This window comes from Kitasatospora sp. NPDC028055, assembly GCF_040637885.1.
GTDB lineage: Bacteria > Actinomycetota > Actinomycetes > Streptomycetales > Streptomycetaceae > Kitasatospora.
Map to the genome: position 1 here is coordinate 1 of NZ_JBEZXE010000010.1, position 115343 is coordinate 115343.

The window sequence follows — 115343 nt, forward strand, 5'->3', positions numbered from 1 at the left end:
CACCTCCACCCCTCCGTCCTCGACCTCGCCTACCGCACCGCCGGCCCCAGCCGGGTCGCCCTGATCACCGACGCCATGGGCGCCGCCGGCATGGGAGACGGCCTCTACCCCCTCGGCCCCCTCCAGGTCCGCGTCGAGAACGGCGTCGCGATGCTCCCCGACGGCAGCTCCATCGCCGGGTCGACGCTCACCCTCGACCGGGTGCTCCGCCGGGCGCTGCTGGTGCACGGGTTGACCCTGCCGCAGGCGGTCGAGTCGCTCAGCGCCACCCCGGCCCGCCTGCTCGGCCTCGCCGACTCGGTCGGCTCGCTGGAGACCGGCAAGCTCGCCGACCTGGTCGTGCTCGACTCCGACACGTACGACCTGGTCGCCGTGATGCGCCGCGGCCGCTGGGCCGTCGGCGGCGACCGCTTCCCCACCGTCAGGTCGGCCTGAGCCGAGGGGCCCGGGCCGGACGCGGGGCTACCGCCAGTCGAGGAGCAGCCAGCCTCGGTGCGGCAGGGGCTCGGCGACCTCGACGGTGCCGGCGGTCGCGGTGGTCCCGACGGCCGCGGTCGTCGCGACGGTCGTGGTCGTCACGGTCGTCGCGACCTGCTCGGGCTCGGCCAGCGGCCGGAGCAGGGCGCCCTCGGCGTGGACCGCCCCGCCGGGCAGGTGCACCCGGGGGTGGGCCGGGTCGGCGCTGCCGTTGGCGACGGCGAGCCGCCAGCCGTGCTCGGTGCGGGTCAGCTGCGGGATCAGGTGGGGCCCGCCGGTGACCAGCGGCAGGGTCGGGGCGTCGCCCTCCAGGTAGCGGACGGCAGCGTGCAGCAGGCGCTGCCCGTCGTCGTCGTGGGGCAGCAGCTCGACGGCGGTGGCGGCCGTCACCGCGACCCGGCCGCCGAGCTCGTTGGTGTAGACGCACCGGCCGGCGCCCCAGAACCGGTGGTCGGGGGTGAGGATCTCGGTCCAGGTCTCGGCCCCCGCCGCCGGCCGGAGCCGGGCCAGGGCGGGCTGGACGTTGACGCTCAGGTAGGCACCCGCGCCCTCCCCGGTCAGCACCCGTTCCAGCGCGTACGGGCCGGGGCCGCCCGTGGCTCCGCGCTCGACCACCTCCTCGACGGTCACCCCGAGCAGCTCGCCGAATCCGCGCGCCCGCAGGATGTGGGCGGCGGTGCCGTCGAGCAGCAGGCCGTCGGCGAGCATCCGCCGGAGCTCGGCGTCCCCGTAGGCCCAGGCGAGCTGCCCGAACAGCACCCGGACCGGGCCGTCCTCGGCGGTGACCGGGACGCCGTAGCGGAGCAGGTGGTCCGCGGCCGGGCCGGGGTCGACCGCCAGTTCGGCGAGGTCGCCGCCCCGGCGGGTGCGGACGTGCGCTGCGGCGTCCTGGCGGACCGGCAGCGTCACGCCGTGGGTGTGCGCCACCGGCCCGGCGAGCAGGTCCAGCGCGGGCCGGGACCGGCGCAGCAGCTCGGCGACCTGGGGGAAGCGCCTGGCCGCGCCGGACTGCATCGGGTGGAGGTTGAGGAACAGCGCGTCGGAGCCCGCGAGTTGGGCGGCCACCAGCTCCGACCAGGTCTGGGTGTCGGACTTGGACCACGCGGTGTGCGGCCAGTTCTCGACCTCCGGCGCGCTGCGCACGTAGCGCGGCCGCAGGGCCCGCTGGACCTCCAGCATCCAGACCGAGAAGCTGAGTTCGCGGCCCGGCGCGTCCGAGTAGCGGGCGAAGTGCGGCCGGTGCCAGGCCTGCCCGTCGATGGCGAGCGCGTCGAACAGGGCCGGCCAGTCGCGGCCCTCGACCGAGTGGACGCCGGGCTCGGAGCTCATCAGGCCGAGCCGCGAGCGCCCGTCGGAGGCCTTGGCGACCGCCGCCGCCACCTCGGTGGCGACCTCCAACTGGACGGTGCGCCAGACCTGTTGGAGCAGGGCGCGCCACGGGTGCGGCGGGCCGGGGGCGGTCACGGCGGTGACCACCCGCTCCCGGTCGACCGGCTCCCCCACCAGCTCGGCGAGGCGCTCCAGCATCAGCGGTTCGAAGCCGCCGCCCCAGGGCAGCGGAGCGTGGTTGTGGTAGCGGAAGTCGTCCTCCAACCACAGGACGCGGAAGTCGAGTTCGGCGAAGCGGGCGTAGTGGGCGGTGATCCAGGCGCGGAACCTCGGGCAGGCCGGGGAGGCCTGGGCGGTGGCCACGGTGCCGTCCGGGCCGACCATCGGGGCGAAGCCGAGCCGGTCGGCCCGGCCGCGGTCGGCGTGGCCGACGGTGACCCAGGGGTTGAGGCTGACGTCGAGCCCGGCTGCGCGCAGGACCGCCGCGGCCGTCGCGGCGGTGTCGTACAGCCGGTCCTCGACCGCGCCCGCCGGGTGGCCGGGGTACAGCTCCTCGGCCGCGAGCAGCAGGACGACCTCCTCGACACCCGACTCCCGGCAGAAGGAGACGAGTTCGGCGGCGCGCTCGGCGGCGTCCGGGGTGGGGTGGAGCTGGAACCGCAGCTGGTACCGGGCGGGCACGCCGGGCCTCCTCATTTGACGCTCCCGGCGGTGAGGCCGGCGCGCCAGAAGCGTTGCAGGGACAGGAACAGGACGACCAGCGGGATCGCGGAGACCATGGCGGCGGTGACCACGATGTTGAGCGGCGGCGCGCCGGGGCCGAGCGCCCGCTGGGCCTGCCAGCCGACCACGCCGACGGTGACCGGCTGGAGGTGGTCGTCGGCCAGCATCAGCACGGGCAGCAGGTAGTTGGTCCAGATGGCGACGAACTGGAACAGGAAGACCGTGACCAGCGCCGGGGACATCACCCGCAGCCCGATGGTGGCGAAGATCCTGAACTCGCCCGCGCCGTCGATCCGTCCGGCCTCGATCAGCTCGTCCGGTACGGAGGCGGCGGCGTAGATCCTGGCCAGGTAGACGCCGAACGGGCTGACCGTGCTGGGCAGCAGCACCGCCCAGTAGGAGTTGACCAGGTGCAGCTCGGAGAACATCAGGTAGAGCGGCACGGCCAGCAGCGGCTGCGGCACCAGCACCGCCGCGAGCACCCCGTTGAAGGTCAACTCCCGGCCCCGGAAGCGGTACTTGGCCAGTGCGTAGCCGGCCATCGCGGAGATCAGGGTGGAGCCGGCCGCGCCGCCCACGGCGTAGACGGCGCTGTTGCCGAGCCACTGCCAGTAGATCCCGCCCTGGCGGGTGAACACGTCCCGCAGGTTGTCGGCGAGGGCGAAGTCGCCGAACCAGAAGCCGTTTCCGGCGAACAGTCCGCTGCTGGTCTTGGTCGAGGCGACCAGCAGCCACCAGACCGGGGCGAGGAAGTAGACCGAGGCGATCAGCAGCACCCCGAGGGTGAGCCAGCGGGAGGCCTGGTACCGGGCCGTACGGGCGGTGTTGGTGTGGGTGCGGGTGTGGGTGCGGGTGTGGGTGGTGGTGCTCACAGGGCCTCCCCGCGGCGCTGGACGAGCTTGAGGAAGCCGAAGGACAGCGCGAACGCCAGTACCGCGAGCACCACGGACTCGGTGGCGGCGAGGTTGAAGTCGTTGGCGTCCACGGCGTTGTAGGCGGCGTAGATGGGGGTGTAGCTGCTGCTCAGGTTGGGGGCGACGTTGTGCAGGATCGCGGGCTCGTTGTAGAGCTGGGCGGTGCCGATGATGGAGAACACCGTGGTCAGCACCAGGGCCGGGCGGATCATCGGGACCTTGATCCGCCAGGCGATGCCGAAGGCCGAGCAGCCGTCCATCCGGGCCGCCTCGCCCAGCTCGGCCGGGATGGCCTGGAGGGCGGAGTGGATGATCAGCATGTTGTAGCCGGTCCAGCCCCAGGTCAGCATGTTGCCGATGGTCGCGCCGAGCATGCCGTCCGAGGTCAGGCTCAGGTCCAGGCCCAGGTGGTGGGCGGCGGCGGTGATCGGGCTCAGGCCCGGCGCGACCAGGTAGGACCACATGATCGCGCCGACCACCCCGGGCAGGGCGTACGGCAGGAAGAAGGCCAGCCGGAAGAACCGCTTGAACATCGTCGACCCGGCGTCCAGCAGCAGGGCCAGCACCAGGGCCAGCAGCAGCATCACGGGCACCTGGACCACGCCGATCAGCAGCACCCGCAGCAGCGAGCCGCGGAAGGCCGGATCACCCAGCGCCGTCGCGTAGTTGCCGAGGCCGGCGAAGGCCTGGGTGGGGGCGGAGAGGCCGAGGCCGGAGCGGTGCATCCGGAACAGGCTCTGGTAGAGGGTGTAGCCGATCGGCGCCAGGTACAGCGCCGTGAACAGCAGCAGGAACGGGCCGAGGAACAGCGCGACGGTCCGGGCCCGGTGGCGGGCGGGGCGGGCCGGGCGGGCGGCGCGGTCCTGCGGTGCTGTCCGCCCGGCGAGGGCGGTGGTCATGGGGGGTCGTCCCTCCTTGGTCGGGCCGGGTGCCTGGTCAGCCGGCGACGGCGAGGCCCTGCTGCTTGAGGCCCGCCACCGTCCTGCTCTGCGCGTCGGCGAGCACGTTCGGCAGGGTGGTGCCGCCGGTGCCCGCCTTGCCGAGCCCGTCGCCGAGGTCGGTGGAGGTCTGGGTCATGGTCGGGCCCCACTGCCAGTCGGTGGTGATGTGGGCGGTCTCGGCCTTGAAGACGTCGTAGATGACCTGCCCGCCGTAGAAGGGGTCGGGCTGGGAGAGCGCGGGGTGGGCGAGTGCCGAGGTCGCGGCCGGGTAGATGCCGGTGACCTTGATCAGGTTGCCGACGCTGTCGGTGTCGGTGCTCATCCAGGTGGCGAACTCGGCGGCCTCCTTGGCGTGGGCGCAGCCCTTGAGGACGGCGGTGGCCGAGCCGCCGTCGTTGCCGTAGGCCGGGTTGGCGGCGTCCCACACCGGCATCGGGGCGACGGCCCACTGTCCGGCGCCGTCCTTGACGCTGCCGGCGATGATGGGGGCGTCCCAGACCGCGTTGACGTCGGAGAGGATCTTGCCGTTGGCCATGTCGCTGAACTGTGAGGCGTCGTTGCTGGGGTCGGTCTTGAGGAGTTTCCTGTCGAGCAGGTCCTGCCAGTAGGAGGCGACCTTGCGGTTGGCGTCGCTGTTCAGGCTGACCTGCCACTGGTCGTTGCCGGTGCCGAACCACTTGGCGCCGGCCTGCCAGGCGAGGCCGGCGTAGGTGTAGGGGTCGTTGCCGAAGTTGCCGAGGTAGACGGTGGGGTCGGCGGCGTGGACCTTGGCGGCGTCGGCCGCGTACTCCTCCCAGGTGGCCGGGGGCTTGTCGATGCCGTACTTGGCGAACTGGTCCTTGCGGTACATCAGGGCCATCGGTGCGGTGTCGACCGGGATGCCGTAGGTGTGGCCGTCGACGGTGACCTGCTTCCAGGTCCAGTCGGCGAACTTGCCCTTGGCGTCGGCGGTGTACTTGCCGACGTCGGTGAGGGCGCCGGCCGCGGCGAAGCTGGGCAGGGTCTCGTAGCCGACCTGGGCCAGGCAGGGGGCGTTGCCGGCCTTGGCGGCGGTGAGCATCTTGGTGTAGCCGCCCTTGGCGCCGGAGGCGGTCTTGCCGAAGCTGACCTGGATGTCCGGGTGGGTCTTGTTGAACTGGGCCACCGACTCCTCGTAACCCGGGGCCCAGCCCCAGAAGTCGAGCTTGACCGGGCCCGAGGCGGCGTCCGAACCGCCGCTGCCGCTGCCGCCGGAGGAACAGCCGGCCACGAGGACCGCGGCCGTCATGAGCGCGAGCGCGGAGGCGGTCGAAACGGGTCTTGTCTTCACGTGTGTCTCCTCGAACCGGGAGGGCGGGGCCCGAACCCTGGGGGCGAAACGGGAACCGGCCAATTCGTTCGGTTATTGTTTGAACCAACCCTGATAAAGTCAAGAGCTGCGTCGGCGCCCGCGTCGGCCGTGACGGTGGCAGCGGAGGAGGAGCGGTTCGTGAAGGCAGCACTTCAAGGCTCGGGCGTACGGAGTCTGGCGATGGCCGGGCCGGCCGTCGCCCGCGACCGCTCGTCGTCCCGCCGGGCCAACCTCGGCATGGTGCTGCGGCTGCTGCGCGACGAGGGCCCCCGCTCGCGCGCCCGCATCTCCGAGGACACCGGCCTGCCCAAGGCCACCGTCTCCAACCTCACCGCGGAACTGCTGGAGGGCCGGCTGATCCGCGAGGGCGAGGCCGAGCGGGACCGGGGCACCGTCGGCCGGCCCGGCCAGGCCGTGGAGATCGACGGCAGCGACGTGCACGGCATCGGCGCCGAGATCAACGTCGACTACGTCAGCCTGCTCGCCCTCAACCTCAAGGGCGAGGTCACCGCCGAGCAGCGGATCCCCTTCGACGTCCGGGCCGCCGGGCCCGACGCCACCCTGGACACCACCGCCCAGCTGGTCGCCCGGGGCATCGAGGCGCTGCACCGCGACGGCGGCCGGGTCGCCGGGGTCACCCTGGCCACGCCCGGCGCCACCGACATGGCCACCGGCACCGTCGGCTTCGCCTCCAACATCGGCTGGCGGGACGTGCCCGCCATCGCCGGCCTGCGCGAGCGGCTGGGCCCCGGCGCCCCCGAGATGCACCTGGAGAACGACGCGAAGCTCGGTGCGCTGGCCGAGTACGTGACCGCCTCCGCCGACAACGTCCGCGACCTGGTCTACGTCACCGGCCAGACCGGCGTCGGGGTGGGCATCATCGCCGGCGGGCAGCTGGTGCGCGGCGCGGGCGGGTACGCGGGCGAGGTCGGCCACCTCCAGCTGGTGCCCTCCGAGCAGCTGTGCGCCTGCGGCAGACGCGGCTGCTGGGAGACCACCGTCGGCCGCGGCGCCCTGCTGCGCTACGCCGCCGACCCCGGTGACCTGGTCTGGGACCCGATGGTGGACCTGGAGCGCCGGCTGGCCGAACTGCGCGACCGGGCGGGCGCCGGGGACCCCCGCACCCTGGCCGCGGTGCAGCGGATCGGCGACAACCTCGCCCCCGGCCTGGCGCTGCTCGCCGACGTCCTCAACCCCCGGCTGATCGTCCTCGGCGGGCACTTCGCCTTCCTCGGCGAGTACCTGCTGGACAGCGTGACCGCCCAGGTGCGCGAGCGGGTGATGGCCCCGGACGCCGGGGGCTGCAAGATCGTGCTGTCCACCACCGGGCTGACCGGGACCGCCCGGGGCGGGGCGCTGCTCGCCCTGGACGCCGTCTACCAGGACCCGACCAGCGCCATGACGCCCGCGCGGCGCTGACCGTACACGCCGATCTGCTGCACGGGGGTTGACATGACCCACAATAAGTTCGGATTCTGGCGGAACTAATCGCCAGTCGTGCCGCCTCCCCCACTTCGCGGGCGGCACGCCTCCGGAAGGATCCCCCGATGAGACGGACGACGTCCCGGCCGGCCCGGGCCTCGCTCGTGCCGGTCCTGGCCCTGGCGGCGGCAACCTGCCTCCCGCTCGCCGCCGCACCCCCCGCCTCCGCCGCTCCGCCCGCTGCCGCCACTGCCACCACCGGCACGGTCACCATCGGCGGTAAGTGCCTGGACGACGCCGGCGGCGGCACCGCCGACGGCAACCCCGTCCAGCTGCTCGGCTGCGACGGCTCGGCCCGCCAGCAGTGGACCCGCAACCCCGACGGCAGCGTCACCGCCTTCGGCAAGTGCCTGGACGTCACTGACGCCTCCAACGCCACCGGCGCACTGCTCCAGCTCTACAGCTGCACCTCCGGCCCCAACCAGCGGTTCGGCTGGCTCCCGGACGGCACCGTCTACTCCGCCAAGTCGGCCAAGTGCCTTGCCGTCCAGAGCAGTTCGGCCACGGACGGGGCCCGCGTCGGCCTCGCCCCGTGCGCGCCGTCCGCCACCGAGGTCTGGGGCGGCAGCGCGGCACCGCCCGCCTCGTACACCCTCTCGGCCGGGAAGCCCGTCCCCTTCGGCAACGCCGACGACACCCCCGCCTTCGGCTACACCGACACCGACGGGCAGTTCTACTACCAGTCCGCCCACTCGCTGTACGGCGCCAAGGACGGCCGCAGCTGGCAGTTCTACAGCGGCTCGAACTTCGACACCGCCACCCTCGCCCCGATCAGCACGGCGGTGAACCCCGCCGACCCCCGGGACAGCAACGGCGACACCACCTGGCGCTGCAACAACAGCCCGACCGGCCGCGGCGCCACCGCCGCCCCCGCCGGCTCCGGCTACGCCCAGCCCAACTACTGCGACCTGACCGGGGTCTGGGTCGACCCCGACACCGGCTGGTGGTACGGCCTGGTCCACAACGAGTTCACCCCGCAGCCGTTCGGCGACGGCCTGCACTACGACGCCATCGACGCCACCGTCTCCAAGGACCGGGGCCACACCTGGTCCATCACCGACCACGCGATCACCACCCCGTACAGCACCGTCCGCGGCGACACCACGACCTTCCCCAACTCCACCTACTCCTACGGCGACGGCGATCCGCGCCTGTTCACCGACTACCGCTCCGGCTACTTCTACGTGTTCTACATGTCCCGGGCCGTCGACAAGACCGGCGGCTGGGGCGGCTTCGAGGAGCACGTCGCCCGCGCGCCGATCTCCGGGAAGATGGCCGCCTCCTCCTGGACCAAGTGGCACGACGGCTCCTGGTCCACCCCGGGCGTCGGCGGCGCCGAGAGCGACCTCGTCCCCGCTCAGGGGGTCGGCACCGGCTACCTCGCCCCCGGCGACAGCTACTCCCCCGGCCGGACCGGCAGCATCCGCACCCAGATCGCCGCCGGCACCATGCCGGCCCCCTCGCAGCTCTCGGTGCTGAACATCGCCTGGAGCGCCTACCTGGGCAAGTACGTCGGCACCCCCGAGAACGAGGCCGGCTCCGACCAGCCCCAGCACTACTACGTCACCGACGACCTGGCCACCCAGCAGTGGACCGACATCGGCTCGGTCGGCGGGCCGCAGAGCTCCTGGTACCGCTGGCTGGTGGACTCCGGCAGCCGGACCGGCACCACCGTGCTCGGCAAGTCCTTCCGCTCCTACTGCTGGTACAGCTGCTCCACCGGTAGCGGCGAGTACGCCGAGGTCACCATCGCCCCGACCGCCGCCGGCGCCCCGCCGGCCGCGCCCGTCACCACCGGGGTGCCGTACCGGCTCGCCGCGGGCAACGGCCGCTCGCTGGCCCAGAACGGGAGCGCCCTCACCACCTCGGCCACCGCCGACACCGCCGCCCAGCAGTGGACCTTCACCCCCACCGGCGACGGCTTCTACACCATCGCCAACGCCGGCTCCGGCAAGCTGCTCGGCGTCGACTCCGGCGGCAACGCCGGGCGCGCCTGGGGCGCCGCCCCCACGCTCTCGGCCCGCGGCGGCAACCCGACCGTCGGTCAGCAGTGGTCCGTCCAGACCGTGGTGACCAGCCCGACGGGCAGCGGCCCGTCCACACCCACCGGCGGCTACCGGCTGGTCAACCGCTACAGCGACCTCGCGCTCAGCCTCACCACCGGGGCCCAGGCCGTCACCACCTCCCCCCAGCGCACCTGGGACAACCCCGGCAGCACCGCCGACACCCGCCCGGTCGCCGCCCAGACCCTCACCCTGACCCCGGCCACCGCCGCCCCGGTGCTCGACGGCACCCATGTGCTGTCCACCGCCGGCAAGGCGCTGGACGTCCCCGACTGGTCCACCACCCCGGGCACCCAGCTCGACACCTGGACCACCAACGGGGGCCTGAACCAGAGCTGGAGCTTCGCCCGGCAGGCCGACGGTTCCTACACCGTCACCAACGTCCACTCCCGGCTGTGCGCGGACGACCGGGGCGGCGCCACCGCCCCCGGCACCCCGGTGATCCAGTGGACCTGCACCGGCGGCGACAACCAGCGCTGGACGGCCACCCGGCTCCCCTCCGGCGCCTACACCCTGACCAACCGCCGCAGCGGACTCCTGCTGACCACCGCCGGGCCCGCCGACGGCGACCTGCTGACCCAACAGCCGGACAACGGCACGCCGTCGCAGCGGTGGACGCTGAACTGACCCACCGGCACACGGCCGCCCCCGGCGCTGACCAGCGCCGGGGGCGGTTGCGGCCGGACGTCACGATCCCATCAACATCCCGGGCGCTCACCGGACTTTTGCCGGTGTTCGTCCGCTTTCGCGACCGCCGCCGGGCCGCCGACCGGGGCGCCGACCTGGGCGCCGTCCTCCCCCGGCGCGACGCTCCCCCCGATCGTGCCGTGAGGCCCGGGCCGCGCGGCCCACGCGCGCGACCCGGCCGACGAACGGGCGGAGCGCCCAACGGGCACCGCTGCCGGGCCGCACCGCCGTTACCGGAACCTGACGCGACCGATGGACGAGTGAGACGCGGTCCAGACCTGGACCTGACGTTCCGTTCGTACAGTGCCGACATCCCCGGTGGACCGGGGCGGACCGCGGCCGCCCCTGCCCACCGACGAACCCGACCGAGATGGGCGACAATGTCAACCACACGAGCACTCCCCCGCCGACTCCCCTCCGCAGCGGCCCTCCTGCTGAGCGCGGCCACCGCGGCGGCGGCCCTGCTGCCCACCGCCGCCCTCGCCGCCGAGCCGGACTCCGTCACCACGCACGCCGGCGCCACCACCCCGCAGGAGCGCGACCGGATCGACGCCTACTGGACCGCCGCCCGGATGAAGCTGGCAGGCGCCATGGTCCCCGAGAACACCCCCGTGCCCGCCGACGACAACACGCCCGACGACCCGCGCCCACTGGCCCCGAACACCCCGGACCCCGGGGCCGTCTGGACCCACGGCGGCGCGGTGGACAGGAGTGTCGGCCGGCTCTTCTTCACCTTCTCCGACGGCTACGACGGCAGCTGCACCGCGACCGTCGTCACCAGCGCGAACCGCAGCACCCTCGTCACCGCGGCGCACTGCCTGCGGGGCGTCGGGGCGCCCACGGCCGAGGGCACCTGGACGCACAACACCTACTTCGTGCCCGGCTACCGGAACGGGACCAAGCCGCTCGGCGGATTCAGTATCAAGTCCATGGCCACGTCCTCCCGTTGGGACGCCGACCGGAACGGAACCGGCTCGTCGGACGTCGCCGCGGCCGGTTTCGACACGGGGATCCTGGTGGCGAACCCGTCCGCCGACGGGCGGCGGCTCGCGGACGTCACGGGGAACCAGCGGATCGCGTTCTCCGATCCCGTCGCGGGGGAGTTCGTCCACGCCTTCGGCTACCCGAAGGACCGGCTCAACGACCCCGGCGCCGCGTACGCCGGTTCGCGCATGATCCACTGCGCCGGCCCGAACCGGCAGAGCCCCAAGGCGCCCCTCCTGTGGGGCGAGTCCTGCAACATGGGCCACGGGGCGAGCGGCGGCCCGCACCTCGCCCGGTTCGACACCCGGACCGGCTCCGGAACCGTCGTCGGCATCACCACCACCACGGACGAACTCGTGGGCGGGCGGCCGGGCACGCTCTACGCCACCCGGTTCGGCGACAGCGCCCACCGCCTCTACGAGTGGGCCCAGTCGCGCTGACCGCTCCGGAAACGGCGGTACCGGGGGCACGCGCCGCGCCCTCGGTACCGGCGTCCGGCACCGCACCCGGCCCGGGTACAGGCTGGGCATCACCACCAGGGCGGCGCTGCGCGACGCCCTCACCGGACTGGACGAGGCGTCCGCCGCGTCGAACCCGGGAACGCCGGAGCGCCGTTGACTGAACGCCGCCGGGGGCGGGTAGGGCTCGGGGGTCCACCAGGGAGGGAGCCCGGATGTCACTGCCGCTGACCGGTACCACGGTGATCGCGCTGGAGCAGGCGGTGGCCGCGCCCTTGGCTACCAGGCACCTGTGCGACCTGGGCGCCCGGGTGGTGAAGATCGAGCGCCCCGACGGCGGCGACTTCGCGCGCGGGTACGACCGCAGCGTCAACGGCCTGGCCAGCCACTTCGTCTGGCTGAACCGCGGCAAGGAGTCGGTGGTCCTCGACCTCAAGGCACCCGAGGGCCGTGCCGTGCTGGCCGACCTGGTGGCCGGCGCCGACGTCTTCCTGCAGAACCTGGCCCCCGGGGCGGCCGCCCGGCTCGGCTTCGGCTCCGCCGAGCTGCGGGCCCGGCACCCCCGGTTGGTCACCGTCGACCTGTCCGGCTACGGCACCGGCGGCCCGTACCGGGACAAGCGCGCCTACGACATGCTGATCCAGTGCGAGTCCGGGCTCGCCTCGGTGACCGGCCCGCCGGACCGGCCCGCCAAGACCGGCGTGCCCACCTCGGACATCGCCGCCGGGATGTACGCCCTGACGGCGACGCTCGCCGCCCTGCTCGGCCGGGCCGGCAGCGGACGCGGCACCGCGGTCGAGGTGTCGATGTTCGAGGCGACCGCCGAGTGGCTGGGCCACCAGCTCCACCACACCCAGGGCACCGGGCGGGCACCGGGCCGCGCCGGACTCTCCCACCCTGCCATCGCCCCCTACGACGCCTACCCGACGGCCGACGGCCGCGAGGTCATGATCGGCATCCAGAACGACCGCGATTGGGCCCGGCTCGCCACCGGCTTCCTGGACCGCCCCGACCTCGCCGACCACCCCGACTGGGCCACCAACGTCGCCCGGGTGCGCCGCCGCCGGCTGGTCGACGCCCTGGTGGGCGGCCGGACGGCGACCATGACGGCCGAGGAGGCGGTCAAGCGCCTGGACGCCCTCGCGATCGCCTCGGCCCGGCTGAACGAGGTCGGCGACCTGCTGCACCACCCCCAGCTCGCCGCCCGCGACCGCTGGCGCCCGGTCGCCACCCCGGCGGGTGAGGTCCGCTCCCTGCTGCCCCCGTTCGACCTCGCGGAGGTCGAACTCCCGATGGGGCCCGTCCCCGCCCTGGGCGCCCACACCGACTCCGCCCTGCGCGCCCTCGGCTACCCCGCCGACCGGATCGCCGCCCTGCGCGCCGCCGGGGTACTGGGGCGGTAGGGCCCGAGCGCTCCACGGGTTTCGCGATCTCCGGCCCGGCGGCCGCCGGGCGCCCGTATCGTGGATCCGACTTCGGGGGCACGGTGCACGGCACTTGACGATCCGTCAGCCACTCGGCACAGGGCGGACGTCCGGACTCGACGGGGGCGCGCGTGGGATCGGCCGGCCACAGCGGAGCGGGGAGCAGGGCGGGCGCGACCCGGGAGCGTGCGCACCGGGGACGCCCCCTCGGCCCGGCCGGGCGCGCGGAGCCCGCGCTGGTGGTGCTGCGCGGGTGGCTCGGATGGCTCTCCGGGCTCGCGGCGCTGGTGGTGCTGGTGCTCGGGATCCGGTTCGCCGGGGAGGGGCAGCCCGGCCGGGTGGACGGGCGGATCCAGGACGCGGTGTACGGGGTGGAGCCGCCGTGGCGGTACGCGGCCCGGGGCCTGGACTCCCTGGGGGAACCGCTGGGGGCCGTACTGCTGGTCGGGGCCGTGGTCGCGGGCTGCCTGCTGCTCCGGCGGCCGCGCGCGGCGGTGTTCGCCGTCCTCGGCGTCGGCCTGCCGGTGGCGGCGGCGACCCTGCTCAAGCACCTGGTGGGGCGCACCATCCACGGCGACAACCCGTCCTACCCGAGCGGGCACACCGCCTTCCTCACGGCGCTCGCCCTCGTCCTGGCCCTGACGGCGGCCGGTGGCCGGGCTCGCCCGCTGCCGGTGCTGGCCGCGGTGGCGGCGGCCGGGGCGGCCATGGCCTGGGCGCAGGTCGCCCTCGGCGCGCACTACGCGACCGACACCCTGGCCGGCGGGTGCACCGCCCTGGCGCTGGTGCCGGCCACCGGATGGCTGGTGGACCGAGCGGCCGACCGGCTCGCGGGCCGGCCGGCGCCCGGTGGGGTGACGTAGCCTCAGACCCAGCGCCGGAACACCGGCTTCACCGGCCGTCCGCCCAGCCAGTGGGTGGGGTCCCCGGCGTCCAGGGCCTTGCGGTAGACCGCGCAGGCCGCAGCAACGGCCTCGACGGTGTGGGCGATGTCGGCGTCGTCGAGCGCGCTGCTCACCACGAAGGACGGGGCCAGCACGCCGCCCGCGAGGAGTTGGCGCAGGAAGAGGGTGCGGTACTCCTGGGAGGGCTGGCCGCGCTCGTCGAGCGTGGCGTAGACCAGGTTGCTGGCCCGGCCCCGGACCACCACGTGGTCGGCGACGCCCATGCCGGCGGCGGCCTCCCGGACCCCGGCGGCCAGTTGCTCGCCGAGGGCGTGCAGCCGGGCGGTGACGCCCTCCTCGACGTAGGTGGTCTGCACGGCCATCGCCGCGGCCAGTGCGTGGGTCTCCGCACCGTGCGTGGTGGAGAGCAGGAACACCCGGTCGCCGTCGTGGCGCAGCCCGCCGTGCTCCATCAGGTCACGGCGCCCGGCGAGGGCGGAGACCGCGAAACCGTTGCCGAGCGCCTTGCCGAAGGTGGAGAGGTCGGGGGCGACGCCGTACAGGCCCTGGGCGCCCGCCGGGGACCAGCGCAGGCCGGTGATCATCTCGTCGAAGACCAGCAGGCAGCCGTGCCGGTCGGCCAGTTCGCGCAGGCCGGCCAGGTAGCCGGGCGGCGGCTCGGTGTGGCCGGCCGGTTCGAGGATCAGGCAGGCGATCTCGTTCCGGTACCGGGTGAGCAGTTCCTCGGTGGCGGAGAGGTCGCCGTACGGGAAGGCCACGGTGAGCTCGGTGATCGCGTCCGGGATACCGGCGCTCATCGGGGTGGTGCCGATGAACCAGTCGTCGACGGAGAAGAACGGGTGGTCCCCGCAGACGGCCACCAGGGTGCGCCCGGTGGCGGCGCGGGCGAGGCGCACGGCGGCGGTGGTGACGTCGGAGCCGTTCTTGGCGAACTTCACCATCTCGGCGGTGGGCACGGTGTCCAGGAAGCGCTCCGCGGCCTCGAGTTCGAGGATGGACGGCCGGGCGAAGTTACTGCCCCGGTCGAGCTCCCGCCGGGCGGCCTCGGTCACCCGCGGGTGGGCGTGGCCGAGGCTGACGGCGCGCAGGCCGGAGCCGTACTCGACGTAGCGGTTGCCGTCGACGTCCCAGACGTGGGCGCCACGGCCGTGGCTGATCACTGGGGCGAGGTTCTCGGGGTACTGGTCGTCGCCCTTGGCGTAGGTGTGGGCGCCGCCGGGGATCAGGGCGTGCAGCCGCTCGTTCGCCGCCCGGGACTTGGGCAGCTGGAAGTCGTCGACGGCCATGGCGCTCACTTCTCCCCGGGTCGCAGGGCCTCGGCGAGGCTCGGCGCCTTCCGGTCCCGCTCGGACACCGACGTGGCGGGCAGCGGCCAGGGGATGGCCAGCTCCGGGTCGTCGAAGGCGATGGTGACGTCCTCGGCCGGGTCGTGCGGGCGGTCGATCCGGTAGGAGACGTCGGCGTCGGTCAGCGCCTGGAAGCCGTGGGCGCAGCCCGCCGGGACGTACACGCTGACCTGGGTCTCGCCGGACAGCTGGAAGAAGGCCGTGTTGCGGTAGGTCGGCGAGTCGGGCCGCAGGTCCACGACGACGTCGAAGACCTCGCCGGAGGAGCAGCGCACGATCTTGGCCTCGCCGGCGCCGGAGCGCAGGTGCAGGCCGCGCAGCACGCCCCGTACCGAGCGGGACAGGCTGTGCTGGACGAAGGCGTCGGGGTCGATGCCCACGGAGCGGAGCACCTCGGCGTCGAAGGTGCGGCAGAAGAAGCCGCGTTCGTCGGCGTACGGGGTCGGTTCGAACAGGTAGGCGCCGGCGATCGCCGGGACTTCGGTCGCCTTCATGAGGTCTCCGTCAGGTGGTCGGCGGTGGCGTGGTCGGCGGTGGCGTGGTCGGCGGTCGGGAAGACGGCCTCGGTCAGGGCGGTGAACTGGTGGTCGAGCCGGCGGGTGGCCGTCAGGTTCCGCTCGGCGAGGGTCTGCCGCAGCTCCGTCGCGTGCTTCTCCAGCTCCCGGAACTGCTCGAGCAGCCGGTCGGCGTCGAGCTCGCGGGCCGGGTGGCAGTAGGCGCCCAGCCCCATCCGGGCCATCAGCGCGTCGCTCTTGGCCGCGTAGCTGAGGGCGAGCGTCGGGGTGCCGGTCCGCAGCGCGCAGACCAGGTTGTGGTACCTGGTGGCCACCACGGCGTCGGCGGCGGCCGTCTCCGCCATCAGCTCGGCCAGCGAGGCGGCCGGGGAGGCGGTGACCAGCGGGGAGTCGACGGCCTCGACGATCGCGGCGACCACCCGGGCGTCGACCGCGTCGCCGGTGAGCAGCCGGACCGGCCGGCCGTCCTCGACCAGCGCGCGGACGAAGCGGGTGGTGCCGTCGAGGTAGCGCCGGTGGATCCGCTCGGCCCGGGCGCGGTCGTCGTCGCCGCCGTGGAAGTCCATCACGCCGACGCAGACCCGCCCGTCCCGGGCTCCGGGGGCGGGCGGCGCCGGGAGGGCGAAGGCGATGTCCGGGTGGACCTCGTCCCGCGCGGTGTCCACGCCCATCGCCCGCATGGCGTCGCGGGACAGCTCGTCCCGGTACGAGCGGTGGGCGGCCAGCCGGGCGGACCAGCGCACCAGCGCCCGGGTGGCCGGGTTGCCGATCGGGGCGGCGCCGACGCCGACCAGCGCCACCGGGGTGCGCAGCAGCCGGCCGGAGGCGCAGAGCAGGAACAGCGCGTACGGGAAGCCCCAGGGCCGCAGCGGCAGGGTGGCCTCCAGGACGCCCATGCCCGGGACGATCACCACGTCGTGCCGGCGCACCCAGGCGGCGGTGCGGGCGGCGTCGACGAGCTTGCCCAGGCCCTTGCCGAGGACGGCGCCGGCCCGGGCGGCGGTGCGGTACTCGCCGCGGTACCAGTGCAGCCGGGTGGCGGGGATGCGGTAGCGGGCGGTGACCGCCTCCGGTCCGCCGCAGAGCGCGTCCACCGCGGCGTCCGGGTGCTCGGCGCGGAGGTAGCCGAGCACGGCCTCCAGCGAGCCGTCGTTGCCGAGGTTGCCGGAGCCGAGCAGCCCGAACACCCCGACGCGCACCGGGGTTCGGGGCGTCATGCCCGCCTCCCCCCGCGCCCGGCCACCAGGTCGTCGACGGAGACGGCGGGCTCGGCCGACGGCACGGGGGGGCGGTCCTCGACCCGCTCGCCGGCGCCCGGCCGCAGCCGGCTGGTCATCCAGGCGGCCAGGTGGCCGTAGCAGGCCCGCCGGTCGGCGGTGGACAGCGGCGCCCGGCGGACGGCCGCGGCGAAGCCCCAGACGTACTCGGCGAGCAGCCGGGGCGTGGGGTGCAGCGGCCCGGCCCGGCGCGGGTCCAGGTTGACGCAGCGGGAGCGCTTGGAGGGGTTGGCCCGCTCGGCCCGGGTGGGGTGGTCGCGGCGGAAGTAGAGCAGCTCCGGCACCTGGTGGAAGGGGCCGTGCAGGGTGAGCTCGGCGACGAAGGTGCGGTCCGCGTGGTGGTAGCTGTCGTGCGGCTTGACCCGGCGCAGCACGTCGGCCCGGATCACCCCGTAGAAGTCGTCGCCGCCGGGCTCGAACAGCAGGCTGCGGAAGCGCTCCGGGGCGCGCGGCGAGTCGGTGGCGAGGCCGTACTCGTAGGGGACCTTCACCCGGCCGTGCTCGTCGATGACCGCCTGGCCGGAGTGGGCGAGGACGATCTCGGGCCGTTCGTCCAGCGCCTGGACACAGCGCTGCAGGAGGTCCCGGGCGTACAGGTCGTCGTGCGAGGCCCACTTGAAGAGTTCGCCGCGGCACTGGGTGAACACGTGGTTGTGGTTGGGCGCGGCGCCGATGTTCCGGGGCAGCCGGAGGTAGCGGATCCGCCGGTCCCGCGCGGCGTACTCGCGGCAGAGGGACTCGGTGGCGTCGGTCGAGGCGTTGTCGGAGATGACCAGTTCGAAGTCCTGGTAGGTCTGGCCGAGCAGGGCGTCGAGCGATTCGGCGAGGTACTCCTGGCCGTTGTGGACGGGCAGGCCGATGCTCAGTCGGGGAACGGCGGTCACGGCGTCCTCACTTCGGGGGTGGCGCTCAGGTCGGGGGTGGCGCTCGGGTCGGGAACGGGTGTGCGGTGGTGCTCGCGCAGGGCGGCGCGCAGCTGGAGCCACCAGACGGCGGCGCCGCAGGCGGTGGCGGTGGCGACGCCCCAGGCGGAGCCGACGGTGCCGGCCGCGGCGGCGCCGCCGAGCCCGCCGCCCAGGTAGCAGGCGGAGGCGAAGAGTTGGCAGCGCAGGCTGCGCCGGGCGGCGGCGAGGGCGCGCAGCCCGGCGGCCGCGCCGCTGCCGAGGCCGGCGCCCGCGACGCCGAGGGTGGCCGGCAGGATGAGCTGGGAGGCGGAGTGCCAGACGTCGCCGAGGACGAACTGCCCGGCCCGGTCGGGCATCAGCAGCAGGGCCGAGCCCCAGAGCAGGGCGGCCCCGGCCTGTCCGCCGCCGAGCAGCAGGCAGAACCGGCCGAGCCGCTGCGGTGTCTGCCGCAGGACCCGGGCCGCCTCCGCCACGGTGACCAGGGAGAGCCCCATCAGCAGGGCGAGGAAGGGGCCCTGGAGGAGTTCGGCGCCCCGGACGGCGCCGACCGCGCCGACCCCGACGATCGCGCCGAGCCCGTACGCGCGCAGTTGGCCGGCGCCGCTGAGGCTGACGTTCTCGACCAGGTAGCGGCTGCCGAGGTCGCGCTGCTCGCGCAGCCAGCCGCGGGCCTGGGTGACCCGGGGGCGGACGCCGGACTGGAGGAAGCCGTACCCGGCGGCCGCCGCCGCCGCGGCGCCCCAGGCGAGCAGGAAGGCGGCCACGGTGCCCACCCGGGCCGCCACCACCATGGCCGGGATCAGCGCGAGGCCCTGCACCAGGTCGTTGGCGAAGGCCTTCCGCCCGGTGCCGGCGGCGAAGAAGGCGAACCGCCGGGAGTCCTGGAGCAGCAGCGCGGGCAGGGCGACGCCGAGGCTCGCGAACGCGGGCCCCACGTCGCCGCCGAGGCCGAGCCCGACCAGCAGGCAGACGGCGCCGAGGGTGGCGCCGACGGCGAGCGCGGTGCCGGAGGACCGGGCCGCCGCGGCGCGCCAGGCCGCCTCCGGCACGCCGCTGAACCGCACCATCAGCGGGTCGGTGGCCAGCCCCCGGGAGACGTTGAGCACCACGCCGTAGGTCAGCCAGGCCAGGCTGAACACGCCGAACGCGTGCACCCCCAGCTCCCGGGCGACGTAAATGCCCACCGCGAAGTTGATCATGCTGGTGACCGCCTGGTCGGCCAGCCCCCAGGACACCCGGCCGAGCACGCCCCGCCCGGCGGGCCGGGCCTGCGCCCGCTCCCCGGCCGGGCCTGCCGGGGCCGCGGCCTTCACCCCTTCGGTGGCCATCGGCGTCACGCCTTGATCAGCCCGGCGCCCCGCAGGGCGTCGGCCGCGACGGCGACGGTGTCGAACGGCAGCCCGGAGCGCTCGGCCACGTCCAGCAGGCTCTGCTCGCCGTCGGAGAGGCTGAGCACCCACAGCATGGCCAGCTGGGCCTGCTTGGCGTCGCTGCGCCCGCCGAGCGAGTCGTACAGCCCGCGCCGGCCCAACTGCGGTTCGCCGTACGGGCTGAGGTTGAGGTAGCGCCGGTTGCGGTCGAGCACGGCGAAGGCCTCGCGGCAGACCGCGAGGGTGTCCGCTATCGCCTCCGGTTTCACGAAGTCCAGGTCGTCCGCCGAGGTGTGGTACTCGGGGTACCCGGCGTACGGGGTCCGGCTGAGCGAGCCCACGCCGAGGTCGAACCCGGGCGAGCAGTACTGCCGCTCGTCGTAGCCGTACGGGGTGAACTCGGTGACCCGGTGCGGGCGTTCGGAGGCGCGCAGGACGTGCCGCAGCACCCGGTCGATCTCCGCGTCGCCGCGCCGGCTCTGCTTGTACGTCAGTTGCCCCGGGTCCCCGGCGCAGGCCAGCACCAGGCCGTGCTTGACCCGGTCCACCCGCTCCGCGTTGCGGGCCAGCCAGGTGATCGCCCCGATGGTGCCGGGGGCGAAGACGAACCGGTAGGTGTAGTACGGGGAGCGCTCGGCCAGTTCGCGGGCCAGGAAGGTCGCCACCGCGATGCCGGCCAGGTTGTCGTTGGCCAGCGACGGGTGGCAGACGTGGCAGGAGACGAGCACCTCGTCGGCGACCTGCCCGGGGACGACGTGCTCGGCGTAGGTGAGGTGGCCGTCCGCGAGGGTGGAGTCGATCCGCACCTCGTAGTCGCCCTCGGGCAGCGCGTCCAGGGTCTGCTGGGCCAGGCAGAACCCCCAGTCCGGGGTGTAGTAGCTGGTCCGGTACGGCACCCAGGTGGGGTGCTCCGGCAGGGTGTGCAGGTGCGGGCGCAGCTCGCTCAGCGGCATGGTGGCCGCCACCGGCACGCTGTAGCCGAGCACGTGCAGGCTGGACGCGGCGAGGTCGACGACCCGGTGGCCCGCGGCGTCGGCGACGTAGGCGTCCCGGATGTTCCACTCCTGGGGCACCGTCCAGTCGAGTACCCGCGTCCCGGTCGGCACCTCGTGCACCGTCAGCGGGAGGTACTCGCCGACGACGGCCAGGGTGGCGCGCACCCCGTCGCCGGTGATGCTCCGGCAGAGCGGGTACAGCCGCTCCACCAGGGCGTGCATCTGCTCGCCGACCCCGGTCACCGGCGCCACCGCAGGGTGTCGTCGACGGCGCCCGCGCCGGAGGCCTCGCGGAGCACCGCCAGCCGGGTGAAGCGCCGCTCGAAGTCCTCCCTGGTCAGCCCGAACTTCCGGTAGGCCTCGGCGAGTTCGACGGCGCCCTGCTTGACCGTCCAGTCGCAGTCGAAGCCGGGCAGCGCGGCCCGGAACCGGGAGAAGTCCACCCGGTAGGAGCGCGGGTCGGCGCCGTGCTCCCCGGTGATCACCACCTGGGCGCCGGCCACCGCCTCGGCGACCTGCTCGGCGATCTCGGCGACGGTGACGTTGTTGGCCTCGCTGCCGATGTTGAAGGCCCGGTCGTGCACCGCCTCGCGCGGCGCCTCCAGCGCGGCCGCGAAGGCCCGGGCGATGTCGGCGGCGTGCACCAGCGGGCGCCAGGGGGTGCCGTCGGAGAGCACCAGCACCTCGCCGGAGAGCAGCGCGTGGCCGACCAGGTTGTTCAGCACGATGTCGGCGCGCAGCCGGGGCGAGTAGCCGAAGGCGGTGGCGTTGCGCAGGTACACCGGGCTGAAGTCGCCGTCGGCCAGGGCGTGCAGGTCGTCCTCCACCCGCACCTTGGACTCCGCGTACGGGGTCACCGGGCGCAGCGGGGCGTCCTCGGTCACCAGCTCGTCGCCGCCGGCGGCGCCGTAGACGGAACAGGTGGAGGCGTACAGGAAGCGCCGCACCCCGGCCTCGCGGGCCAGCCGCGCCAGCCGTACGGAGGCGTGGTGGTTGATGTCGTAGGTGAGGTCCGGGGCGAGCGAGCCGAGCGGGTCGTTGGAGAGCGCGGCCAGGTGGATCACGGCGTCCACCCCGGCCACGTGCTCGGCGGTCACGTCGCGCAGGTCCACCCGCCGCCCCGGCGGGTCCGCGGGCTTCGGGCCGAGGACGCACTCCGCGAACAGGCCGGCGTCCAGGCCGACGACGTCGTGTCCGGCGGCGGCGAGGACGGGGGCCATCACGGTGCCCAGGTAGCCCTGGTGTCCGGTCAGCAGTACGCGCAAGGTTCATCCCTCCGGGTCGAGCGTGCCGAGGTGGGGCGCGCCGAAATCGAGCGTGGCTTTGGTGACGTCGAAGGCCTCGGCGTAGCGGGCATGGCATTCGATGCCGCGGATCCGGGCGAGCCCGAGGAAGGCCTCCCGGTCGTACCAGGGGCGGTGCCGCTGCGAGGGGTAGTGCTCCTGCAGCAGCCGTACCTTCTCCTCCGCGGTCTCCGGGCTCAGCGGCTGGTAGGCCGTCGGGCGGCCGAGGTCGGCGTCCCACTTGACGATCTCGTAGCCGAGCACCAGGTGGTCGCGGAACGCGGTGGGGACCAGCCGGGCCAGGCCGCGGTGGTCCTGGTGGGCGTCCGCGGTGCGCGGGGCGAGGACCAGCTGCGGGTCGGTGCGCCCGCGCAGCTCCTCGACGGCGGCCTTGGCCTCCTCCCAGTGCGCGGGCAGCCGGCCGTCCGGCAGCTTGAGCACCGTCAGCCGCAGGTCGGCGCCGGGGCAGAAGGCGGCCAGCGCGGCCTGCTCCTCCTGCTCCCGTGCGCTGCCGCCGCCGGAGAGCACCAGCGCGTCCACCCGCAGCCCGGGACGCGCCCGGCACAGCGTCAGCAGCGTGCCGCCGGCGCCGATGGCGATGTCGTCACAGTGCGCGCCGACCGCGGCGATCCGCTCCAGCGGCCCGGGGCCGAGCCGGATCACGAGGTCCTCACCGCGGCCCCGTCCCGCTCCCAGACCGCCCAGGGGCGGTCGCCGTGGGCGTAGGCGGCGTCCAGCGCGGCCCGCTCCTTCACGGTGTCGGTGGGCTTCCAGAAGCCGCGGTGCCGGTGGGCCACCAGGCGGCCGCGCTTGGCGAGTTCGGTGCAGCCGTCGGCGACCAGGTCGCCGTTCTCCGGGATGTGGTCGAAGATCTCCTGGCGGAGCACGAAGTACCCGCCGTTCTCCCACAGCGGCATGTCGCTGACCGCGGTGATCCCCCCGACCAGGCCGTCCGCGCCCAGGTCCACGCAGTGGAAGGAGGACTGCGGCGGCACCACCATCATCGACGCGCCGGCGTCCCGCTCGGCGAAGCGGTCGATCATCTCCGGCAGCGGCGCGTCGGTGAGCACGTCGGCGTAGTTGGCGAGGAACATCTCGTCGCCGTCCAGGTGGTGGCGCACCCGGCGCAGCCGCTCACCGATCGGCGACTCGATGCCGGTCTGCGCGAAGGTGATCGTCCAGGAGGCGATGTCGGTCGACAGCAGCTCCGTCCGCCCGCCCCGCAGCACGAAGTCGTTGGAGGTCGTCTCCTGGTAGTTGAGGAAGAACTCCTTGATGTGGTGGGCTCCGTAGCCGAGGCAGAGGATGAACTCGGTGTGCCCGTAGTAGGCGTAGTAGCGCATCACGTGCCAGATCAGCGGCCGGGGGCCGACCATCGCCATCGGCTTGGGCACGTCGTCGGAGGCTCCGCTGCGCATCCGCAGCCCGTAACCGCCGCAGAACAGGACGACCTTCACCGCTCCCCCTCGACGATGCTCAGCTCCGGGACGGGGAAGACCAGCCGGCCGCCCCACTCGTACACGAAGGACAACTGCTCGACCAGTTCGGCCCGCAGGTTCCACGGCAGGACCAGCACGTAGTCCGGCCGGTCGGCGGCGATCTGCTCGGGCGCCAGGATCGGGATGCGGGTGCCCGGGGTGAACCGGCCGTGCTTGTACGGGTTCCGGTCGACGGTGTACGGGAGCAGGTCGGGCCGGATGCCGCAGTGGTTGAGCAGGGTGTTGCCCTTGCCGGGGGCGCCGTAGCCGACCACGGTCTCGCCGCGCTCGACCGCACCGATCAGGAAGGTCAGCAGGTCCCGGCGGACCTTGGCGACCCGGGCGGAGAACTCGGTGTAGCCGGACAGCTCCTGGAGCCCGGCGGCCTTCTCCCGGGCCAGCACGTCGGCCACCCGCGGGCCCGGCTCGCCGGCGGCCGCGTCCGGCCGGGCCCACAGCCGGATCGAGCCGCCGTGGGTGGGCAGCAGCTCGACGTCGACCAGGGTGAGCCCGCCGCTGGCCAGCGCCCGGATCGCGGAGGCGACCGTGTAGTACTGGAAGTGCTCGTGGTAGATGGTGTCGTACTGGTTCCCCTCGATCAGGGTCAGCAGGTGCTGCACCTCGATCGAGACCCAGCCGTCGTCGGCGACCAGGGCGCGCAGCCCCCGGGTGAAGCCAACCACGTCGGGGATGTGGGCGTACACGTTGTTGGCCACCACCAGGTCCGCCGGGCCGTGTTCGGCGCGGACGGCGGCGCCGGTCTCCGGGTCCAGGAACGCGGTGAGGGTGGGCACCCCGGCCTCGCGGGCGGCGGCGCCGACGTTCACCGACGGTTCGATGCCCAGGCAGCGGATCCCCTCGTCCACCACGTGCCGCAGCAGGTAGCCGTCGTTGCTGGCCACCTCGACCACGAAGGCGTCGGCGCCCAGCCCGAGCCGTTGGACGGCGCCGTCGACGAAGGTCCGGGCGTGCTCCACCCAGGAGGTCGAGTAGGAGGAGAAGTACGCGTACTGGGTGAAGGTCTCCTCGGGCGTGATCAGCGGCGGGATCTGCGCCAGCCAGCAGTCCGTGCAGACCCGCAGGTGCAGCGGGTAGGCGGGCTCCGGCCAGTCCAACTGGTCGGCGGCGAGGAAGCTCTCGCACGGCGGGGTCGCCCCCAGGTCGACGACGCTCCCCATCGCCGTCGAGCCGCACAGTCGGCATCGTGTCATTGACTGCTCCCATCCCTGCCCGCGCGGGTGCCCCGCGGCGGGCCAGCGTGTCCGTTCCCGACCGGCGGCGCGTCGACCGCGCCGCCGGACCGGGCCGCGATCGCGGCCCGGTACCCCTCCACCAGGCGGTCCAGCCCGACGGCCGGGCTGAACCCCTGCTCGTACCGGCGCCGGGCGGCCCGGCCCAGCTCCCGGTTGACCACCGGATCGGCCGTGATCCGGCGCAGGCAGGCCGCGAGCGAGGCCGCCTCACCCGGCCGGTGCAGCAGCCCGGTCACCCCGTCCTCCACGAGTTCGACGAAGGCTCCGTGACCGGCGGCGACGGCCGGCACCCCGGCCGCCATCGCCTCCACCACCACCAGCCCGAAGGCCTCCAGCCAGGTCGAGGGCGCCACCACGGCGACCGCCCGGGCGACGGCCTCCCGGCACTGCGCCTGGTCGTACAGGCCGACGCAGCGCACGTCCGCCCGGCCCGCCGCCCAGGCCCGCACCTGCGCCTCCAGCGGCCCGGCGCCCGCGATCACCAGCGGCACCCCGACCCCGCCCTCGGCGGCGAGCCGGTCCCAGGCGGCCATCAGCAGCCGCACGCCCTTGGCCTCCGCGAGCCGGCCCAGGTAGAGCAGGTGCTCCCCCGCGCCGGTGCGGACTCTGCCCGGCTCCGGTACGAAGTTGTGCTTCACCGCCAGCCGTTCGGCCGGCAGCCCGGACCGCACCAGGACCTCGCGCTGCGCCGCGGAGATGCAGAAGAACCGCTCCACCCCCGTCCACCAGCGCCGCCGGTTGACCACCAGGCCGACCGCCAGCGGCACCGTCGCCAGCCGGGAGCCCCGGTAGCAGCCGTGCCGCACGGCGGGCAGCGGCGAGCCGCCGACGCACTCGGTGCACGGCCGGCCGTCCCGCTGGAGGGTGCCGGGCGGGCAGACCTGGGTGTAGTTGTGCAGCGTCGCGACGGCGGGCACGCCCGCGTCCGCGCAGGCTGCCAGCACCGCGGGCGACAGCAGCGGGAAGACGTTGTGGACGTGCACCACGTCCGGCCGCTCGGCCCGCAGCCGGGCGGCCAACTCCGCACGCACCGCCGGGTTCCACGGCACCAGCAGCGGCACCGCGACCTTGCCCGGCAGCGAGCGGCGGGCGATGTCGTCACTGCGCCGCTCGAACAGCTCGACCCGGTGGCCGGCCTCCCGCAGCAGGCCCACCTCCTGGTCGACGACCTTGTTCTCCCCGCTCGGCTGCGCCGAGGCGTAGCGGTTGTGCACCACGAGGACGCGCATGTCAGGTGAGCTCCGTTCGCCGGGCCCGGGGCGCGGTGCGCCGCCGGGGAGCAGCAGGGGTCGACAGGAGAGCGGGCTCGGCGGGCGCCGCCAGCAGCGAGGCGGCCACGGTCAGGTGCAGCAGGTACGGCGAGGCGTCGCCCAGCCCGGCCTCGGTGTACGAGGCGATCGCGCAGTAGCCGATCAGGAAGATCGCGCCGGCCCGGGCGAGCGAGGGCGGCCGCAGCAGCGCGACGCCGCCCAGCACGACCAGGACCGCGGCCACCACGGCGACCCCGGCCAGGCCCTGTTCGTTGTAGACGGCCAGCCAGCTGTTGTCGATCGGCAGGCCGCCGAAGGACTTGTCGCCCAGCCCCGTGCCGAAGACCTGCTCGACGGTGGTCCGGGGCGCCGCCAGCAGGGCGTCCCAGACCTTGGCCCGGCCGGTGAGGTTGGAGAAGTTCTCCTGGCTCTGGCCGCGCAGGAACCAGGCCTGGAGCAGCGAGTTCAGCCCCACCCCGACCACGGTGGCGAGCAGCACCGCCCAGCCGAACAGCCGGCGGGCGGCGGCGCTGGTCAGCAGCAGCGAGCCGATCGCCAGCAGCAGCCCGGCGATCAGTCCGATGGTGGCGGTGCGGGTGTGGGTCAGCGCGAGCAGGACGAGCGAGGGCACGATGATCGTCGCCGCGCTCGCCCGGGTGGTGCGGCGGTCCAGCAGGAGCAGCACGGTGAGCCCGATGATCACCGCCGCGTACTGCCCGATCTGCGGCGGGGTGAGCGGCCACAGCGCGCCGACCAGCCGCCCGCCGTAGACGTCGGGGAAGGCCGCGCCCGGTGAGGCGACCAGGCCCGCGGCCACCGAGACCAGCACCACGAAGTACATCCGGATGTGGAACCGGACGAAGCTCTGGCTGCCGTCCCACCAGCGGCTGAGCAGCCACAGGGTGGCGACGAACAGCGTCAGCCGGAAGCAGCGGAACAGCGCGCCGTACCCGGCGTGCAGGTTGGCGCTGGAGATCACGCTCAGCACCAGCAGCAGGGTGAGCAGGAACAGGAAGGCGCTGGGCCGGATCCGCAGCCGCAGGTTGAGCAGCAGGGCCAGCGCGAACGCGGAGACCAGGGCGCCCATGGTCGCCATCTGGATCAGCGAGCGGGGCAGCGGGATGATCGTCTGCGCCCCGGCGGAGCCGAGGGTGTTGAGGACCAGCAGGCCCCAGATCAGCTCGACGGTCCTCGGCGGGCCGGCCGGGCGCCCGCCCTGGGTGAGGTCCCGGGCCCGGGCGCGGGTCACGGTTGCGGCCATCTCAACCACCGGCCCCGGGCCTGAGGGTGCTGCCCTGGTCCTGCTGGTACGGCGCGCCCTGCCACTGCTCGAAGTCGAGGGTGCGGCTCGGGTCGTGGGCGACGAAGCTCCACGGTCCGACGTAGGTGTTGTCGTGCCAGCGGTTCTGCTGCCTGCCGGTGACGGCGTCGGCCACCGGTTCGCCCTGGTACGGCGACCAGTCCGGGAAGGTGCCGTAGTTGGCCAGCACCGCCATCCGGCCGCAGGTCGAGGTGCAGCCGACCACCGACGGGTCCAGCGTGAAGCGGTTGTCGTGGATGTCGACGCGCTGGGTCTTCCAGCGGCAGTCGTCGTATAGCGGTGCGGCGGCGATGCCCGGCCGGGCGCAGCGGGCGGTGTCCTGGACCAGCAGGGTGCAGGCGCCGGAGGAGGTGTTGGCCGGGCTGTTGCAGAACCGGTCGGCGTTCTCCCACAGGGTGATGCCGGACCAGTTGTCCTCCAGGACGTTCCGGTCGATCTCGATCCTGTCGGTGCGGGCCTTGATCCGCGGTTCGCCGCCGGACTCGGACAGGTAGAGGGTGGCGAACGGGAAGGTGTCGCCGCGGTCGGCGGAGCGGCGGCCGTCCACCCAGTTGTTGCGCCGGAGCGTGTTGTCGCGGATGACGGCGTTGTAGCTGGTCTCGTAGATCAGCGCGGCGCCGTCGTTGGACTCCAGCAGGTTGCCCTCGATCCGGAAGTCGTTGTTGTTCGTGTCCGCCCACAGGCCCGTGCCGCGGTTGTCGTGCACCCAGTTGCCGAGCACGTCGGCGCCGTTGACGGCCCAGAACTTGACGCCCCCGGTGCAGCCGCAGCCGGGCTGGCGCTTCTCCCACTGGTCGGTGTCGTTGCCGGTGATCTCGTTGCCCTCGACCAGCAGGTCGCCGAGCGGGGCGCCGGACTTGTAGGCGTTCATGCCGTACTGCCCGTTGCCGCGCAGGCAGCTGGCGCGGACCTTCTGGTGGGCGCCGGCCATCAGCCCGGCGCCGGAGTTGCGCTGGATCGTCGCGTGCTCGATCACCCAGCCGTCGGCCGAGTCGTGGTTGACCACCCCCTCGTTCTGCGGGGCGACGAAGCCCTGCACGGTCAGGTAGCGGATGGTGACGTTCCCGGCGCCGCCGCCGAAGGCGTACTGGTTGGTCCCGTGGCCGTCGAGCACCGCGCCGGGCGCGCCGAGGTAGCTGTCGCCGTCCTTGGGGACGACCTGGGCGTAGCGGTCCGCTTCGAGGCTGTGCGTTCCCGGCCCGAGCCAGAACGTGGTGTTCGGCGGGCTGGCCTTGGTCTTCGCGGCCAGGTCGCCGACCACCGCGGGGTCGACCGTCACCGCGCCGGCCGGGGCGGTGGCCGGCCCGGCCTCGGGGTGGTCGCACACCTGGGCCACCGGCTTTGCCGGGGACGGCGGGGCGGTCGGCTCCGCCGGGGCGTCCGAGGTGCTGGTGCAGCCGGCCGCCGCCAGCAGGGCCAGCGCCAGCACCGACGCGGCCGACGCCGCCCGGCGCCACCTGGTGATCCCCACCGTCCCCTCCTCCCGCTAGCCCCGGAACCCGAGGACGCTGGTGAACTCCCGCTCGCCGTCGGCGGTTCCGGTGCCGATCAGCGTGGTGGCGGGCTCCTTGCGGCCGAAGCCGGCCGAGTACCAGCCCAGCGGCGGCGCGCTCTCGCCGCGGTGCGCCCGCCAGGTCAGCTCCGCGGGCAGGTCGAGCACCGCGGACCGGTCGTGGCCGTCCCTGGTCCAGGTCAGCACGGCCCGGTGGCCGGTCAGTTCGGCGCTGACCGCCGGGCCGAGGTGGAACGCCAGGCGCACGGCCCGCGCCGGGCCGCGCACCTGGTCGACCACCCGCAGCTCCCCGGTGGCGGCCGTCAGCTCCACCCGGCGGCGGTGCACGGCGTCCCGGTAGCCGTCGTGCTCGGCGCACCAGCGGGCCACCGCCGGGTCGGAGGTGTCCGCGACCAGGACGCGGGTGCGGGCGTGCCTGGTCCACAGGAAGGGGCCGCCGGACACCGACTGGTCGGCGCCGCCCAGCTCCAGGGTGTTGTGGCCCAGCGTCGAGCGGAAGTAGCGCCGCCACTCGGGCTGCCCGTGGTAGCAGTACGTCCCCGGGTCGGCGAGCACGTCGACCCCCTCGTAGCGGACCTCCACGGACAGCGCGTCGGCATGGCCGTGCGCGGCGATGGACAGGAAGCCGTGCGGGCCGCCGTCGCAGCGGCACCAGATCTCCCCCGGGTTGCCCGGCGCCGCACCTCGCAGCACCGTCATGCCCGCGTCCGGGAAGTGCACCGGCCGCGCCGCCGGGCGGGCCACCGTGCCGTCCTGGCCGTACGGCCGCAGCAGCGCGGACAGCAGCGGGGTGCGCACATCGGTGCCGGTCACCGCCGGCCACCAGCCGAGCCGGCCGAACACGGCCTCCCCGGTGGCCAGCAGCGAGCCCCAGCGGTCGGTGCCCGCGCCGTCCAGGACCAGGCCGTGCCCGTCGTCGGCGTCCCCCTGCCGGGGCGGGCGCAGCCGCTCGTCCACCACGGCCGCGAGCGCGTCGGTCATCCGCAGCAGCACCAGCCGGACGGTCCGGGGGACGGGCACGGCGGCCGCGTCCGCCTCGGCCAGTGCGGCCAGGCCGAGCTCCAGCACCAGTCCGTGGTACTCGGTGGCCAGTTCGCGGTTGAGGCCGGAGGGGAAGGTGTTGGCGCGCAGCTGCCGTTCCAGCGAGCGCAGCGCGTCGGCGCGCCAGCGCTCGGAGGCGGGGAACCAGTCGAAGGCGCAGGCCGCCGCGAACCGCCCGGCGTCCTCGGCGATCACGTGGTTGTTCGCCGAGGAGCCCCGGCTGGGGAAGGCGGCCAGCCAGTGCTGGTGGTGCCAGATCTGTTCCAGCGCCACCGGGTTGCCCTCGAACAGCCCGGCCGCGCCGGGCCAGCCGTCGAGCAGCCGACGGACCCACACCCAGGACAGCAGCCGGATGCCCAGCTCGATGCCGCTGATCCAGTGCACGCCGCGCAGCGGCGGGTTGGCCTGCCACCAGGACCGCAGCTGCTCGGCCGCCCGCTCGGCGTAGCGCTCGTTGCGGGTCAGCGCGTAGGCGGCGGCGAGCACCGTCAGGTGCTGGTGCCGGGAGGGCTCCCAGATCTGCTTGATGTCGCCGACCGTGTCCTCGTCCCGGTAGGGCAGGTCGAAGGCGTAGCCGTCCGGGGCCCGGCGGCCGGTCTTCGGGTCGAGCCACCAGTCCGGGGCGGCCAGGTCCTCGCGCGCCACCCCGAAGAACTCGGCGTGCCCGTCCATCAGCCGGTCCGCCGCGGCGACCAGCCGCTTGGCGGCGTCCGCCGGGACGGCGGCGAGCGCCCCGGCGGGCAGTACGGCGGTGAACCGGGCGCCGGTGACGGCCGGGGCGGTCGGCGGCGCGGAACGCCACCGCCGTCGGCGCAGCACGTCGCCGGCCCGGCCGACGACCTCCTGCGGCCCCATCCGGGACAGCCGGCGCAGGTACCAGCCCGGGCTCATGGTCACTTCGGCCCCGCCAGGGTCACCGGCGCACCGCCGGTCAGGGCGGCCTGGACGGCGAGGGTGGCCGCCGTGGTGGCGACCAGCGACTCCAGCGGCACCGGCATCGGCCCGCCGGTCCGCACCGCCCTGATGAACGAGGCCAGTTCGGCGGACTGGCCCTTGTCCCGGGCCTTCGGCAGCCGGGAGCTGACCCAGCGCTTCCGGCCGGCTGCGCCGCTGAAATGCACCGAGGCGCGGACGAAGTCGTCGAGCTCGAGCACCTTGCCGTCCGCGACCAGGTCCAGCGTCTCCTTGGGGAAGCCGGGCGCCCCGGTGGTGACGTAGCTGAGGGTGGCCGTGGAGCCGTCCGGGTAGCCCAGCACGATCTGCAGGTCCTGGTTGCCGGCCGGGGCGACGGCGTACACCGACACCGGGTCGGCGCCCAGCAGCCAGCTCGCCGTGTCGATGAAGTGCCCGCCCTCGCCCGCGAACCGCGAACCCTCGGTGTCCTGTTGGAGGTACCAGCTGCCGTGCTGGAGCCGCCCGGCGTTGACCAGGTAGCGCAGGCTGGCCGGGCCGCTGCGGGTGCCGAAGCGCTGCTTGGCCTCGCGCAGCAGCGGCGCGAACCGGCGGTTGAAGCCGACCTGGAGGCGGTCGTTGCCGGACTCCTCCACGGCGGCGAGCACGCCCGCCAGTTCGCCTTCGGTGAGCGCCAGCGGCTTCTCCACGAACACCGGCTTGCCGGCCAGCAGCGCCCGCTCGGTCAGGGCGGCGTGCGAGCTGTGCCGGGTGACCACGAAGACCGCGTCGATCGAGTCGTCGCCGAGCACGGCGTCCAGGTCGGTGGTCGCCCGGTCGAAGCCGAACTTGCGCTGGGCGTTGGCGGCGGACAGCGCCGTGGTGGTGACGACGGTGGACAGCGCGACGCCCTCGCGCCGGGCCAGGTGCGGCAGCAGCATCGACGTCGCGTAGTTGCCCGCGCCGACGAACGCCAGCCGCACCGGCGTCCCGGCGGGCCGGGCCGGAGCGGCGGGCCGTGCCGGGGCGGCGGCCCGGCCGGGGCGACGCACCTCGGGTACGGCCAGGGTCGGGGCCTCCGCCGTCCGCCCGCCCTCGGCGCCCGGGTACCGGAACAGCACCGCCACGGCCTTCAACTCGCCGTCCTGCAACCGCCGGTAGGTCTCCACCGCGTCGTCGAAGTCGGCGATGTGGGAGACCAGCGGCGCCACGTCCACCCGGCCACGGGCGGCGAGGTCGAGGAAGCAGGCCAGGTTGCGGCGCTCGGTCCAGCGCACATAGCCGATCGGGTAGTCCCGGCCCGCCAGTTCGTACTCCGGGTCGTAGCGCCCGGGGCCGTACGAACGGGAGAACCGGACGTCCAGCTCCTTCTCGTAGTAGGCGTTCCACGGCAGGTCGAGGCGGCACTTGCCGATGTCCACCACCCGGCCGCGGTCCCGGCTCAACTGCGCGGCCAGCTCGACGGGTTGGTTGCTGCCGCCGCCGGCCGCCAGGTACACCTGGTCCACGCCGTGGCCGTCGGTCAGCTCCGCGACGGCGGTCTCCACCGCCGCCGAGCCCGGGTCGCCGCAGGCCACCGCGCCCAGCCGCTCGGCGAGTTCGCAGCGCACCGGGTCGGGGTCGGCCCCGACCACCCGGACGCCCGCGGCGGTCAGCAGCTGCACCACCAGCTGCCCGATCAGCCCCAGGCCGATCACCAGCGCCACCTCGCCGAGCTGCGGCTCGCCCTGGCGCACGCCCTGGAGGGCGATCGACCCGACGGTGCCGAAGGCGGCGTGCTGCGGCGCGAGGCCGTCCGGCACCGGGGTGTAGAGGTTCTTCGGCACCCAGTTCAGCTCGGCGTGCAGCGCGTGCTCGTTGCCCGCGCAGGCCACCAGGTCGCCGACCTTCACGTCGTCGACCCCGGCGCCGACCTGCTCCACCACCCCGCACAGCGAGTAGCCCAGCGGCGTGTAGGAGTCCAGCTTGCCCATCACCTTGCGGTAGGTGGCGGGCAGGCCGTTGGTCGCGACACTCTGCATGACCTTGGCCACCTGGTCGGGGCGCGAGCGGGCCTTGCCCACCATCGACATCCCGGCCTCGGACACCTTCATCAGCTCGGTCCCGGTGGAGATCAGCGAGAAGGCGCTGCGCACCAGCACGCCGCCCGGCTTGCACCCCGGCACCGGCACGTCGAGCACCGCCAGTTCGCCGCTCTTGTAGTTCTGCACAACCTGTTTCACCGGAAGTCCCCTTGCTTCTCTGGCCGTTCGATGAGCGCTGAGCCGTTCAATGGGCGGTGCTGTTCAGTGGATGCTGCTGTTCAGCGGGAGGCGGAGCCGTTCAGTGGGCGGCGGGGCCGGCGGTCGCGCCGCGGTACCAGTACTCCAGGGTCAGCACGTGCCACAGGTGCTTGGAGAAGTCCTGCTGTCCGGCGGCGTCCTCGGCGGCCAGCCGGGCCAGCGCGTCCCGGCGCAGGAAGCCGGAGCGCACCAGCTCGCCGTCGTTGATCACCTCGCGCACCAGCGGGGCCAGGTCCCGGCTCATCCAGGCCCGCAGCGGGGCGCTGAACAGGCCCTTGGGCCGGTACACGATCTCCCGGGGCAGCACGGAGGCGGCCGCCTCCTTGAGCACGGCCTTGCCCTGGCGTCCGACGATCTTGCGGTCCCCGGGCAGCGTGAACGCGGCCCTGACCACCTCGACGTCCACGTACGGCACCCGCACCTCGGTCGAGGCGGCCATGCTGGAGCGGTCCGTGTAGGCGAGGTTGAGGCCCGGCAGGAACATCCGGGCGTCGCCCAGGCACATCCGGTTGACGAAGTCGTCGAGGTCGTTGTCCCGGTAGACGTCGGCGTGCTCGTCCAGCACGTCCTGGACCGTCCCGGCGAGGTCCGGGTCGACCAGGGCGAGCAGTTCCGCCCGGTCGTACATGGTGTAGCTGCGCCGGAACGCCGTCTCCTCCGGCAGCTCGGCGAAGGAGAGGAAGCGCTTGGCGAAGCGCACCGAGCGCAGCCCCCGGTTGGCGGTGGCCACCGGCAGCCGGTCCACCACGGCGGACAGGCCGCGCCGCAGCGGCCGCGGCACGCGCTGGTAGCGCAGCGCCAGCTGGTTGGCCAGGTGCTTGCGGTAGCCGGCGAACAGCTCGTCGGCGCCCATCCCGGAGAGCAGCACCTTGACCCCGGCGTCCCGGGCGGCCGAGCAGATCAGGAAGGTGTTGATCGCGGCCGGGTCGCCGATCGGCTCGTCCAGGTGGTACGTCATCCGCGGCAGCAGGTCCAGCACGTCCGGGGCGATCTCGATCTCGTGCAGGTCCACGCCGAACTGCTCCGCCACCTGACGGGCGTAGCGCAGGTCGTCCGGCATCGCCTCGAACCGGGCGTCCTCGGCGCGGAAGCCGATCGTGTAGGCGGAGATCCCGGGGCGGTCGCGCGCCGCCAGCGCGGTCAGGTAGCTGGAGTCCAGTCCGCCGGAGAGGAAGGTCGCCACCGGGACGTCGGAGAGCAGGTGACGCCGCGTCGACTCCTCGACGATCGCGGCGAGGTCCGGCAGCTCGCCGGCCCGGGCCCGCTCCCGGCCCTCGGCGGCGACCTCCCGCAGGTGCCAGTACCGGCCGCGCTCCACCCGGCCGTCGGGCCGGCAGCGCAGCCAGCTGCCCGGCGGCAGCTTCTCCGCCTCGCGGTACGCGCACCGGGAGTCCGGCACCCAGTAGTAGAGCAGCGAGGCGACCATCGCCGCGTGGTCCACCTCCAGCGAGCCGCCGGTGGCGGCGGCCAGCGCCTTGAGCTCGGAGGCGAACACCAGGCCCTCGCCGCGCCGGAGCAGGAACAGCGGCTTGATGCCGAGCTGGTCGCGGGCGAGCACCAGCTCACCGGTCCGCTCGTCGAAGACCCCGAAGGCGAACATGCCGCGCAGCCGGGGCAGGCAGTCGGTGCCCCAGCGCCGCCAGGCCTCCAGCAGCACCTCGGTGTCGGAGGTGCCGCGGAAGCGCACCCCGGTGGCGGCCAGTTCGGCGCGCAGCTCGGGGGCGTTGTACAGCTCGCCGTTGTAGGTCAGCACCAGGCCGTCCCTGGCCATCGGCTGGGCGCCCGTCCCGGAGAGGTCGACGATGGCGAGCCGGCGGTGCCCCAGGTGCACCTCGCCGTCGCCGAGGGAGTGGCTGTACCGGCCCGCGCCGTCCGGGCCGCGGTGGGCGAGGGTGTCGGTGAGCAGGTCGGTCACGACCTTCCCGTCCGGCCACCGGTACGTTCCTGCGATGCCGCACATGTCCTACCTCGCCTCCTGGTCGATGTCCGGGACCCGTACGGTCCAGGCCGGTAGTCGTTCGGTCCGCCGCCGGCCCAGCCGTCTCGGGCGGGTCGGCCGGTCGTCCCGGGCGGGCGGCTCCTCGGTCGGGCCCTCCCAGCGGGTGCCGTCGGTGCGGTCGCGCGGGTCGGGGTCGATCAGCACCACGCCGAGCACCTGGATGCGCTGGTCGGCGAGCCGGCGGGCCACGGTGTGCAGCCAGGCCGCGCTGCCGTGGCCGGCCCGGACCACGAGCACCGTCCGGGTGCCCAGGTGGCGCAGGTCGGTCCAGGCCGTGCCGGGCGCCACCGAGCCGACGCCGAGCCGGCGTTCCGGCGGCGGCGCGGCCCCGGCCCGTTCGCCGCGGACCACGGTCGGCTCCCCCGGCTTCGCGGTGCGCTTGGCGAGCTGCGGTCCGGGCAGCCCGTCGAGGACGACCACCGGGCCGTCCTGCTCGGTCAACGCCCCGGCGAGGTCCAGGGCGAGCGCGCCGGTGCTGTGCGCACAGCCCAGCTCCAGCAGCGACACCGGCTCGGCGCAGCCGCGTACGGTGCGGGCCAGGGTGGCGGTGACCCGCTCCCGGGCGGCCCTGGTCCGGCGCAGTTGCCAGCGGCCGCGCGAGCGGCGCGGCACCCGGTCCAGCTCCGCGAGCACGGAGGCGCCGAGGTGGGCCGCGATGTCCCGGCGCAGCACCGGGCGGTCCGCCACCACGGCACTGACGGCGGCCACGGCGAGGCCGAGGCACAGCCCGAGGACGAGTCCGATCCCGGCGTCGGTGGCGGCCGTCTTCGGCAGCGACTGCCGTACCGGGTGCGGGGCGTCCACGATCTGGGTGCCGGCCACCAGCCGGGGCGCGCCGACCTTGGCCTCGGCGGCACGCTGGCCGAAGTCGGTGATCCGGGCGGTGAGTTCGGCCCGGCTGGCGTAGAGCGACTCCAGGTTGGCCGGGCCCTTGGCCGCGTTCGGCTGGGTGCCGGCGCCGATCTGCTGGTTGACCTGGTCGAGTTCCTGGCGCATCCGGTCGCGCTGGTCGAGCAGGGCCTTGGACTCGGCGTCCGCGGCCTGCTGGATCCGCTGCACGTGGTCGGCGACGAAGGCCTCGGCCAGCGCCTTGGCGCGGGACTGGGCCTCGGCGTCGCTGCGGCCGGTCACGGTGATCTCCAGCAGGTTGTTGGTCAGGCCCGCCCCCGCGTACTCCTTCATGAAGTCCTCCGGCTTCTCGGTGGACCCGAGGGCCTGGAGGGCCTTGGCGGCGATCCCGGTGGTCCGGAGCAGGGCGGCGTCGGTGCGGATCAGCGTTCCTGGGTCGTTCGGCTGGTCCGCCGCGTGCGCGACCAGCACCTCGGCCGTCGCGCTGGGCGGCGGCGGCCGCAGGACGGCCAGCGCCGCGCCGGCCAGCAGGCCGAGCAGCGCCAGGGCGCACCAGAGGCGGCGGCGCCTGCGCACGGCGACCACCAGCGACTGGAGGTCCAGCAGTGGAGCGGCGGTGGACGACTCCCCCGTCGTACTCGTCGTCACCCCGATCATCCCCCCGTCTCGTCATCGGCTTCGGACCGCGCCGCGGCGGCGCCCGCGAGCACCGGCTCGGCGCGGCCGGTACGGCGGCCGGCGGGGCGCTTCGGGCCGTCCTGGACCAGGTCGGCCACCACGACGCCGACCAGCTCGTGCTCGGCGTCCGCGCACGCCCCGGCCAGGGCGGCCAGGTCCCCCGCCGTCCAGCTGCCCGCGCTGAGCACGACCAGGGCGCCGGCCTCCTCGTCGCGGTCGGGCACCAGCGGCCGGGTGACCGGCACCCCGACCACCCGCAGCAGCGGATCGCCGCCCGCCTCGGCGGCCAGCTGGTCGGCGGCCCGGCGGGCCGGCTCGTCGCCCTCCGGGACGACCACCAACAGCCCGCGCGAGGGCGGCAGTTGCTCGCGGATCCGGGCGCACACCCGCCGGTGGCGCAGCTGCCGGCCGGCCTCGTCGCCGCAGGCGTGCGGGGTCGGCAGGTCCCATCGGACGTCGGTGCCCAGCACCCGGCGGAGCAGACCGCGCGGGCCGCGCGCCGCCGGCCGCCGCGCGGCCCGCCCGCCGGGGACGTCGACGGTGCCGAGCAGTTCGGCGCCCAGCGCCGCGGCGATCTCCGGTTCGGTGCGCAGCCGGCGGCTCATCCGGGCGGCCGTCAGGTGCCCGATCACGCCGAGCAGGAGGAACACCAGCGCGCCGGCGGCGACGAGTTGGATCCGGGTCGGCGGTGCCTGGCCGGTCGGCCGGGCCGCCGAGCCCATGACGACCATGTTGGCCTTGTTGGCGGCCGGGTCGACCTGGTCCAGCTTCTTGACGGCGTCCTGCAGTGCGGTGCGCAGCTTCTCCAGCTCGGTGCGGACCTGCACGCTCTCCACGGTCTGCCCCGGCCCGACCGAGTTGGCCAGGTCGGTGATGCGCTGGCCGGTCTGGGTCACCAGCTGGCGCAGCTGCTCGGGCTGCGCCGCCTCGGGGTCGGTGCCGTCGCCCGCCATCCGCGCGGCGAAGCCGACGAACTGCTTGGCCAGCTGGTCGGCGAGCTGCTGGGCGCGCTCCGGGGTCTCGGCGGTGCCCGAGATCTTGATGATGTTCCCGTCCGCGGCGGTGGCGCTCACCCGGCTCCGCAGCTCGGTGCCGTCGACCCCGCTCCACTTGAGCGCGGCGGCCGCCCGGTCGACCACCACCGAGCTGGTCGCGATCTCCGCCTGGGTCATCAGCTCGCGCTCCTGCCACACCCCCGGCAGCAGCACCGACGCCGAGGTGGTGTAGCTCGGCGGGAACAGCAGTGAGCTGCCGTAGCCGACGAGCGCGCCCACCACGGCGAGGACGGCGAGCAGCCGCCACCGCCGACGCAGGATCCGGCCGATCGTGACCAGGCGGATCGTGTCCTCGCTCAACGGTGCCGCCTTCTCCCTGCCCGGCCCCGGCCGCCCGCCGCCCGGCCACCTGCCGCCGGGGCGCCGTCACCGCAGGCGGCGGCGTAGGCGGCGAGCAGGGCCCGCTGGGAGTTCCGCCAGGCGAGCGGCCCGTTGATCCGCTCCTGGCCGACCTTGCCCATCAGGGCCCGCTTCTCCGGGTCGTCCATCAGCTGCGCGACCAGCCGGGCGAACGCGGACTCGTCGTTGGCGGGCGCGTAGACGGCGGCGTCACCGGCGGAGACCCGGGCCTCCCGGAGGTCGAAGGAGACCATCGGGCGGCCCATCACCATGTACTCCAGGACCTTGTTCATGGTCGACACGTCGTTCAGCGGATTGCGCGGGTCCGGGGAGAGGCAGATGTCCGCGGTGGACAGGTAGCGCGCCAGGTCGGCGTCCGGCACCCGGCCGGTGAACTGCACCCGGTCGGCGAGCCCGAGCCGCCGGGACAGCTCGACCATCGCGTCGAAGGTGTCCCCGCCGCCCACGAACACCGCGTGCCAGTCGGTCCGCCCCTGCTCGTCGCGCAGCTTCGCCAGCGCCCGCAGGGCGTAGTCGACGCCGTCCTGCGGCCCCATCACGCCCAGGTAGCAGAGCAGGTGGGACCGGCCGCGCTTCAACTCCGGCTCGGGCGGCACCGGGCGGAAGCGGGCGGTGTCGGGCGCGCTGCGCACCACGAAGACGGACTCCGGCGGCTTGCCGCCGCGGCGCAGCGCGACGTCCCGGTAGCTCTCGTTGGTGGCGAGCACCACGTCCGCGGCCCGGTAGGTCATCCGCTCCAGCGCGCACACGCCCCGGTAGAGCAGGTCCTCGCCGCGGTCGAAGCGGGAGAGGTACAGCTCGGGCACCAGGTCGTGCTGGTCGAAGACGAACCGCGCGCCGCGCCGTTTCAGCCACAGCGCGGGCAGGAACAGCAGGTCGGGCGGGTTGCAGGCGTGCACGACGTCGACCGGGCCGACCTTGCGGGCCAGCCGGGCGGTGTGCCACAGCGCGGACCCGTACTCCCGCAGGTAGCCGGCCGGGCCGCCGGTGGCCGCCCGGAGCGGGTAGCGGTGGATCCGCACCCCGTCGATGACGGCCTCCGGTTCGGTGTCCCGCTTGCTGCCCTGCGGGCAGATCACGTCCACCCGCCAGCCCGCGTCGCGCAGGGTGGTGCACTCCTGCCACACCCGCCGGTCGAACGGCACCGACAGGTTCTCCACCAGGATCAGCGCGCGGCGTCCCCGCCCGTCACCGCCGACCGCCTCATCGAACGTCGCGTCACCAGGCAAGGCCCACGTACCCCGGCTCGGTCCGGCGCCGCTCGGCGTCCGGAAGGCGGATGAGGTCGACGATCACCGCTCCGTCGCCGTGCGGCAGGGCCGCCAGCACGGCCTCGTCCCTGGTCCCGACCACGCACACCTCGGCGTGCTCCAGCACCTCGGCGACGGAGGGCACCAGCAGCTGGGCGAGGTGCGGCAGCCGGTTCTCGATGTACTCCCGGTTCGCCCCGAGCAGTCGGGAGAGGTGCACGTTGGGGTCGTGGATCCGCAGGTCGTAGCCCTTGCCGAAGAGCCGCTCGGCGAGCTCGACCAGCGGGCTCTCCCGGAGGTCGTCGGTGCCGGGCTTGAAGGACAGGCCGAACAGGCCCACCCGGCGCTTCCCGGTGCGCTCGACCAGCTCCACCGCGCGCTGGAGGTGGTCGGCGTTGGAGGCCAGCACGTGCGAGAGGATCGGCACCGAGACGTCGGCCCGGTGCGCGGCGTGCACCAGGCTGCGCAGGTCCTTGGGCAGGCAGGAGCCGCCGAAGGCGAAGCCGGGCCGCAGGTAGGCGGGGCTGATGTTGAGCTTGCGGTCGGCCAGGAAGACGTCAACCACCTGGTGCGAGTCCACCCCGAGCGCCTGGCACACCGCGCCCAGCTCGTTGGCGAAACCGATCTTGAGGCCGTGGAAGGCGTTGTCCGCGTACTTGATCGCCTCGGCCACCGGGACGGGCACCCGGAACACCTCGCCGGGCAGGCCCTCGTAGAGCGCCGCGACCACGTCGCCGCTGGCCGCGTCGAGCTCGCCGATCACGGTCTTCGGCGGGTCGAAGAAGTCCCGCACACTGGTGCCCTCGCGCAGGAACTCCGGGTTGACCGCGACCCCGACGTCCACCCCGGCGGTGCCGCCGAGGTGCTTCTCCAGGATCGGCACCAGCAGGTCGAGGCAGGTGCCCGGGAGCATGGTGCTGCGGAACACGACGGTGTGCCGCCCGCCCTTCTCGGCCGCCGCCGCACCGATCTGCTCGGTGACCCGCTCCAGGTAGGTGGTGCACAGGCTGCCGTTGGCCGCCGAGGGCGTGCCCACGCAGACCAGCGACACGTCGCTGCCCAGGACCGCCTCGCGGACGTCCGCGGTGGCGCGCAGCGCCCCGGAGCGCACCACCCCGGCGAGCAGCTCGCCGATCCGCTCCTCGACCACCGGGGCCCTGCCCTCGTTGACCAGGTCGACCTTCACCTGGTTGACGTCCACGCCGATCACCTCGTGACCGAGGCTCGCCAGGCACGCGGCCGACACGCAGCCCACGTAGCCGAGCCCCAGGACGCTGACCCTCATGACCCGTTCCTCCCCTCGGGCCGGCCCTCGCGGCCGACCGTCCGCGCGTCGTCGGAACGACGCCCCCCAGCAGTGGCCATCAGTACGGCAACGGCCATCAGTACGCCCCCTGCCCCTGGAGCACCGCGCGCAGCGTCTTCCAGAGGATCACCGCGTCCAGGGCGAGCGACCAGTCCTCCACGTAGCGCAGGTCCAGCCGGACCGCCTCCTCCCAGGGCAGGTCGCTGCGCCCGCTGATCTGCCACAGGCCGGTGAGCCCGGGCTTGACGAGCAGTCGCCGCCGGATGTCCGGGCCGTACGCGGCGGACTCCTCCGGCAGCGGCGGGCGCGGGCCGACCAGCGACATCGAGCCGGCCAGCACGTTGAGCAGCTGCGGCAGCTCGTCCAGCGAGTAGCGGCGCAGCACTCCGCCGACCCTGGTCACCCGGGGGTCCCGGCGGAGCTTGAACAGCAGGCCGGCGCCCTCGTTGCGGTCGGCCAGCCCGGCCTTGGCCCGGTCCGCCCCGGACACCATGGTGCGGAACTTGACCAGGGTGAACTGGCGGCCGTCCTTGCCGACCCGGTGCTGCCGGTAGAACACCCCGCCGCGGCTGTCCAGCGCGACGAGCAGTCCGACCACCAGCATCAGCGGCGAGAACAGCACCAGCAGGACCGCCGCGCCCAGCCGGTCGACGACCGCCTTGACCGCCCGGGGACCGCCGGTGAAGGTGGGCATGCTGACCCGCAGCATCGGGATCCCGAGCACCGCGTCGACGTGCAGCCGCGGTCCGGCCACCTCCATCAGCACCGGCGCGACCACCATCTCGGCGTCGCCGCCCTCCAGGTTCCAGGCCAGCCGTTGCAGCCGGTCCGGCGACCAGTGCGGGTCCGGCGTGATCGCGACCACCCGGTAGCCGTCCCGCCGGACGTGGTTGGCGACGTCCGCCAGCCGGCCGACCACCGGTACGCCGTCCAGCCGGTCGCCGTTCGGCCCCAGCGCGTACGGCGTGCAGACCGCCTCCACCCGCCAGCCCAGGTGCGGGAACTTGCGGGTCCGGGCGATCAGGTCGCGCACGGTGGCCGGGCTCCCGGCGGCGAGCACCGGGCGCAGGCACCGTCCCTGGTTGCGCTGCTCGTGCAGCCACAGCCGCAGCAGGTACCGCTCCGTCATGGTGACGAGCGTGATCGCCGGAATCGCGACGAAGATCCAGAGCCTGATGTTGTGCGAGGAGAGGGCGATCCCGCCGAGTGCCAGGACGACGGCCGCCGTGAACAGCGAACGGCCGAGTCGGCGGAATTCCTCCGCCCCCTGGCCGAGAACCGCCGGTGCCCACGCCCGGGTCGTCCCGAGCGCCCCCAGCACCAGCAGTTCGGTGCCGAAGGCGAGAATTCCCCATTTCTCGTGCCAGTTGGCCGCGTCCCGGACCCCGAAGAAGCCGCCGATGGCCGCCACCACGAAGGCGGTGGCCACGGTATCGCTGATCATCACGGTACGGCGGTACTGCTGCTCCCAGTCGCTCTCCGACCGGCTGAATTTCCCACCCGCCGGGCGGCGCACCCGGGCCGGCGCGAACCCGCCGGCTAATTCCCCCTCCTTCTGCTCGACCGCTCCTGCTCCCGCCCCCGCCAGGCCTTCAGTGGGTTCGACGTGCTCGCTCCACACGGTTCCTCCCCCCGGGAGGCGGCTGCCCCCCGCACCTGATTCCTCCCCCCGGGAGGCGCTGCCTCCCGTGTCGCGCCTTTCCTGGCCGCGCACGGCAGCGCCCCCGGAAATGGCGGATCCGCCATTGCGGCGCTACTCGGACTTCCCACCGGGCACCGGCGGACTGGCGCGTCCTGCCGAATTCCCGGAGTGCGCGGGAAAACGTCGACGGTTGCTCTCCACACTCGGAACCTCTGCTCGGGCGTCGAGAATTGGACACCCCCAGCCCGCCGCCGGAAAACGTGACTACCGGCAGTCCGCAACGACCGATCCGTAGATCATCACGTGTCGCCCCTCACGCCCGATCGTGCGGCACGAAAATCAATGTAGAGCATCCGGGGCGCCTGATGAGGGGGATGTGTGAAACAGGTGCTCGAGATTTGAAATCATCCCCAACTGCGGGTGCCCGGGAGGGGGTTGCCGGACCGCCGGGAGGCGTGCCGTGACCTGTGCCGACGCAGCTTGGACGCAGCTCCGACGTACCTCCGGCGCACCTGCGGCGCGGCCCGGCGGGCCGCCCTGGGCCGGGGTCCGCCGGGACCGGCGGGCGCCACTTCCGGCCGTCCGGGCGCAACCCCCTGGGCACGGGCCGGTGGGTGCGGGCATGCTGAGGGGAGGACCGATCCGCGGGGCAAACCGGCTTCACCGTACGGTGGCTGACGAGGAGTCACAGCCGGGCGACCCGTCGGGCCCGGCGGCCGGATCCCGTCGCCGTCACACGCTCGGCGGGTTCCGTGCCAGGTAGCGCAGGCCCTGCTTGAGGTAGGCCCGCGGGTTGGTGGTCAGGTGCCGGGCCCAGTCCGGCCTGGTCTCGCCGCGCCGGTGGGCGTAGCAGGCCAGCGCGTAGCCGAGCATCCGCTCGGACAGGTAGCCGAGCCGCGAGTACGACCAACCGCGCTCGCTCCGCTCGAAGTTGAAGGCGGAGTTGGCGGTGAAGACGCCGAGGCCGAAATGCACCGTCAGCAGGTCGGTGAGCGGTTCGTGGTCGCGCCGGTCCCGGGAGATCCGCTGCTCGTCGAGGAGCCGGACATGGCCCAACTCGTGGGCGACGGTGGCGACCAGGGCGACCGGGCGGACGGCCTGGCGCTGGGCGACGGCGATCACCGGGCGCCCGTTCTCCCGCCGGTAGTGCCCGGCGGCGGAGCGGGAGCTGTGGTTGAGCCGCAGGCCGTCGACCATCGCCTGCTCGCCGTCGTCCGGCTCGATCTCGATGGTCAGGCGGTCGGGCGCCACGTCCAGGTAGCCGCAGATCAGGGCGATCACCCCCCGGATGTCCTCGGCGGACCCCCGGAACGGCCCCGGGAAGAACTCCGCCGTGGGCAGCACCGGGGCACGGTCCAGCACCCCGCGGCCGAACTCGGCCGCCAGCCAGGCCATCGACTCCTCGATCCAGGCCCGTTCGTCCGGCCGCACCGGACACTTCGGCTCGAACAACGCCATCGCACCCCCCGAATGATCACGGACATGATGCACCAGGGTGGCGTGCGCCGGGGGCCGTCCGGGCCCCCGGCGCACGGGGACGGGTTTGGTCACGCAGCTCAGGGAGCGAGGCCCTCCGGGCTCCGCCAGCTGACCAGGCGGGCCCCGTCCGGCGGACGGTCCACGACCGCCTGTCCGAACACCCGGTTGATCGAGGTGCCCATGTTCTGCGAGATGTCCGCACCGTAGACGTGCAGGGAGACCGCGCGCCCGGTGCCGCCGTTCGACACCCGGTGGATGTCCTCGTCGGGCGGCACCAGGAGCTGCACCCGGCCGGCCGAGCAGGTCGTCCGGGCGTACGGTGCCAGCACCCGGCGGCCGGACCTGGGCAGCCGCCACAGCCGGAAGGCCTCGTCCACCTCGACGCCCTCCACCACGCCCGACACGCACCAGGCGACGTGGTCGTGGATCGGGGTGGACTGCCCGGGCAGCCAGGTCAGGGCGACCACGGAGTGGGTGGGTTCGGCGTGCAGCAGCCGCTGGGAGTAGCCCTCGGTGTCACCGGCGCACAGGTCCTCGGGGACGATGAGCCCGGCGCGCAGGTACTTGCGCAGGGTGTCCGCGGTGAGCTGGGCGGTCAGGACCTCGGCGGCGGCGTAGCGCGCGAGGTCGGCGAGGAACTCGTCGAGGTTGGATCCGGTGGCCACGGCTACCTCCCCACCCCGGTGAGCGCACGGACCTCCAGCTCGGCGAAGCCGCGCCCGTCCGCGTCCTCGTCCCGGCGGCGGCGACCGCCGGCCAGCGAGCCGAGGACGGCGGCCGCGAAGCCGATCGGGATGGAGAGGACGCCCGGGTTCTGCAACGGCACCGGCGCCGTGGTGGTGCAGGAGATCAGCGCCGTGGCGTTGCCGACCTGCTTGCTGGACGCGTCCACCCCGCAGTCCTTCGCCTGGGCGGCCGTGAGCTTCACGGCGGGGACGGTGCCGCTCGCGCCGCCCCAGCAGATCGGCGAGAGCAGCACCAGACCGATCGAGGCGACCAGCCCCGCGTAGATGCCGCACTTGGCGCCGAAGGTGGTGAAGCGCTTCCAGAACAGGGTCAGCAGGATCGCCGGCAGGTTGGCCGAGGCGGCGATGGCGAAGGCCAGGGCCACCAGGAAGGCCACGTTGAGGTCCCTGGCGAAGATCGACAGGGCGACCGCGACCGCGCCGATCACCACGGCGGCGACCTTCGCGGTGACCAGTTCCTGCCGTTCGGTGGCCCGGCCCTTGCGGATCACGCTGGCGTACAGGTCGTGGGCGAAGGAGGACGAGGAGGTCAGGGTGAGCCCCGCGACCACCGCGAGGATGGTGGCGAAGGCCACCGCCGCGATGAAGGCCAGCATCAGCGAGCCCCCGGTGGTGCCGGCGCCCCCGCCGAGGTGCTCGGCCAGCAGGGTGGCGGCGGTGTTGCCGGACGGGTCCTTCGCCTTGATCGTCGCGGTGCCGACCAGCGCGGCCGCGCCGAAGCCGAGCACCAGGGTCATCAGGTAGAAGACCCCGATGATGCCGATCGCCCAGTTCACCGACTTCCGCGCGTCGCGGCCGGTCGGCACGGTGTAGAAGCGCACCAGCACGTGCGGCAGCGCCGCGGTGCCGAGCACCAGGGCCACTCCGAGGCTGACCAGGTCCAGCTTCGACCAGCCGTCCGTCGCCCCGTACTTGAGGCCGGGCCGGAGGAAGGCCTCGCCCTTCTTGGACGCCGAGGCGGCGTCCCCGAGCAGGTGGCCGAGATCGAAGCCGTACTTCGCCAGCACCCACACGGTCATCACGGCCGCGCCGGCGATCAGCAGCCCGGCCTTGACGATCTGCACCCAGGTGGTGCCCTTCATCCCGCCGACCACGACGTAGACGATCATCAGGGCGCCGACCCCGACGATGGTCCAGATCTGCGCGGCGGCGCCCTTGACGTCGAGCAGCTGGCCGACGATCGTCGCCGCGCCGACCATCTGCGCGATCAGGTAGAAGATCGACACCACGATGGTCGACACCCCGGCCGCGGTCCGCATCGGCCCGCTGCGCAGCCGCGCCGCCAGCACGTCCGCCATGGTGAACCGGCCGGTGTTGCGCAGCAGTTCGGCCACCATCAGCAGTGCGACCAGCCAGGCCACCAGGAAGCCGATGGAGTAGAGGAAGCCGTCGTACCCGGAGAGCGCGATGATCCCCGCGATGCCGAGGAAGGACGCCGCGGACAGGTAGTCGCCCGAGATCGCGATGCCGTTCTGCAGCGCGGAGAACTGGCCGCCGCCGGTGTAGAAGCCGCCGGTGCCCCGGGTGCTCCGCCGCGCCCAGAGGGTGATGACCAGGGTCACCGCCACCAGGGCCACGAACAGGCCGATGGTCAGGCCCTGGTGCGAGGACTCCTGCGCCGTGCTGGTGGCGGTGGGGGCGGTGGCGGTGGCGGCAGCGGCGAACGGAAGGTGCTGAGTCATGCCCGGCTCCCCGTCAGCTCGTGCTCGTCGCCGGGGAGAGCAGCCGCGGCCCTGCGCAGCTCCTCGGCCAGCGGGTCCAACCGCCGGGCGGCGAACCGGCCGTAGGCCAGGGCGATGCCGAAGGTGGAGGCGAACTGCAGCAGCCCGAAGACCAGCGCCACGTTGATGTTCCCGACGACCTCGGCCGCCATGAAGCCGCGGGCGTAGGCCGAGCAGAGCACGTACGCCAGGAACCAGAGCAGGAACGCCGCCGTCACCGGGAAGACGAACCTGCGGTAGCTGGCGCGCAGTCGGGCGAAGCGCGGATCGTCGCCGATCCAGGGGGTGTCACCGCGCGACGGCGCGGCCGGGTCGATCATGGGAATCCTTCTGAGCGGTACGGAACGTGTCGAACGAGCCGACCGTAGGATCCCCCGGTAGACGAGCGATCAACGCGCGTCCGACTCAGGGGGGATCCACCGGTGGACCTGCACACGCTCACCCAGTTCCTGGCGGTGGCGCGGCTGGAGCACCTGAGCCGGGCGGCAGCGGAACTGCGCGTCGCCCAGCCGTCGTTGAGCCGCTCGGTGGCCCGGCTGGAGGCCGAACTGGGCACACCGCTGTTCGAGCGCGGCGGGCGGCTGCGGCTGAACGAGGCCGGGCACCTGTTCCGAGGCTACGTCGAGCGCGCCCTCGGCGAACTGGAGGCGGGCCGACGGGCCGTGGCCGAGGCGACCGGGGAGGGACTGGGCACGGTCCGGCTCGCCTCGGAGACCTTCCTGGCCTTCAGCGGCCCGCTGGCGGCGTTCAAACACGAGCACCCCGGCGTGGAGATCGAACTGCACCAGCTGACCGTCGCCGAGATGGCCCGGCAGCTGCGGGCCCAGGAGGTCGACCTGGCCGTCGCCTCCCAGCCGATCGCCGTCGAGGGCCTGGAATCCGTCCGGCTCCTCGACGAGGAGGTGGGACTGGCCGTGCCGCTCGGCCACCCGCTGGCCGGGCGCGCCTCGGTGGGCGTCGAGGAGCTCGCCGACGAGCCCTTCATCGCCGCCCGCCCCGGGCACTGGCAGCGCCGGCTGCTGGACCGCCTGTTCGCCGCCCAGGGCCTGGCACCCCGGATCGTCTGCGAGGGCGACGAGGCCGGCGCCATCGCCGAACTGATCAGCGCGGGCCTGGGCATCGGCCTGGTGCCCGCCCTGGCCCGACGCACCGCCACCCGCGTCCCGCTGGTGTGGGTCGACGTCGACAGCCCCGACTGCCGACGCGCCCTCACCCTGCACTGGCGCCTCGGCGAACGCCTGCCCACCGCCGCCCGGCTGCTGCGCGACGCCATCGCGGACTGGGACTGGACGACGGGCGAGGCCGGCGGGCCGGGGCTCCCGGGGGCGTTCTGATCCCGCCCGGGCACGCCCTGTCGCCAGATCACGCCCCAGGATCACGGCCCGGGATCACGCGCCCGGGATCACGCGCCCGGGATCACGTTCGACAGCGGCAGGCCCTCGAAGAAGGCCACCGCCTCCTCCCGCCAGTACGGTCGCCAGCCCTGGGCTTCCGCGCGGGCCGCCTCCGCGCAGCGCCGCATGTCGGCACGGAGCTTCCCGTCCACGCCCAGCAGCCGGGCCAGTTCGCGGACCCGGTCGACCGTGGCGGCCGGGCACTGCGGGTCGCCGAGCGCGGACTCCACCAGGGCCCGCTGCGCCTGGTCCGCCGCGGTGAGCAGCGCGGTCACCGCGTAACTGCGGCGCCCCGCACGGAGGTCGGCGCCGGTCGACTTGCCGGTGGCGTCCTCCTCACCGAACAGGTCGAGGTAGTCGTCGCGCAGCTGGCCGCCGATGCCGACCAGGGTCGCGTACCGGCGCAGCCGCGCGTCGTGGCGGGCCACGTCCTCGCCGGCGGTCAGCAGCCCCAGCCGCAGCGGGGCGAGCACGGAGTACCGGGTGGACTTGTACTCGCAGACGGTGTGCAGGAACTCCTCGTCCGGGAGCGGCCGGAAGTCGCGTTCGAGGTCCACGATCTGGCCGGCGACCGTCTCGGCCCCCGCGTTCAGCTGGACCTCCAGCATCGCCTGGCGCAGTTCGGCGGGTACGTCCGCCTCCAGCAGGACCCGCATCGCGAGAAAGGCGGCGAGGTCCCCGGCCAGAACGGCCAGGCCGAGCGCGGTCCGCTCGGACTCCGGGAACTCCCGGCGGTAGGCGTAGTAGGTGGAGGGCCCGCCGCGGCGCACGGCCGCGTCGTCGATGATGTCGTCGTGGACGAGCCCGTGCGTCTGGAGCAGTTCGATGCTCAGCGCGGCCTCGGCCAGGCCGGGCACCGGGTCGGTGGTGACGAGCCGGGCCGCCTCGTACAGCAGGGCGACCCGCAGGCGCTTGCCGCCGCGCAGCGAGAGGTCCCGGAGCAGCTCCAGGCTGCGCGGGGTGAAGCGGCTGAGCGGCGGGGTGTCGAGGCGCTCCGGCAGGGCGTCGAAGTAGGCCTCGAATCGGAGGTCGAAGCGGCGCCGGTGCCCGGCGGCCCGTTCGCGGGCGGCTGCCATGATCGTCTCGTTCACGCCGTCCACCTTCGCATCCGCCCGGGACCGCCCGCACCGCCGGGGTCGGGGCAGCTCGGCGGGGCGGCGGGGTCGGGGCGGCGGGGCAGCTCGGCGGGGCGGAGCGGCTGTCCGGCCGGGCGCAGCGGCACTCGGACGGCCGACGGATTCATCCCAGCTGTCTTTCGGCCATCTGTGCGAGAGGTCTGGTCGTGACCGCGACACCCTCCTAGAGTGGCCGCGATCCTCCGCAAGTGACCTTTTCTTCACGCGGGTTCACCCGGCCTTCACACCGGTCCACCGGCCCCGGCACGTTCAGCGCGCTCTGTTCCCACCGTCGAACCGAAAGGGCCGGGTCCGTGACGCAGGCGTTCCAGTCCCCCGGCTTCGCCACCCTGGCGGCCGACCGCGCGGTCGAGACCCGGCTCGTCGAGGAGCGCTGGCAGGCGGTCGCCTGGGACCGGCGGACGGACCGGCGCCGGGTGGTCACCGACCGGCCCGAGGGCGTCCACCTGAGCGAGATCGAACCGGACGGCGAGGCCATCTGGTGGTTCGACTCCGACGGCGCCGGGGAGGGCCGGTGGTGGCGCGAGCCGTTCACGGGCGGTGCGCGCGGCGCGGCACTGCACGGTGTGCCGCCTGGCCGGGCCTACGGCGTCGCCTTCGACCGGACCGGCGCGCTGGCGGCGGTGGCCGTCGGGACCGGCGACACCTCGCATTGCTACGTCGGCCCGCCTGCGGGCGAGGCCCGGCCGATCGGTTCGGCGCCGGGGTACCTGGGCCTGGCCGACCTGTCCCCGGACGGCCGGCTGCTCGCCCTCGGCGGACGCCCCGACGGGGACGACGCGGTGCTCCTGTGGCCGACGGACGCACCGCCGCACCCGTCGGCGGACCGAGCGCCGCACCGCGCGCCGTCCTACGCGCCAGCTGGTGCGACGCGGCTCGCCGGGAGCCCCCGACTGCGGCTCTGGCCGATCGAGTTCAACCCCCTCGCCGTGCGCGAACCCGAGCTCCTCCTGGTGATCGAGGAGGACGAGCGGTACTCCGTCGCGACCTGGCGGGCGGACTCGGGCCTGCGAAGACACCCGGAGCTGTCATTCGACTCGCAGATCTCGGCCGGCTGGTACGGCGGGCCGCACGGGGTGCTGATCCAGCACGAGCGGGCCGGGCGGAGCCGACTGCTCCTCGCCGACCTCGGCCCGTCGACCGCCCTCGACCTACCGGCCGCTCTCGGCCCACCGGCAGAACCGGCCCCGTCCCCGCCCGCGCCCCCGCCCGCGCCCGCGCCCGCCCGGGAGATCCGCACCCCCGGCGGCACCATCCACGACCTGTCCTGTGCCCCGGACGGCACCCTGCACTGCGTCTGGAGCCGGGAGTCGACCCCGCCCCGCCCACTGGTCCTGCGCCCCGGCGCCGAGAAGCCGCCCCACCCCGCCCCGGACCACGCTCCGGAGGGCGATGACCGCACCCGCCGCAGCAGACGCTGGACGCCCCAGCCCTACGGGCGGATCCACAGCTTCGTCAGCACCCCGGCCGGCCCCGGCCCGTGGCCGACCCTGTTCCTGGTCCACGGCGGCCCCGCCACCCACGACCGGGACTCCTACGACCCCCGGGTGAACGCCCTGGTGCGCCACGGCTACGCGGTGGTGCGCACCAACTACCGCGGCTCCACCGGCTACGGCTCCGGCTGGCAGCACGACTACGGCCACCGGGTCGGCCTGGCCCAGATCGAGGACCTGGCCGCCGTCCGCGCCGAACTGGTCGCCGACGGCACGGCGCTCGCGGAGCGCACCGGCCTCTGCGGGTTCTCCTGGGGCGGCTACCTGACCCTCCTCGCGCTGGGCGCTCAGCCCGAGCTGTGGACGCTCGGCATGGCCGCCCAGCCGATCGCGGACTACCCCGCCACCTACCGCACCACCACCCCCGCCCTGCGCGAGGTCGACCGCCAGCTCTTCGGCGGCACCCCGGACGAGGTCCCCGAGCGCTACCGCGCGGCCGACCCGCGCTCGTACGTGCACCGGGTCCGCTCGCCCGTCCTGCTGGTCGCCTCGCGGACCGACGAGCGCTGCCCGCCCGAACAGGTCGACCGGTACGCCGCGGACCTGCGCCGGCTGGCGGTGCCGCACGAGCTGCACTGGGTGGACGGCGGCCACTACAGCCGCCGGACCGCCGACCACCGATCGGTGCTGGAGGCGATGGTCCGCTTCGCCGGGCGCGCCTGGCCGGCACCGCTCCCCGGACACCCCGGGGCGACCGCCCCGGGGCACCCACCGATCCGATGGAAGGAGGTGAACAACCATGAAGCGACGCAGCATCCAGAACGACCCGATCGGCACCCCGGAGCGTGACCGGGGCGCCGTGGTGGTCCAGAACTTCTCGCTCGACCTCACCAAGGCCGCAGCGGTCGCGCCTGCCCTCAAGGGGCAGCCGAAGCCGAAGCCGGAGCAGAAGGACAAGTGACCCACCGTCGCTCCGGGGCGCCCGCGGTGCCCCGGAGCGACACCCCGCCGACCGTCCCGTGACCGACCGCGACCGCCCGCCAACCGTCCCGTGACCGACCACGACCGACCGCGACCGACCGCGACCGACCGCCAACCGTCCCGTGACCGACCGCGACCGCCCTCGACCGACAGAAGTGGCCACCATGCGTATCGTCCTGCTGCACATGCCCTGGGGTGCGATCGACGTGCCCTCGCTGGCCCTCGGGATCCTGCACACGGCCGCCGCCCGGGCCGGGCACGAGACCGAAGTGCGGTACGCCAACCTGGACTTCGTGGACTGGGCCGCCGGGACCGCCGGCTTCGGCGTGGACGACTACCAGTACTTCTCCGAGAAGTCGTACTTCCAGGGCGCGGGCGACTGGGCCTTCGCCGGCGCGCTGTACGACGACGAGAACGGCGTCGACCCTGGCGGCGACCGCGACGGCTCCGCCGACTACTTCGCCTACCTGGCCGCCAACGGCGCGAGCCCGCAGGAGATCGCCCTGACCCGGTCCGTCCGGGCCCTCGCCCCCGCGTTCATCGCCCGGCTGGTCGACGAACTCGCCGACGACCCACCGGACTTGGTCGGATTCACCACCACCTTCCAGCAGAACACGGCCAGCCTCGCCGCCGCGAAGCTGCTCAAGCAGCGCTGCCCCCAGGTGCGCACGGTCTTCGGCGGCGCGAACTGCGACGGTCCGCAGGGCGCCGCACTGCACCGCAACTTCCCCTTCCTGGACTACGTGGTGCGCGGCGAGGGCGAGGCCGCCTTCCCCGCACTCCTGGCGGGCGAGGACCCCTCCACCGTCCCCGGCCTGTGCTGGCGCGACGCCACCGGGAGGTCGACGGCCAATCCGATGGCCGAGCGACCGCTGCCGCCCGCCGCGATCCTCACACCCCGCTACGACGGCTTCTTCGAGCGGCTCGACGCCTCCGTCGCGGCCGGCTGGGTCGACCCCAAGCTGGTCCTCGAAGGTTCCCGCGGCTGTTGGTGGGGCGAGAAGCACCACTGCACCTTCTGCGGGCTCAACGGCTCCTCGATGGCCTTCCGCTCCAAGCCGCCGGCCGACTTCCTCGCCGAGGTGCTCACCCTCGCCGAGCGCCACCAGCTGCTGGACGTCTACGTGGTCGACAACATCCTGGACATGGGCTACTTCGACACCGTCCTGAAATCGCTGACCGAACTCCCGGTCGACCTGCGGCTGCACTTCGAGATCAAGGCCAACCTGCGCCGCCACCAGTTCCAGCTGCTCGGCGACTCCGGCGCGGCCCAGGTCCAGCCCGGCATCGAGAACCTGAGCACCCGGGTCCTGCGGATCATGGACAAGGGGGTGACCGGCTGCCAGAACGTCCGCGCACTGCGGGACGCGCAGAGCGCCGGGGTCTCGGTCACCTGGAACTACCTCTACGGCTTCCCGGGCGAACAGCCGGACGACTACGAGTCGGTGATCCGCCAACTGCCCGTGCTGCACCACCTCGACCCGCCGACCGGGGCGGGGCGGATCGCCATCGAGCGGTTCAGCCCGTACTTCGACCGCCCCGAGCTGGGCTTCGCGATCACCCGGCCGGCCCTCCAGTACCGCGCGACCTACCGCCTCCCCGAGAGCGAACTCAACGAACTGGCCTACGTGTTCAGCGCGCCCCCGCGCGGGATCGGCGGCGACCTCGCGGAGCGGCTGAGCGCGGCGGTGGACACCTGGCTCGCGCGGTTCCCCGACAGCCGGCTCAGCTACCGGGACGCGGGCGCACGGATCGTGCTCGTCAACACCCGCCCCGGGTACGACTGGCGGGCGGTCGAACTGACCGATCCGGTGGAACTCGCCGTCTTCCGGCTGCTCGACCGGCCCCGCTCGGCCGCCACGCTGGCCGCCAAGGTCCCCGGCGGCGCGGCGGCGGTCGCGCCGGTGCTGGAGCACTTCACCGCGCTGGGCCTGCTGTTCCACGACGGCGACGGCTACCTCCAGGTCGCCGTCGAGTCCGACAACCAGGTGCTGATGCGGATGCGGCACCGGCACGGTCCCGAGGCCGAAGCCGAAGCCCGCCCCCTCACCGCCACCCGTGCCCGTACCCGTACCGAGGAGGTGCCCGATGCCGTCCCGATCGGCTGAACGGACCGGGCTGCACGGTAGTGGCGCCGCCGCCTGGCGCGCGGCCGCCCCCGAGGTCGAGCTCTGGCTCGACTACGACCCTGACGTACGGGAGTTGCCGGGCTTCGCGCTCGGCCGCCGCGCCCTGACCGGCCCGGCGCAGGCGGAGGTCACCGAGCTGCACCGGGCCGGGGTCCGCTGCCTGCGGCTGACCGAGCCGGTACGGCTGTGCGCGGACGCCCCGGCGGCCTCCGCCCGGGCGCTGATGCTGCTGCGCGAGGCGACCGGGCAGGGGCTGGCCGTGCTCTGGCAGGCGGTCTGCCCGGACGGCTGCGCGGCCCAGCGCCGGTTCCACCACCTGTACCCGCCCGAGCAGTTGACCGGTGGCCCGCAGGAGGTGCTCGCCGACTGGCGCGCCACGTACTTCCCGAGCAAGTGCGTGCTCCGGCGCGGCCCCGGCTTCGTCGAGGTGCGGGACCGCCGCTTCGGGACGCTGGAGCTTTTCACCATCGACGAACCGGGCCACCTGGCACAGCTGGAGGCGCTGTCCGAGGGCGTCGAGGTCGACCGGCTGCCGGACGCCGTCCGCCGGGACTTCGCCGAGGCCGGGCTGATCGCCGAACAGGCGGGCCGCGCCTGGTTGCTGCCGATGCGGGTGCGCCGCTGGCCGTTCCCCTCGCTGACGGTCTGACGGCCTTCACCACTGCCCGGGCTTCCCAGCCACCCGGCTGCCCAGCCACCCGGCCACCCGGCTTCCCAGTCGCACGAGTTCCGAGCCCGAGGAGAGAGATCCATGACCACCGCGGTCGACGACGACGCCGCAGCCCGGATGGCCGCCTTCATCCGCGACCCGTACCCCACGCTCGCCCGGATCCGCGAGGCCGGCGCGGTCTCCGTCGTGGAGTTCGGCGAGGGGCTGCCGGTCTACCTGGTGACGCGCTACCAGGACGTCCGGGCCGCGTTGACGGATCCACGCTTCGGGCAGGACGTCCGCCGCAGCCAGGCCATCGCGAGCGGGCGCGGCGCCGGACTGACGCTCGGTTCCGAGGTCGTCCACATGCTCAACAGCGATCCGCCGGACCACACCCGGCTGCGCCGCCTGATCCAGGGCGTCTTCACCCGCCGACGGGTCGACGAGATGCGGCCGCTGGTGGAGCGCACCGCCGACGGCCTGCTGGACGGGCTGCGCGGCCGGGGCACCGCCGATCTGATCACGGACTTCGCCTTCCCGCTGCCCATCATGATCATCTGCGAACTGCTCGGCTTCCCCCCGGAGGACATGCAGGCCTTCCGCACCTGGTCGACGGCGATCCTCACCCAGGGCGGCGACCTGACGTTCGCCCAGGCGACCGAGGAACTGAACGACTACCTACGGGAGTTGATGGCAGCCCGGCGGGCCTCGCCGAAGGCCGACATCCTCACCGACCTGGTGCAGGCCCGGGACGCCGGCGAACTCACCGAGCGGGAGGTGTTCTCGATGGTCTTCCTGCTGCTGATCGGCGGCCACGAGACCACCGTCAACCTGCTCGGCACCGCCACCCTGGCGCTGCTCCACCACCCCGACCAGCTCGCCCTGCTGCGCGCCGACCCGGCGTCGATGCCGGTCGCCGTCGACGAGTTCCTCCGCTACGAATCCCCGGTCAGCATGGCCACGTTGAGGTTCACCAACGCCGACGTGATGGTCGACGACGTCGAGATCCCGGCGGACGAACTGGTACTGCTCTCGCTCGGCGCGGCCAACCGGGACCCGGCCCGCTTCACCAACCCCGACCGGCTGATCCTGGACCGGGGCGACCCCGGCCACCTGGCCTTCGGACAGGGCCTGCACCGCTGCCTCGGCTCCTTCCTCGGCAGACTGGAGAGCGAGGTCGCGCTCACCGGCCTGCTGTCGCGCTTCACCCGGATCGAGCTGGCCGCCCCGGAGGAGACCCTGCCCTGGCGCAACACCATCATGCTGCGCGGCCTGGAGTCGCTGCCGGTGTCGCTCGATGGCTAGCCGCACCGGCACGAGCAGCGACGGGCAGGGCGGCGCGGAAGCGGACAACCGTACGGAGCCGGGCGGCCGTACGGAAGCAGACGGCCACGCGCAACCAGCCCGCGCCGCAAGGCTGTTGCGTTTCCGTCCCCGGTTCGGCCTGGCGCCGCTGCGCGCCCGCGGCTTCCGGCTGCTGGTGATCGGCCAGGCCACCTCGGAGTTCGGCAACGCCTTCCAGGTGGTCGCCCTGCCGCTGCTGGTCTACTCCCTCGCCGGCGGCGCCCGTCAACTGAGCCTGGTGGTCGCCGCCTACGGCGCGGGCCGGCTGGCCGCCACCCCGCTCGGCGGGATGCTCGCCGACCGGTTCGGCGCCCGGCGGGTGCTGCTGGCCGCCGACCTCGGCCGGCTGCTCGCCACCGCCGCCCTGTGCGCGGTGGCCGCCGCCGGGGTGGCGGACTTCCGGCTGATCGGCGGGCTGGCGCTGCTGGTCGGCCTGGGCGCCGGGGTGTTCCTGCCGGCCGCCTGGGCGATCACCCCGACCCTGCTGCCCGCCGCGGACCTGCATGCGGGCAACGCCCTGAACAGCACGGTCACCTTCGGCGCCGGGCTGCTCGGCCCGGCACTGGCCGGCCCGCTGGTCGCCTGGCTGGACCCGGCCGCCGCGCTGGGCCTGGACGCGGCGACCTTCGCCGTGTCGGCGGCGACGCTGCTGCTGATCGGTCGCGGCAGCCCGGTCGCCCCGCCCGGCCCGATCTCCGAACGCGCCTCCGTACCAAGGAACTTCCGTGCCCTGCTGCGGGAGTCGCCACTGCTGCGCGCGGTGCTGACGGTGACGGTGATCGCCAATCTGACGGTGGGCGGCGCCACCCGCGTCGCCCTGCCGACCCTGGCCACCCATGGCTTCGGCGCCGGTGCCGTCGGGCTCGGCCTGTTGCTGGCCGCCTTCACCGGCGGTGCGCTGGTCGGCGGCCTCTTCGCGGCCGGCCTCACCGATCTGCGCTCGCGCGGCCGTACGGCGATGCTCTCCGGCCTGGTGATGGGTGCGGCGATCGGCCTGGTGCCGTTCACCGGCCTGGTCGGCGCCGTGCTGCTGCTCCTCCTGGCCGGCGGCGCCAGCACGGTGACCAACGTCCTGGTCGTCACCGGCGTGCAACGGGGCACCCCGCCCGCACTGCTGGCCCGGGTCATGGCGGCGATCACCTTCTGCGCGCTGGGGGTCTTCCCGCTATCGGTGATCGCGGCCGGCGCGGCCGTGGACGCCTTCGGGGCCCGGGCGGTGTTCGCGACGACCGGACTGTGCCTGACCGGCGCGTTCGGGTACGCGCTGACCAGGCGCGTGATCCGCGAACTGTGAGGCCGTGGCGTCGGCGGAGATTTGACTCCGCCGACGATCACCACGCATAGTGCCCGCATGGCTGGCTACCTCGTTTCGCGCAGGCACATCGACCTGCGCCGTGTGACGGCGATGAGCTGTCGCCCCAGCTGCTGACGCACGCCCTCTTCCGGCTCTGACGCCGGGCGCTCGCGTCCCCCCGTTTCCTTCCTGCCTTTCCCTTCCCTCCTTTCTTCCGCTCGCCCTTTCCGCGACCGCCCTGATCCGTGCGGTCGTGCGCTGCCGTTCGCCCTGCTCAGGTCCACGGTCCACGGTCCCCGTATGTCCCGGACCGGACTGGGCCGGATCGGGCCGGTCGGCCGCGCGTCCCCTCACCACCACACCTCTGGAGCCTCCATGGGCCCGCGCCGGGTTCTCGTCACCACTCTCGCCGTCCTCGCCTCGCTGGCCTCGCTCACCGCCTGCGGCGGCGGCTCCTCCTCGGCGAAGTCCGCCGACAATCCGTACCAGTTGTCCGTTCCGGGGACGATACGCGTCGGCACCCTCTCGGACGCGCCGCCGAACGTGTACCTCAAGGACGGCAAGTTCACCGGTTTCGACAACGACCTGTTCACCGCCGTCGCCGCCAAGGCCGGCCTCAAGGTGGAGTTCGCGGCGACGGACTTCTCCTCGCTGCTGTCGCAGGTCGCCAACCACAAGTTCGACGTGGGCAGTTCGTCCATCACCGTCACCGAGGCCCGCAAGAAGACGGTGGCCTTCACCAACGGCTACGACTTCGGCTACTTCGGTCTGGACGTCCCCGCCGGTTCGCCGATCACCGCCTTCGACCAGCTGGCGGGCAAGCGCGTCGTGGTCGTCCAGGGGACCGTCCAGGACGACTACGCGACCAAGAACAACCTCAACCCGGTGCGCGTGCCCGACTACAACGGCGCACTGAACCAGCTCAAGGCCGGGACGGCCGAGGCCTGGATCTCGCCCGCGGAGATCGGCGAGAAGAGCGCCCAGGACAGCGGCGGCAAGGTGGTCCTCGCCCAGAAGCAGCTCAGCTCCGCGCCGACCGCCTTCGCCGTCGCCCAGAACCGCCCCGAGCTGCTCGCCGCGCTGAACAAGGCCCTCGACGAGGTGATCGCGGACGGCACCTGGACCCGCCTCCAGGAGCAGTACTACCCGGGCCGCCCGGTGCCGGACGGCTTCAAGCCCGGTAACGGCTCGGTCGGTTACCCGCCCGTCAAGGCGGCCCCGACCACGGGCGCACCGGCCGGCGCGTCCCCGACGCCCTGACCCACCCCCCACCACCCCACCACCGAACCACCGACCCGGACGACAAGGAGGCCGACGTGGACCAGCTGGGCACGCTGGCGGAGACGTTCTTCAACTGGGAATCGATGCGCTCCGCGCTCTCCGACCTGCTCACCACCGGCGTGCCCAACACGCTGATCCTCGCGGTGACTTCGGCCGTCATCGGCACCGTCCTGGGGCTGCTGCTGGCGGTGGCCGGCATCGCCCGGACCCGCTGGCTGCGCTGGCCGGCCCGGGTCTACACCGATGTGTTCCGCGGTCTTCCGGCCGCGGTCACCATCCTGCTGATCGGCGTGGGGCTGGCCCCGCAGGGGATGGAGATCTGGGGGCCGGACCCCTACCCGCTCGGGGTCCTCGCACTGTCCCTGATCGCCGCCGCCTACTTCGGGGAGATCTTCCGCTCCGGGATCCAGAGCGTGGAGGCGGGCCAGTTCGAGGCGGCGCGCGCGCTCGGCTTCTCGTACGCGGCGGCGATGCGGCTGATCATCCTCCCGCTCGGCGTCCGGCGGGTGCTGCCGGCCTGGGTGAACCAGCTCATCGCGCTGATCAAGGACTCCAGCCTGATCTACTTCCTCGGCCTGACGGCCGATCAGCGCGACCTCTTCCGGATCGGCCAGGACTCCGCCGCCACCACCGGCAACGAGTCCGCGCTGGTGCTCGCCGGCCTGTTCTACCTCCTGCTCACCGTGCCGCTGACGCACCTGGTCAACGTGATCGACCGGCGGCTTCGCAACGGGCGCGGCACACCGTCGGCCGCCGCCTCCCGCTCCGAGGCCCGGCCCGCGCCCGAGTCCACCCCCGTCCCCGAAGGAGCGGCACGTGTCTGACCACCGCCCCACCTCCACCACGGCCAGCGCCACGGCCGCCGCCACCACCACCACCGCCACCCGCACGCAGTTCTCCCCGGTCAGCCTGGCCACCCGGGACCTCCACCTGTCGCTGGGCGGCACCCCGATCCTGCGCGGCGTGGACCTCGACGTCCCCGAGGGGCACACCCTCTCCGTGATCGGCCCGTCCGGCTCCGGCAAGTCCACCCTGCTGCGCACGATCAACCGCCTGCTGGAGCCCGACCGCGGCGACGTCCTGCTGGACGGCGAGAGCGTCCTGCACCGCGACCCCGACCTGCTGCGCCGACAGGTCGGCATGGTCTTCCAGCAGTTCAACCTCTTCCCGCACCTGAGCGTCCTGCGCAACCTCACCCTCCCGCTCCGCAAGCTCAGGGGCCTCTCCCGTGAGGAGGCGACCGGGACCGCCCTGCGCCAACTCGACCTGGTCGGCCTGCGGCACAAGGCCGACGTGCGCCCCGCCCGGCTGTCCGGCGGGCAGCAGCAGCGGGTGGCGATCGCCCGCGCGCTGGCCATGGAGCCCCAGGTGATGCTCTTCGACGAGGCGACCTCGGCCCTGGACCCGGAACTCGTCAAGGGCGTCCTGTCGCTGATGGCCGACCTCGGCCGCGCGGGCATGACCATGGTGGTGGTCACCCACGAGATGGGCTTCGCCCGCTCGGTCTCCGACAGCGTCGCCTTCATGGACGGCGGGGTGGTGGTCGAGTCCGGCCCTCCCGGGGCGGTCTTCGACGCACCGCGCAGCCCGCGCCTGCGGCAGTTCCTCGCGGACGTGCTCTGACCCCGGCCCCGGCCGTTGACAGTGCCACGCCGGACTCCTAGCGTGGCGCAGTCGATTACCCGTGAGTAGGGAACGTTGATGGCCGAGCCCCGCCCGTACGACCTCGTCCTGTTCGGTGCCACCGGGTTCACCGGCGGGCTCACCGCCGAGTACCTGGCCCGGGCCGCGCCCGAGGGCTGCCGCTGGGCCCTCGCCGGCCGGGACGAGCGCAGGCTCGCCGCCGTCCGGGCGCGGCTGGCGCGGATCGACCCGCGCTGCGCCGACCTCCCGCTGCTGGTGGCCGACGCCGCCGACCACCGGGCCCTGCGCGAGGTGGCCGCCTCGGCCCGGGTGGTGGTGTCCACCGTCGGCCCCTACCTGCGGCACGGCGAACCACTGGTGGCGGCCTGCGCGGACACCGGCACCGACTACGTGGACCTCACCGGCGAGCCGGAGTTCGTCGACCGGATGTACCTCCACCACCACGAGCGGGCGGTGGCCACCGGCGCCCGGCTGGTGCACGCCTGCGGCTTCGACTCGGTGCCGCACGACCTCGGCGTGCTCTTCACCGTCGACGAACTGGTCCGCCGCGGCGGCCCGGTGGCCCGGCTCTCCGTGGAGGGCTTCGTCCGGGTCGGCGGCACCGTCTCCGGCGGCACCTTCGCCTCCGCGCTGACGGCCCTCTCCCGGCCGCGGGCCATGGCCCGGGCCGCCCGCGCCCGCCGTGCCGTCGAGCCCCGGCCGAAGGGCCGACTGGTCCGCACCCCCACCGGCCGACCGCACCACTCCCGGGCGGCCCGCGCCTGGGCCGTGCCGATGCCCACGATCGACCCCCAGGTGGTGTCCCGCTCCGCCGCCGCACTGGACGAGTACGGCCCGGACTTCGGCTACACCCACTACGCGGCCGTCCGCCGGCTACCGGTCGCCCTGGCCGGCCTCACCGCCGTCGCGGCCCTCGCCCTGGCCGCCCAACTCCCCACCCTGCGCCACGCCCTGGAGCGGCTGCGCAAACCCGGCGACGGCCCGGGCCCCGAGCAGCGGGCCCGCTCCTGGTTCGCCGTCCGCTTCGCCGCCCGGGCCCAGGACGGCCGAACCCTCCTCACCGAGGTCACCGGCGGCGACCCCGGCTACCAGGAGACCGCCAAGATGCTCGCCGAGTCCGCCCTCTGCCTCGCCTACGACGACCTCCCCCCACGGGCCGGCCAACTCACCACGGCGGTCGCCATGGGCCGCCCCCTGATCGACCGCCTCACCGCGGCGGGCCTCTCCTTCCGCGTCCTCCCCACCCCACCCCGCACCGCCCCGGGCCGCTGACTCCGTCACGGGCTCACGCGCACGACGCCGACCCAACCGCCCCCAGCCCGCCCGACACCGCGCAACGACCGCGCGATTCGGCCGGGCTCAGCGGTGCTCGGGGTTCTCGAAGTCGAAGCGGCAGCCCGCGTCCCACTCCGAGCGCTGGTTGCCGTGCGCCGGGATGCCCCCGGCGTCCTTGAGCATCCGGGCCAGGTGGAGCTGGTTCCAGGTCATGAAGGTGGTGTTGCGGTTGGTGAAGTCGTTCTCCGGCCCGCCGGACCCGGCGTCCAGGTACGACGGCCCCGGCCCCGCCTCGCCCACCCAGCCCGCATCGGCCTGCGGCGGGATCGTGTATCCGAGGTGCTGGAGGCTGTACAGGACGTTCATCGCACAGTGCTTCGCGCCGTCCTCGTTGCCCGTGATCAGACAGCCGCCGACCCGACCGTAGTAGGCGTACTGCCCGTGCTCGTTCAGGATCGACGAGCACGCATACAGCCGCTCGATCACCCGCTTCATCACGGAGGAGTTGTCCCCCAGCCACACAGGTCCGGCAAGCGTGAGAATGTCCGCGGCCATGACCTGCGAGTAGATGACCGGCCACTCGTCGGTCTCCCAGCCGTGCTCGGTCATGTCCGGCCAGACGCCCGTCGCGATGTCGATGTCCACGGCCCTGAGTACCTCGACCTGCACACCCTGGCGCTCCATGATGCCGGTGCTGACGTCGATCAGGCCCTGGGTGTGGCTGCGCTCCGGGGAGCGCTTGAGGGTGCAGTTGATCACCAGGGCGCGCAGGTCGGCGTACGAGGTCGTCGGGTCCGGCACGGGGGCTCCTTCGGGCGGTCCGGGAGGCCGGTCGGTGGCGGGCTCCCCGCACAGCTCACCAGGCCGGGTCGGCTGGCGCGCGCGGGGCTGGGCCGGTTGCCTGACGGACTCGGGGCGGAAGTCGCCACCCCTGTTCGGGCGAGCGGTCGGCCAGTAGCATGAACTCGCCTTCCACCGTGGCTCCGAGGGGACGAGTGACCGCCGTGATCACGCTCACCGCAAGCAGGACTCCCGTCGACGTCGTGGACATCGACGTGGACGTCGACCTCGCCCTGGCCGGGGACTGCGGCCCGGAGCTCGTGCACCTCGCGGACCCGGCTGACCTCGCGGACACGGTGGAGCCCACGCCGCAGGTCACCCAGATGGATCCGCTGCCGCCGCAGGTCATCCAGATGGCTCCGCTGCCCCCGCAGGTCGTCCAGATGTACGTGCAGCTCGACCCCCCGCTGCTGGTGGACGCGGCGACGCCGCAGCTCACCCCCGTGGCCGCCGGGGCCGCCGACGCCCCCGACACGGTCTGAGGCCAGCCCCGCGCGCATGGACGTCGACTCCCCCTCCGCCCACCGCTACCGCCGCCCCTTCGACCGGTTCCCGTCCCGGCGCGAGCACCAGGAGCGGTGGGCGGAACTGACCCGTGCGATCGCCGCCGCCGGCCCTCCCGGCGGTGAATCCAGCGGCGCCAGGGGCGAGTTGACGGTGCTCGGCTCGGGCATCGAGGCGGCCGGGTTCACCCGGGCCGACGAGCGCCTGCTCCGCGAGGCCGACCACGTCTTCCACTGCGTGGCGGACCCGGCCACCGTGGTCCGGATCAACGCCTGGCGCCCGGACGCCTACGACCTCGGTGTCCTCTACGACGACGCCAAGGACCGCTACCTGACGTACGTCCAGATGTCCGAAGCCGTCCTGCACTTCGTCCGCGCGGGGCGCCGGGTGGCCGCGGTCTTCTACGGCCACCCGGGCATCTTCGTGCTCTCCTCCCACCGCGCCGTACGGATCGCCCGCCGGGAGGGGCACCGTGCCGTGATGCGGCCCGGCATCAGCGCCCTGGACGTGCTCTGCGCCGACCTCGGGGTGGACCCGAGCACCCCCGGCATGCAGACCTTCGAGGCCTCCGACCTGCTGATCCGCGGCCGGCGCATCGACCCGGGCCTGCACCTGGTGCTCTGGCAGGTCGGCATCGTCGGTGAACTCGACTACCGGCGCGCCGGGTTCACCAACCGGCACCTGCCCGTGCTGCTGGACCGGCTGGAGGAGGTCTACGGACCGGACCACACCGTGGTCAACTACGTCGGCGCCCGCTACCGCGGCCTCGAACCCGTCACCGCCGAGCACACCGTCGCCGCCCTGCGCGACCCGACCGTGCAGCGCACCGTCACCAGCGCCTCCACCTGGTACCTGGCCCCCACCGCCGCCGCACCGGCCGACCCGCAGGTGCTGCGCCGCCTCGGACTGCTCCAGCCCGGCCAGACCGTCCGCCCGCCCGACGGGCCGCTGCGCACCATCGACGAGTACGGCCCGCGGGAACTCACCGCCCTCGACGGCTTCGCCGACTTCCGCATCCCGGCCGCGTACCACTGGCAGGAGGACACGGCCGGCGCCCGCTTCGTCCTCGCCCTCGGCGAGGACAGCGCCCTGCGCGAACGCTACGTCCGCGAGCCCGCGGCCGCCGTCGCCGACTGGGCACCACCGGAGCTCGGCGCGGCCGAACGCGCCCTGCTGTCCCGGCGCGAGGACCTCGCCCTCCAGGCCGCCGCCCGCGGCGTACGGCACCGGCCCGCCCCGGAGGCCGCACGACGGCTGCGCACCCTGCTGACCCGCAAGTCCGAGGCACGCGCACTGCTGCGGGACGGCATCACGGGCTGGCCGTCGCTCCGCCAGGACCTGGACTCCGTCCTGGCCGACGCCCTCTACCCCTGGACGGGCCTGTACGGCACGCCGGACGGCGAGCTGTCCGTCTACGTCCTGGGCCGCGCGACCGACCCGCCCCGGCACCGGGTCCACGTCGACGGCCGCCGGATCGCCGACCCGCGCTACGAGCGCGGCGTGCTGCGCTGGCGCGAGCCGGACGGCAGTGGCGGCGAGCTGCGCACCGAATTCGGCCGGGACGGGCGGCGCCGACTCGTCGGAACCGTCAGCGCTGCCGGTACCACTGAGGCAGCAGGCTCCGTCGCGCGCACTGTCTGCCTGACGGAGTACCCGCTGCCGGAGACCCCGCCGCTCGCCGACCTGGTGGGTGCTTACCAGGCCGAGGGCGTGCGGGTGGACGTGGTGTCCGACGCGCCCGGCGCGCTCCCGCGCCTGCACGTCACCGTCGACGGCGAAGCCGTCACCGCGGCGGTGCTGCTCGGCCCGACGGGCTTCGAGGTGGACGCGGTCACCGTCCCCTTCGACCGGCCGCTGCCGGACGTCCCGCCCTGTCTGTACGGGGACTACCGGCTGCGGCTGCCGTCCCGTCCGGACGCCGGTGCCCTGCTGCGGATCGCGGCGGACGGGGTCACCCTCGACGGACGGCCCGTGCTCAAGGCCGAGTCGAGCGGTCGGCGCCTCGGCTGGCAGGACGGCCCGGCCCCGGTGCCCGGCGCCGAGCTCACCCTGCTGCTCGACCCGATCACCCTGCACCCGATGCTGCACGGCACCGGCCGGACCGCGGACGGCACACCCTTCCCACTGGTCGGCATGGTCCCGGTCGAGGCCGAGGCAGCCCAACGGCTCGCCGCCCGGCCCCGGTTCGGCATCCCGCCCGGCCCCTGGGCCCACCTGACCGCCCTCGCCACCGAGGCCAGCCAGGACGGCGGGCTGTTCTGGTGGCACGGCTGGGAACAGTCGGCCACCGCCCTACGGACCGTCCACCAGGCCCTGTGGGCGAGCGGGCGGTAGACGCACCGCACCGGACGGCCCGTATAACCCCAGGTCAGGGAGGGGACGGCGGCCGATGGTACGGACTCGGTAAGGAGCGCGCGCGGACCGTTGGCGCGCCCCCTGCCGCTGGCTAGACTCGCGCGGCCGACCGGGCATCCCGTGCGGCCGACCGACCGGGCATCCCGAGCGGCCGACCGGGTGCCGACTCCCGTTCGGCACCGGAGCAGGGCAGCACAGCGCAGCACCACCCAGGACACCAGGCACCTCCCGCCGACGACCATGGGGGTCTCCATGCAGTTCCGCACCAGGGCACCGCTCGCCACCGCGACCGCAGCGCTCCTCCTCGCCGCCGTCGTCGCCGGTACCCCTACCCCGGCCGGTGCGGCCGCGGCCGGCACGAACCCGCCCGACGCCTCGCCCGGCGCACCGCTCGCCGTGATCTCACCCGGCGATCCGTACGCTTCCTGCGACCTCGGCGCGGACGGCGACGGCACCAACTACCCGGGCGCGGAGGAGGAACCGTACGCCGCCGCCAACCCGCTGGACCCGGCGAACACGATCACCATCTACCAGCAGGACCGCTGGTCCAACGGCGGTGCCCGGGGCCTGAGCTCCAGCTACACCACGGACGGCGTGCACTTCACCCAGACCGCCCTGCCCTTCACCCACTGCGCGCCGGGCGGACTGGCCTACCAGCGGGCCTCCGACGGCTGGGTGAGCTTCGGCCCCGACGGCACCGCGTACGCCAGCGCCCTGGTCTTCGACGCCACCACGGCGCGCAGCGCGGTGGCCGCCGCCACCTCCACCGACGGCGGGCGCAGCTGGCAGCACGTCACCGAGCTGATCAGCGACGACGACCCGGCGATCACCGACGACAAGAACGCCGTCACCGCCGACCCCGTGCACCCGGGCGTGGCCTACCAGGTCTGGGACCGGGTGGACCAGGCCGCCGGCCCGACCCCGGTCTTCGACGGGCCGGGCTACCTGTCCGTCACCCGGGACCACGGCCGGACCTGGTCCCCGGCGAAACCCTTCGTGACCACCGCCACGACGCCGAACACCCAGACCATCGGCAACCAGATCGTGGTCGACCCGCGCACGGACACGCTGTACGACTTCTTCGACTGGATCACCTTCACCGACGCGACCGCCACCACCGTCAGCGACGTGCACTTCGGCATGGTCAGCTCCACCGACCAGGGCCGCACCTGGAGCCGGCCGGTCCGGGTCGCCGCCGACACCTCCGTCCCCGAGGTCCACCCGAACGCGCCCGCCGACGCCACCAAGTCCCTCCGGGCCGGCGCCGGTCTGCCCAGCGTGGCGATCGACCCGCAGACCGGTGAGCTGTACCTCGCCTACGAGGGCTCGGAGTCCGCCGGCGGCAGGTACGACGCCATCCAACTCGTGCACTCCACGGACGGCGGCCGGACCTGGAGCGGCCCGACCCGGCTCAACCAGGCCCCGGGCGCACCGGCGTTCACCCCGTCCATCACCGTGACGGCCGACGGCACCGTGGCCGTCAGCTACTACGACCTGCGCTACCTCACCCCGGGCGACACCTCCACGCTGCCCACCGCCGCCTGGCTGCTCAGCTTCCCTCGCGGCGGCGAGAACAGTCCGGTCGAGCGGCAGATCTCGCCGGTCTTCGACTGGCTCCAGGCGCCGTACGCCGGGGGCCACTTCCTCGGCGACTACCAGGCCCTGATCGCCGACGGCCGCCTGGTCCGCCCGGTGCTGGTGACCGCCAACAGCGGCGCCCCGCTGAACTCCACCGACGTGTACAGCGGCCGCTTCCGGCCGGACACCCTGCGCAGCCCGGGCGCGTCCGCACCGACCACCCAGGCGGCGCACACCGGCGCGCGCACCGGGGCGCCCGCCGTCGGCCTGCGCGCCGTGCAACACCTGCGGCGCTGACCCGACCGGCGGCCGCCGGCGCGGAAGCGCTCCGCGCCGACGGCTGCTCGGCCTCGAACGCTCAGGTCCGAGCCGCGCCGGCGGCCCGGTCAGGGCCGGTGCAGCGCGTCCGTGAGGTGACCCGCCGCCTCGATGACGGCCTGGGACAGGCGCGCACCCGGGTGCCGGCTGAGCCGTTCGATCGGCCCCGAGACGGAGACCGCGGCCACCACCCGGCCGGCCGGGCCGCGCACCGGCGCGGAGACGGAGGCGACGCCGGGCTCGCGCTCGCCGATCGACTGGGCCCAGCCCCGGCGCCGCACCCCGCTGAGCGCGGTGGCGGTGAACCGGGCACCCTGGAGCCCGCGGTGGAGCCGCTCGGGCTCCTCCCAGGCCAGCAGGACCTGGGCGGCGGACCCGACCTTCATCGGCAGGGCGAGGCCGACCGGCACGGTGTCCCGCAGGCCGAAGAGGCGTTCTGCGGCCGCCACGCAGATCCGGACCTCGCCCTGCCGGCGGTACAGCTGGGCGGTCTCGCCGGTGACGTCGCGCAGGTGGGTGAGGACGGTGCCGGCCGCGGCGAGCAGGCGGTCCTCACCGGCCGCCGCCGAGAGTTCGGCAAGCCTCGGGCCGAGGACGAACCGGCCCTGGAGGTCCCGGCCGAGCAGCCGGTGGTGCTCCAGTGCGACGGCGATCCGGTGGGCGGTCGGCCGGGCCAGGCCGGTGGCGTCGACCAGCCCGGCCAAGGTGGCCGGGCCGGCCTCCAAGGTGCCGAGGATCGAGGTGATCTTGTCGAGCACGCCGACGCCGCTCGTGTTCTCCATGGACGGGTACTCCAGTCTCAGATCCCGTGAGCGACGGGTGGGTACGGCTCACGGGCGCTCCGTTGGGGTGGGAGCGGGGTGGTCAGCGGGGACAGGCCTGCGGGGACAGCAGATCGCCTGCGCCGAGCACGAAACGGGTACGCGAAAGGGCCGGGGCGGGAAGCGCCCGGGCGAAGGACAGCACTGAGAGCACCGTGTCTCCTCATCTTCCCCGCGCCACGTTGGCGACAGGCCGGAGTTGGCACTGACCCCGGACGGCACGGCGCGTACTTCGGACGCCGGGTCGAACGGGGAGTTGCCGGGGCTTCGTAGGGCCGGTCCCTCCACCCCTCTGGATGATTCGCGAAGAACCATACAAGATTTCCCGGGCGCCCCGCCAAGCCTTTCCCGAACACCCCGCCCCCGGAGCCCGTCGGGGTCCTTGACCACGGATTATTTAGATTTCTAAACTATTTCCATGACTGCGACCCCGGCGACCTCAGCACCCCAGAAGAAGCCGCTCAGGTTCAGGATCGGCATCGCGCTCCTCATCCTGAGTGCCCTGACCTACGTGGCCGTCCTCGTCATCCTCTTCCTCCCGCTGGACTCCGGCACCAAGGCCGCCGCCTTCGGCGGGACACTCGTGGTCGCCGAGACGAGCGCCCTCATCGGCATGGCCGGCGTCGGCAAGGAAGCCATCCGGGCGGTCAGGTCCCGCCTGGGGCTCCGGAGGCGCAGCCGCGCCGCCGAGCAGCCGCCGACCGCGGAGTGACGAGCCCGATGGACACCGGCGAAAGACCCGACGGTGCCGACCTGCACGCCCGCAGTGCCCGACTCAACCAGCTCTTCGCGGACCTGCGGCTCCTGTCGGAACGACACGGGCCCCGCTACGACGAGTTCGGGCTCACCGCCCAACAGCACCTCGTGCTCGGGCAGATCGTGGCCGACCCGGACGTCACCCCCAAGGACCTGGCCGAGCGCCTGGGCGTGTCCAAGGGCGCCGTCAGCCAGCACCTGGCGCGCCTGGAGAAGGACGGCTACCTCTCCCGGCAGCGCAGCCCCCGGGACGGACGCGTCCACGTCTTCCGCCTGGAGGCCCTCGGCACGGCCTACCGACAGACCGTGCTCCGGTACGAGCGGGAGCTCCACGCCGCCTACGTCGCGAAGCTCTCGGCCACGGACATGGCGGAGATCGAGTCCGCACTCGGGAAGTTGAGACGGGTCTTCGAGGAGTGACGCCACCCGCCCCGGACGCCACTCGTGAGCGATCTCAAGTGATCGCTGCCTCACCGTGCGGCGGCTGCCGACCGGCCGCACTGCCCGACTGCGGTGATCGGCGACGGCCAGGCCACGGGAGAATAGGAGGGTGACCAGCACTCAGCCGATCCCCCGGGGCCTCACCGCCCTCATCCCCGACGCCCGCACCAGGGCCACGCCCGGCGAGCGGGCCGCCTCCCAGCTCCTCCACCTGCGCGAGGCGACGGTGCCCGTGCCGGTCCTCGCCGCGGCCGCCGAGCTGATCACCCCGCTGTTGAAGGACGAGGACCCGGCGACCCGCGCGGCCGCCACCGCCGTCCACACCCGCCTGCTGGCGGCCATCCAGGAGGCCACCCCCGGGCGATAGCCCGCCAGGACGGGGAGAGGCCGGGTCCTTGGCGGCGGACTCGCGCGAGACGCAACCGTCAGGTTGCACCTGGCAGTGCGACGTGCAACTCTGGAGTTGCACCCACTGTCCGCGATGGAAGGAGCCCCCCATGAGCGAGGACCGGATCGAACGCGAGACCCTGATCGAGGCGCCCCTGGAGCGGGTCTGGTCCCTGGTGGCCGAGCCCGGTTTCTGGGTCGCCGACAAGGCGAGCCTGCCCGGCACCGTGGCCAGGGAGGGCGAGGAACTGGTGGCCAGGAACCCGGAGTACGGCGACTTCCCGGTGCGCGTGGAGAAGGTCGAGCCGCCGACCTACCTGGCCTACCGCTGGGCCAGCGCGTTCCCCGGGGAGGAGCTGCGCGAGGACAACAGCACCCTCGTCGAGTTCACCCTGACCCCGGAGGACGGCAGGACGCGGCTGCGCGTGGTCGAGAGCGGCTTCGCGGCACTGGCCGGGTCCGAGGAACTGCGCGGCAAGGCGGTCGAGGACAACACCGGCGGCTGGCGCCAGGAGCTCGACGCGCTCAGGACGCGCGCCGAACAGCCCGCCGCGTGACCGACCAACCCCACGGCGCCGTCGAAGCGGTCGACACCGTGCTCGCGGCCCTGGCCGACCCGACGCGGCGCCGGCTGCTCGAACTGATCGCCGCGCAGGGCGAGGCCACGGCGACGACGCTCGCCCGGCACCTTCCCGTCTCGCGCCAGGCCGTGGTCAAGCACCTCGCCGTCCTGGACGCCGCCGGACTGGTGAGCAGCGGCCGCGTCGGGCGCGAGGTGCGCTACACGGTGCGGCCCGCGGCGCTCGACACCACGGCGCGTTGGATGGCTTCGCTCGCCGCCGACTGGGACCGCAGACTGGCGCACATCAAGCACGTCGCCGAGGCGGCGGAGCGGGAGTCGCGAACCGGTCGTGACGATGCGTCACGTCCACCGGAACAACCCCACGGAGGAACCTGACCAGGTCGACCGCCTGACGGCACGCCCCGGGTCCGGCCGGTCGGTCGCCAAGCCGCCGACCGACCGGCCGTCCACCTGCCCGTCGACCCCTCCGTTCGTCAATGCACCGAACGGGAGCTTCACCTTTCGGGGTGGTTAGGTCTCGCTTTTCCGTAGGTAGTCGAACCGACCCTTCTCCGAGCGCCTGGTACGAATACGGAGCGACAGAAGATCCGGTACGGGCGGGGGAGTTGACAGGGATGCGGGCGAGGACGGGGATCACGAGGGCAGAGGCCACGACGGCGAGGACCACGACAGCGGGGACCACGACGGCGAGGGCCACGACGACGGTCGCCGTGGCCGGGGTGGAGTTCGGCTGGGGCAGCTCGGGGAAGTTGAGCGCGGTGCTGTCCGCCCTCCGGGCCCGCGGCGGCGAGCGGCTGAGATTCATCGGCCTGGCCTCCGGGCTGGGCAGACAGCTGCTCGCCGAACAGCCGGTGGAGCGCTGGTTCGACCTCCCGGACGAGCGGTCCGGCCAGGAACTGGGCCGGATCGTCCAGGCGCAGCGCGTTCAGGCGGCACTGGTGGTGCTGGACGGCGGGCTGGCCAACGCGCTGCAAGCCTGCGGGGTGCCGGTGGTGTTCGTGGACAGCCTGCCGTTCCTCTGGACGGACGGCGACCGGCCCGACCTCCCGCTGGACGCCGAGGTGTACTGCGCCCAGCGGTGCGTGGAACTGCCGCCGGAGGGCGCCGGGGTGCTGGCCGACGTGCACCGGCTCCGCTGGGTGGACGCCGTGATCGCCGACGGCGGCGCCGCCCGCGGCAGCCCTCCCACGCCGCACCCCCGGCGCGCCCTGCTCAACCTCGGCGGGCTGCGCGCGCCCCACCTCGCGGACTGGGCGAGCTATCCCCAGCTCGTCCTGCCCGCCGCACTGGAGGCACTGACCGCGAGCGGGGTCACCGAGGTGCACATCGCGGGCAACCTGCCGGCCTGGCTGGCCGCGCAACTGGTCGACTCCTGCGCCCACCCGCCCGTCACCACCGTCGGCGCCCTCCGCCACCAGGAGTTCCTGCACCGCCTCGCCGACTGCGACGTACTGCTCACCTCCCCCGGGCTGACCACCCTCCTGGAGGCCGGGCAACTCGGCACCCCGACGCTCTGCCTGCCGCCGCAGAACCTCAGCCAGATCTTCAACGGCCGCTTCCACAGCCGGGCGCTCGGCACCGACGTCCGCCTCCGTTGGCACCAGGAGGTGTTCGACGAGGAGGAGGCACTGGCCCTGCGCGCCCACGGCGAGCGCAAGGCCCTCGACCTGATCCACGGCGGCATCGCCCGCGCCGCCGACCTCGGCCGCCACCGTACAGCCGCAGCCGTACGGCAGGGCCTGGTCGAGAAGCTCAAACGGCTGGCCGACGGGGCTGCCGCGGCTCCACCCGGCCCGGACTGGACGGCGTTGACGAGCGCGGTCGGCACCGCCGGTGCGGCCCAGGTCGCCGACGTCCTGCTGCGGCTCCTGGCCGACTCCCCGGGAGCCGACCAGCCGCTCCACTGACCAGGCCGACTCGGCGGCCCAGCCGACGGCAGACCCAGCGGCCGGCCCGGCGGATCACTCCGACGGAGGGCTGCTGCGTGTCCCCGGGCTGGTCGAGGCCGTTCTCAGCCACGGTGCCGGCGACGCGCTGCCCGCCCCGGCAGGCTGGGCACAGCACGTCGGGACAGCGGCATGCGCGCTGACCCCCCTCCAGCACCCGCGCTTGCGGCCCTGCTCCCGACATCCCCGAGATTTCCGAGACTTCCGAGGTCCTCATGATGACGTCCACCGGCCCGCCCTTCCGGCCGGTCACATCCGCCCGGTTCACCACCACCGTCCAACGACTCCTCGACCGGTCCGAGGCGCCGTCCGGCCCGCGGCGCCTCCTCCTCCCGCTGCTCGCCGTCCTCGCCGTGCTCCTGTCGGTGGGCGCCGCACCACCCGGCCGCGCCCCCGCCGACCCGACCCGCACCCCCGGTGCCCCCACCTACACCGTGGAGTTGAGCAGCGACGCCACGGGTGCGCACTGGCGCGGCCACGAGCGGATCGTCTTCACCAACACCTCACCGGAACCCCTGCACGAGGTGTACCTGCGGCTCTGGGACAACTTCCGCGGCGGCTGCGCGACCCCGTCCGTCCGGGTGACCGGTCTGGACGGCAGCCCGGAGGTCGACTGCACCGCCCTGCGCGTCCCGCTGGCCCGCCCGCTGCCCCGGGGCGCTTGCGACACGGTCGAGTTCGACCTCGGCATCGACGTCCCCGACGGCCTCGACCGCTTCGGCCGGGACGGCGCGTTCAGCTTCATCGGCAACGCCCTGCCCGTCCTCGCCGTCCGCGACGGGGCGGGCTGGCACCTGGACCGGTACAGCGAGCTCGGCGAGTCGTTCTACGGCCTCGCCTCCGACTTCTCCGTCACCCTCGACCACCCCACCGAGGTCCTGGTGCCCGCCACCGGAACCGCCGTCGACACCCCTGGCGGACCGGGCCGCACGGTCACCCGGATCGGCGCCCGGCAGGTCCGCGAATTCGCCTGGGCCGCTGGGCCGTTCCACCGGATCGAGGGCCGGTCCGGCGACGGCGTCCGGGTCGCCGTCTACTCGGTCAGCAGTGTCACCGCCGCAGACGCCCGCGCGATGCTGGACCTCTCCCTGCGGACCATCGACGACCACTCCGCCCGCTACGGCCCCTACCCGTACGGGGACGTCGCCACCGTCCTCGACGACGCCTTCGGGTTCGGCGGCATGGAGTACCCGGCCTTCGTCCTCGACCGGATCCGCCCCTCCGCCGTCATCCACGAGCTGGCGCACCAGTGGTGGTACGGCATCGTCGGTGACGACCAGTACCGCGCGCCCTGGCTGGACGAGTCCTTCGCCGAGTACGCCATGGACGTCGAGCTGGGCCGGACGAAGGAGGGCTGCACCGCCGCAACTCCCTTCCGGAGCCCGGCCGAACGCCTCACCAACCCAATGAGCTACTGGGATGCCCACCCCGACCGCTACGAGGCGGTCATCTACGACCGCGGCTCCTGCGCCCTGCACGAACTGAGCCGGCTGATCGGCACGGACACGATGTCCGCGCTGCTGCACGACTACGCCCGCGCCCACTGGTTCGGCGTCTCCACCACCGCCGAGTTCAAGGCCGCCGCCCAGGCCGCGACGTCCGTCGACCTGACGCCCTTCTGGAAGGAGCACCGCATCGACTGATCCCCGACCCACGCCGGACCAGCTCTCCCTCCACGCCGGACCAGCTCGCCCTCCACGCCCGACCGCCCCCCAGCGGCACCGTCAGAGCCCCCACCAGCTGCGTTAATCGGTGGCCCTCCCGTCCCGGCGGCTCCTACAGTTGCCGCCGGATCAAGGACGTTCAGGGAGCCCAGCATGCGTGTGCACTACCCCCGGACGCCGCATCTCCCCTGGTCACCGGGGGCTGCGGCGGACGACGTACGGACCGGGGACCTCTCCGGCCTGGCCGGGGCGGAGGTCGTGGTCACCGAGAAGCTGGACGGCGAGAACACCACCCTCTACCCCGACGGCCTGCACGCCCGCTCGCTGGACTCCGCCCACCACCCCTCCCGTGCCTGGGTCAAGGGCCTGCAGAACCGGGTCGGCGCCCGCATCCCGGACGGCTGGCGGATCTGCGGCGAGAACCTGTTCGCCCGGCACTCCATCCCGTACACCGACCTGGACAGCTGGTTCTACGGCTTCTCGGTCTGGACGGACCGGGACGAGTGCCTCGACTGGGACGCCACCGTGCGCTTCCTGCGCCGCCTCGGCATCCCCACCCCCCGGGTGCTCTGGCGCGGCCGCTTCGACGAACGGGCCCTGCGCACCCTGCGGCTGGACCTCGACCGCCAGGAGGGCTACGTGGTCCGGACCGTCCGGGGGTTCCCCCGGGGCGAGTTCGGCGCGCGGGTCGCCAAGTGGGTCCGGCCGCAGCACGTACGGACCGACACCCACTGGATGCACGCCGCCGTGGTGGAGAACGGCCTCGGCCCCGATGCCCCACTCTGGGACATCCGGTCCGGCCGACTGCCCGAACTCCCGCTGCTGGCCGAGGCCTTGGACCTTCCCGAACTCACCGCAGCGCCCACACCCGACACCCCGACCGAACCCGGCGCCCCGCCCGCACCCGGAGACCCAACCACCCCCGGCACCCCGCCCGGCCCCGACCGCCGGTCGGAGGAGCTGGCCGACGTCTCCGCCCGCCTCGACGAGCTCGGTCGCATCGGCGACGCCCGACTGGCCGGCGTGCTGGCCACCGCGCTGCGCTCCGCCCGCCGGGAGTCGCTCGCGCCCCGGCTCGCCGACCGCCTGGGCCTGCCCCTGGCCCGCCGGGTCGCCGACCTGGTCGGGCTGCACCCCGGCCTCCAGCAGCCGTACCCGGACACCGAACGCCGCGCCGGGCTGGTCCGACTCGCAAGCGCCGCCGACCTCGGCGTGCTGCACGCGGTGGCCGCGGCCGCAGCCCCCGGGCCCGCCGAGCGCGAGCAGGTCGCCTGGTCGGCCCTGCACGCCGAGGACGCCGGACTGCTCGAGCCCGACCCGCTGGCCTGGCTGCGCACCGGCCTGCGCGAGGCCCTCGCCGACCTCACCGCCGAGAATCCCGACGGCCCGGGCGGCCGCGACGCCGCCGACCGCTGCTGGGCCCAGGCCCGCGAGGCCTACGCGCTCGGCCGGATCAGCACCGTCGAGGAGGCGGTGGCCGCCACCTGGCGCTGGCGCGACGGCCGCTTCCCCCGGCTGGTCCACCTGAGCGGCCCGTCCGGCAGTGGAAAGAGCACCTTCGCGGCCGCCCTGCCCGACGTCTCGGCCCGGATCAGCCTGGACGACCTGCGCGCCGCCCGCGGCGCGCGGGCCGACCAGCGCAACAACCCCGAGGTGCTGCGCACCGCGCTGGCACGGTTGGACTCCGCCCTGGCCGACCGGGCCGCCACCGTGGTCTGGGACGCCACCTCGCTCAACCGCGAGCAGCGCTCCCACGTCCACGGCACCGCCCGGCGCCGCGACGCCCTGCTCACCCAGGTGGTGCTGCTGGTCGGCGAGCAGGAACTGCTGCGCCGCAACGCCGTACGCCCGCACCCGGTGCCGCCCGAGGTGCTCTCCGCCCAGCTGCACCGCTTCAACCCGCCCTACCCCGGGCAGGCGCACCGCACGTGGTACCTCGGCCCCGGTGGCACCGTGGAGGACACGGCGGGCACGCTCTACTCCGAGGAGGACTGATGCGCCCCATCGAACAGGTCTGCCAGCGGATCCGCTGGGACGCCCGCTTCGACCCGGCCCGGTTCACCCTGGGCGTGCGCCAGCGCGACGACCGCACCGAGCGCGTCCCGCTGGAGGCCTTCCTGGCCTCCGGCGAGATCCCCTGGCACCGGGTGCACCAGGTCGAGGCCGACGGCGTCGTGGTGTGGGACCGCGCCACCGGCGCGGACGTCCTCGACACCACCGAGGCCGGCCACCGCGCCGAACCGCGCCACCTGCCCGCGCCCTTCTTCACCGCCACCACCCCGTACGCCTGGCGGCCGGACGGCGGCTGGCAGCCCCACCACACCGCAGCGGGCACCCCGGGCGGAGCCGGCACCGCCACCACCACCTCCACCGCCGGCACCACCTCCACCACCCGCACCCTGCGCGTGGTCACCTGGAACACCCTGTGGGACCGCTACGACGCCGACCGGATCGCCACCGCCCGCCGCCGACCGCTGCTGCTCGCCGAACTGGCCGCCGCCGACGCCGACGTCATCGCGCTCCAGGAGGTCGAGCCCGCCCTGGTCGTCCAGCTGCTGGCCGAGCCCTGGGTCCGCGAGCGCTACGTCCTCGGCACCGACCCGTCCGGTCGCGACGTGCCCGAGTACGGCCTGCTGGTACTCAGCCGTCTCCCCGTCCTGGAGGCCGGCCGGCACGCGCTGGGCTCGCACAAGGCCGTCACGGCCGTCACCGTCCGCACCGCCGACGCGCCGCTGACCGTCGCCGCCGTCCACCTCAGCAGTGACCACTCGACGGACGGCCCCGCCCGCCGCCAGGCCGAACTCGCCCGGCTGGCCGAGGGCCTGGCCGGTGTCGAGGGCGAACTGCTGCTGCTCGGCGACTTCAACGACGCCCGCTCCGGCCCGGCCGGCCCGGCCGCCGCACTCGGCCTCCGGGACGCCTGGGCCCAGGTGCACGGCCCGGGCGACGACACCCCCACCTTCGACCCGACGGTCAACCCGCTCGCCGCCGTCTCCTCCCTCACCGGCCACCCGGGCCGGATCGACCGCGTCCTGTACCGCGCCGACCGGGCCCGCGCCACCGCCGCCACCCTGCTCGGCGACCGGCCCACCGCCGACGGCCTCCACCCCTCCGACCACTACGGCGTGGCCGTCGACCTCGCCCTCGACGGTGCCGCCTCCCCGGACTCCCCCGGCGGTGCCGCCTCCCCGGACTCCCTCGACGCCGCGCCCACCGTCCGGACGGCCGTCGCCTGGCTGCCACCCGAGGAGCTGTGGCCACCCATCCAGGAGCTGCGCGCCGCGTACGACCCACAGCTGCGCCGCTGGCCCCCGCACGTCAACCTGCTGTTCGGCTTCGTACCGGAGTCCGAGTTCGACCGCGCGCTGCCGCTGCTCGGCGCGGCCGCCGCCGAGGTGGCCCCGTTCACCGCCCGGCTGGAGGGCGTGCACACCTTCGGCCACCGCGAGGACGCGACGATCTGGCTGGACCCGGCCGCCACCGCGGCCGAACCCTGGGCGGCGCTGCGGCACGCCCTGCAACGCCGCTTCCCCCGCTGCCGGGGCCGCGCCGAGGGTTACACCCCGCACCTGAGCCTCGGGCGCAGCGACGACCCCCAGCGGGTGGCCGCCGACTGCGCAGCCCGGTTGCGCGGGACGGACGCCCGGGTGGGCGAGCTGGTGGTGCTGTCCCGCCGGGGAGAGGAGCCGATGCGCCCGCGCGCGGTGGTCTCGCTGGGGACGGGCGAGGTACGGGTGCTGCCGGCGGAGCCGACGATGTCGCTCCACCCCGAGTCCCCGCAACGCACCGCCGTCGCGGACGAGTTGACCCACCGACTGGCCGCCGCGCTGCCCGAGGGGGTGGTCCACCAGGTCGGCTCGCGGCGGCTCGGCTGTCAGCTGGACGGCGGCGACCTGGACCTGGTGGCGGCGCTGCCCGGCCCGGCCGACCTGCCCGGAGTGCTGGCCCGGGTGATGGCCCGGGTGGCGGCCGCCCTGCCGCAGGCCCGTCGGCTCCGCGAGGTGCGCGGCGCCCGGGTGCCGGGGCTGCGACTGGAGGCGGACGGGCTGACCGTCGACCTCGTCGTGGTGTTCACCGGCACCCTCGACCCCACCGAGGCGGTCGCCCGGCGCGCCGAGCTGGGCGAGGCGGCGGCCGTCGCGCTGAGCGCGGTCACCGACGCCGAGGCGATCCTCTCCGCGCTCGGCGGGCAACGGCCGCGGTTCGTCCGGCTGGCGCGGCAGGTCAAGTCCTGGGCCCGGGCTCGCGGCCTGGACGGCGCGCCGTTCGGTCAACTGCCTTCGCTGGCCTGGTCGGTGCTCGCCGCGCGGACCGTCCTCGACCTGCCGGACGCTCCCGAGGACGACCTGTTCCAGCGCTTCACCGAAACCTGGGCCTCCTGGGACTGGCGCCAACCCGTCGCCCTCACCGGGGAGTCCGGCTCCGGGGAGTCCGGCTCCGGGGAGTCCGGCTCCGAACCGGCCCGGGGTCTGCTGGGCCCGCTGGGCCCGCTGACCGTCCTCACCCCCTCCGCCCCCGTCCGCAGCTGCACCACCCAGGTCGGACCGGACACCCGGGACCAGCTCACCGAGGAGCTCTACCGCGCCTGGGAGCTCACCACCAGCGATCCCGACCCCTGGCACGCCCTGCTCACCCCGCCCCCGCTGCACCGTCGCCACGCCGCCTGGGCCGTGGTCTCCGCCGACGAGGAGTCCGCCGGCCCCGCGCGCGGCCGCCTCCGCAGCCTCCTCACCGCCCTGGAGGAGGCCGGCGCCACCCGGCTCCACGCCTGGCCCCAGCCCTACCGAAGCCGCGACGGCCGCACCCACTTCCCGATCGGCCTCGGCCCCGCACCGCTCCCCCGCGCCGAGCTCGCCGCGGTGGCCGCGGCCTGGTCCCGCGGGCTGTCCGGCGTCCGGGTCGAGCACGTCGAGTGCGGCGCCGTCCCGACCCTCACCCGCTGACCCGGAACCGGGGAACTGCCACACCTGGAGACGACCGAACCCGCCCGGCGGATGTCCGCCGGGCGGGCCCGTCAGCAGCCTCGGACGATCAACAGCTGTGCGCCGAGGCGGGGCGCGAGGCCGCGATGTACGGCTTGCCGCTGATGTGCGCGACGACGTCGGCCGGGCAGGACGCGATCCAGGCGGCGCCCGTGGCGTGGTTCTTGACCTTGGCGTCGCTGCAGTACACGTCGCGGTCGGCGGTCTTGAAGCACTGGAAGCCGGGGTAGCCGCCGCCCGCCGCCGTGGCGGTGTTGACGCCGGCGAACAGGCCGACCGCGGTGAGCAGGGCGACGGGCAGAGCGGTACGCATCCTCATGGGTTCTCCCATTGGTTCGTACGGACAGTGCGCCGATCCTGGCACCGCGGATCCGGGCCCGACAACGACGCACGTCATGTTCGCGTCAATCCAATGGACGAGTGAACCACCCACCGCCCGGACCCGTCATCCTGCGACGCCACACCGGTCGCCGACCCGAGCAGGACCGGCTCCCCCACCCCGTCTCAGCGCGGACTGAGCAGGCAGAACTCGTTGCCCTCCGGGTCGACCAGGATCGTCCAGGAGATCGCGGACTGGTCGATCCCGGGGTCGGTGGCGCCCAGGGCGCGCAGCCGGGCCTCCTCCGCCGCCGGGTCGTCACCGCGGTAGGGGCTGACGTCGAGGTGGACGCGGTTCCACCCGCTCTTGGCATCGGACGTCCGGATGAACTCCAGGTAGGGGCCGACGCCCCGGGCGGAGCGCATCGACGCGAAACCGTCGGTGACCTCGTGCACCGTCCAGTCCATCGCCTCGCCCCAGAACCCGGCCATTCCTCGCGGGTCGGCGCAGTCGACCACCACCGCGGCGATCGGCCCGGTGTCCCGGTACACCTCACGGGGTTCCAGGACGCAGAACTCGTTGCCCTCAGGGTCGGCCATGACCGTCCAGGGGACGTCACCCTGCCCCACGTCGGCGAGCGTGGCGCCGAGGTCCGTCAGGCGCGCGACCAGCTCCGCCTGGTGGGCGGCCGAGGTGGTGGCCAGGTCGAGGTGGACCCGGTTCTTCACCGTCTTGGGCTCCTCGCTGACGACCAGGTCGATGCAGACCGCCGCCGGGTCGGGATAGGCGAAGCCCACGGGTTCGAGGTTGGTCACCCCGGGCGCCTCGTGGTCGATGCCCCAGCCGAGCGCCTCCGCCCAGAACCGGCCGAGCGCCGCATCGTCCCGGGCCTTCATGTTGATCTGCACGAGTCTCGTCGCCATGACCAAGATCCTAGAAGGCTCCGCTCCGGAAAGATCGGAAATATTCGTTGCGCAGTTTTCATTGCGCAACATTCCTTTCGGATCTACGGTGAAGGCATGCCCGAGCCGACCGAACCCCAGCAGCCACAGCACCCTCAGAAGCCACAGCAGCAACCCCCGTCCGAGTGGATCACCGACCTCTCCCGCCTCAAGGCGTTCACCAACCCACTGCGCATGCAGCTCTACCGCCTGCTCTACCTCGCCGGCACCGCCACCGCCTCCCAGCTCGGCGAACAGGTCGACCAGGCGCCATCCCTGGTCAGCTACCACCTGCGCAAACTCGCCGAGCACGGCTTCGTCACCGAGGCGGCCACGCAGAGCGGCGACGCGCGCGAGCGCTGGTGGCAGGTCTCCTCCGAGGAGGGCTGGAGCTTCCGCGAGTCGGATCTCTCCGGCACCCCCGAGGGCGCGGCCGCCGTCGGCGCCGTCAGCCGCAGCCTGGTCGACAGCCGGGCCGCCCAGTACCGCAGCTACCTGGACCAGAGCTCGGCCTGGGGCTCGGAGTGGACGGACGCCGCGTTCACCGCCGAGTGGCTGCTCGACCTCACGGCCGCCGAACTCGCCGAGCTGGGCGGCGAGTTGCAGGAGCTCAGCCGACGCTGGCGGGAGCGCGGCAAGGCCGCACGCGCGGCCGGCGCCACCGAGGGGCGCGAACACGTGTCCGTCCACGTGTACGGCTTCCCGTTCCGCCCCTGACACCGCCACCCACGCCCGCCCCGACCCCTCGGAGCCCCGCCATGGCCACGCTGGAGACGACCCCTCCGATACGCCCCGCCGCCGCCCCCGGCAACGCGCCCGCCCACCGGGACCCCAACGTCCTGCGCTGGCTCACCGCCTACACCGCCTCCCTGGTGGGCGACAGCGTCTACTTCCTCGCCCTCGGCTGGTCCGCCCAACGGGCCGCCGGGCCCGCCGAGGTCGGCCTGGTGATGGCCGCGGGGGCGCTGCCCCGGGCGGTGCTGATGCTCGGCGGCGGAGTGGTCGCCGACCGGTTCGATCCCCGCCGGGTGATCCTCGGCAGCGACGCCCTGCGCTGCCTGCTCATCCTCTCGGTCGCGGCCGCCATCGCCCTGACCACGCCCGCCCTCTGGCTGCTGGTCGCGGTCGCGCTGGTGTTCGGCGCCGTGGACGCCCTGTTCGTACCCGCCGTCGGCGCCCTGCCGCCCCGGATCACCGGCCCGGACCAGCTGGCCCGGGTCACCGGACTGCGTTCGCTCGCGATGCGCCTCGGCCAGATCGCCGGCCCGCCGATCGGCGGCCTGGCCATGGGCCTCGGCGGCCCGGCGACCGCCTTCACCGTCGCGGGCACCCTGTTCGCCCTCTCACTGCCCCTCCTGCTCTCGGTCCGCATCCGCCCCCTCGACCCACCCCCGGGCGACACCACCCCCACCAGCTCGACCAACCGCACCTCCGCCCGCGCGGACCTGGTCGACGGGCTGCGCTACATCCGCCGCCACCGCCTGCTCGGCCCGCTGGTCCTCGTCGGGGCCGTCTGCGAGCTCGGCCTGACCGGCACCCTGAACGTCGGCATGGTCCTCCTCAACGCCGAACGCGGCTGGGGCCCGTCCGGCTACGGCCTGATCGTCGCCTGCTTCGGCGCGGGCGCCACCGTCGGCGCCACCCTACTCGCCGTCGTCGGCCGACTGCCCCGCGCCGGGCTCACCATGGCCGTCACCCTGCTGCTGGGCAGCATCGGCGCAGCCGCCATGGGCCTGGCCCCCACCCTGTGGTCCGCCGCGGTGCTCGCCGCACTGGTCGGCCTGAACGCGGGCATCTTCGGCACCCTGGACGGTGCCCTCGTCCAGACCACCGCCGACCCCGCCTACCTCGGCCGGGTCACCTCCGTCGTCATGCTCACCATGGTCGGCCTCGCCCCGCTCAGCTACCCCCTGGTCGGCGCCGCCATCGGCACCTGGGGCGCAGCCCCGGTCTTCCTCGCCTGCGGCACCCTCTCCTCCCTGGGCGCACTCCACGCCCTCACCTCCCGCCCCGTCCGCCAGGCCGAACTGCCCCGCCGGTAGCGCCCAGCGCCACGGCTCGCCCCGTGGTCGACAACTGGGCTCGGCCAGTGGTCACTTGACCATGCGGAACTCGGGGTGTGCGAGCCAGGCGGTCAGGAACTCGACGTCGCCGATGTGGCCGTACCAGCGGCCGCCGTCGGAGGTCGCGTACGGCAGCTGCCAGGTCCGGCCCGGCAGCGTGGACACGAAGGCGCGGGCCTCGGCCAGGCCGGCCGCCTCCTCCTCGGCGGAGAGCCCGGTGAAGGGCCGGCAGTAGCCGAGCAGGCCGTTGAAGTCGATCAACGCGTCGAAGCGTTCGGCCAGGAACCGCACCAGGTGCCCGAGGGCCAGGTGGTTCTCCCGCCCCGAGCAGTAGGCGACCACGTACAGCGCGGTCACCGGCGGGTGGTCGAGCCCAGGGAATCCGAAGTACTCGTCGTCGTCCAGGGGTTCGGGGCCGAGCTGGAAGGGGCAGAGCGAGGAGACGTCGAGGCCGGGGAGTCCGAGCACCGATGGGTCCCGGAGGGCGAACTCGACCGAGTCGTCCCCCTCCGCACGGATCTCGCAGAACTCGGCCAGCCAGGGCACCGCCTCGACGGCGCTGCGCCGCTCCGTCAGCCACAACCCGGCCGCCGGCCCGCCCATGTCCGTTCCCCGTTCGTCGACGTACCGCCCAGCATGCCTCCGGCCCGGTGCGAGCACCACTGGTTTGTCGCGGTGACCCGCCCCTGCGGGCCCGCCCTCACCGACCCCGGCCCCGACTCCGCCCCTGACCAGCAACTCTCCTTCTCCGTAGGTCAGTTGACCCTGCGGAACCCGGGGCGCCCGGGCCAGGCGGCGAGGCTTCTCACTGCAGATGGTCTGCGGCTCCAGAGGCCGGCCCGGCCGAGAGCGCCTCTCGCCAGTGCTCGGCCGATGTGACCAGGTCCTGGCCGACATGGGTGAGGAACCGGCCCATCTCGGCGAGTCTCATACCGGCGGGTGTGGTGGCGCCGAGTGTCCGGGCGCCCTGGTGGGCGGCCTCGGCGAGCAGCGCGTTGGCGTTGGCGCTGGCGAGCATGGCCCGGAACCAGACGTCGTCGTCGATGACGTAGCGCTGGTGGCGCTTTCCTGGGTCGCGTTCGCGCCGGATGAGTTCCTGCTCCTCCAGGTAGTGCACGGCCAGGGAGATCGTTGCAGGGCTGACCTGGAGACGCTGTACCAGTTCTGCCGCGGTGCGGCTGCCGGTGTCAGCGGCGTACAGGCAACCCAGCACTCTGGCCGCCGTCTTCGGCAGCCCCGTCTGGACGAGTAGTGCGGTGAACTGTTCCTCGAAGTCGTGCACCGTCTCCTGGTCGCGTCCGTGGGCGTCGGTTTCGACCGGCGGCGTCTGTGCCGGGGCGGTTCTGCGGCGGCGGGCGCGCCGCTCGGTGGCCCGGTGTGCCTGGTCCGCCCGGTAGCCGGCGGGTCCGCCGTTGCGGTTGATCTCCCTGGTGACGGTCGAGGTCGGCCGGTCCAGGCCTCTGGCGATCTCGCCGTAGGCGAGCCCTTCGGCCAGTCCCTCCGCGATGGTCCGGCGTTCCTGGTGGCTGAGCCTTCCTCCTGGCATCGGCGTTCTCCCCGTCTCGGTCCCTCTCGGTCACGTCGCCGATCAGTGTGCGTTCATCCCCATCTCATTGCAACAAGCGAGAGGGCTCGGTGCATTCGACATCAAGACCATTGCACCAATTGCACGCTTTCCACCTGCACAAATGTGGAATCTGGCCGATGTTTTGATTGACCGAATATCGAACGCACCATAGCTTTTGACGCATACCGAAACCCGATCGCGGCGCGGCCGACACCGCCCGCGAACCCGAGAGGAACGACGTCATGAACAAGATCCAGGACGCTCTTGAGCAGGCCGTCGCCGAGGGCCTGCCCGGCATCGTTGCCGAGGTCCGCGACGGCGACCGAAGCTGGTTCGGCACCGCCGGGGTGGCCGACATCGAGACCGGGCGCGCACGCACCCGGGGCGAGCAGTTCTACATCGGCAGCCTCACCAAGGCGTTCACCGCCACCGTGGCCTTCAAGCTCGTGGACGAACACCGGCTGCGCCTGGACGACACCGTGGAACAGTGGCTGCCCGGCCTGGTCCAGGGAAACGGAAACGACGGGAGCGCCATCACCGTGAGGCACCTGCTGCACCAGACCAGCGGTCTCGTCAACTACGCCTTCGACGACCCGGACATGATGAACCGCTACATCACCACCGGGTACCTCACCCACCGCTTCGACAAGTGGACCCCCGAACAGCTCATCCAGCTCGCCATGAAGTACCCGCCCTACTTCGCGCCGGGCACCGCCTTCCGATACTCCAACGCCAACTACATGCTCCTCGGCCTGATCATCGAGCGGGCCAGCGGCCGCAGCTTCGCCGAGGAACTCTCCCGGCTGATCCTCCACCCGCTCGGCCTGACGGGCACCTACCTCCCCGGCACCGAGACGACCATCAGCGGGCCGCACCCCCGGATGTACACGAAGCTGCCGGTCGGCGACCCCGACGCCAAGGTGTACGACGTGACCGAATGGGACACGTCGCTGGGCTGGGCCGCCGGCGGCATCGTCTCCACCACCGGCGACCTCGGCCGCTTCTTCGGCGCCCTGCTCGGCGGGGAACTCTTCTCGCCCGCCCTGCAGGCCGAGATGTGGGCCACCGTCTCGACCGAAGGGTCGGGCTGGATCCCCAACACCCGGTACGGCATGGGCACCTTCGAGCAGACCCTGCCCCACGGCGTCACCGTCTTCGGCGGCGGCGGCGCACTCAACGGCTCCTGGACGTACGTGATGGGCACCCGCGACGGCAAGCACCTGGTCGTCTGCAACGTGAACGGCGACTGGGTCAACCCGCTCGCCGCCTTCTTCAAGGTACTTGAAGCGGAGTTTCCCCCCGCCGAGACCCGGTGACGCACCCGACCGCATTCAGTGCCGCTCCGCTGGGCTTTCAGCCGCCCCGGGTTGCCCCGCGACCGCCCGGGTAGTTCCGCCCCACGACCGGCCCGGCAGTTCCACACCGCGACCGCCAGGGCCACCGGCAGTGAATTGGCCCGCGACGCCCGCTCCGTCCTCCGCTAGCGTCGGCCTGGCCACCGATCAACGGAGAACCCATGCACCGCGAACTCGCCGCCGACCTCGACCAGTTGCCCGCCCTGCTGGAGGAGGCCCGGCAGCGGGCCGTCGACTTCCTCGGCGGGCTCGACGACCGGCCGGTCATCCCGAAGGAGGCCGGCCGACCGACGCCGTCGATGCCGCTGCGCGAGGACGCCGACGGACTGCGGGCGGCCCTGGCCGAGTTCGGCGAGCGCTGGGAACCACGGCTGTCGGCCGGCGCCGGGCCGCGCTACTTCGGGTTCGTGACGGGCGGGGCAACCCCGGCCGCGCTGGTGGGCGACTGGCTGACCGCCACCGCCGACCAGAACTCCAACTCCTCGCTCGACCCGGCCGGTCAGGACCTGGAGCGGGAGACCGTCGGCTGGCTGCGCGAGCTGTTCGGGCTCTCCCCCGCGCACAGCGGCACCTTCGTCAGCGGCGCCACCCAGTCCAACACCGTCGGCCTGGCGATCGCCCGCGAGTGGCTGGGCGAACGCCTCGGGGTCGACGTGGCCGAGGACGGGGTCGCCGCGCTGGGCCGGGTCCGGGTGCTGTCGGGCAGCGCGCACTCCAGCGTGGCCAAGGCGCTGTCCGTCCTGGGACTCGGCCGCACCGCGCTGACCACCGTCCCCACCCTGGCCGGCCGGGAGGCCGTGGACGTGGTCGCCCTGGAGCGGGCCCTCGCCGAGGCCGACGGCCCGTGCGTCGTGGTCGCCAACGCGGGCACCGTGAACACCGTCGACTTCGACGACCTGCAGGCGATCGCCGCCCTCCGCGAGCGGTACGGGTTCTGGCTGCACGTGGACGCCGCCTTCGGCGCCTTCGCCGCACTCTCCCCCCAGCACGCCGAGCTGGTCGCCGGGCTCGACCTCGCCGACTCGGTCTGCGTGGACCTGCACAAGTGGCTCAACGTGCCGTACGACAGCGCCGTGCAGTTCACCCGCCGCCGCGACCTCCAGGCCCGGGTCTTCCAGAACGCCGCCGCCTACCTCGGCCCGGTCGGCGACCACCCCGACCTGGTGCATCTGACCCCGGAGAACTCGCACCGCCTGCGCGCCCTGGCAGCCTGGTTCACCCTGCGCGCCTACGGTCGGGCCGGCCACCGCGAGATCGTGGAGCGCAACGTCGCCGGGGCCCGTGCGCTCGGCGCGGCGGTCGAGGCCATCGACGGCCTGCGACTGCTCGCGCCGGTCCGCCTCAACGTCGTCTGCTTCACCCTCGCCGAGGACCCCACCCCGGAGCGCCTCGCCGCCCTCGCCGCCGAGCTCTCCGCGGAGGCCTTCCTCACCCCGACCCGCTACGCCGGCCTGCCCGCCCTGCGCGCGGCGTTCAGCAACTGGCGCACCACGGAGGCGGACGTGCGACGGACGGCCGCCGCGCTCTCCACCGCGACGGCCGTGGTCATCGCGGCCGGCTCGAACGGTGTGGCCGACGCCTGAGCATCCCGACCCCGGCCAGCGCCCGTACGCCGGCCGGAGTTCGGGCGGTTCCGGCGTTCCGGCGGCTCCGGCGGCTCGGGTGGCTCCGGCGTTCAGGCACTCACGGATGCGCCCCGTCCCCGTACCCGCCCCGCGACAGGTCCGTCAGGCCGGCCATCAGCTCGGCATGGGCGAGGTTCAGGAACCGCAGCGCCCGCCACCGGGGGTTGTGGTCGGGGTGGTCGCGGAAACCGTCGGCCGTCCCGCACAGCCGTTCCCACCACAACATCACGTCCTGGCGCAGCCGTTGGGTCTCCCCGGGCACATCCATCCGGTCCGCGAGCACCACCTCGCGCCAGGCGACGAGGAGGTCGCCGAGGTGGATGCAGTCGTGGAGGGTGACGTAGGCGAGGCGCTCGGCCGCGAAGCGGGCGGTGCTGCCCTCGGGCTGGGCCTCGACCACCTCGCCGAGACGGGCGGACAGGAAGGCCTGCAACGGGGTGACGTCCTGGTGGTGCAGGTCGTCGGAGAACTCCAGCACTTCCCTGGGCCGGTAGTCGGCAGCCATCGCACGTGCTCCCTCGGTTCGGATCAGCACTCGGTGACGGATCGTCACGCAGCGTCGGCTCATGACCCTAGCCCCGGTACGGCGGCGGCGACCGGCGATTCCGCAGATCCTCATCTTTCGGGGCCAACCAGGCGCCAGCGGCACAACACGCCTGCCGGGCTTGACCTTCACACCGGTGTGAAGCCCGATGATGCTGCCATGACCGCCACCACCCGCCACCCGTACGACCCCTACGACCTCCTCGCACAGAGCCGCCTCGGCATCCTCGCCACCATCAAGGCCGACGGCCGGCCCCAGCTCTCGCCGGTGCTGCCGTACTACGACCGCGAGGCGAACGTCATCCTGATCTCCACCCGGGAGGGGCTCGCGAAGACCGCGAACCTGCGCCGGGACCCGCGGGTCAGCCTGGAGGTGACCGCGCCGGACGGACGCTCCTGGGCCACCGCCGAGGGCACCGCCACCCTCACCGGACCGGGCCTCGACCCCGACGGTCCCGAGGTCGAGGCCCTGGTCGACTACTACCGCCGGGCGGCCGGCGAACACCCCGACTGGGCGGACTACCGCGAGGTCATGGTCGCCGACAGGCGGGTGCTGCTCACGATCCCGGTCGACCACGTGTACGGCGCCCGGATCTGACCGGGCGACCAGCAACCGACCGACCGACCAATCGGCCCGGCCCGGCCCGGCCCGGCCACCGTCACGGGGGAACGGTGGCCGGGCCGTTAACCGCAAGCGGACGACCACCCACGGACGACGGGTCAGTCCCGGGTCGCCGTGACGACCGTGGCGTCCAGCTCCTCCTCGCGGCTCACCTGCGCCGCCAGCCCCGCCGCCCGGGCCACCTCCAGCGCACCGGCTGCCTGCCGCTCGCTGGTCTCGAACAACAGCGCCCCGCCCGCCGCCAGCCACCCGCCCGCCGCCAGCCACCCGGGCGCCGCCGCGGCCACCCGGCGCAGCACGTCCAGTCCGTCCGCACCGCCGTCCAGCGCGGGCCGGGCCTCGTGCAGTCGCGCCTCGGGCGGCAACAGCTCGACGTCTGCGGTCGGTACGTACGGAACGTTGGCGATCAGCACCTCCACCCGCCCGCGCAGCGCCTCGGGCAGGGGCGCGAAGAGGTCGCCCTCGTAGACCCGCGCGCCCGTCCCGGCCAGGTTGCGCCGGGCGCAGCGGACGGCGGCGGGGTCGAGGTCGGCGGCGTACAGCTCGACCGGGTGGTCGACCTGTGCCGCCACGGCGGCGCCGAGGGCACCGCTGCCGCAGCACAGGTCGACCACCACGGCGCCGGGGCCGGCGAGTCGGGCGGCCTCGGCGACCAGGAACTCGCTGCGTCGGCGCGGGACGAACACGCCGGGGTCGACGGCGATCCGCAGACCCGCGAAGTCGGCCCAGCCGACGACGTGTTCGAGCGGTCGGCCCTGGGCACGGGCCCGGACCATGGCGGCCAGTTCGGCGGGTGAGGCGGCAGCGGCAAGCAGGATCCGGGCCTCGTCCTCGGCGAACACGCAGCCGGCGGCGCGCAGTCGGGAGACGACGGAGGAACGGAGAGCGGCGGAGGAGAAGACCGACAAAGGGACCCCTAGGGCAGGACGGGAGGAGAACGGAGGACTCCGTCAGGGCTCCCGCCAGGGCCGACGCCGCGTCGGTGCGCCCGCGCTACGCGCGCGATGCGCCCGCACGGTCGCGCTCCGGGAGCACCCGCTCGGACATACCGGTAATGGGTCTCACCTCCCTGGCTCGCGGTCGTGTTCGTCGTGTACAGCGTCGGCCACCCTACCGCACCGACCGGGCCCGCCGACCGGCCACTGAGCCGCGCGAGCGGCGGTGCGGCCAGGCTTCCCGATCAGCCGAGGAAGTCGGCGACCAGGACGGCGAACTCCTCCGGGGTGGTGACCGGCACCCCGAGCTCCTCCGCCTTGGCCCGCTTGGAGCCCGCCTTCTCGCCCGCGACCAGCAGATTGGTGCGCTTGGACACCGAGGAGGAGGCCTTGCCGCCCGCCCGCTCGATCAGCTCGTTCATCGCGTTGCGGGAGAGCTCGGCCAGGACGCCGGTCATGCTCCCGGTCACCACGACGCTCTGCCCGGCCAACGGACCGGCCACCGCCGCGCCCTCGCCCGCAGCGCCTTCGCCCGCCCCGCCCTCGGCCCCACTGCCGGGAGCGGCTGCGGCCGCGACCGCGACCAGTGGCTCGGTGACCGCCGTCCCCACCCCCTGCTCCGCCAGCCGGTCCAACAGCACTGCCACATCGGCGAGTTCGGCGACGATCACGGTCGCCTTCTCGGCCCCGATGCCGTCCACGCCCGCCAGCGCCTCCGCGTCGGCGGCCCGGATCGCGGCCATACTGCCGAAGTGCGCGGCGATCCGGCGCGACATCGTCCGCCCGGTGCCCCGGATGCCAAGGGCGCAGAACACCCGGTTCAGCGGGCGGGTGCGGGCGGTCTCGATGGCGGCGAGCAGCTTGTCCGCACTGGTGTCGCCCATCCGCTCCAGCGTGAGCAGTTGTTCCCTGGTCAGGGTGAAAAGGTCGGCCAGATCGGCGACCAGCCCGGACTCGACCAACTGGACGGCCCGGGTCCCGCCGAGGCCCTCGATGTCGAGCTGGTCGCGCCCGGCCGCGTAGATCACCGAGGCGACGGCCTGGCAGCCGCGGCCGCGCACGCAGCGCCAGCGCTGCTCCGAGCGGTCGATGGCGTCGCCGCAGCGCGGGCAGACCTCGGGGAAGGCGATCGGCTGCTCGGCGCCGGTGCGCTCGTCCACCAGCGGCGCCTCGACCCGCGGGATGACGTCGCCGGCGCGGTAGACGAACACCTGGTCGCCGAGCATCAGCCCGCGCCGCTCGATGTCGGCGGGGTTGTGCAGGGTCGCGTAGGTGACGGTGACGCCGTCGATCACCACCGGCTCGAGCACCGCGCGGGGCGCGATGATCCCGGTGCGGCCGACGTTCCACTCCACGGCGAGCAGCCGGGTGACCTTGTGCTGGGCCTGGAGCTTACGGGCGACCGCCCAGCGCGGCGCGCGGGAGCCGGAGCCGGCCTCCTCCTGGTCGGCGACCGCGTCCGCCTTGACCACGACGCCGTCGATGCCGAAGGGCAGCGCGGCACGCAGCGCGGCGATCTCCTCGATCCGCTGCTCGGCCTCGGCGAGCGTGGCGCAGCGGAGGGGAGCGGCCGCGGTCGTGGCGGCGGTGTTGGCGCCGAGCTCGGCGAGGCGGGCGAGCAGCGCGACGTGGTCGAGGCCGGGCAGGCCGTGGGCGTCGTAGCCGAAGAAGGTGAGCTCGACCCGGTACGGGCGGTCCTTGGCCCTCAGTGTGCCGGCGGCGCCGCTGCGCGGGTGGGCGAAGGGGATGGCGCCGTGGGCGGTGCGCTGGGCGTTGGCCTGTTCGAACTGTTCGTGGGTGAGCAGCACCTCGCCGCGCAGTTCCAGGTCGAGCGGCTCGCTGAGCCGGGCGGGCAGGCCGAGCACGGCGTCGGCGGCGTGGGTGATGTCCTCCCCGGCCAGGCCGTCGCCCCGGGTGAGCACCTGGTGCAGCCGGCCGGCCCGGTAGCGGGCGGCCACGGCGAGGCCGTCCAGCTTGGGCTCGACGCACCAGGCCGCGACCGGTCTGCCGAGCCGGCGCTCCAGCCCGGCGGCCCAGGACTCCAGCTCCTCGGCGGAGAAGACGTTGTCGAGCGAGAGCATCGGCGTGCTGTGCGGGACGTCGCCGACGACCGCGCCGCCGGCCACCTTGCCGGTGGGCGACTCGGGCAGCACCTGCTCGGGGTGCTCCCGCTCGTAGGCCTCGATCCCCCGGACCAGGGCGTCGTACTCGTCGTCCCCGAGCGGGGTGGAGCCGTCACCGTAGTACGCCGCGGCGGCCCGGACGGCGGTGGCGACGGCGTCGGCGTAGGCCTGCGGGGAGGCGGGGATGGCGGGGGTGGCCGTGGTGGCTGCGTCCTTCATACCGCCATCATGGCGAGCCGCACTGACATTCGACCCGGCCCGGCACGGGCGGGCCCGGGCACGGGTACCCGATCGGCCGAGCGCCCCGGGTGGGCGGGCGCGGACCGGCGTCGTACCGGCTACGGCTGGTCATGTTCCTTGTAGGCGTCGCGGATGTGCGAGGGGATCCGTCCGCGGTCGTTCACGGTGATGCCGTGGGCGTGGGCCCATCGGCGTATCGCCTCGCCCTCCGGGTGGGGTTCGTCGCGCCTGAGGGGCCGGGCGGGAGCACCGGGGCCACTCCAGTCCCCGGTGCTGACTCCTTCCAGCAGGTCCGCCGCCCGGTGGAAGAGCGCGGACAGCGAGGCCAGCACCCCTTCCTCCGGCAGATCCGCGTCTGCCCATGTTCCGATCGTCCCGTTGGCCGTGTCCAGGAACGTCCCGTAGAGGCCGTCGCGATCGGCGGCGATCGGCAGCCACTCCTGGCGCCAGAGCGGGTGGTCGGGGTCTTCGGACGGTTCCATCCGCTCCATGGCGAGCTGCCTGAGATAGACCCGCTGGATGTCCTCCAGGCCGAGCAGGAGGGTTCCACCAGGTACGGGCACCTCGCACCCCCGCCGCACCAGGGAACCCGGGAACTCGGGGCGCTCGTCGACATCCACGTCGTTCACCAGGAGCCATTGCCGTACCGGCGCCGGCAGCTCCAGCCCCATGCGCGCTTCGGCCCGGTCGATGGCCTCCTGGCTCCCCGGACCGCCGAGGGTGGCGAAGATCCCGGGGTCGTTCCGCTCGAGCCATGTGGTCACCCGGGCCCACGCCTCCCGAACGTCTTGTGCCTGGCTCATCGGAGTGCCCTTCGTATGCGACGGCTGTTGAACACGTATGGGAGGAACCGTAGGCATGGCCACCGACAGGAACGCTCGGCCCGGAGATCTGGGGTCCGGGTCGACACCTCCGGGTCAACCGTCATCAGCGAAAAACAGGACATACGGTCTGTCCATAAAAAACCGCACGCGCTGTTTTTTACAGCCCCGTTGCCGCCCGCACTCCGACCTCCGCCGACGACCCGTCGGCAGCGCACTCCGCCGCCCGGGCCGCCGCGACCTCGGCGACCACCTGCCCCCCGCGGTCCGGCCCCATCTGCAACGAGCCGAGCACCCCGGGCACCGCGACGCTCGGCATCAGGTGCTGGAACAGCCCGGACACCCGCAGTTCCAGGTCGGCCCGGCCGGACAGCTTCTGCGACTGGATCTGAACACCCGTCCAGGCAGCGGTGATCAGCCAGGCGGTGTCGGCCGGGACGACGTGCGGCAGCAGTTCGCCCCGCTCGCCGGCGGCGACCAGCAGCGCCTCCATCCGGCTGATCCAGCCGGGGATCGCACCGCCACCGAAGTCGTAGAGCACGTCCTGGCCGAGCGAGAGCCGGGCGCCGGCGCTGAGCAGCGGATCGCGCGGCATCAGGTGCGCCACCACCATCCCGGTGTCCACGAACTCCTGGAGTTTGCAGGTCCGTTCCGGCACGCCGTCCTGGACGAACTGTTCCTCGACGACCCCCTGCGCGAGGTCCCGCTTCGAGGCGAAATGGAAGTACACCGCACCGCGCGTCACACCCGCCCGGGCGACCACCTCCCCGATGGTCGCGCCCTCGTAGCCGAACTCGTCGAAGACCGACGCCGCGGCCTCCAGGATCAGCCGACGCGTCCGGAGCGCCCGTTCCTGCCGTACCACCGCAACCACCCCGCCCTGAGCTCCGGGAAAACAAAACCAAACACCCCGTATCTTAGCTAAGGGCACCCTTCGGGCGACAAGGCGATGCCGGCGAAGCAGCCGACCCACCCTCTCTTCCCCCACCTGACCCGACAGTTGCCGTCAACAGTCCGCCACTCCCGACTCGGCGATCACGGGCCACACCTCCTGGGAGATCGGCCGGGAAGTACGACTACCGCCCCCACAGCCGCCGAGAAACCGAATGAACGGTCTCTTCTGCTCGCTCCGCGGAACACACCCGCCGGAGCTCCACTCCACGACTTCCACAACCAATCGGTTGAACACGCAGGCAGGCCGGAGTAGCGTTGTCCTCAACCAATCGGTTGAGGAAGAACAGAGGTGCCACTGTGGCCGTCGACCAGCTCTCCCGGGCGTTCGTCGCCCTGGCCGATCCGACCCGGCGCGACATCGTCGCCCGGCTCTCGGTCCGGGACGCGACCGTCGGCGAGTTGGCGGAGTCCTACGCGATGTCCATGCAGGCCGTCTCCAAGCACCTCAAGGTCCTGGAGGAGGCCGGGCTGGTCAGCCGCAGCCGGGACGCCCAGCGGCGGCCGTGCCACCTGGAGCCGCAGGTGTTCGACTTGATGACGAGCTGGATCGAGCGCTACCGCCGCCGGGCCGAGGCCCGCTTCGGCCGCCTGGACGCCGTCCTCGCAGCCATGGGCGACACCGACGCCACCCACGCCACCAACGACGCCGCCCCAGCCCCAGCCCCGGATCCGACCCCGGACACCGGCGCCCACTCCCGCACCGACCGCCTCACCGCACCCACCGCACCCACCGCACCCACAGAAGGAGACCCGTCATGACCTCCACCACCGGCCGCGAGACCCGCATCGAGGCGGACCCCGCACTGCCCACCATCCGGATCGTCCGCGAGTTCGACGCCCCGCAGGAGCGGGTCTTCCGGGCCTGGATCGAGCCCGGGCTGGTCGCGCAGTGGCTCGGCCCCGAGGACCTCGACCTCAAGATCGACGAGTGGGAGGCCCGCACCGGCGGCCACTACCGCTACTCCGTGCACCGCGAGGGCCAGGAGGTCGCCGCCTTCTACGGCTCCTTCCACGAAGTCCGGCCGGCCACCCGACTCGTTCAGACCTTCACCTTCGAGGGCGTGCCGGACGGCGTCTCGCTGGACACCGCCGTCTTCGAGCCCGTCGGCGAGGGCCGCACCCGGGTCACCGTCCTGTCGGTGGTCGACAGCCTGGTGGCCCGGGACGCGATCCTGGCCAGCGGAATGGAGCGCGGCGTGACCGAGGGCTACCGGAAGCTGGACGCCCTGCTCGCCGCCGCCTCCTCCTGAGCGCCTGGGTCCGTCATGGCAGCACGGCCACCGCCTCCACCTCCACCAGTTGGTCCGTGTAGCCGAGCACCGAGACGCCGAGCAGCGTGCTGGGGGCGTCATGCTCCCCCAGGTACTCCCGGTACACGTTCCACACCTTCACCAAGTCCGCCTGGTCGCCGGAGGCCACGTACACGGTGGTCCGCGCGATGTCCGTGAGCCCCGCGCCCGCGTCCTCCAGCACGGTTATCAGATTGCGCATCACCTGGTGGGTCTGGCCCTCGTAGTCGCCGACCGCGACCGTGCGGCCCTCCTCGTCCAACGGACAGGCCCCGGCGAGCCAGAGCGAGCGGACCGGGGCGTCCACCACCGCCGCATAGGCGTAGTCGACGGCCTGGGTCAGCCGGGTGTTGCGGACCAGCTTGACCGCGCTGTTCATGGGGCCCTCCGAGGGGATCGCGACCGAACGTTCGCGCTCATCGTTGGCCTCGCACGAACGGACGTCAAACCGATTTAGGGCGAAATCCCGTCCGTACCAAGGCCCGTGTGCCCACGATTCACCGTTGCGGGTGATGGCGGACAACCCCCTCGGGCCCCGATCCTGGTGCCGACCCACGCCGGCGCCACGATCGACCACCATCGGCCGCGACCGGCCACGCCCCGCCAGGAGGAGTCGACCGATGGAGTCCCAACCCCCCGACCGCGACCGGGCTTCCGGTGTCGGCCGGCGCCGCGTGCTCGGCCTCGCCCTCGGCGCCGGCCTCACCCCGGCCCTCGCCGCCGCGTCCCAACCCGCCCACGCCGCACCGCCGTCCGACCCCCACCCCGCTCCCGCCCACCCCGCTCCCGCCGATCCCACTCCCACTGACCCCACGCCCACCGACCCCGTTGCCGCCGACCCCGCCGCCACCCTCGGCCGGCGGGTCGTCACGGTGGCCGAGGCCCAGCTCGGCCTTCCGTACGCCTGGGGCGGCGGCGACCGGCTGGGCCCGAGCCTCGGCTTCTGCGACGGGGAGAACGGCTACCTGAACGGCGTGTGCCTGGGCGAGAGCACGGTCGGCTTCGACTGCAGCGGGCTGTCCCTGTACTGCTGGTACCGCGCCAGCCAGGGCACCGTCGAGCTCGCGCACTACACCGTGGCCCAGTTCAACCGCAGCGCCCCGGTCGAACGTGACGCGCTGGCCCCCGGCGACCTGCTCTTCTTCTCCCGCCCCGACGCCCCGCTGCACCACGTCGGCATCTACACCGGCGACGGCGCGATGATCCACGCCGAACGGACCGGCACCCTGATCGCCCGGGTCGAGCACGTGCTCGACGTCCCGCGCTGGGCAGGCGAGTTCGCCGGCGCCCGCCGCCCCGGGGTGCTGCCCGGCTGAGAAACGCCCCAGCTCGTCCGGCGGATCACGCGGGGGCGCGCCACTCCGGCGATCCGTGCTCCACGCGCAGCAGCAGTTCGTGCAGCACCCGGCGCTCCGCCGGGTCGAGCGGGGCCAGCACCTCGTCCTGCACCGCCCGCGCCCGCGCCTCCAGTTCGGCGAGCAGTGCCCGCCCCTCGGCGGTGACCGACACCGAGACCCGCCGGCGGTCCGCCTGGTCCCGGCTGCGCTCGACGTACCCGGCCGCGCCGAGCTGGTCGGCGACCTTGGCGAGGTCGCTCGGATCGATGCCCAGCCGCCGGACCAGGTCGCGCTGCGCCTGGGGCCCGAAGTCGACGAGGGCTGCCAGCACAGCCATGTCCCAGAGCCGCAGGCCGCGTTCGGCCAGTTGCCCGGCGAGCTCCGCCCGCGCGGCGCGGCCGATCCGGGCGAGCAGGAAGGTGCTGAGGCCCAGCAGTGTCGGCGGCAGCGCGTCGGGCGGGGCGGGGTTCTCGGAGGCCATGGCGAAATTCTAGGGGCGATCCCTATAGTGGGTGAAGACCCACTGATTCAGATCCCGTCTGGAGCCCGACCGTGGACGCCCTCTACCCCCGCCTGCTCGTCACCCGCTTCGCCGAGACCTTCGGCTTCTACCGCGCCGTCCTCCCCACCCTCACCGGCGCCACCCTGGTCAAGGGCGCCCCCGAGGGCCCGTACGCCAACTGGGACGTCGACGAGCAGGCCGTCCTGTCGCTCTACGACCGCGCCGCGATGTCCGCCACGCTGGGCACCACCGGACTGCCCGCCCGCCCGGCCACCCCCACCCAGGACACCGCGATGCTGGTCTTCCGGGTCGACGACGTGGACAAGGCGCTCGCCCTCTGCCTCCAGCACGGCGGAGTCCTCGCCGTCCCGGCCACCGACCGGCCCGAGTGGGGCCCCGACCTGCGCAGCGCCCACCTGCGGGACCCCGAGGGCCACTTGATCGAGCTCCAGTCCTACTGACCGCCGGGGGCCGCGAGTCCCCCGGCGGTCAGCGGTGGCACGGCCGCTCCGCGGTGGCCGGTCGCTCAGCGGTGGCCGGTCGCTGGGCGGTGGAAGACCTGCAGCTCCCGGTTCACCCGGCCGGCGCGTCCCGCCACAGCTCGGCGCTGCAGTCCGCCACCTGCGCGCCGATCCGGGCCCAGGCCTGCTCGGCCGCCATCGGCTCCAGCCGGCGGCCGTCCCGCAGCCGCAGCGCGACCCGGCCGTCCGCAGCCTCCCTGGCGCCGATCACCGCCTGGTAGGGCACCAACCGGGCCTCCCGGATCCGGGCGCCCAGGCTGCCGTGCTCCGGTCCGGCGACCTCGGCCCGCAGCCCGAGGTCAAGGCAGCGCTGCCGCAGCCGCTCGGCCTGCGGCAGCTCGGCTTCGGAGATCGGCAGCAGCACCACCTGGGCCGGCGCCAGCCAGGCCGGGAACGCGCCACCGTACAGCTCGATCAGGTGGGCGACCACCCGTTCGACGCTGCCGATCACACTGCGGTGCACCATCACCGGGCGGTGCTTGGCGCCGTCCGCGCCGATGTAGTGCAGGTTGAAGCGCTCGGGCTGGTGGAAGTCGATCTGGACGGTGGAGAGGGTGAACTCGCGCCCGGCACCGTCGGCGATCTGCACGTCGATCTTGGGCCCGTAGAACGCGGCCTCGCCCTCCGCCGCCTCGAACGGCACCCCGGAGCGCTCCAGCACGTCGGTCAGCAGCGCGGTGGCCCGCCGCCACAGCTGCGGGTCGGCCACGTACTTGCCGCCCTCGCCGGGCAGCGACAGCCGGTAGCGGACCGGCACGATGCCGAGCGCCCGGTGCGCCTCGCGGATCAGCTCCAGGGCGGCGACGGCCTCGTCGGCGGCCTGCTCCGGGGTGCAGAAGACGTGCGCGTCGTTCAGCTGGATCGCCCGGACCCTGGTCAGCCCGCCGAGCACACCGGACAGCTCGGAGCGGTACATCCCGCCCAACTCGGCCATCCGAAGCGGGAGGTCTCGGTAGCTGTGCGGGCGGGAGCGGAAGATCAGCGCGTGGTGCGGACACAGGCTCGGGCGCAGCACCATCTCCTCCGAGCCGAGTTGCATGGGCGGGAACATGTCCTCGCGGTAGTGGTCCCAGTGACCGGAGATCTCGTACAGCTCGCGCTTGCCGAGCACCGGCGAGTAGACGTGGCGGTAGCCGGCCCGGCGCTCGCGGCCGCGGATGAACTCCTCCAGGGTGTGCCGGATCGCGGCGCCGTCGGGCAGCCAGTACGGCAGGCCGGAGCCCATCAGCGGGTCGGTGTCGAAGAGGTCGAGCTCGCGGCCGAGCTTGCGGTGGTCGTTCGCGGGGCGGTCGTGCGCGGGGCGGTCGTTCGCGGGAGCGAGGCGGTCGTTCATCGGGGTGGTCTCCACTCGGGTTGTGCGGGCGAGTGGGACCGGGAACGACGAAGCCCCGGGGCACTCGCCCCGGGGCTTCGGACTTGGTCAGCAGTCAGCGCGCCGGGACTCTCTCCGGCGTCGTCGTGGCGAGTGCAGCGCGCTTCATGCCCTCCACGGTAGCAGCACCCGGACGTTCGTGTTGATCTTTATGGGAGAGCTCACATCAGCAGGGCGCAGCCGCGCTCGGCGAGCGCCTCCCGCACGCGCTCCGTCACCTGGACGTCGTTCCACCGCAGGTCGAGCTTCTCCAACGCGGGCAGCGCGGCCGGGTCGGCCAGCCAGTCGGGCAGTGCGGTGATCCCGTTGCTGCGCAGGTCGATCCGGCGCAGCCGCGGCAGTCCGGCCAGGACGGCGGGCAGCTCGGCGAGGGCGTTCTCCCGCAGTTCCAGCTCGCGCAGTTCGGAGAGCAGTCCGAAGGAGGCCGGGAGGGCGGTCAACTCGTTGCCGCGCAGCCAGAGTTCGCGCAGCTCGCCGAGGGCGCCGATGGACTCCGGCAGGGCGGTGAGCCGGTTGTGCTGGGCGCGCAGTTCGACCAGCTCGGTCATCTTGCCGACGGCGAACGGGAGTTCGGTGAGCTTGTTCTCGCCGACGTTGAGGTAGCGGAGTTCGGTGAGCTTCCCGATGTCGTCCGGCAGGACGGTCAGCTGGTTGTCGTGCAGGTAGAGGAAGTCCCGGAGCCAGGTGAGCCGGGTCAGTTCGGCGGGCACCTCGGTGAACAGGTTGTGGCCGAGGTCGAGGGTGCGCAGCCGCATCAACCGGCTGATGCCGGGCGGGAGTTCGGAGAGCGCGCCTTCGGCGAGGATGAGCACGGTCAGGTCGTTGCGGTCCCACACCGCGCTGAGCACCTCGGCGGCCACCGGGCCGAGCGGCTGCCGCCAGAGGTTGAGCGTCATGTCTGTCACATCCGCCATTGTCCGCCTCCGCTACTCCGGCGTGGGCACGAACCGCACTTCGGCGCGGGTCAGGGTCCGGCCGTCGCCGGCCGGCGGGAGCTGGACGAGTTCCACGGTGGCGGCGGTGAGGTCCGAGGTAGCCGGGCCGGGCGGCAGCAGAACCTGCAGGTGGTAGTCGCAGGTGCTGCCGTCCGGGACGTCCACCCGGTACTCCGTCGCGCCTGGTCCGACCGGGTGCCCGGCGGCGGTCAGGTCCGCCAGCGCGGGCACCAGCTGCTTGAGGAAGCCGACCCCGGCTCCGGCCGGCGTCGTGACGCGCAGTGCGAGGTCGCGGCCGCGGGCCCGACGGCTGCCCTGGACGATCCCGGTGAGTTCGCGCCGCATCACGGCGGCCGCCTCGGGCGTGTCGGGCAGCCGGACGAGGTCGAGGGTGCCGGCCAGTGCCGCGGAGACGGCGCGGCCCTGGGCGACCTCCCAGTACGTGCCGATGCCGCGGACGTGGCAGCGGAAGCGGCCCGCGCAGGAGGCGAGCACGGCCGCGAGTTCGGCCGGCTCCTCGGCGTCGTCCCGTCCGTCCATCAGGAGCACGGCGGTGCGGTCGGCGTCCTGGTGCCCGGCGAGCAGTTGGTCGGCCAGCCGGATCCACCTCCCGAAGGCGGCCGCGCGCAGCGGCGCCAGCCCGCCGAGCGCGGCGCGGGCCTCGGCCTTGGTCGCGGGGGTGGCGCGGACCAGGCGCCTGGTGTCCGGGTAGAGCATCCGCGCGTACTCGGAGCCCTCGACGATGCCGAACCGGACCTCGTCGTCCAGGGTGTCGACGGCGGCCGCCACCGCGTCGGTCACGGCGCGGAAGTCCGCCGGTGAGAGGCCCTCGGAGAGGCCGACCAGGAACACCACGGCCTGCGGCGCCGCGACCACCGCGTGCGCCGGGTCGAGCGCGGCGCCGTGCACGGTCAGGATCGCGTCCACCTCGGTCGTGTCCGGCGGCTGGTACTCGTTCTGGAACACCTCGATCCGGTACCCGGGGCCGGTGGGTGCGGCGGAAGCTGCGGGCGGGCCAGGGGCCGGGACCGGGACCGGGACCGGGACCGGGACCGGGACCGGGACCGGGACCGGAGCACCCGGGGCGAGCAGCGCCCTGAGCCGGTCGGCCACCTCCCCGGCGAAGCGCGGCCGGTCCGCCGGGTCCTTGGCGAGCAGCTCCGCGACCAGCCCGTCCAGCGCCTCCGGCACGTCCGGGCGCCGCTCGGCCAGTCGTGGCGGCGGGGTCCGCAGGTGGTCCTGCAGCACCGCCCAGACGTCCCGGCGGCCGGGGAACGGCGGCTTCCCGGTGAGCAGCGCGAGCAGCACGCAGCCCAGCGCGTACAGGTCGGACCGCTCGTCCACCTGCCGGCCCCGGCACTGCTCGGGGGACATGTAGTCCGGGGTGCCCATGACGACGCCGGAGCGGGTCAGGCCGGTGGCCGAGCGGAGGTAGCCGGCGAGGCCGAAGTCGCAGACCTTGACCCGGCCGTCCGGAAGCAGCATCAGGTTGGCGGGTTTGACGTCCCGGTGGACGATGCCGGCCCGGTGGGCGCAGGACAGCGCCTCGGCGGTCTGCGCGGCCAGCTCGACCGCCCGGCGCACCGGCAGCGGTCCGTCCTCCCGCAGGACGGTGCGCAGGTCCCGGCCGTGCAGCAGCTCCATCACCAGGAACAGCTGACCGTCCTGCTCGCCGTTGTCGAAGACCTGGACCAGGCCGGGGTGCTGGAGCCCCGCGGCCACCCGGGCCTCGCGGTGGAAGCGGGCCACCGCCTCCCCGTCCTCGTCCGGGTCGAGGCCCCGGGGCAGGAACTTCACCGCCACCCGCCGGGCGAGCCTGACGTCCTCGGCGAGCCACACCTCCCCCATGCCGCCGCGCCCCAGCGGCGCCGCGAGGCGGTACCGGCCGTCGACCAGCCCTCCGGCCACGTTCACACGCGCTCCCCTCCCCCTGAAACCTGACACCCGACACCTGGCACCTGGCACCTGGCACCTTCACCTGACACCTGACGTGCTCCGCCCGGCCCGGAGCACCATTGTGTCGGCCCGCCCGGCCGCCGGTGCAGCGGCGTTGCCAGGCAGCGAAGTCGGGAGTCCCCGTTTGCGCCCCGCCGGTCCCGGCGCTGGCCTACGATGCCGACTGCCGGCGCTTCCGGCGTCCAGGGGGAGGGTGCGTGCCCGCGATCCATGAACAGTACTCGGAGGAACTCCGCGCGGAGTTCGACTACCTGTCCAGCTGGCTGCCCAACACCCACCTCGAACTCGGCGACGTCGGCCGCCTGCACCGGGACCGGTTCGAGCGGCTGACCTCGCTCGCCGAACTCGGCATCGGATTCGCGGTGCGGGAGCGCGAGCGGGGCGTGGACCTGGACTACAGCTCGGCCGCCGAGGTCGCCGTCTCGACGGATGCCGAGGGCGGGCCGCTCGCCCGCATCGCGGTGTCGTTCAGCCGCCGGCACGGCATCGTCTTCCAGGCGCGGTCGTGCCGGATCAGCGAGATCGCCGACCGCGAGGCGCTCGGGCGGCGCGTGCTCGACCTGGCGGCGGCCGGGCGGTGGCCGGGCACCCAGGTCGTGGTCACCGAAGTGGTCGCCACCGGCCCCGCCGTGATCCTCGTCTCCCAGCAGCAGGGCGCCAGCATCGACCTCTCCGCCTCCGCGGAGGCGCTCTCGGGGACGATCCCGCTCGCCTCCGCGTCCGCGGGGCTGAGCATCGTCGGGTCCAAGGGCGTCGGCGTGAAGGTGATCGCCCCGGACGGCCTCACGCCCCTGTTCCGGGTGTCCGGCGTGCGTCCCCGGCTGTTCGGCCGCAAGGAGTTCGGCGGCCGCGGCCCGGCCGGGGGCACTCCCGGGAGCACGCCTGGGAGCCCGGTCGGCGGGAGCCCGGTCGGGAGCCCGGTCGGCGGGACGGCGGCAGATAGGGCGGCCGAGACCAGGACGGCCGAGAGTCATGTGTTCGCGGAACTCACCTACGAGGACGTCGGAGCATGAGATGACCGCTCACCTCTGGTACGAGCTCGAAGCAGCCGTCAGCGCCGGGGACTCGGCGCTGCTGGACCGGCTCTGCCGGCTCCACGGGGACCAGCTGCGCGCCGACTTCCCCGCCCGGTTCACCGTACCGGCGGAGCTCCGCCACGACCCGGCCGCGGTGCAGCGGTACGGACGGGCGTCGTTCGCGGTCGCCGAGCGCCTGGGCGTCCCGCTGCCCGGCGTCGCCGTCTCGGAGACCCTCAACCGGACCCTCGCCCAGTGCGAGGAGCTCTCCCAGCAGGGCGGGCACGAGCAGGCACTCGCGCTGCTGACCGGGCTCCTGTCGAGCGGGCAGGTACTGTCCAGGCCGCCCGAGGTGGGACAGGCCACCTGCTACGAGTGGATGGGCGGACTGGCCCGCCGGCTGTCCCGGCACCAGCAGGCCTGGCAGTACACCAGCACGGCCCAGGAGCTGTGCCACCGGATGCAGGACGCCGAGGGCTGCCTGCGCCACCTCGCCACCATGCACGGCATCGCCGAGGAGACGGGCGCGCATCCCGACGCGCTCGCCGTCGCCGGCATGGCCGTGCACCACGTCCAGGAGCACGGACCGGTCACCCTGCTGCCGCCCTGGCTCGCCAGCTACACCGAGGCACTGCGCCGAGCGGAAGGCCCCGGTCAGGTGGGAGAGTTCGCGAAGGCCGCGGAACGCTACGCCCGGGAAATCCTCGGCTCGGACCCGGCCGCGCTCTCCAGGACGCTGAACCAACTCGCCGTCACCCTGCACAGGGCAGGGCACGACGCGGCGGCCCGGGCGCTGTTGGAGGAAGCGGTCGAACTGCGGCGCCGAAGGGCGTGAGCGGGTGCGGTCGAGAGGCACGGTGTGAAGCGCGGATGCCGGACATCGACCTGGGGATCACCCTCGCCAACCTGGGCAAGCTGTTGGCCCTCGACGGCGATCCGCGCGCCGAGGCCGTGCTGACCGAAGCGGTCGAACTCCTCACGGCGGTCGGCCCCTCGGCCGCCGCGCACCTCGCCGAGGCGCGCGGCAACCTCGCCGCCTACCACCAGCTCCACGGCGACCCCGCCGTCGCCCGGTCGATCTACCGGGAACTGGCGGCGGAGGCGGCGCCCTCCGCCGTCATGTTGCGCAACTTCGCCGCCCTGGAGCAGGAGAACGGCCGCTCCCCGAGCAGGCGGATGCTCTTCGAACTCGCGCACGACGCCCGCCCGCAGGCCGGAGGAGAACCGGACGACCCCGATGTGACGTTCCGGACGCTGATCGAGCAGGCCTCCGAGGAGGACCGCCTGGGCAACGCCGCCCGGGCCCTCGAACTGGCGCTCCAGGCCGCCGAGGTGGCCCGGGCCCGCCCCCGCCCCTCACCTCTCAGGGCGGCGGTGGCCCTGGTCGCGACGGCCCGGTACGGCCTGGAGGTCCCGGACGAGCACCTGGACGCGGCACTCACGGCGGCCGCCGACGACCCGGAGACCACACCGGAACTGCTGCGTTCGCTGCGGACCGGCATCGGACAGCGGTGTCGCCGGCAAGGACGCCTCGCCCGGGCGTTGGCGTACGCCCGGGCCGCCGCAGCGCACCTCACCCCCGAGACGGCCACCGAGGACCAGCTCACCACCTTCGACCTCCTCGCCCTGGTGCACCACTCCCTGGGCGAACGGGAACGGGCGGAACAGCTCTACCGTGCCGTGATCGCCCGCAGGCACCAACTGGCGGACCCCAACCGGGTGGCGATGACCGACTCGCTGTTCAGCCTCGGGATGCTCTGCCTCGAAACCGGGAGGTCCGGCGAGGCCGCCGCCCTGCTGCGGGAGCAGTTCGACATCGAGGACGCCCACCTGGCCGAGGTCTTCGCCGCCTCCTCCGAGGTGCAACGGCTCGCCTACGCCCGGACCCTCCTCAGCAGACTGGACACCTTCGTCGTCGTCCTGTTCGCCGCCACCGGCTTGGAGCCGGGCGCGGAGCTGCTGGAGCTCCTGGCGAACGCCGTACTGCGGCGCAAGGCCGTCGTCGCGGAGGCCGTGGCCCGCGACCGCGCGATGCTGTCCAACGGCCCGGAGCCTCGGATCGCGGCCGTCGCCACCGAACTCCGCGCCGTGCGACACGAGTTGCGGCGTCTGACGCTCGACGGCGACTCCCTGCGGCCGAACGCGGGCCGGCGCGTCCAGGACCTCAGGGCACGGCAGGGCCGGCTGGAGATGCTGCTCGCCGACCGGCTCTCTCACCCCGGCGCCGGCCCCAAGCCCGACTCCGGCACTGGCCCCTACCCCGGTTCCGACCCCGACCCCGGCGGCACCCGGGCGGCCCTGCCGACCTGGCAGGCGGTGACCGCCGCCCTCCCGCCCGGTACCGCGCTCGTCGAGTACTACCGGGCGGAGATGGGCGACGAAGCCGCCGTACTGAGCCTGGTGTTCACACCGGGGTCACCGCCCCGGCTCTTCGCCCACGACACCGCCGACGCACTGGACGAGGGCGTCCGACGCTGGCGTGAGCTCCTCCGGCACCAGGACGCCGGGGAACGGGCGTTGGGCCTGGAACTCCACCGGGTGCTGATCCAGCGGATCGACGCCGCCCTGACCGGGGTCCACCGGCTGCTCATCTCGCCGGACGGGAGCCTCAACCTCCTTCCCTTCGCCGCCCTCCCCTCGCCCGACGGCAGCCGGCTGTTGGACGCGTTCGAGATCGGTTTCCTGACCACCGGCCGGGACCTGCTGCGCGGCCGCTACGGGCCCCGCCCCGCGCCGCCGGTCGTGTTCGCCGATATCGACTACGGATCCGGCGGCACCGCGCTCGACGGGGGCCCGTTCGCACCACTGCCGGAGACCGGGGCCGAAGGACGGTGGATCGCCGACCACATCGGCGCCGAGCTGCACACCGGCCCGAACGCCTCGGCCTCCCGGCTGCGCGCGGCCCGGAGTCCGCTGATCCTCCACCTGGCGACGCACGGCTACGCCCTGGCCGAACCGCTGCGCCCGGCCGGTACCCGACGACCGGGCGCGGGACCGGGGCCCGACTCACCGAGCGGCCCACCTCCCGACCCAACGGGCACCCCCGACCCGGCGGGCACCCCCGTTCCGACGGGCACTCCCGATCCGATGGGCACCCCCGACGCGGCGCGCACCCCGGGCCCTGCCGTGGACCCGCTCCTCTGCACCGGTCTGGCCCTGGCGGGTGCGAACACCTTCCTTGCCGGGCAGAAGCCGGCCGACAGCCTGGGAACCGGCGTCCTCACCGCCTCCGACGTCTACGACCTCAACCTGCTCGGCACCGAGTTGGTCGTGCTCTCCGCCTGTGTCACCGGCCTCGGCTCCTACCACCCGGGCGAGGGCGTGTTCGGCCTCCGCCGCACCTTCGAGATCGCCGGCGCCCGGTCCGTCCTGGTGAGCATCTGGGACGTTCCCAGCGAGCCGACGGTGCAGTTGATGTGCGAGTTCTACCGCGCGCTGCGTCGCGGGGCCTCCAGGACCGCGGCACTGCGCCGGGCCCAACAGGCCGTACGGCGCCGCTTCCCGGAGCCCGTCGCGTGGGCGCCCTTCGCGCTCTTCGGCGACCCCGCACCGCTTCCGTGGTGAGGACGCGCGACGGTCACCGCGTCAGTCGCGACCCGCTCAGCCGAGCTTCGGCCGGACCTCACCCCCGCCCTGGTTCTTGCCGCAGAGGGCCTCCTCCAGGAAGCCGCCCTGCGCGACGAGTTGCTGCACCGCCTGTGCCTGGTCACCCCTGGACGTCACGGACATCGCGACCTGCCGGTCCCCCTTGCTCCACAGCTGGGAGGCGAACCCGGGCATCCCGCCGTCATGCCCGTACACCGGCCCGCAGGACAGTTCCAGCCGGGCCAGCCCGAGGCCGTACGACAGGCCCACGGGCCCGCCGTCGGACTGCGCCGGGATGGTGGTCGTCATCTGCCGCATCAGCTCGGGCGACAGCAACCGCCCGCCCAGCAGGGCCCGTTCGAAGCGGTTCAGGTCGGACAGGGTGGATATCAGCTCGCCCGCGGAGTTCGCCCACGTGACGCTCTCCACCGTGACGTCCCGGTCGCTGCGGTCCTCCGGGGCCGGGCCCTCGGCAAGCGTCCAGTAGCCGTGGGCGTGCGGGCCCCGGATGTCGGTGGCCCTACCGGGGAAGTACGTTCCAGTCATCCCGAGCGGCCGCAGGATGCGTGCGGTGATCTCCTGGGCGTAGGTGCGGCCGGTCACCCTTTCGATGATCATGCCGAGCAGGGTGTAGTTGACGTTGGAGTAGCTGAACCTGGCCCCCGGCGGGAAGTTGGGCGCGTGCGCCACCGAGGCGGCCACCACCTGGGCCGGGGTGATGCTGCGGGTCAGCCCGCCCTGGTCGAGCCAGTTCCGGATCTCGCCCGGATCCGTGGTGTGCGGGAACAGCCCGCCCGGCTCGTTGGTCGGATCCCACAGGCCGGAGCTGTGGTTGAGCAGCTGACGGACGGTGATCCGCCCGCCGTTCGGGACCATCCCCGGCAGGTGGCGCTCCACCGGGTCGTCCAGACCGAGCCGGCCCTCCCCCACCAGCTGCAGCACCGTGGTGGCGGTGAACGTCTTGGTGATGCTCCCGGCGCGGAACCGGCCGTCCACGCGCACCGGGGCGCCGGTCGCGAGGTCGGCGACGCCCGTGCCCGCGCGCCAGACGCCGTTCTCGTCGCTGACCTCGGCGATGGCCGCGGCCGCCCCGGCGTCGGTCACCGCTTTCAGCGCCGCCGTCCGCGCGGCATCCTCGGACACGACGGCGGCAGGCGGCTCGACGGCCCCCGCCGAGACCACCGGCCCGGCCAGCGCCAGACAGACCGCCGCTACCACCACCATCACGGGACCCGAACCCGTACGACGTACCATGCGACCCCCTCGTCCACGGCGGGCCCCCGCCCGCCTCCAAGTCCACAGCCTCGCCCCTGAGGTGATGATCCGTCATCCTCCACCGGGAGGAATCGGTCGTACTCCCACCACCGTAGACGCTGCGCCGAACGGAGGAGCCGACCGGCCCCCGCCCCAGCCCAGGAGCCCGGGCGTCAGGCCCCCCGGACGTCAGAGCCCCGGCATCGGGCGGACCGGGTGCTTGCTCATGATCGACACCCGGTTGAAGGAGTTGATCGTGATCGCCACCCAGATCGCCGCCGAAAGCTCCTCCTCGGTGAACACCTCCCGCGCCAGCCCGTACGCGGCCGCCTGGAGGGCGGCGTCCGCCGGGTTCGTGGTCGCCTCCGCCAGGGCCAGCGCCGCACGCTCCCGGGCGGTGAACAGCTCGGTGTCCCGCCAGGCCGGGAGCACGCCCAGGCGCTGGGTGGTCTCGCCCTCGCGCAGCGCGGCCCGGGTGTGCACGTGCAGGCAGTAGGCGCAGCCGTTGATCTGGGAGACCCGCAGGTTGACCAGTTCCACCAGCCGCCGGTCCAGCCCGGCCTCGGCCGCGACCTCCTTGGTCGCCTCGGCGGCGGCGAGCAGCGCCTTGTAGGCCTTGGGGCTCTGCTTGTCGATGAACACCCGCCGCTCCGCCGGATCCACCGTCACTTCAGCACTCACCTGGACTCCTCGACTCCCACTGCGATCATTGGCTCGCTGCCGTTCGACACTCTGCCATGCCATAATAGTTGAATCTAGAACTACCCAGCAGTCGACACCGCCCGGCCGACATCGCCAGGTCGGCATCACCCGGCCGACACCATCCAGGGAGGGACCACCGCCGTGAGCACCGCCGAGACCGAGCCGCGCCCCGCCGCCGTGCCGCAGGACCAGCAGGACCCGTACGTCGAGGTGCTGTCCCCCCGGGACGTCCCGCTCGGCGGACCGCGCGCGATGACCGTCCGCCGCACCCTGCCGCACCGCTCCCGCCGCCTGATCGGCGCCTGGTGCTTCGTCGACCACTACGGACCCGACGACGTCGCCCGCACCGGCGGCATGGACGTCGCCCCGCACCCCCACACCGGCCTGCAGACCGTCAGCTGGCTCTTCTCCGGCGAGATCGAGCACCGGGACAGTCTCGGCGTCCACGCCTTCGTCCGCCCGGGCGAACTCAACCTGATGACCTCCGGCCACGGCATCTGCCACTCCGAGGTCTCCACCCCCGCGACCACCGTGCTGCACGGCGTCCAGCTCTGGGTCGTGCTGCCCGACGAACACCGCTACACCGCGCGGGACTTCCACCATCACGTCCCCGAACCCGTCGCCCTGGACGGCGCCGAGGTCCGCGTCTTCCTCGGCACCCTGGCCGGCCGCACCTCCCCCGTCCCCACCTTCACCCCGCTGCTCGGCGCCGAACTCACCCTCGCCCCGCACGCCACCGTCACCCTGGCCGTCGACCCGGCCTTCGAGCACGGCGTCCTCGTCGACCACGGCGAGGTCCGCCTCGCCGCCACCGACCTCCACCCGGGCGACCTCGGCTACCTCGCCCCCGGCACCACCACCCTGCCCCTCACCAACACCGCCGACGCCCCGGCCCGCCTCGTCCTCCTCGGCGGCACCCCGTTCGAGGAGCAGATCGTCATGTGGTGGAACTTCATCGCCCGATCCGGCGAGGAGATCGCACAGGCACGAAGCGACTGGGAGAAGGGCTCCCGGTTCGGCGAAGTGCACGGCTACGACGGCGACCGACTGCCCGCCCCGGAGCTGCCGTCGATCCCCTTGAAGGCCCGGGGTCGAGTGCGCTGACCTGCGGCGATGCCCCTCGCAGTGGTCTGCGAAGCCTTCCTGGCGGTGGACGTGTCCGGAGTGATCCGGGATCGGCGCGAGCTGATGCCGGCCGCCCGGCGGGGTGCCCCGACGGAGCGGCATTCAGGGTTTGTCGAATCTCAGGTGTGACTGTCTGCGGCAGGGCCTGGTCGGATCGCCCGCGACCGACCCACGCCGCCAGGCCCCACGCCGCCGAACCGGCAGCCCGCCCGATTCCCTCGACACCACGACCTCCTCGGTGCTCAGGGGACGAGTCGAACGTTGTCCGGGCCGGACAGTGGAGCCTCGCCTGGGTGGGCGATCCGTACCGGGGTGTGCGAACCCGGTGCGGAGCGGGGGATGACTCCGGCGTTCCTACCCACGTGTTCGAACGCGATCAGGACCTGCTCCAGTTGCGCATCGGTGTGTGCGGCGGTCAGGGTGACTCGCAGTACCTCGCGGCCGGCCCTGACGATCGGGTGGACCATGGGCGCGGTGAACACCCCTGCCGTGCACAACTCCTGCCACATGCGCAGGCACCGCTCGCGGCCCGTCACGAGGACCGGCACCACTGGTGTGACGGACGCACCGGTGTCAAATCCGAGCGCCCGCAAGCCGTTGTGCAGCCGCTCGGCGAGATCCAGCACGCGGATACGTCGCTGGGGTTCGGCCTGAAGGATCGTCAGCGCGGCCAGCGCGGCGGCGACGTTGGCCGGTGACGCGGCCGCGGTGAACATCGCCGTACGCGCGTGGAACCGCAGGTAGCGGATCACGTCGGCGGGCCCGGCGATCACCCCGCCCACCGAGGCCAGGCTCTTGGACAAGGCGCTGGTGACGAGATCGGGGCGGAGCCCGAAGTGTTCCCCCGCGCCGGCCCCGGTCTGGCCGAGCACCCCCAGGTCGTGCGAACTGTCGACGACGACCCGTGCCCGGTAGGAGTCCGCCAGTTTCATCAGCCCGGGCAGGTCGCAGAGGTCCCCCTCCGCCGAGAAAACCCCGTCCGTGAAGATGATCTTTCCGCCGTCAATGCCGGTGTCGTCGGAGGCCTGAAGCAGCTCCTCCAGATGATCCAGGTTGCCGTGCAGAAATTTCCTTTCCTTGGCTCTGCCGAGAGCGACGGCCTCGCCCAGTGAGACATGGTTGAAGAAATCGCTGAAGACCACGTCGCTGTCCGTGAGCAGCGGAGCCAGCATCAAATTTGCCTGATAACCGGACGGAAGGACGGCGGCCGCTTCCTGGCCCATGAACTCCGCCAGTCGGCTCTCCAGCTCCTCGTGCAGTTCCAGCGTGCCGCTCCCGGCGCGTGACCCGCCCAGCGAGGTGCCGAAGCGTCGCACCGCCGCGACAGCGGCCTCGCGCACCCGGGGGTCGGCGGAAAGCCCCAGGTAGTCGTGGGAGGCGGCGATGATCACCCGGCGCCCCTCGAATTCCGCCTCCGTGCCGTCGAACGTGTCGCCGATCGTGCGGAAGTAGCAGTCTCGCCCGGTCCGCCGCAGATGCTCCTCGGTCCACGGTCGGCACTTTTCCAGAATGTCCATCTTTACTTTCTCCGGTCGCTCGTGTGTTGCATTGTTCTCTTTGGGTAGTTCGTTCCCATTGAGGATGGTACTTTGGGGCGTCTTCTGCACCATCCATGAGACGGAGAAGAAGTGTCATACGATGAACTGAAAATTGTTCTTGTTTCTCTCGGGATTTCCGAGGATGACATCAGCCCGGATGCCACGCGCGAGGAAGTCGGCCTGGATTCCATCGCCGTCGTCGAGCTGGCTCTGGTTCTCCGCCGCGAGAACGGAGTGGCGGTGACGGAGGAGGAGATCAGCGCCACCCGCACCGTCGCGGATGTCGCCGCCCTCGTCGGAGCCCGGTGACCTCCGCGTGACCGCTCGACAGGATGCATGCGTCACGGGCGTCGGCCTGGTGACCCCGGCCGGCGATGGGCGGGCCTCCGGCTGGGAGCGGGTCTGCAAGGGCCTGCCGACCGCCGTACTGCAGCTCGAACAGGAGACGGTTCCGACTCATCTGGTCTGCCGCGTGGGCGGCTTCGACCCAACCCGGCTCGGTCGGGCACGGGCCCGCAAGCCCGACCGCTGCGCACAGCTGGCGCTGCTCGCCGCGCGCGAGGCGCTGACCGACGCCGGACTGGACCCGGCGCGGTGGGACGGCGCGCGCGTCGCGGTGATCGTGGGTTCGAGCGCAGGCGGAGCCCAGACCCTGGAGGCCGAGCACCGAGCGCTGATGGAAGCCGGCCCGCAGAACATGTCGCCGTTCGCCGTGCCGACCTCCCTGAGTAACACCGTCGCTGCCCAGCTGACCATCGAGTTCGGGGCCCGGGGAGCCAGCTGCACGGTCAACACCGCCTGCGCGTCGGGCGCGACCGCCATCGGCACGGCGCTGGACCTGCTGGCCCTGGACCGCTGCGACATCGCTCTGGCCGGCGGCGCCGACGCGCCCATCACCCCGTTCTACGTCGCGGGATTCGACCGGATCGGCGCCCTGTCCCACCGCTTCGAGGATCCCGCCGGAGCACTGCGCGCCTTCGAGAGACAGCGGGACGGATTCGTCATCGGCGAAGGAGCCGGGATGCTCGTTCTGGAGCGCACCGCCGACGCCCGAGCCCGTGGGGCGCGGGCCCGCGCCCGGATCAGGGGCTTCGGAGCGTCCTCGGACGCGCACCACGTGGTGAAGCCCCACCCGGACGGCTCCGGCCTCGCGGCGGCCGTCCGCGAGGCACTCGCGCAGGCCGACGCCACCGCCCAGGACGTCGCGCACGTCAACGCCCATGGCACCGGCACCCCGGTCGGCGACCGGGTGGAGGCCGCCGTATTGACCAGCCTCTTCCCGCACCGCCCGCCGGTGACGTCCACCAAGCCGGTGACCGGGCATCTGCTGGGCGCGGCGGGGGCGGTGGAGGCGGCGCTCACCGTCCTCACCGTCGAGCACGGCCTCATTCCGCCCACCGCCAATCTGGAAGACCCCGATCCGGAGATCGACCTCGACATCCCCACCGAGTGCCGCCCGGGGAGCCTACGACTGGCACTGTCCTTGTCCATGGGCTTCGGCGGGCAGAATGCCGTCCTCGCCGTCACCCCCGACTGATGCCGGCTGCCCGGAACAGGGCCGGTCGGCTCCGTACGACGTGACGGTGAAGTCGTCGGCCAGGTGGGGCAAGGCCAGAAGCCTGTGCGGAAGATGCCGAAGCAGGCCCGCCACCAGCTTGTAGCGCAGGCTCGGTACGCAGACGACCGGCGGGCGGCGCCGGTGGATGGCCCGCACCGCGAGCTCGGCCACGTACGGCGACGCAAGGGTGAGCGACGGAGGGGACGGCGGGATGCCGGCGCGCTCATGGAACTCCGAGGTGGTGTGCCCCAGTACCAGGGCGGTCAGCGCGACCGGCGAGGTGCGGATACGGCGCGAGTAGGCCAGCGACTCGGTCAGTGCCACGCCGTACGCCTTCGACGCGCCGTACGAAGTGCCCTGCCAGACGGGCCCGGTGGCGGCCACCGAGGACACGTTCAGGATCCGCCCGTGGCCGCGCCGGAGCATTCCGGGGAGCGCGGCGTGAAGGAGCCGGGACGGTGCGACGACGTTGAGGTCGAGCATGCGCCGCTCCTCCGCCCACGTCGTGCGTTCGAAGGACATGCCCAGGCCCGCACCGGCGTTGTTGACCAGGATGTCGGCATCGCGCGCCGCTGCTGCCGCGCGCTCCAGGCCGGCCGTCGTGGTCAGGTCGGCGGGCAGCGGACGTGCCCTGATCCCGTGGGCGGCTTCCAGGGTGGCCGCGAGGCGGTCCAGGGGTTCGGCGCTGCGGGCGACCAGCACGAGATGATGGCCGCGGGCGGCGAGGGCGCGGGCGATGTCCGCGCCGATGCCGTAACTTGCACCGGTGACCAGGGCCGTTGACCCCTCCGCGCCTTTCATTCGTTGCCCTTCACCGGTGTCGGCATCTCTCGCCACAGCCGCTCGACGGCGTCCGCCCACAAGGCGGCAAGGTCACCGATGTCAACCAGCGCACTGTCGAGGGTGAAGCTCACGACTACCTGTTGTCGGTAGGAGACGAACGACGCCGCGAAGAGGTGTTCGCCGTGCAGGAACAGCGTGGGTACCACCTTCTCGATGGGATCCGCTCCCACCGCCAGGCGGCGTGGCACGCGCAGCAGTCCGGAACTGTCCACCGCGCTGCTCGCGGCGCAGGACTGCCGGACGAAGCGATAGACGAGCCACTCCGGAAGGAGCTCCAACTGCGCTCGGAGCACCCGGCGCATCCCCTCGGTCCTCACGCGTCTGGTCGCGTTCGCCACGGCGATCACCCGGTCGACGGGGGACTCCGCCCAGAAGGACAGCGGAATGCGGACGGCCGAGACCCTGTTGCCCACCGCATACCGTTCCTCCGGGTAGCGGAGGCTGATGGGCATTCCCACGTGGAGCTCACGCCCGGGTGCGGGGCGAGCCGGCCAGTCCTCGGGTACCCACCGGCGCACCGCCTCCGCCAGTGCGGCGAGGCAGACATCGTTGGGTGTGGCCCCCAGGGCTCCCGCGACCTCGCGCGGCCAGGACACCGGCACGGCCGCCGACAGCAGCCGCGCTCGGCCGGTCAAGGGGCGGTGCGGCGACCACGTCAAGGTGGACCGGAGGCCACGAACGGAATCGACCGCGTTCTGGGCCACCGCCCGCGCCGGAATCCGCTCCGACCACGTGCGCGGGATCCGGTTCGCCCGGGTACGAGGGCCGGCGGGTGCCTCGGCGCGAGGCTGCCGGGGAGAGAGGGCCGGACCCACCCCGAAGAGAGCCGTCAGCGCGTCCAACACCGCCTGCCCGTCCTGGGCGGCGTGGTGGGCACGGTAGAAGAGCGCGTACGTGTCACTGGAGTAGCCGTGGATGAGCCAGACCTCCCAGCGCGGGGCGTCGGCGGGGATCGGCCTACTCGACAGCGTCTCCACGGTCCGGTCGAGAGAGTCGAGGCCGTCCTCGGTGCGGATCTCGTGCACATGGCGACGCGGGTCGAAGCCGGGGTCGAGTTCCCAGACCGTCCGGCGCCCCTGCTTGCCGACCTTGCAGGCAAGGGTCGGCATACGGTCGACGCGGCCGGCGATCTGCTCCCGTACCCGGCTCAGACTCGGGTGCGAGCCGGTCGCATGCATGACCACGCCGACATAGGGCCGGAACCGGGGCTGTTCCCTCTCGTAGGTGAGGAAGCAGCCGTCGACCGGGTTCGGGCTGGGGACTGTCGTGGTCACGGGGCCGTCACCGAACCCATCCTGGTCATCGTCATGAAGGTTTCTCCGTCGCGGACGGGCCGCCCGCACAGTCGCTAACCGCAGGCGCGGCGAAAAGGTCACGTGGCGCAGCTCACCGCCGTCAGGCTCGGGCGTGACATGCCGGGATCCCGCCACGTTGGTCAGGTGCGAACGCCATCGCTCATCCACCGCTCCCCACGCACACCCGCAACCCCTCGGCAGCTCTCTCGAATCTCTCGGCTCTCTCAGCGGAAGCAGGCCCGTATGCCACGCGCCCCCCACGACGGCCCGCACTCCGGCGCCGCACGGCAGGCGACCGCCACCGCGTCGCCGACGTACACGATGGCGGACCTCCCCGGGGCGTGGCCCCTGCTCGGCCACATGCCGGCGCTCGCCCGCGATCCACTCGCGTTCCTGGCCGGGCTCTCCGACCACGGCGATCTGGTGCGGATCAAGGTGGGCTCGCAGACGGCGTACGCGGTATGCCATCCCGAGCTGGTCCAGCGGTTCCTGGTCGAGGACCGTACCTTCGACAAGGGCGGTCCCGTCTACGACAGACTCCGGGAGATCACGGGCGACGGCCTGGGCACCTGCCCGGCAACCGCCCACCGCCGTCAGCGCCGGATGATCCAGCCCCTCTTCCACCGCGACGCACCGCCGTCACGCTCTCCTGGGCCTGGCACCTGATCGGTACTCACCCCGACATCCAGCAGCGGCTGCGCGACGAGGTCGCCGCCGTACTCAACGGGCGTCCTGCGCGCCTCGCCGATCTGCCCGCCCTGGAACTCACCGGCCGGATCATCACCGAGACCCTGCGCCTCTACCCACCGGACTCCGTGCTGAGCCGCACCACCACAACCGACACGGTGCTGGGCGGCCACCGGCTGACAGTCGGCACCACCATGATCTACAGCCCGTACCAACTCCACCGACGCGCCGACCTGTACCCGGCCCCCGACCGCTTCGACCCCGACCGCTGGCGCACCATCGGCAAACCCCCGCCCGGCACCTGGGTGCCCTTCGGGGGCGGAGCCCGCAGATGCATCGCCGACACCTTCGCCCTCACCCAGGCCACCCTCACCCTGGCCACCGTCGCCGCGCTCTGGCAGCTCCATCCGACCCCCGGCCGACGACCCGTCCGCACCGCCCGCCAGGCCGTCCTCGCACCGCACCGGCTGTTCATGCGCCTACATCGGGCCGGGTGACGTCGTGGAGCGGATGAATCTGCGCGTCGTGGACGTCCGGAAGTCCTACGGGAAACGTGAAGTGTTGCGGGCCGTCCGCCTGGACGTGCCATCCAGATCCACGACGTCACCAACCGGGCCAGGCCCAACATCCGCTGGATCGAAGCCCGTTACACCGACCAACGCGACGACCTGACCACCCACTACGGACCCGACTTCACCTCCCAGATGGACCAGCTGCTCTCGGCCTGACGGTCCGACCGGCCCACAAGGCGCCTGCCCGATACGGTCGGGGCCCCGTTCCGGTACGGGACAGGGCCCCGTGGGGTCTCAGGCCGCGAGGCCGAGATCGAGGACCTGGGCGGCGTGGCCGATCGAGCCGGGCATCAGATGGCGGTAGGTCTTGACGGTCACGTCGATGCTCCTGTGCGCCATCCACTCGGCCACGTCGGTGATCGGAATGTTGTGGCTGAGGCAGTTCGAGGCGAAGAAGTGGCGCAGGCCGTAGAGCGTCATGCCCTCGGGGATGTCGACGTCGCCGGCGCGCTTGATCCGGTCCCACTGGTTCTGCAGGTAGTAGGACGGGTAGGGCTTCGCGAGGTCGAGCGGGCGGCGGAGCAGGTAGCCGTCGATGGTGCCGTACGAGTCCGCGTACGAGAGCAGGCTGTGCCGGGTCCGGGCCGGCAGCGGGACGTCCCGGTAGTCGCCCTTCTTGCGGTGCTTGAGGTCGGGTGTGCGCTGACCTGCGGAGAAGCCTGTCGGCGGGCTGGGGGGGTCGGCCGCCGCGTTGCGGTGGGCTGTCGACGCCTGGCACTCAGGTCGTCCGGTACGCCGGAAGGCCTGCCCAGGCGGCTCTGTTCCTGGCCTTCCGCTCGCTCCCCCTACTCCGGGAGGAGTACGGCGACGCCGGTGACCCGGTCCGCGGCGAGGTCCGCGAGTGCCTCGTCCGCCCGTCGCAGGGAGTAGCGGGTCACGTGGACGGCCGGGCGGGTTCGGGCGGCTTCCGCCAGGTAGGCCTGGCCGTCGGCCCGGGTGTTGGCGGTGACGCTGCGCAGCGTGCGTTCCTGGAAGAGGTGGCGTTGGTAGTCGAGCGTCGGGATGTCGGTGAGGTGGATGCCGGCGATGGCGAGGGTGCCGCCGCGGTCCAGGGCCGTCAGGGCGGTGGGTACCAGCTCGCCGACGGGGGCGAAGAGGATGGCGGCGTCCAGTGGTTCGGGCGACGGGTCGTAGGAGTCGCCGGCGAAGGCGGCGCCGAGGTCCAGGGCCAGTCGTCGCGCCGCGGGGGCCCGAGTGAACACCGCCACGCGGGCGCCTCGGGCGAGGGCGAGTTGCGCGGTCAGGTGGGCGGATGCGCCGAAGCCGTAGATGCCCAGCAAGCCGCCCGTCGGCAGTTCGGCCCGTTCGAGGGCCCGGTAGCCGATGATTCCGGCGCACAGCAGCGGGGCGAGTTCCTCGGCCGGTGGGCCCTGGGGCAGGGGGTAGGCGAAGCGGGCGTCCGCGGTCAGGTGACCGGCGTAGCCGCCGTGCCGGTCCCAGCCGGTGTAACGCGAATCGGGGCAGAGGTTCTCGCGACCACTGCGGCAGTAGGTGCAGGTGCCGCAGGTCCCCGCGAGCCAGGCCACCCCGGCCCGGTCGCCGACGGTGAACCCCTCGACCGCCGAGCCGGTCGCGACGACCTGCCCGACGACCTCGTGCCCGGGCGTGCACCTCGCCCTCCTGGGGGCGAGGTCACCCTCCGCGAGGTGCAGGTCGGTGCGGCACACCCCGCAGGCCTCCACCTCCACCAGGATCTCCTGCGACCCGGGTGTGTCCACTGGCCGTCGCTCCCGCACCAGTGGCCCGGGGCGCATCCCGCCCACCGGGGCGGGACGGTCGACCACCCAAGCCTCGGTGTCCGCCGGTACTGCTCCTGCCGCTCTCATGGCTGTCTCCGATTCGCTCCTCGGCGTGTGGGTTCGGGGCCACCCATGTCGAGTCTGCAGGGCGG

At 73.6% G+C, this 115343-nt stretch carries 99 protein-coding genes and 1 riboswitch; of the genes, 46 read left to right on the forward strand and 53 right to left on the reverse strand.

All coding sequences use genetic code 11. The features are described 5' to 3' along the window. On the forward strand, window positions 1-435 hold a 435-nt coding region (locus tag AB0F71_RS13745; protein WP_360232397.1), incomplete at its 5' end, for an amidohydrolase family protein. A gap of 27 nt (window positions 436-462) precedes the next feature. Here AB0F71_RS13745 and AB0F71_RS13750 read toward each other — a convergent pair. The 4 genes from AB0F71_RS13750 to AB0F71_RS13765 are packed head-to-tail and all read right to left on the reverse strand — an operon-like array spanning window position 463 to window position 5693. Beyond that, a complete protein-coding gene (locus AB0F71_RS13750; RefSeq protein WP_360232400.1) occupies window positions 463-2487 on the reverse strand; it encodes a hypothetical protein in 2025 nt (674 codons plus the stop codon). An 11-nt stretch (window positions 2488-2498) separates the two neighbouring features. Further along, window positions 2499-3401 (reverse strand): carbohydrate ABC transporter permease, encoded by a 903-nt coding sequence (locus AB0F71_RS13755; RefSeq protein ID WP_360232403.1) that lies wholly within the window; start codon window positions 3399-3401, stop codon window positions 2499-2501. Next, on the reverse strand, window positions 3398-4342 hold the full coding sequence (locus AB0F71_RS13760) for a sugar ABC transporter permease (RefSeq protein ID WP_360232406.1): 945 nt from the start codon (window positions 4340-4342) through the stop codon (window positions 3398-3400). The genes AB0F71_RS13755 and AB0F71_RS13760 overlap by 4 nt, the downstream gene beginning before the upstream one ends. 37 nt (window positions 4343-4379) lie before the next feature. Next, on the reverse strand, window positions 4380-5693 hold the full coding sequence (locus tag AB0F71_RS13765; RefSeq protein WP_360232409.1) for a sugar ABC transporter substrate-binding protein: 1314 nt from the start codon (window positions 5691-5693) through the stop codon (window positions 4380-4382). A gap of 159 nt (window positions 5694-5852) precedes the next feature. Between AB0F71_RS13765 and AB0F71_RS13770 the strand changes: the two genes are divergently transcribed. The 5 genes from AB0F71_RS13770 (at window position 5853) to AB0F71_RS13790 (ending at window position 13675) form a co-directional block, all read left to right on the forward strand. Beyond that, window positions 5853-7133, forward strand: a complete 1281-nt coding sequence (locus tag AB0F71_RS13770) for an ROK family transcriptional regulator (protein ID WP_360232412.1) — start codon at window positions 5853-5855, stop codon at window positions 7131-7133. A gap of 128 nt (window positions 7134-7261) precedes the next feature. Next, a complete protein-coding gene (locus AB0F71_RS13775) occupies window positions 7262-9886 on the forward strand; it encodes an RICIN domain-containing protein (RefSeq protein WP_360232415.1) in 2625 nt (874 codons plus the stop codon). Between the two features lie 440 nt (window positions 9887-10326). After that, complete coding sequence (locus tag AB0F71_RS13780; protein ID WP_360232417.1) at window positions 10327-11370, forward strand: hypothetical protein; 1044 nt, start codon at window positions 10327-10329, stop codon at window positions 11368-11370. Between the two features lie 233 nt (window positions 11371-11603). Next, complete coding sequence (locus AB0F71_RS13785) at window positions 11604-12791, forward strand: CaiB/BaiF CoA-transferase family protein (protein WP_360232420.1); 1188 nt, start codon at window positions 11604-11606, stop codon at window positions 12789-12791. A 260-nt stretch (window positions 12792-13051) separates the two neighbouring features. Next, window positions 13052-13675: a phosphatase PAP2 family protein gene (locus AB0F71_RS13790; RefSeq protein ID WP_360232423.1), complete on the forward strand. Its 624-nt coding sequence runs from the start codon at window positions 13052-13054 to the stop codon at window positions 13673-13675. A gap of 2 nt (window positions 13676-13677) precedes the next feature. Here the strand turns inward: AB0F71_RS13790 and AB0F71_RS13795 are convergent, their stop codons facing one another. From AB0F71_RS13795 to AB0F71_RS13915, 25 genes are all read right to left on the reverse strand, one after another. Then, on the reverse strand, window positions 13678-15003 hold the full coding sequence (locus AB0F71_RS13795) for a glutamate-1-semialdehyde 2,1-aminomutase (protein ID WP_360232426.1): 1326 nt from the start codon (window positions 15001-15003) through the stop codon (window positions 13678-13680). A gap of 5 nt (window positions 15004-15008) precedes the next feature. Then, window positions 15009-15557, reverse strand: a complete 549-nt coding sequence (rfbC, locus tag AB0F71_RS13800) for a dTDP-4-dehydrorhamnose 3,5-epimerase (protein ID WP_360232429.1) — start codon at window positions 15555-15557, stop codon at window positions 15009-15011. Further along, window positions 15554-16795, reverse strand: coding sequence for a polysaccharide pyruvyl transferase family protein (locus AB0F71_RS13805; RefSeq protein WP_360232431.1), 1242 nt, complete (start codon window positions 16793-16795; stop codon window positions 15554-15556). Before AB0F71_RS13805 ends, rfbC begins: the two co-directional genes overlap by 4 nt. Further along, entirely contained in the window at window positions 16792-17739 is a 948-nt protein-coding gene (locus AB0F71_RS13810; protein WP_360232434.1) for a glycosyltransferase family 2 protein, read from the reverse strand. Before AB0F71_RS13810 ends, AB0F71_RS13805 begins: the two co-directional genes overlap by 4 nt. Further along, entirely contained in the window at window positions 17736-19088 is a 1353-nt protein-coding gene (locus AB0F71_RS13815; protein WP_360232437.1) for a hypothetical protein, read from the reverse strand. Before AB0F71_RS13815 ends, AB0F71_RS13810 begins: the two co-directional genes overlap by 4 nt. Window positions 19089-19093: 5 nt before the next feature. Continuing rightward, the gene (locus tag AB0F71_RS13820) at window positions 19094-20377 is read right to left on the reverse strand and encodes a DUF4910 domain-containing protein (protein ID WP_360232440.1); all 1284 of its coding nucleotides are present in this window, start codon (window positions 20375-20377) and stop codon (window positions 19094-19096) included. Beyond that, entirely contained in the window at window positions 20365-21390 is a 1026-nt protein-coding gene (locus tag AB0F71_RS13825; protein ID WP_360232443.1) for an SDR family oxidoreductase, read from the reverse strand. Before AB0F71_RS13825 ends, AB0F71_RS13820 begins: the two co-directional genes overlap by 13 nt. Window positions 21391-21393: 3 nt before the next feature. Further along, a complete protein-coding gene (locus tag AB0F71_RS13830; protein ID WP_360232445.1) occupies window positions 21394-22071 on the reverse strand; it encodes a PIG-L deacetylase family protein in 678 nt (225 codons plus the stop codon). Beyond that, on the reverse strand, window positions 22068-22865 hold the full coding sequence (locus tag AB0F71_RS13835; protein ID WP_360232448.1) for a glucose-1-phosphate cytidylyltransferase: 798 nt from the start codon (window positions 22863-22865) through the stop codon (window positions 22068-22070). Before AB0F71_RS13835 ends, AB0F71_RS13830 begins: the two co-directional genes overlap by 4 nt. Beyond that, window positions 22862-24097: a class I SAM-dependent methyltransferase gene (locus tag AB0F71_RS13840; RefSeq protein ID WP_360232451.1), complete on the reverse strand. Its 1236-nt coding sequence runs from the start codon at window positions 24095-24097 to the stop codon at window positions 22862-22864. Before AB0F71_RS13840 ends, AB0F71_RS13835 begins: the two co-directional genes overlap by 4 nt. After that, window positions 24094-25368 carry a glycosyltransferase gene (locus AB0F71_RS13845; RefSeq protein ID WP_360232454.1) on the reverse strand — a complete coding sequence of 425 codons (1275 nt, stop codon included), beginning with the start codon at window positions 25366-25368 and terminating at the stop codon, window positions 24094-24096. The genes AB0F71_RS13840 and AB0F71_RS13845 overlap by 4 nt, the downstream gene beginning before the upstream one ends. Before the next feature lies 1 nt (window position 25369). Further along, window positions 25370-26650, reverse strand: a complete 1281-nt coding sequence (locus AB0F71_RS13850; RefSeq protein WP_360232457.1) for an O-antigen ligase domain-containing protein — start codon at window positions 26648-26650, stop codon at window positions 25370-25372. A gap of 1 nt (window position 26651) precedes the next feature. Beyond that, window positions 26652-28181, reverse strand: coding sequence for a right-handed parallel beta-helix repeat-containing protein (locus AB0F71_RS13855; RefSeq protein ID WP_360232460.1), 1530 nt, complete (start codon window positions 28179-28181; stop codon window positions 26652-26654). 15 nt (window positions 28182-28196) lie between these two features. Beyond that, the gene (locus AB0F71_RS13860) at window positions 28197-30161 is read right to left on the reverse strand and encodes an alginate lyase family protein (RefSeq protein WP_360232463.1); all 1965 of its coding nucleotides are present in this window, start codon (window positions 30159-30161) and stop codon (window positions 28197-28199) included. Then, the gene (locus AB0F71_RS13865; protein ID WP_360232466.1) at window positions 30158-32377 is read right to left on the reverse strand and encodes a bi-domain-containing oxidoreductase; all 2220 of its coding nucleotides are present in this window, start codon (window positions 32375-32377) and stop codon (window positions 30158-30160) included. The genes AB0F71_RS13860 and AB0F71_RS13865 overlap by 4 nt, the downstream gene beginning before the upstream one ends. 100 nt (window positions 32378-32477) lie before the next feature. Beyond that, window positions 32478-34397: an asparagine synthase (glutamine-hydrolyzing) gene (asnB, locus tag AB0F71_RS13870; protein ID WP_360232469.1), complete on the reverse strand. Its 1920-nt coding sequence runs from the start codon at window positions 34395-34397 to the stop codon at window positions 32478-32480. Between the two features lie 3 nt (window positions 34398-34400). After that, window positions 34401-35933 carry a Wzz/FepE/Etk N-terminal domain-containing protein gene (locus AB0F71_RS13875; RefSeq protein ID WP_360232472.1) on the reverse strand — a complete coding sequence of 511 codons (1533 nt, stop codon included), beginning with the start codon at window positions 35931-35933 and terminating at the stop codon, window positions 34401-34403. Window positions 35934-35938: 5 nt separating this feature from the next. Continuing rightward, window positions 35939-37318: a Wzz/FepE/Etk N-terminal domain-containing protein gene (locus AB0F71_RS13880; protein ID WP_360232475.1), complete on the reverse strand. Its 1380-nt coding sequence runs from the start codon at window positions 37316-37318 to the stop codon at window positions 35939-35941. Beyond that, window positions 37315-38607 (reverse strand): glycosyltransferase family 4 protein, encoded by a 1293-nt coding sequence (locus tag AB0F71_RS13885; RefSeq protein WP_360232478.1) that lies wholly within the window; start codon window positions 38605-38607, stop codon window positions 37315-37317. The genes AB0F71_RS13880 and AB0F71_RS13885 overlap by 4 nt, the downstream gene beginning before the upstream one ends. Beyond that, a complete protein-coding gene (locus AB0F71_RS13890) occupies window positions 38597-39913 on the reverse strand; it encodes a nucleotide sugar dehydrogenase (RefSeq protein ID WP_360232481.1) in 1317 nt (438 codons plus the stop codon). Before AB0F71_RS13890 ends, AB0F71_RS13885 begins: the two co-directional genes overlap by 11 nt. A gap of 97 nt (window positions 39914-40010) precedes the next feature. After that, a complete protein-coding gene (locus tag AB0F71_RS13895; protein WP_360232869.1) occupies window positions 40011-41378 on the reverse strand; it encodes a sugar transferase in 1368 nt (455 codons plus the stop codon). A gap of 930 nt (window positions 41379-42308) precedes the next feature. Then, window positions 42309-43028, reverse strand: coding sequence for a hypothetical protein (locus AB0F71_RS13900; RefSeq protein WP_360232484.1), 720 nt, complete (start codon window positions 43026-43028; stop codon window positions 42309-42311). Between the two features lie 104 nt (window positions 43029-43132). Then, the gene (locus tag AB0F71_RS13905) at window positions 43133-43720 is read right to left on the reverse strand and encodes a cysteine dioxygenase family protein (protein ID WP_360232487.1); all 588 of its coding nucleotides are present in this window, start codon (window positions 43718-43720) and stop codon (window positions 43133-43135) included. 2 nt (window positions 43721-43722) lie between these two features. After that, window positions 43723-45483, reverse strand: coding sequence for a cation acetate symporter (locus AB0F71_RS13910; RefSeq protein ID WP_360232490.1), 1761 nt, complete (start codon window positions 45481-45483; stop codon window positions 43723-43725). Further along, window positions 45480-45842: a DUF485 domain-containing protein gene (locus tag AB0F71_RS13915; protein ID WP_360232493.1), complete on the reverse strand. Its 363-nt coding sequence runs from the start codon at window positions 45840-45842 to the stop codon at window positions 45480-45482. The genes AB0F71_RS13910 and AB0F71_RS13915 overlap by 4 nt, the downstream gene beginning before the upstream one ends. A gap of 102 nt (window positions 45843-45944) precedes the next feature. Here AB0F71_RS13915 and AB0F71_RS13920 point away from each other — a divergent pair, with 102 nt between their 5' ends. Next, a complete protein-coding gene (locus AB0F71_RS13920) occupies window positions 45945-46856 on the forward strand; it encodes a LysR family transcriptional regulator (protein ID WP_360232496.1) in 912 nt (303 codons plus the stop codon). Between the two features lie 68 nt (window positions 46857-46924). On the opposite strand, the gene AB0F71_RS13925 is transcribed toward AB0F71_RS13920, so the two are convergent. After that, on the reverse strand, window positions 46925-47992 hold the full coding sequence (locus tag AB0F71_RS13925) for a polyprenyl synthetase family protein (protein ID WP_360232872.1): 1068 nt from the start codon (window positions 47990-47992) through the stop codon (window positions 46925-46927). Window positions 47993-48345: 353 nt separating this feature from the next. Here AB0F71_RS13925 and AB0F71_RS13930 point away from each other — a divergent pair, with 353 nt between their 5' ends. From AB0F71_RS13930 to AB0F71_RS13975, 10 genes are all read left to right on the forward strand, one after another. Continuing rightward, window positions 48346-50334, forward strand: coding sequence for a prolyl oligopeptidase family serine peptidase (locus AB0F71_RS13930; RefSeq protein WP_360232499.1), 1989 nt, complete (start codon window positions 48346-48348; stop codon window positions 50332-50334). Then, on the forward strand, window positions 50285-50446 hold the full coding sequence (locus AB0F71_RS13935) for a hypothetical protein (protein WP_360232502.1): 162 nt from the start codon (window positions 50285-50287) through the stop codon (window positions 50444-50446). Before AB0F71_RS13930 ends, AB0F71_RS13935 begins: the two co-directional genes overlap by 50 nt. 184 nt (window positions 50447-50630) lie before the next feature. After that, window positions 50631-52574: a RiPP maturation radical SAM C-methyltransferase gene (locus tag AB0F71_RS13940; protein ID WP_360232505.1), complete on the forward strand. Its 1944-nt coding sequence runs from the start codon at window positions 50631-50633 to the stop codon at window positions 52572-52574. Then, window positions 52555-53244 carry a DUF5825 family protein gene (locus AB0F71_RS13945; RefSeq protein ID WP_360232508.1) on the forward strand — a complete coding sequence of 230 codons (690 nt, stop codon included), beginning with the start codon at window positions 52555-52557 and terminating at the stop codon, window positions 53242-53244. The genes AB0F71_RS13940 and AB0F71_RS13945 overlap by 20 nt, the downstream gene beginning before the upstream one ends. Window positions 53245-53346: 102 nt before the next feature. Then, window positions 53347-54549 carry a cytochrome P450 gene (locus tag AB0F71_RS13950; protein WP_360232511.1) on the forward strand — a complete coding sequence of 401 codons (1203 nt, stop codon included), beginning with the start codon at window positions 53347-53349 and terminating at the stop codon, window positions 54547-54549. After that, on the forward strand, window positions 54542-55882 hold the full coding sequence (locus AB0F71_RS13955) for an MFS transporter (protein WP_360232514.1): 1341 nt from the start codon (window positions 54542-54544) through the stop codon (window positions 55880-55882). Before AB0F71_RS13950 ends, AB0F71_RS13955 begins: the two co-directional genes overlap by 8 nt. Before the next feature lie 300 nt (window positions 55883-56182). Continuing rightward, window positions 56183-57142 (forward strand): ABC transporter substrate-binding protein, encoded by a 960-nt coding sequence (locus AB0F71_RS13960; RefSeq protein WP_360232517.1) that lies wholly within the window; start codon window positions 56183-56185, stop codon window positions 57140-57142. A 56-nt stretch (window positions 57143-57198) separates the two neighbouring features. Continuing rightward, a complete protein-coding gene (locus AB0F71_RS13965; RefSeq protein ID WP_360232520.1) occupies window positions 57199-57987 on the forward strand; it encodes an amino acid ABC transporter permease in 789 nt (262 codons plus the stop codon). Window positions 57988-58072: 85 nt separating this feature from the next. Next, window positions 58073-58786 carry an amino acid ABC transporter ATP-binding protein gene (locus tag AB0F71_RS13970; RefSeq protein ID WP_360232875.1) on the forward strand — a complete coding sequence of 238 codons (714 nt, stop codon included), beginning with the start codon at window positions 58073-58075 and terminating at the stop codon, window positions 58784-58786. 78 nt (window positions 58787-58864) lie between these two features. Beyond that, window positions 58865-60079, forward strand: coding sequence for a saccharopine dehydrogenase NADP-binding domain-containing protein (locus tag AB0F71_RS13975; RefSeq protein ID WP_360232523.1), 1215 nt, complete (start codon window positions 58865-58867; stop codon window positions 60077-60079). Between the two features lie 87 nt (window positions 60080-60166). On the opposite strand, the gene AB0F71_RS13980 is transcribed toward AB0F71_RS13975, so the two are convergent. Then, window positions 60167-60883: a flavodoxin family protein gene (locus tag AB0F71_RS13980; RefSeq protein WP_360232526.1), complete on the reverse strand. Its 717-nt coding sequence runs from the start codon at window positions 60881-60883 to the stop codon at window positions 60167-60169. Window positions 60884-61077: 194 nt separating this feature from the next. Between AB0F71_RS13980 and AB0F71_RS13985 the strand changes: the two genes are divergently transcribed. The 3 genes from AB0F71_RS13985 to AB0F71_RS13995 all read left to right on the forward strand — a co-directional run bounded on the left by AB0F71_RS13985 (window position 61078) and on the right by AB0F71_RS13995 (window position 65656). Then, window positions 61078-61404 (forward strand): hypothetical protein, encoded by a 327-nt coding sequence (locus tag AB0F71_RS13985; protein ID WP_360232529.1) that lies wholly within the window; start codon window positions 61078-61080, stop codon window positions 61402-61404. Between the two features lie 16 nt (window positions 61405-61420). Further along, window positions 61421-63760, forward strand: a complete 2340-nt coding sequence (locus AB0F71_RS13990) for an SAM-dependent methyltransferase (protein ID WP_360232532.1) — start codon at window positions 61421-61423, stop codon at window positions 63758-63760. A 273-nt stretch (window positions 63761-64033) separates the two neighbouring features. Continuing rightward, the gene (locus tag AB0F71_RS13995) at window positions 64034-65656 is read left to right on the forward strand and encodes a sialidase family protein (RefSeq protein WP_360232535.1); all 1623 of its coding nucleotides are present in this window, start codon (window positions 64034-64036) and stop codon (window positions 65654-65656) included. A gap of 89 nt (window positions 65657-65745) precedes the next feature. Here AB0F71_RS13995 and AB0F71_RS14000 read toward each other — a convergent pair whose 3' ends face one another. After that, on the reverse strand, window positions 65746-66459 hold the full coding sequence (locus tag AB0F71_RS14000) for an IclR family transcriptional regulator (RefSeq protein ID WP_360232538.1): 714 nt from the start codon (window positions 66457-66459) through the stop codon (window positions 65746-65748). Window positions 66460-66658: 199 nt separating this feature from the next. After that, window positions 66659-66801, reverse strand: a riboswitch (SAM riboswitch). A gap of 115 nt (window positions 66802-66916) precedes the next feature. Between AB0F71_RS14000 and AB0F71_RS14005 the strand changes: the two genes are divergently transcribed. The 9 genes from AB0F71_RS14005 (at window position 66917) to AB0F71_RS14045 (ending at window position 77218) form a co-directional block, all read left to right on the forward strand. Further along, window positions 66917-67210 (forward strand): transporter suffix domain-containing protein, encoded by a 294-nt coding sequence (locus AB0F71_RS14005; RefSeq protein ID WP_360232541.1) that lies wholly within the window; start codon window positions 66917-66919, stop codon window positions 67208-67210. Between the two features lie 8 nt (window positions 67211-67218). Next, entirely contained in the window at window positions 67219-67674 is a 456-nt protein-coding gene (locus tag AB0F71_RS14010) for a MarR family transcriptional regulator (RefSeq protein WP_360232544.1), read from the forward strand. Between the two features lie 130 nt (window positions 67675-67804). Further along, entirely contained in the window at window positions 67805-68062 is a 258-nt protein-coding gene (locus tag AB0F71_RS14015; protein ID WP_360232547.1) for a hypothetical protein, read from the forward strand. Between the two features lie 130 nt (window positions 68063-68192). Further along, entirely contained in the window at window positions 68193-68639 is a 447-nt protein-coding gene (locus AB0F71_RS14020) for an SRPBCC domain-containing protein (protein WP_360232550.1), read from the forward strand. Next, complete coding sequence (locus tag AB0F71_RS14025; RefSeq protein WP_360232553.1) at window positions 68636-69040, forward strand: metalloregulator ArsR/SmtB family transcription factor; 405 nt, start codon at window positions 68636-68638, stop codon at window positions 69038-69040. The genes AB0F71_RS14020 and AB0F71_RS14025 overlap by 4 nt, the downstream gene beginning before the upstream one ends. 335 nt (window positions 69041-69375) lie before the next feature. Then, window positions 69376-70572: a hydroxymethylcytosylglucuronate/cytosylglucuronate synthase gene (locus AB0F71_RS14030; RefSeq protein WP_360232556.1), complete on the forward strand. Its 1197-nt coding sequence runs from the start codon at window positions 69376-69378 to the stop codon at window positions 70570-70572. 254 nt (window positions 70573-70826) lie between these two features. Then, window positions 70827-72254 carry a M1 family metallopeptidase gene (locus AB0F71_RS14035; RefSeq protein ID WP_360232558.1) on the forward strand — a complete coding sequence of 476 codons (1428 nt, stop codon included), beginning with the start codon at window positions 70827-70829 and terminating at the stop codon, window positions 72252-72254. A 174-nt stretch (window positions 72255-72428) separates the two neighbouring features. Beyond that, complete coding sequence (locus tag AB0F71_RS14040; protein ID WP_360232561.1) at window positions 72429-74270, forward strand: RNA ligase family protein; 1842 nt, start codon at window positions 72429-72431, stop codon at window positions 74268-74270. Beyond that, window positions 74270-77218, forward strand: a complete 2949-nt coding sequence (locus tag AB0F71_RS14045) for a poly(A) polymerase (RefSeq protein WP_360232564.1) — start codon at window positions 74270-74272, stop codon at window positions 77216-77218. The genes AB0F71_RS14040 and AB0F71_RS14045 overlap by 1 nt, the downstream gene beginning before the upstream one ends. 88 nt (window positions 77219-77306) lie before the next feature. Here AB0F71_RS14045 and AB0F71_RS14050 read toward each other — a convergent pair whose 3' ends face one another. Both AB0F71_RS14050 and AB0F71_RS14055 read right to left on the reverse strand, forming a co-directional pair. Next, a complete protein-coding gene (locus tag AB0F71_RS14050) occupies window positions 77307-77576 on the reverse strand; it encodes a hypothetical protein (RefSeq protein ID WP_360232567.1) in 270 nt (89 codons plus the stop codon). A gap of 185 nt (window positions 77577-77761) precedes the next feature. Further along, complete coding sequence (locus AB0F71_RS14055; protein ID WP_360232570.1) at window positions 77762-78499, reverse strand: VOC family protein; 738 nt, start codon at window positions 78497-78499, stop codon at window positions 77762-77764. Between the two features lie 96 nt (window positions 78500-78595). On the opposite strand from AB0F71_RS14055, the gene AB0F71_RS14060 reads away from it, so the two are divergent. Both AB0F71_RS14060 and AB0F71_RS14065 read left to right on the forward strand, forming a co-directional pair. Further along, complete coding sequence (locus AB0F71_RS14060) at window positions 78596-79234, forward strand: helix-turn-helix domain-containing protein (RefSeq protein ID WP_360232573.1); 639 nt, start codon at window positions 78596-78598, stop codon at window positions 79232-79234. 41 nt (window positions 79235-79275) lie between these two features. Continuing rightward, window positions 79276-80559 carry an MFS transporter gene (locus AB0F71_RS14065; RefSeq protein ID WP_360232576.1) on the forward strand — a complete coding sequence of 428 codons (1284 nt, stop codon included), beginning with the start codon at window positions 79276-79278 and terminating at the stop codon, window positions 80557-80559. A gap of 51 nt (window positions 80560-80610) precedes the next feature. Here AB0F71_RS14065 and AB0F71_RS14070 read toward each other — a convergent pair whose 3' ends face one another. Continuing rightward, the gene (locus AB0F71_RS14070; protein ID WP_360232579.1) at window positions 80611-81183 is read right to left on the reverse strand and encodes a DUF6368 family protein; all 573 of its coding nucleotides are present in this window, start codon (window positions 81181-81183) and stop codon (window positions 80611-80613) included. A 202-nt stretch (window positions 81184-81385) separates the two neighbouring features. Beyond that, window positions 81386-82126, reverse strand: a complete 741-nt coding sequence (locus AB0F71_RS14075; protein ID WP_360232582.1) for a MarR family transcriptional regulator — start codon at window positions 82124-82126, stop codon at window positions 81386-81388. A gap of 263 nt (window positions 82127-82389) precedes the next feature. Here AB0F71_RS14075 and AB0F71_RS14080 point away from each other — a divergent pair, with 263 nt between their 5' ends. Next, a complete protein-coding gene (locus AB0F71_RS14080) occupies window positions 82390-83463 on the forward strand; it encodes a serine hydrolase domain-containing protein (protein ID WP_360232585.1) in 1074 nt (357 codons plus the stop codon). A 200-nt stretch (window positions 83464-83663) separates the two neighbouring features. Next, on the forward strand, window positions 83664-85085 hold the full coding sequence (locus tag AB0F71_RS14085) for a pyridoxal-dependent decarboxylase (protein ID WP_360232588.1): 1422 nt from the start codon (window positions 83664-83666) through the stop codon (window positions 85083-85085). A gap of 100 nt (window positions 85086-85185) precedes the next feature. On the opposite strand, the gene AB0F71_RS14090 is transcribed toward AB0F71_RS14085, so the two are convergent. Then, the gene (locus AB0F71_RS14090; RefSeq protein ID WP_360232591.1) at window positions 85186-85632 is read right to left on the reverse strand and encodes a hypothetical protein; all 447 of its coding nucleotides are present in this window, start codon (window positions 85630-85632) and stop codon (window positions 85186-85188) included. 198 nt (window positions 85633-85830) lie between these two features. Here AB0F71_RS14090 and AB0F71_RS14095 point away from each other — a divergent pair, with 198 nt between their 5' ends. Next, on the forward strand, window positions 85831-86268 hold the full coding sequence (locus tag AB0F71_RS14095; RefSeq protein WP_360232594.1) for a PPOX class F420-dependent oxidoreductase: 438 nt from the start codon (window positions 85831-85833) through the stop codon (window positions 86266-86268). A 122-nt stretch (window positions 86269-86390) separates the two neighbouring features. Here AB0F71_RS14095 and AB0F71_RS14100 read toward each other — a convergent pair whose 3' ends face one another. The 4 genes from AB0F71_RS14100 to AB0F71_RS14115 all read right to left on the reverse strand — a co-directional run bounded on the left by AB0F71_RS14100 (window position 86391) and on the right by AB0F71_RS14115 (window position 91276). After that, window positions 86391-87200, reverse strand: a complete 810-nt coding sequence (locus AB0F71_RS14100; protein ID WP_360232596.1) for a putative protein N(5)-glutamine methyltransferase — start codon at window positions 87198-87200, stop codon at window positions 86391-86393. 272 nt (window positions 87201-87472) lie between these two features. Continuing rightward, on the reverse strand, window positions 87473-89569 hold the full coding sequence (gene ligA / locus AB0F71_RS14105; protein ID WP_360232599.1) for an NAD-dependent DNA ligase LigA: 2097 nt from the start codon (window positions 89567-89569) through the stop codon (window positions 87473-87475). A 119-nt stretch (window positions 89570-89688) separates the two neighbouring features. Then, on the reverse strand, window positions 89689-90354 hold the full coding sequence (locus AB0F71_RS14110; RefSeq protein WP_360232602.1) for a histone-like nucleoid-structuring protein Lsr2: 666 nt from the start codon (window positions 90352-90354) through the stop codon (window positions 89689-89691). 217 nt (window positions 90355-90571) lie between these two features. After that, window positions 90572-91276 carry a ScbR family autoregulator-binding transcription factor gene (locus AB0F71_RS14115; RefSeq protein WP_360232605.1) on the reverse strand — a complete coding sequence of 235 codons (705 nt, stop codon included), beginning with the start codon at window positions 91274-91276 and terminating at the stop codon, window positions 90572-90574. Between the two features lie 386 nt (window positions 91277-91662). Between AB0F71_RS14115 and AB0F71_RS14120 the strand changes: the two genes are divergently transcribed. Continuing rightward, window positions 91663-92124 (forward strand): metalloregulator ArsR/SmtB family transcription factor, encoded by a 462-nt coding sequence (locus AB0F71_RS14120; RefSeq protein ID WP_360232608.1) that lies wholly within the window; start codon window positions 91663-91665, stop codon window positions 92122-92124. Beyond that, complete coding sequence (locus AB0F71_RS14125; protein WP_360232611.1) at window positions 92121-92615, forward strand: SRPBCC family protein; 495 nt, start codon at window positions 92121-92123, stop codon at window positions 92613-92615. Before AB0F71_RS14120 ends, AB0F71_RS14125 begins: the two co-directional genes overlap by 4 nt. 13 nt (window positions 92616-92628) lie before the next feature. Here the strand turns inward: AB0F71_RS14125 and AB0F71_RS14130 are convergent, their stop codons facing one another. Then, entirely contained in the window at window positions 92629-93033 is a 405-nt protein-coding gene (locus AB0F71_RS14130) for a RidA family protein (protein WP_360232614.1), read from the reverse strand. 241 nt (window positions 93034-93274) lie between these two features. Between AB0F71_RS14130 and AB0F71_RS14135 the strand changes: the two genes are divergently transcribed. Continuing rightward, the gene (locus AB0F71_RS14135; protein ID WP_360232617.1) at window positions 93275-93970 is read left to right on the forward strand and encodes a C40 family peptidase; all 696 of its coding nucleotides are present in this window, start codon (window positions 93275-93277) and stop codon (window positions 93968-93970) included. A 25-nt stretch (window positions 93971-93995) separates the two neighbouring features. Here the strand turns inward: AB0F71_RS14135 and AB0F71_RS14140 are convergent, their stop codons facing one another. After that, on the reverse strand, window positions 93996-94472 hold the full coding sequence (locus AB0F71_RS14140; RefSeq protein ID WP_360232620.1) for a MarR family winged helix-turn-helix transcriptional regulator: 477 nt from the start codon (window positions 94470-94472) through the stop codon (window positions 93996-93998). A 71-nt stretch (window positions 94473-94543) separates the two neighbouring features. Between AB0F71_RS14140 and AB0F71_RS14145 the strand changes: the two genes are divergently transcribed. Continuing rightward, window positions 94544-94954: a VOC family protein gene (locus AB0F71_RS14145; protein ID WP_360232623.1), complete on the forward strand. Its 411-nt coding sequence runs from the start codon at window positions 94544-94546 to the stop codon at window positions 94952-94954. Between the two features lie 112 nt (window positions 94955-95066). Here the strand turns inward: AB0F71_RS14145 and thrS are convergent, their stop codons facing one another. The 3 genes from thrS to AB0F71_RS14160 all read right to left on the reverse strand — a co-directional run bounded on the left by thrS (window position 95067) and on the right by AB0F71_RS14160 (window position 99235). Further along, the gene (thrS, locus tag AB0F71_RS14150) at window positions 95067-96347 is read right to left on the reverse strand and encodes a threonine--tRNA ligase (RefSeq protein WP_360232626.1); all 1281 of its coding nucleotides are present in this window, start codon (window positions 96345-96347) and stop codon (window positions 95067-95069) included. Window positions 96348-96547: 200 nt separating this feature from the next. After that, window positions 96548-97282, reverse strand: coding sequence for a leucine-rich repeat domain-containing protein (locus AB0F71_RS14155; protein ID WP_360232878.1), 735 nt, complete (start codon window positions 97280-97282; stop codon window positions 96548-96550). Window positions 97283-97312: 30 nt separating this feature from the next. Next, on the reverse strand, window positions 97313-99235 hold the full coding sequence (locus AB0F71_RS14160; RefSeq protein ID WP_360232629.1) for a serine/threonine-protein kinase: 1923 nt from the start codon (window positions 99233-99235) through the stop codon (window positions 97313-97315). A 239-nt stretch (window positions 99236-99474) separates the two neighbouring features. Between AB0F71_RS14160 and AB0F71_RS14165 the strand changes: the two genes are divergently transcribed. From AB0F71_RS14165 to AB0F71_RS14175, 3 genes are read left to right on the forward strand one after another with little or no spacing between them, the layout of a single operon-like run. Continuing rightward, the gene (locus AB0F71_RS14165) at window positions 99475-100290 is read left to right on the forward strand and encodes a hypothetical protein (protein ID WP_360232632.1); all 816 of its coding nucleotides are present in this window, start codon (window positions 99475-99477) and stop codon (window positions 100288-100290) included. Between the two features lies 1 nt (window position 100291). Then, the gene (locus tag AB0F71_RS14170; RefSeq protein WP_360232635.1) at window positions 100292-101128 is read left to right on the forward strand and encodes a hypothetical protein; all 837 of its coding nucleotides are present in this window, start codon (window positions 100292-100294) and stop codon (window positions 101126-101128) included. Window positions 101129-101163: 35 nt separating this feature from the next. Then, entirely contained in the window at window positions 101164-103857 is a 2694-nt protein-coding gene (locus AB0F71_RS14175) for a CHAT domain-containing tetratricopeptide repeat protein (RefSeq protein ID WP_360232638.1), read from the forward strand. 36 nt (window positions 103858-103893) lie between these two features. Here the strand turns inward: AB0F71_RS14175 and AB0F71_RS14180 are convergent, their stop codons facing one another. Beyond that, window positions 103894-105102: a serine hydrolase domain-containing protein gene (locus tag AB0F71_RS14180; protein ID WP_360232641.1), complete on the reverse strand. Its 1209-nt coding sequence runs from the start codon at window positions 105100-105102 to the stop codon at window positions 103894-103896. Window positions 105103-105321: 219 nt separating this feature from the next. Beyond that, the gene (locus tag AB0F71_RS14185) at window positions 105322-105813 is read right to left on the reverse strand and encodes a carboxymuconolactone decarboxylase family protein (RefSeq protein WP_360232644.1); all 492 of its coding nucleotides are present in this window, start codon (window positions 105811-105813) and stop codon (window positions 105322-105324) included. A 273-nt stretch (window positions 105814-106086) separates the two neighbouring features. Between AB0F71_RS14185 and AB0F71_RS14190 the strand changes: the two genes are divergently transcribed. Beyond that, window positions 106087-106938 carry a pirin family protein gene (locus AB0F71_RS14190; RefSeq protein ID WP_360232881.1) on the forward strand — a complete coding sequence of 284 codons (852 nt, stop codon included), beginning with the start codon at window positions 106087-106089 and terminating at the stop codon, window positions 106936-106938. Between the two features lie 263 nt (window positions 106939-107201). Here the strand turns inward: AB0F71_RS14190 and AB0F71_RS14195 are convergent, their stop codons facing one another. Further along, window positions 107202-108476, reverse strand: a complete 1275-nt coding sequence (locus AB0F71_RS14195; protein ID WP_360232647.1) for a pyridoxal phosphate-dependent aminotransferase family protein — start codon at window positions 108474-108476, stop codon at window positions 107202-107204. A 111-nt stretch (window positions 108477-108587) separates the two neighbouring features. On the opposite strand from AB0F71_RS14195, the gene AB0F71_RS14200 reads away from it, so the two are divergent. Continuing rightward, window positions 108588-108806: an acyl carrier protein gene (locus AB0F71_RS14200; RefSeq protein WP_360232650.1), complete on the forward strand. Its 219-nt coding sequence runs from the start codon at window positions 108588-108590 to the stop codon at window positions 108804-108806. A 7-nt stretch (window positions 108807-108813) separates the two neighbouring features. Continuing rightward, window positions 108814-110034 carry a beta-ketoacyl-[acyl-carrier-protein] synthase family protein gene (locus tag AB0F71_RS14205; protein ID WP_360232653.1) on the forward strand — a complete coding sequence of 407 codons (1221 nt, stop codon included), beginning with the start codon at window positions 108814-108816 and terminating at the stop codon, window positions 110032-110034. On the opposite strand, the gene AB0F71_RS14210 is transcribed toward AB0F71_RS14205, so the two are convergent. Together AB0F71_RS14210 and AB0F71_RS14215 are read right to left on the reverse strand one after the other, a co-directional pair. Beyond that, window positions 109963-110892 carry an SDR family NAD(P)-dependent oxidoreductase gene (locus AB0F71_RS14210; protein ID WP_360232656.1) on the reverse strand — a complete coding sequence of 310 codons (930 nt, stop codon included), beginning with the start codon at window positions 110890-110892 and terminating at the stop codon, window positions 109963-109965. The two genes, AB0F71_RS14205 and AB0F71_RS14210, sit on opposite strands and share 72 nt — an antisense overlap. Continuing rightward, window positions 110853-112172 carry a wax ester/triacylglycerol synthase domain-containing protein gene (locus AB0F71_RS14215; protein WP_360232659.1) on the reverse strand — a complete coding sequence of 440 codons (1320 nt, stop codon included), beginning with the start codon at window positions 112170-112172 and terminating at the stop codon, window positions 110853-110855. Before AB0F71_RS14215 ends, AB0F71_RS14210 begins: the two co-directional genes overlap by 40 nt. Before the next feature lie 264 nt (window positions 112173-112436). Between AB0F71_RS14215 and AB0F71_RS14220 the strand changes: the two genes are divergently transcribed. Together AB0F71_RS14220 and AB0F71_RS14225 are read left to right on the forward strand one after the other, a co-directional pair. Beyond that, entirely contained in the window at window positions 112437-112859 is a 423-nt protein-coding gene (locus AB0F71_RS14220; RefSeq protein WP_360232893.1) for a cytochrome P450, read from the forward strand. A 17-nt stretch (window positions 112860-112876) separates the two neighbouring features. Next, the gene (locus AB0F71_RS14225) at window positions 112877-113377 is read left to right on the forward strand and encodes a cytochrome P450 (protein WP_360232884.1); all 501 of its coding nucleotides are present in this window, start codon (window positions 112877-112879) and stop codon (window positions 113375-113377) included. Between the two features lie 309 nt (window positions 113378-113686). On the opposite strand, the gene AB0F71_RS14230 is transcribed toward AB0F71_RS14225, so the two are convergent. Continuing rightward, window positions 113687-113872, reverse strand: coding sequence for a tyrosine-type recombinase/integrase (locus tag AB0F71_RS14230; RefSeq protein ID WP_360232662.1), 186 nt, complete (start codon window positions 113870-113872; stop codon window positions 113687-113689). Between the two features lie 365 nt (window positions 113873-114237). Continuing rightward, the gene (locus AB0F71_RS14235; protein WP_360232665.1) at window positions 114238-115278 is read right to left on the reverse strand and encodes a zinc-dependent alcohol dehydrogenase family protein; all 1041 of its coding nucleotides are present in this window, start codon (window positions 115276-115278) and stop codon (window positions 114238-114240) included. Between the last annotated feature and the right edge of the window lie 65 nt (window positions 115279-115343).

Coding starts and splice junctions, on each gene's coding strand:
- AB0F71_RS14235 (WP_360232665.1), bottom strand. CDS start 115,278: ATGAGAGCGGCAGGAGCAGTACCGGCGGACACCGAGGCTTGGGTGGTC.
- ligA (WP_360232599.1), bottom strand. CDS start 89,569: ATGAAGGACGCAGCCACCACGGCCACCCCCGCCATCCCCGCCTCCCCG.
- AB0F71_RS13960 (WP_360232517.1), top strand. CDS start 56,183: ATGTCCCGGACCGGACTGGGCCGGATCGGGCCGGTCGGCCGCGCGTCC.
- AB0F71_RS14230 (WP_360232662.1), bottom strand. CDS start 113,872: ATGACGCTCTACGGCCTGCGCCACTTCTTCGCCTCGAACTGCCTCAGC.
- AB0F71_RS13780 (WP_360232417.1), top strand. CDS start 10,327: ATGTCAACCACACGAGCACTCCCCCGCCGACTCCCCTCCGCAGCGGCC.
- asnB (WP_360232469.1), bottom strand. CDS start 34,397: ATGTGCGGCATCGCAGGAACGTACCGGTGGCCGGACGGGAAGGTCGTG.
- AB0F71_RS14055 (WP_360232570.1), bottom strand. CDS start 78,499: ATGGCGACGAGACTCGTGCAGATCAACATGAAGGCCCGGGACGATGCG.
- AB0F71_RS13915 (WP_360232493.1), bottom strand. CDS start 45,842: ATGATCGACCCGGCCGCGCCGTCGCGCGGTGACACCCCCTGGATCGGC.
- AB0F71_RS13850 (WP_360232457.1), bottom strand. CDS start 26,650: ATGGCCGCAACCGTGACCCGCGCCCGGGCCCGGGACCTCACCCAGGGC.
- AB0F71_RS14170 (WP_360232635.1), top strand. CDS start 100,292: ATGACCGCTCACCTCTGGTACGAGCTCGAAGCAGCCGTCAGCGCCGGG.
- AB0F71_RS14080 (WP_360232585.1), top strand. CDS start 82,390: ATGAACAAGATCCAGGACGCTCTTGAGCAGGCCGTCGCCGAGGGCCTG.
- AB0F71_RS13975 (WP_360232523.1), top strand. CDS start 58,865: ATGGCCGAGCCCCGCCCGTACGACCTCGTCCTGTTCGGTGCCACCGGG.
- AB0F71_RS13795 (WP_360232426.1), bottom strand. CDS start 15,003: ATGGCCGTCGACGACTTCCAGCTGCCCAAGTCCCGGGCGGCGAACGAG.
- AB0F71_RS13950 (WP_360232511.1), top strand. CDS start 53,347: ATGACCACCGCGGTCGACGACGACGCCGCAGCCCGGATGGCCGCCTTC.
- AB0F71_RS14045 (WP_360232564.1), top strand. CDS start 74,270: ATGCGCCCCATCGAACAGGTCTGCCAGCGGATCCGCTGGGACGCCCGC.
- AB0F71_RS13925 (WP_360232872.1), bottom strand. CDS start 47,992: ATGGCAGCCGCCCGCGAACGGGCCGCCGGGCACCGGCGCCGCTTCGAC.
- AB0F71_RS13945 (WP_360232508.1), top strand. CDS start 52,555: ATGCCGTCCCGATCGGCTGAACGGACCGGGCTGCACGGTAGTGGCGCC.
- AB0F71_RS14070 (WP_360232579.1), bottom strand. CDS start 81,183: ATGGGCGGGCCGGCGGCCGGGTTGTGGCTGACGGAGCGGCGCAGCGCC.
- AB0F71_RS14220 (WP_360232893.1), top strand. CDS start 112,437: ATGCCACGCGCCCCCCACGACGGCCCGCACTCCGGCGCCGCACGGCAG.
- AB0F71_RS14130 (WP_360232614.1), bottom strand. CDS start 93,033: ATGAACAGCGCGGTCAAGCTGGTCCGCAACACCCGGCTGACCCAGGCC.
- AB0F71_RS13840 (WP_360232451.1), bottom strand. CDS start 24,097: ATGACACGATGCCGACTGTGCGGCTCGACGGCGATGGGGAGCGTCGTC.
- AB0F71_RS13940 (WP_360232505.1), top strand. CDS start 50,631: ATGCGTATCGTCCTGCTGCACATGCCCTGGGGTGCGATCGACGTGCCC.
- thrS (WP_360232626.1), bottom strand. CDS start 96,347: ATGAACGACCGCCTCGCTCCCGCGAACGACCGCCCCGCGCACGACCGC.
- AB0F71_RS13775 (WP_360232415.1), top strand. CDS start 7,262: ATGAGACGGACGACGTCCCGGCCGGCCCGGGCCTCGCTCGTGCCGGTC.
- AB0F71_RS13935 (WP_360232502.1), top strand. CDS start 50,285: ATGAAGCGACGCAGCATCCAGAACGACCCGATCGGCACCCCGGAGCGT.
- AB0F71_RS14140 (WP_360232620.1), bottom strand. CDS start 94,472: ATGGCCTCCGAGAACCCCGCCCCGCCCGACGCGCTGCCGCCGACACTG.
- AB0F71_RS14180 (WP_360232641.1), bottom strand. CDS start 105,102: ATGGTGGTGGTAGCGGCGGTCTGTCTGGCGCTGGCCGGGCCGGTGGTC.
- AB0F71_RS14090 (WP_360232591.1), bottom strand. CDS start 85,632: ATGGCTGCCGACTACCGGCCCAGGGAAGTGCTGGAGTTCTCCGACGAC.
- AB0F71_RS13990 (WP_360232532.1), top strand. CDS start 61,421: ATGGACGTCGACTCCCCCTCCGCCCACCGCTACCGCCGCCCCTTCGAC.
- rfbC (WP_360232429.1), bottom strand. CDS start 15,557: ATGAAGGCGACCGAAGTCCCGGCGATCGCCGGCGCCTACCTGTTCGAA.
- AB0F71_RS13910 (WP_360232490.1), bottom strand. CDS start 45,483: ATGACTCAGCACCTTCCGTTCGCCGCTGCCGCCACCGCCACCGCCCCC.
- AB0F71_RS14060 (WP_360232573.1), top strand. CDS start 78,596: ATGCCCGAGCCGACCGAACCCCAGCAGCCACAGCACCCTCAGAAGCCA.
- AB0F71_RS14125 (WP_360232611.1), top strand. CDS start 92,121: ATGACCTCCACCACCGGCCGCGAGACCCGCATCGAGGCGGACCCCGCA.
- AB0F71_RS13805 (WP_360232431.1), bottom strand. CDS start 16,795: ATGACGCCCCGAACCCCGGTGCGCGTCGGGGTGTTCGGGCTGCTCGGC.
- AB0F71_RS13845 (WP_360232454.1), bottom strand. CDS start 25,368: ATGCGCGTCCTCGTGGTGCACAACCGCTACGCCTCGGCGCAGCCGAGC.
- AB0F71_RS14190 (WP_360232881.1), top strand. CDS start 106,087: ATGACCGTCCGCCGCACCCTGCCGCACCGCTCCCGCCGCCTGATCGGC.
- AB0F71_RS14075 (WP_360232582.1), bottom strand. CDS start 82,126: ATGCCAGGAGGAAGGCTCAGCCACCAGGAACGCCGGACCATCGCGGAG.
- AB0F71_RS14175 (WP_360232638.1), top strand. CDS start 101,164: ATGCCGGACATCGACCTGGGGATCACCCTCGCCAACCTGGGCAAGCTG.
- AB0F71_RS14050 (WP_360232567.1), bottom strand. CDS start 77,576: ATGAGGATGCGTACCGCTCTGCCCGTCGCCCTGCTCACCGCGGTCGGC.
- AB0F71_RS13785 (WP_360232420.1), top strand. CDS start 11,604: ATGTCACTGCCGCTGACCGGTACCACGGTGATCGCGCTGGAGCAGGCG.
- AB0F71_RS13995 (WP_360232535.1), top strand. CDS start 64,034: ATGCAGTTCCGCACCAGGGCACCGCTCGCCACCGCGACCGCAGCGCTC.
- AB0F71_RS14195 (WP_360232647.1), bottom strand. CDS start 108,476: ATGGACATTCTGGAAAAGTGCCGACCGTGGACCGAGGAGCATCTGCGG.
- AB0F71_RS13760 (WP_360232406.1), bottom strand. CDS start 4,342: ATGACCACCGCCCTCGCCGGGCGGACAGCACCGCAGGACCGCGCCGCC.
- AB0F71_RS14005 (WP_360232541.1), top strand. CDS start 66,917: ATGACTGCGACCCCGGCGACCTCAGCACCCCAGAAGAAGCCGCTCAGG.
- AB0F71_RS14000 (WP_360232538.1), bottom strand. CDS start 66,459: ATGGAGAACACGAGCGGCGTCGGCGTGCTCGACAAGATCACCTCGATC.
- AB0F71_RS14135 (WP_360232617.1), top strand. CDS start 93,275: ATGGAGTCCCAACCCCCCGACCGCGACCGGGCTTCCGGTGTCGGCCGG.
- AB0F71_RS14020 (WP_360232550.1), top strand. CDS start 68,193: ATGAGCGAGGACCGGATCGAACGCGAGACCCTGATCGAGGCGCCCCTG.
- AB0F71_RS13815 (WP_360232437.1), bottom strand. CDS start 19,088: ATGGCCACCGAAGGGGTGAAGGCCGCGGCCCCGGCAGGCCCGGCCGGG.
- AB0F71_RS13890 (WP_360232481.1), bottom strand. CDS start 39,913: ATGAGGGTCAGCGTCCTGGGGCTCGGCTACGTGGGCTGCGTGTCGGCC.
- AB0F71_RS14010 (WP_360232544.1), top strand. CDS start 67,219: ATGGACACCGGCGAAAGACCCGACGGTGCCGACCTGCACGCCCGCAGT.
- AB0F71_RS13895 (WP_360232869.1), bottom strand. CDS start 41,378: ATGATCAGCGATACCGTGGCCACCGCCTTCGTGGTGGCGGCCATCGGC.
- AB0F71_RS14155 (WP_360232878.1), bottom strand. CDS start 97,282: ATGACGCTCAACCTCTGGCGGCAGCCGCTCGGCCCGGTGGCCGCCGAG.
- AB0F71_RS14065 (WP_360232576.1), top strand. CDS start 79,276: ATGGCCACGCTGGAGACGACCCCTCCGATACGCCCCGCCGCCGCCCCC.
- AB0F71_RS13955 (WP_360232514.1), top strand. CDS start 54,542: ATGGCTAGCCGCACCGGCACGAGCAGCGACGGGCAGGGCGGCGCGGAA.
- AB0F71_RS14040 (WP_360232561.1), top strand. CDS start 72,429: ATGCGTGTGCACTACCCCCGGACGCCGCATCTCCCCTGGTCACCGGGG.
- AB0F71_RS14035 (WP_360232558.1), top strand. CDS start 70,827: ATGATGACGTCCACCGGCCCGCCCTTCCGGCCGGTCACATCCGCCCGG.
- AB0F71_RS14095 (WP_360232594.1), top strand. CDS start 85,831: ATGACCGCCACCACCCGCCACCCGTACGACCCCTACGACCTCCTCGCA.
- AB0F71_RS14085 (WP_360232588.1), top strand. CDS start 83,664: ATGCACCGCGAACTCGCCGCCGACCTCGACCAGTTGCCCGCCCTGCTG.